This is a genomic window from Halomonas caseinilytica (assembly GCF_001662305.1).
Lineage (GTDB): Bacteria > Pseudomonadota > Gammaproteobacteria > Pseudomonadales > Halomonadaceae > Halomonas > Halomonas caseinilytica.
Window position 1 is genome coordinate 57,050 of sequence record NZ_BDEP01000016.1, and the last position, 114,832, is coordinate 171,881.

General features: G+C 64.8%; 103 protein-coding genes and 1 tRNA gene (1 of these 104 only partly in view). 70 read left to right on the forward strand and 34 right to left on the reverse strand.

Going from position 1 to position 114,832, the window contains the following annotated elements; all coding sequences use genetic code 11:
• Positions 1–31: the end of a sugar porter family MFS transporter gene (locus tag A9O65_RS10295; protein ID WP_064699720.1), read on the forward strand. The gene continues 1,376 nt to the left of window position 1, outside the view; only the last 31 of its 1,407 coding nucleotides appear in the window; its start codon lies beyond the left edge, outside the window; the stop codon is at positions 29–31.
• Between the two features lie 114 nt (positions 32–145).
• On the forward strand, positions 146–1,024 hold the full coding sequence (locus tag A9O65_RS10300; protein ID WP_254783073.1) for an SMP-30/gluconolactonase/LRE family protein: 879 nt from the start codon (positions 146–148) through the stop codon (positions 1,022–1,024).
• A 180-nt stretch (positions 1,025–1,204) separates the two neighbouring features.
• On the opposite strand, the gene A9O65_RS10305 is transcribed toward A9O65_RS10300, so the two are convergent.
• Positions 1,205–1,281: transfer RNA gene (locus tag A9O65_RS10305), tRNA-Met, on the reverse strand.
• Positions 1,282–1,470: 189 nt separating this feature from the next.
• Between A9O65_RS10305 and phbB the strand changes: the two genes are divergently transcribed.
• Positions 1,471–2,217, forward strand: coding sequence for an acetoacetyl-CoA reductase (phbB, locus tag A9O65_RS10310; RefSeq protein WP_064702088.1), 747 nt, complete (start codon positions 1,471–1,473; stop codon positions 2,215–2,217).
• Between the two features lie 49 nt (positions 2,218–2,266).
• On the opposite strand, the gene A9O65_RS10315 is transcribed toward phbB, so the two are convergent.
• Positions 2,267–5,047 carry a DUF349 domain-containing protein gene (locus A9O65_RS10315; RefSeq protein ID WP_064702089.1) on the reverse strand — a complete coding sequence of 927 codons (2,781 nt, stop codon included), beginning with the start codon at positions 5,045–5,047 and terminating at the stop codon, positions 2,267–2,269.
• A 242-nt stretch (positions 5,048–5,289) separates the two neighbouring features.
• On the opposite strand from A9O65_RS10315, the gene minC reads away from it, so the two are divergent.
• The 4 genes from minC (at position 5,290) to sbcB (ending at position 8,746) form a co-directional block, all read left to right on the forward strand.
• A complete protein-coding gene (gene minC / locus A9O65_RS10320) occupies positions 5,290–6,036 on the forward strand; it encodes a septum site-determining protein MinC (RefSeq protein WP_064699716.1) in 747 nt (248 codons plus the stop codon).
• 74 nt (positions 6,037–6,110) lie between these two features.
• Positions 6,111–6,929, forward strand: coding sequence for a septum site-determining protein MinD (gene minD / locus A9O65_RS10325; protein ID WP_064699715.1), 819 nt, complete (start codon positions 6,111–6,113; stop codon positions 6,927–6,929).
• Positions 6,926–7,177 carry a cell division topological specificity factor MinE gene (minE, locus tag A9O65_RS10330; RefSeq protein WP_064699714.1) on the forward strand — a complete coding sequence of 84 codons (252 nt, stop codon included), beginning with the start codon at positions 6,926–6,928 and terminating at the stop codon, positions 7,175–7,177. Before minD ends, minE begins: the two co-directional genes overlap by 4 nt.
• Before the next feature lie 75 nt (positions 7,178–7,252).
• The gene (sbcB, locus tag A9O65_RS10335) at positions 7,253–8,746 is read left to right on the forward strand and encodes an exodeoxyribonuclease I (RefSeq protein WP_064699713.1); all 1,494 of its coding nucleotides are present in this window, start codon (positions 7,253–7,255) and stop codon (positions 8,744–8,746) included.
• 108 nt (positions 8,747–8,854) lie between these two features.
• Here sbcB and A9O65_RS10340 read toward each other — a convergent pair whose 3' ends face one another.
• Positions 8,855–11,689, reverse strand: coding sequence for an insulinase family protein (locus A9O65_RS10340; RefSeq protein ID WP_064699712.1), 2,835 nt, complete (start codon positions 11,687–11,689; stop codon positions 8,855–8,857).
• Positions 11,686–12,375: an SOS response-associated peptidase gene (locus A9O65_RS10345; RefSeq protein ID WP_064699711.1), complete on the reverse strand. Its 690-nt coding sequence runs from the start codon at positions 12,373–12,375 to the stop codon at positions 11,686–11,688. The genes A9O65_RS10340 and A9O65_RS10345 overlap by 4 nt, the downstream gene beginning before the upstream one ends.
• Before the next feature lie 185 nt (positions 12,376–12,560).
• On the opposite strand from A9O65_RS10345, the gene A9O65_RS10350 reads away from it, so the two are divergent.
• Together A9O65_RS10350 and A9O65_RS10355 are read left to right on the forward strand one after the other, a co-directional pair.
• Entirely contained in the window at positions 12,561–13,178 is a 618-nt protein-coding gene (locus A9O65_RS10350; protein ID WP_064699710.1) for a TetR/AcrR family transcriptional regulator, read from the forward strand.
• 98 nt (positions 13,179–13,276) lie between these two features.
• Positions 13,277–13,885 (forward strand): 1-acyl-sn-glycerol-3-phosphate acyltransferase, encoded by a 609-nt coding sequence (locus A9O65_RS10355; protein ID WP_425292850.1) that lies wholly within the window; start codon positions 13,277–13,279, stop codon positions 13,883–13,885.
• Here the strand turns inward: A9O65_RS10355 and A9O65_RS10360 are convergent.
• Together A9O65_RS10360 and A9O65_RS10365 are read right to left on the reverse strand one after the other, a co-directional pair.
• Entirely contained in the window at positions 13,882–15,168 is a 1,287-nt protein-coding gene (locus A9O65_RS10360; RefSeq protein ID WP_064699709.1) for an HlyC/CorC family transporter, read from the reverse strand. The genes A9O65_RS10355 and A9O65_RS10360 overlap by 4 nt on opposite strands.
• Positions 15,169–15,236: 68 nt before the next feature.
• Entirely contained in the window at positions 15,237–16,037 is an 801-nt protein-coding gene (locus A9O65_RS10365) for a cytochrome C assembly family protein (protein WP_064699708.1), read from the reverse strand.
• Positions 16,038–16,235: 198 nt separating this feature from the next.
• Here A9O65_RS10365 and ffh point away from each other — a divergent pair, with 198 nt between their 5' ends.
• The 10 genes from ffh to A9O65_RS10415 all read left to right on the forward strand — a co-directional run bounded on the left by ffh (position 16,236) and on the right by A9O65_RS10415 (position 26,839).
• The gene (gene ffh, locus A9O65_RS10370; RefSeq protein ID WP_064699707.1) at positions 16,236–17,642 is read left to right on the forward strand and encodes a signal recognition particle protein; all 1,407 of its coding nucleotides are present in this window, start codon (positions 16,236–16,238) and stop codon (positions 17,640–17,642) included.
• A gap of 209 nt (positions 17,643–17,851) precedes the next feature.
• Positions 17,852–18,100, forward strand: a complete 249-nt coding sequence (rpsP, locus tag A9O65_RS10375; RefSeq protein ID WP_064699706.1) for a 30S ribosomal protein S16 — start codon at positions 17,852–17,854, stop codon at positions 18,098–18,100.
• A gap of 39 nt (positions 18,101–18,139) precedes the next feature.
• The gene (gene rimM, locus A9O65_RS10380; protein ID WP_064702090.1) at positions 18,140–18,691 is read left to right on the forward strand and encodes a ribosome maturation factor RimM; all 552 of its coding nucleotides are present in this window, start codon (positions 18,140–18,142) and stop codon (positions 18,689–18,691) included.
• A gap of 17 nt (positions 18,692–18,708) precedes the next feature.
• Positions 18,709–19,470: a tRNA (guanosine(37)-N1)-methyltransferase TrmD gene (gene trmD / locus A9O65_RS10385; protein WP_064699704.1), complete on the forward strand. Its 762-nt coding sequence runs from the start codon at positions 18,709–18,711 to the stop codon at positions 19,468–19,470.
• 161 nt (positions 19,471–19,631) lie between these two features.
• Positions 19,632–19,988 (forward strand): 50S ribosomal protein L19, encoded by a 357-nt coding sequence (gene rplS, locus A9O65_RS10390; protein WP_013333616.1) that lies wholly within the window; start codon positions 19,632–19,634, stop codon positions 19,986–19,988.
• Between the two features lie 128 nt (positions 19,989–20,116).
• Positions 20,117–21,019 carry a site-specific tyrosine recombinase XerD gene (gene xerD / locus A9O65_RS10395; RefSeq protein ID WP_064699703.1) on the forward strand — a complete coding sequence of 301 codons (903 nt, stop codon included), beginning with the start codon at positions 20,117–20,119 and terminating at the stop codon, positions 21,017–21,019.
• A 3-nt stretch (positions 21,020–21,022) separates the two neighbouring features.
• Positions 21,023–21,760 (forward strand): DsbC family protein, encoded by a 738-nt coding sequence (locus A9O65_RS10400; protein ID WP_064699702.1) that lies wholly within the window; start codon positions 21,023–21,025, stop codon positions 21,758–21,760.
• Between the two features lie 78 nt (positions 21,761–21,838).
• The gene (locus tag A9O65_RS10405) at positions 21,839–23,155 is read left to right on the forward strand and encodes a homoserine dehydrogenase (protein WP_064699701.1); all 1,317 of its coding nucleotides are present in this window, start codon (positions 21,839–21,841) and stop codon (positions 23,153–23,155) included.
• A gap of 275 nt (positions 23,156–23,430) precedes the next feature.
• A complete protein-coding gene (gene thrC, locus A9O65_RS10410; protein WP_064699700.1) occupies positions 23,431–24,819 on the forward strand; it encodes a threonine synthase in 1,389 nt (462 codons plus the stop codon).
• A 226-nt stretch (positions 24,820–25,045) separates the two neighbouring features.
• The gene (locus tag A9O65_RS10415) at positions 25,046–26,839 is read left to right on the forward strand and encodes a single-stranded-DNA-specific exonuclease RecJ (protein WP_064702091.1); all 1,794 of its coding nucleotides are present in this window, start codon (positions 25,046–25,048) and stop codon (positions 26,837–26,839) included.
• A gap of 242 nt (positions 26,840–27,081) precedes the next feature.
• Here A9O65_RS10415 and A9O65_RS10420 read toward each other — a convergent pair whose 3' ends face one another.
• The 3 genes from A9O65_RS10420 to A9O65_RS10430 form a co-directional block, all read right to left on the reverse strand.
• On the reverse strand, positions 27,082–27,501 hold the full coding sequence (locus A9O65_RS10420; RefSeq protein ID WP_064699698.1) for a VOC family protein: 420 nt from the start codon (positions 27,499–27,501) through the stop codon (positions 27,082–27,084).
• Positions 27,502–27,619: 118 nt separating this feature from the next.
• Entirely contained in the window at positions 27,620–30,133 is a 2,514-nt protein-coding gene (locus tag A9O65_RS10425; protein WP_064702092.1) for a heavy metal translocating P-type ATPase, read from the reverse strand.
• On the reverse strand, positions 30,130–30,585 hold the full coding sequence (locus tag A9O65_RS10430; RefSeq protein ID WP_064702093.1) for a MerR family transcriptional regulator: 456 nt from the start codon (positions 30,583–30,585) through the stop codon (positions 30,130–30,132). The genes A9O65_RS10425 and A9O65_RS10430 overlap by 4 nt, the downstream gene beginning before the upstream one ends.
• A gap of 285 nt (positions 30,586–30,870) precedes the next feature.
• On the opposite strand from A9O65_RS10430, the gene A9O65_RS10435 reads away from it, so the two are divergent.
• Positions 30,871–32,223: an OmpP1/FadL family transporter gene (locus A9O65_RS10435; protein ID WP_064699695.1), complete on the forward strand. Its 1,353-nt coding sequence runs from the start codon at positions 30,871–30,873 to the stop codon at positions 32,221–32,223.
• A 132-nt stretch (positions 32,224–32,355) separates the two neighbouring features.
• Here the strand turns inward: A9O65_RS10435 and A9O65_RS10440 are convergent, their stop codons facing one another.
• The 6 genes from A9O65_RS10440 to A9O65_RS10465 all read right to left on the reverse strand — a co-directional run bounded on the left by A9O65_RS10440 (position 32,356) and on the right by A9O65_RS10465 (position 40,831).
• Entirely contained in the window at positions 32,356–33,480 is a 1,125-nt protein-coding gene (locus A9O65_RS10440) for a porin (RefSeq protein ID WP_064702094.1), read from the reverse strand.
• A 258-nt stretch (positions 33,481–33,738) separates the two neighbouring features.
• A complete protein-coding gene (locus A9O65_RS10445) occupies positions 33,739–35,337 on the reverse strand; it encodes an ABC transporter ATP-binding protein (RefSeq protein ID WP_064702095.1) in 1,599 nt (532 codons plus the stop codon).
• 176 nt (positions 35,338–35,513) lie between these two features.
• On the reverse strand, positions 35,514–36,440 hold the full coding sequence (locus tag A9O65_RS10450) for an ABC transporter permease (RefSeq protein WP_064699692.1): 927 nt from the start codon (positions 36,438–36,440) through the stop codon (positions 35,514–35,516).
• Positions 36,441–36,459: 19 nt separating this feature from the next.
• Positions 36,460–37,386: an oligopeptide ABC transporter permease OppB gene (gene oppB / locus A9O65_RS10455; protein WP_013333603.1), complete on the reverse strand. Its 927-nt coding sequence runs from the start codon at positions 37,384–37,386 to the stop codon at positions 36,460–36,462.
• Positions 37,387–37,440: 54 nt separating this feature from the next.
• The gene (locus A9O65_RS10460) at positions 37,441–39,024 is read right to left on the reverse strand and encodes a peptide ABC transporter substrate-binding protein (RefSeq protein WP_064702096.1); all 1,584 of its coding nucleotides are present in this window, start codon (positions 39,022–39,024) and stop codon (positions 37,441–37,443) included.
• Between the two features lie 223 nt (positions 39,025–39,247).
• Positions 39,248–40,831: a peptide ABC transporter substrate-binding protein gene (locus A9O65_RS10465; protein ID WP_064699690.1), complete on the reverse strand. Its 1,584-nt coding sequence runs from the start codon at positions 40,829–40,831 to the stop codon at positions 39,248–39,250.
• A gap of 266 nt (positions 40,832–41,097) precedes the next feature.
• Between A9O65_RS10465 and prfB the strand changes: the two genes are divergently transcribed.
• The 7 genes from prfB to A9O65_RS10500 all read left to right on the forward strand — a co-directional run bounded on the left by prfB (position 41,098) and on the right by A9O65_RS10500 (position 48,013).
• Positions 41,098–42,196 (forward strand): peptide chain release factor 2 gene (gene prfB, locus A9O65_RS10470; protein WP_122983291.1). Its coding sequence is split into 2 segments (ribosomal slippage): positions 41,098–41,172 and positions 41,174–42,196, totalling 1,098 coding nucleotides; the frame shifts between segments, so codons are not numbered across the junction.
• Between the two features lie 159 nt (positions 42,197–42,355).
• The gene (lysS, locus tag A9O65_RS10475) at positions 42,356–43,891 is read left to right on the forward strand and encodes a lysine--tRNA ligase (RefSeq protein WP_064699688.1); all 1,536 of its coding nucleotides are present in this window, start codon (positions 42,356–42,358) and stop codon (positions 43,889–43,891) included.
• Between the two features lie 233 nt (positions 43,892–44,124).
• Positions 44,125–44,511: a hypothetical protein gene (locus A9O65_RS10480; protein WP_064699687.1), complete on the forward strand. Its 387-nt coding sequence runs from the start codon at positions 44,125–44,127 to the stop codon at positions 44,509–44,511.
• Between the two features lie 460 nt (positions 44,512–44,971).
• Positions 44,972–46,384, forward strand: coding sequence for an MFS transporter (locus A9O65_RS10485; protein WP_064702097.1), 1,413 nt, complete (start codon positions 44,972–44,974; stop codon positions 46,382–46,384).
• Positions 46,385–46,412: 28 nt separating this feature from the next.
• Positions 46,413–46,724, forward strand: a complete 312-nt coding sequence (locus tag A9O65_RS10490) for a BolA family protein (RefSeq protein WP_064699685.1) — start codon at positions 46,413–46,415, stop codon at positions 46,722–46,724.
• Positions 46,721–47,539 (forward strand): hypothetical protein, encoded by an 819-nt coding sequence (locus A9O65_RS10495; RefSeq protein WP_064702098.1) that lies wholly within the window; start codon positions 46,721–46,723, stop codon positions 47,537–47,539. Before A9O65_RS10490 ends, A9O65_RS10495 begins: the two co-directional genes overlap by 4 nt.
• 6 nt (positions 47,540–47,545) lie before the next feature.
• A complete protein-coding gene (locus A9O65_RS10500; RefSeq protein ID WP_064702099.1) occupies positions 47,546–48,013 on the forward strand; it encodes a GNAT family N-acetyltransferase in 468 nt (155 codons plus the stop codon).
• 8 nt (positions 48,014–48,021) lie between these two features.
• Here the strand turns inward: A9O65_RS10500 and A9O65_RS10505 are convergent, their stop codons facing one another.
• Together A9O65_RS10505 and rsmD are read right to left on the reverse strand one after the other, a co-directional pair.
• On the reverse strand, positions 48,022–48,258 hold the full coding sequence (locus tag A9O65_RS10505; protein WP_064699682.1) for a cell division protein ZapB: 237 nt from the start codon (positions 48,256–48,258) through the stop codon (positions 48,022–48,024).
• 86 nt (positions 48,259–48,344) lie between these two features.
• A complete protein-coding gene (gene rsmD / locus A9O65_RS10510) occupies positions 48,345–48,989 on the reverse strand; it encodes a 16S rRNA (guanine(966)-N(2))-methyltransferase RsmD (protein ID WP_064702100.1) in 645 nt (214 codons plus the stop codon).
• 91 nt (positions 48,990–49,080) lie between these two features.
• Between rsmD and ftsY the strand changes: the two genes are divergently transcribed.
• The 4 genes from ftsY to rpoH all read left to right on the forward strand — a co-directional run bounded on the left by ftsY (position 49,081) and on the right by rpoH (position 53,090).
• Positions 49,081–50,463 carry a signal recognition particle-docking protein FtsY gene (gene ftsY / locus A9O65_RS10515; protein WP_064702101.1) on the forward strand — a complete coding sequence of 461 codons (1,383 nt, stop codon included), beginning with the start codon at positions 49,081–49,083 and terminating at the stop codon, positions 50,461–50,463.
• Positions 50,460–51,128, forward strand: coding sequence for a cell division ATP-binding protein FtsE (ftsE, locus tag A9O65_RS10520; protein WP_064699679.1), 669 nt, complete (start codon positions 50,460–50,462; stop codon positions 51,126–51,128). The genes ftsY and ftsE overlap by 4 nt, the downstream gene beginning before the upstream one ends.
• On the forward strand, positions 51,125–52,102 hold the full coding sequence (ftsX, locus tag A9O65_RS10525; protein ID WP_064702102.1) for a permease-like cell division protein FtsX: 978 nt from the start codon (positions 51,125–51,127) through the stop codon (positions 52,100–52,102). The genes ftsE and ftsX overlap by 4 nt, the downstream gene beginning before the upstream one ends.
• Before the next feature lie 121 nt (positions 52,103–52,223).
• The gene (gene rpoH, locus A9O65_RS10530; protein ID WP_064699795.1) at positions 52,224–53,090 is read left to right on the forward strand and encodes an RNA polymerase sigma factor RpoH; all 867 of its coding nucleotides are present in this window, start codon (positions 52,224–52,226) and stop codon (positions 53,088–53,090) included.
• Positions 53,091–53,218: 128 nt separating this feature from the next.
• Here rpoH and slmA read toward each other — a convergent pair whose 3' ends face one another.
• The 5 genes from slmA to coaBC are packed head-to-tail and all read right to left on the reverse strand — an operon-like array spanning position 53,219 to position 57,974.
• Entirely contained in the window at positions 53,219–53,830 is a 612-nt protein-coding gene (slmA, locus tag A9O65_RS10535) for a nucleoid occlusion factor SlmA (RefSeq protein WP_064699677.1), read from the reverse strand.
• 33 nt (positions 53,831–53,863) lie between these two features.
• Positions 53,864–54,784 carry an acetylglutamate kinase gene (argB, locus tag A9O65_RS10540; RefSeq protein WP_064699676.1) on the reverse strand — a complete coding sequence of 307 codons (921 nt, stop codon included), beginning with the start codon at positions 54,782–54,784 and terminating at the stop codon, positions 53,864–53,866.
• Between the two features lie 28 nt (positions 54,785–54,812).
• Complete coding sequence (locus A9O65_RS10545; protein ID WP_064702103.1) at positions 54,813–56,210, reverse strand: phosphomannomutase/phosphoglucomutase; 1,398 nt, start codon at positions 56,208–56,210, stop codon at positions 54,813–54,815.
• A 45-nt stretch (positions 56,211–56,255) separates the two neighbouring features.
• Positions 56,256–56,723: a dUTP diphosphatase gene (gene dut / locus A9O65_RS10550; RefSeq protein WP_064699674.1), complete on the reverse strand. Its 468-nt coding sequence runs from the start codon at positions 56,721–56,723 to the stop codon at positions 56,256–56,258.
• A gap of 24 nt (positions 56,724–56,747) precedes the next feature.
• On the reverse strand, positions 56,748–57,974 hold the full coding sequence (gene coaBC / locus A9O65_RS10555; RefSeq protein WP_064702193.1) for a bifunctional phosphopantothenoylcysteine decarboxylase/phosphopantothenate--cysteine ligase CoaBC: 1,227 nt from the start codon (positions 57,972–57,974) through the stop codon (positions 56,748–56,750).
• Between the two features lie 188 nt (positions 57,975–58,162).
• Here coaBC and radC point away from each other — a divergent pair, with 188 nt between their 5' ends.
• From radC to A9O65_RS10605, 10 genes are all read left to right on the forward strand, one after another.
• The gene (radC, locus tag A9O65_RS10560) at positions 58,163–58,837 is read left to right on the forward strand and encodes a RadC family protein (RefSeq protein ID WP_064702104.1); all 675 of its coding nucleotides are present in this window, start codon (positions 58,163–58,165) and stop codon (positions 58,835–58,837) included.
• Between the two features lie 150 nt (positions 58,838–58,987).
• Positions 58,988–59,224, forward strand: a complete 237-nt coding sequence (rpmB, locus tag A9O65_RS10565; RefSeq protein ID WP_064699672.1) for a 50S ribosomal protein L28 — start codon at positions 58,988–58,990, stop codon at positions 59,222–59,224.
• 36 nt (positions 59,225–59,260) lie between these two features.
• Positions 59,261–59,416, forward strand: coding sequence for a 50S ribosomal protein L33 (gene rpmG, locus A9O65_RS10570; protein ID WP_064699671.1), 156 nt, complete (start codon positions 59,261–59,263; stop codon positions 59,414–59,416).
• A 169-nt stretch (positions 59,417–59,585) separates the two neighbouring features.
• On the forward strand, positions 59,586–60,410 hold the full coding sequence (gene mutM, locus A9O65_RS10575) for a bifunctional DNA-formamidopyrimidine glycosylase/DNA-(apurinic or apyrimidinic site) lyase (RefSeq protein ID WP_064699670.1): 825 nt from the start codon (positions 59,586–59,588) through the stop codon (positions 60,408–60,410).
• Positions 60,411–60,453: 43 nt separating this feature from the next.
• On the forward strand, positions 60,454–61,650 hold the full coding sequence (locus A9O65_RS10580) for a class I SAM-dependent rRNA methyltransferase (protein WP_064699669.1): 1,197 nt from the start codon (positions 60,454–60,456) through the stop codon (positions 61,648–61,650).
• Between the two features lie 208 nt (positions 61,651–61,858).
• Positions 61,859–62,176, forward strand: a complete 318-nt coding sequence (locus A9O65_RS10585) for a putative signal transducing protein (protein WP_082920008.1) — start codon at positions 61,859–61,861, stop codon at positions 62,174–62,176.
• Between the two features lie 53 nt (positions 62,177–62,229).
• Positions 62,230–62,664: an acyl-CoA thioesterase gene (locus A9O65_RS10590; RefSeq protein WP_064699667.1), complete on the forward strand. Its 435-nt coding sequence runs from the start codon at positions 62,230–62,232 to the stop codon at positions 62,662–62,664.
• Positions 62,665–62,839: 175 nt separating this feature from the next.
• Positions 62,840–63,955 (forward strand): alanine dehydrogenase, encoded by a 1,116-nt coding sequence (gene ald, locus A9O65_RS10595; RefSeq protein ID WP_064699666.1) that lies wholly within the window; start codon positions 62,840–62,842, stop codon positions 63,953–63,955.
• Between the two features lie 416 nt (positions 63,956–64,371).
• Positions 64,372–65,397 carry a tryptophan--tRNA ligase gene (locus tag A9O65_RS10600; protein WP_064702105.1) on the forward strand — a complete coding sequence of 342 codons (1,026 nt, stop codon included), beginning with the start codon at positions 64,372–64,374 and terminating at the stop codon, positions 65,395–65,397.
• A gap of 127 nt (positions 65,398–65,524) precedes the next feature.
• Positions 65,525–67,204 carry an NAD-dependent malic enzyme gene (locus A9O65_RS10605; RefSeq protein WP_064702106.1) on the forward strand — a complete coding sequence of 560 codons (1,680 nt, stop codon included), beginning with the start codon at positions 65,525–65,527 and terminating at the stop codon, positions 67,202–67,204.
• Between the two features lie 127 nt (positions 67,205–67,331).
• On the opposite strand, the gene acnA is transcribed toward A9O65_RS10605, so the two are convergent.
• Positions 67,332–70,076, reverse strand: a complete 2,745-nt coding sequence (acnA, locus tag A9O65_RS10610; protein WP_064699663.1) for an aconitate hydratase AcnA — start codon at positions 70,074–70,076, stop codon at positions 67,332–67,334.
• Between the two features lie 158 nt (positions 70,077–70,234).
• Between acnA and A9O65_RS10615 the strand changes: the two genes are divergently transcribed.
• The 3 genes from A9O65_RS10615 (at position 70,235) to trxB (ending at position 72,292) form a co-directional block, all read left to right on the forward strand.
• Positions 70,235–70,444: a zinc ribbon domain-containing protein gene (locus A9O65_RS10615; RefSeq protein WP_064699793.1), complete on the forward strand. Its 210-nt coding sequence runs from the start codon at positions 70,235–70,237 to the stop codon at positions 70,442–70,444.
• 157 nt (positions 70,445–70,601) lie between these two features.
• Positions 70,602–71,204, forward strand: a complete 603-nt coding sequence (locus A9O65_RS10620) for a peroxiredoxin (RefSeq protein WP_064702107.1) — start codon at positions 70,602–70,604, stop codon at positions 71,202–71,204.
• A 137-nt stretch (positions 71,205–71,341) separates the two neighbouring features.
• Positions 71,342–72,292, forward strand: coding sequence for a thioredoxin-disulfide reductase (gene trxB, locus A9O65_RS10625; protein WP_064699661.1), 951 nt, complete (start codon positions 71,342–71,344; stop codon positions 72,290–72,292).
• Between the two features lie 118 nt (positions 72,293–72,410).
• Here the strand turns inward: trxB and A9O65_RS10630 are convergent, their stop codons facing one another.
• On the reverse strand, positions 72,411–72,656 hold the full coding sequence (locus tag A9O65_RS10630) for a SlyX family protein (RefSeq protein WP_064699792.1): 246 nt from the start codon (positions 72,654–72,656) through the stop codon (positions 72,411–72,413).
• 137 nt (positions 72,657–72,793) lie between these two features.
• On the opposite strand from A9O65_RS10630, the gene A9O65_RS17535 reads away from it, so the two are divergent.
• Positions 72,794–73,258 (forward strand): cold-shock protein, encoded by a 465-nt coding sequence (locus A9O65_RS17535; RefSeq protein ID WP_064699660.1) that lies wholly within the window; start codon positions 72,794–72,796, stop codon positions 73,256–73,258.
• A 207-nt stretch (positions 73,259–73,465) separates the two neighbouring features.
• On the opposite strand, the gene A9O65_RS10640 is transcribed toward A9O65_RS17535, so the two are convergent.
• The 7 genes from A9O65_RS10640 to map form a co-directional block, all read right to left on the reverse strand.
• Positions 73,466–73,852 (reverse strand): hypothetical protein, encoded by a 387-nt coding sequence (locus A9O65_RS10640; RefSeq protein ID WP_064699659.1) that lies wholly within the window; start codon positions 73,850–73,852, stop codon positions 73,466–73,468.
• 13 nt (positions 73,853–73,865) lie between these two features.
• The gene (dapE, locus tag A9O65_RS10645) at positions 73,866–75,041 is read right to left on the reverse strand and encodes a succinyl-diaminopimelate desuccinylase (RefSeq protein ID WP_064702108.1); all 1,176 of its coding nucleotides are present in this window, start codon (positions 75,039–75,041) and stop codon (positions 73,866–73,868) included.
• 50 nt (positions 75,042–75,091) lie between these two features.
• The gene (dapD, locus tag A9O65_RS10650) at positions 75,092–76,117 is read right to left on the reverse strand and encodes a 2,3,4,5-tetrahydropyridine-2,6-dicarboxylate N-succinyltransferase (protein WP_064699657.1); all 1,026 of its coding nucleotides are present in this window, start codon (positions 76,115–76,117) and stop codon (positions 75,092–75,094) included.
• A 36-nt stretch (positions 76,118–76,153) separates the two neighbouring features.
• Entirely contained in the window at positions 76,154–76,492 is a 339-nt protein-coding gene (locus A9O65_RS10655) for a Spx/MgsR family RNA polymerase-binding regulatory protein (protein ID WP_064699656.1), read from the reverse strand.
• Complete coding sequence (gene dapC, locus A9O65_RS10660; RefSeq protein WP_064702109.1) at positions 76,489–77,706, reverse strand: succinyldiaminopimelate transaminase; 1,218 nt, start codon at positions 77,704–77,706, stop codon at positions 76,489–76,491. The genes A9O65_RS10655 and dapC overlap by 4 nt, the downstream gene beginning before the upstream one ends.
• A 103-nt stretch (positions 77,707–77,809) precedes the next feature.
• Positions 77,810–80,491, reverse strand: a complete 2,682-nt coding sequence (locus A9O65_RS10665; protein WP_064702110.1) for a [protein-PII] uridylyltransferase — start codon at positions 80,489–80,491, stop codon at positions 77,810–77,812.
• 10 nt (positions 80,492–80,501) lie between these two features.
• Entirely contained in the window at positions 80,502–81,293 is a 792-nt protein-coding gene (gene map, locus A9O65_RS10670) for a type I methionyl aminopeptidase (RefSeq protein ID WP_064699653.1), read from the reverse strand.
• A gap of 297 nt (positions 81,294–81,590) precedes the next feature.
• Between map and rpsB the strand changes: the two genes are divergently transcribed.
• The 18 genes from rpsB to tilS all read left to right on the forward strand — a co-directional run bounded on the left by rpsB (position 81,591) and on the right by tilS (position 102,452).
• Complete coding sequence (gene rpsB, locus A9O65_RS10675; protein ID WP_064699652.1) at positions 81,591–82,337, forward strand: 30S ribosomal protein S2; 747 nt, start codon at positions 81,591–81,593, stop codon at positions 82,335–82,337.
• Positions 82,338–82,505: 168 nt separating this feature from the next.
• Positions 82,506–83,381, forward strand: coding sequence for a translation elongation factor Ts (gene tsf, locus A9O65_RS10680; protein ID WP_064702111.1), 876 nt, complete (start codon positions 82,506–82,508; stop codon positions 83,379–83,381).
• Between the two features lie 111 nt (positions 83,382–83,492).
• On the forward strand, positions 83,493–84,260 hold the full coding sequence (gene pyrH, locus A9O65_RS10685; RefSeq protein WP_064699650.1) for a UMP kinase: 768 nt from the start codon (positions 83,493–83,495) through the stop codon (positions 84,258–84,260).
• A gap of 4 nt (positions 84,261–84,264) precedes the next feature.
• Positions 84,265–84,822 (forward strand): ribosome recycling factor, encoded by a 558-nt coding sequence (gene frr / locus A9O65_RS10690; RefSeq protein WP_064699791.1) that lies wholly within the window; start codon positions 84,265–84,267, stop codon positions 84,820–84,822.
• Positions 84,823–84,893: 71 nt separating this feature from the next.
• Complete coding sequence (gene uppS, locus A9O65_RS10695) at positions 84,894–85,661, forward strand: polyprenyl diphosphate synthase (RefSeq protein ID WP_244534431.1); 768 nt, start codon at positions 84,894–84,896, stop codon at positions 85,659–85,661.
• Complete coding sequence (locus A9O65_RS10700; protein ID WP_064699648.1) at positions 85,654–86,454, forward strand: phosphatidate cytidylyltransferase; 801 nt, start codon at positions 85,654–85,656, stop codon at positions 86,452–86,454. Before uppS ends, A9O65_RS10700 begins: the two co-directional genes overlap by 8 nt.
• Before the next feature lie 2 nt (positions 86,455–86,456).
• Positions 86,457–87,647 carry a 1-deoxy-D-xylulose-5-phosphate reductoisomerase gene (gene ispC, locus A9O65_RS10705; protein WP_064702112.1) on the forward strand — a complete coding sequence of 397 codons (1,191 nt, stop codon included), beginning with the start codon at positions 86,457–86,459 and terminating at the stop codon, positions 87,645–87,647.
• Positions 87,648–87,777: 130 nt separating this feature from the next.
• A complete protein-coding gene (rseP, locus tag A9O65_RS10710) occupies positions 87,778–89,136 on the forward strand; it encodes a sigma E protease regulator RseP (RefSeq protein ID WP_064702113.1) in 1,359 nt (452 codons plus the stop codon).
• Positions 89,137–89,224: 88 nt separating this feature from the next.
• On the forward strand, positions 89,225–91,567 hold the full coding sequence (bamA, locus tag A9O65_RS10715) for an outer membrane protein assembly factor BamA (protein ID WP_367888816.1): 2,343 nt from the start codon (positions 89,225–89,227) through the stop codon (positions 91,565–91,567).
• A 31-nt stretch (positions 91,568–91,598) separates the two neighbouring features.
• Complete coding sequence (locus tag A9O65_RS10720) at positions 91,599–92,093, forward strand: OmpH/Skp family outer membrane protein (RefSeq protein WP_064699645.1); 495 nt, start codon at positions 91,599–91,601, stop codon at positions 92,091–92,093.
• Between the two features lie 30 nt (positions 92,094–92,123).
• On the forward strand, positions 92,124–93,161 hold the full coding sequence (gene lpxD / locus A9O65_RS10725; protein ID WP_064702114.1) for a UDP-3-O-(3-hydroxymyristoyl)glucosamine N-acyltransferase: 1,038 nt from the start codon (positions 92,124–92,126) through the stop codon (positions 93,159–93,161).
• 105 nt (positions 93,162–93,266) lie between these two features.
• On the forward strand, positions 93,267–93,710 hold the full coding sequence (fabZ, locus tag A9O65_RS10730) for a 3-hydroxyacyl-ACP dehydratase FabZ (RefSeq protein WP_064699643.1): 444 nt from the start codon (positions 93,267–93,269) through the stop codon (positions 93,708–93,710).
• Entirely contained in the window at positions 93,707–94,474 is a 768-nt protein-coding gene (gene lpxA / locus A9O65_RS10735) for an acyl-ACP--UDP-N-acetylglucosamine O-acyltransferase (RefSeq protein WP_064699642.1), read from the forward strand. The genes fabZ and lpxA overlap by 4 nt, the downstream gene beginning before the upstream one ends.
• A gap of 13 nt (positions 94,475–94,487) precedes the next feature.
• Positions 94,488–95,690, forward strand: coding sequence for a lipid-A-disaccharide synthase (gene lpxB / locus A9O65_RS10740; RefSeq protein ID WP_064702115.1), 1,203 nt, complete (start codon positions 94,488–94,490; stop codon positions 95,688–95,690).
• Positions 95,687–96,298, forward strand: coding sequence for a ribonuclease HII (gene rnhB / locus A9O65_RS10745; protein ID WP_064699640.1), 612 nt, complete (start codon positions 95,687–95,689; stop codon positions 96,296–96,298). Before lpxB ends, rnhB begins: the two co-directional genes overlap by 4 nt.
• Positions 96,299–96,320: 22 nt before the next feature.
• A complete protein-coding gene (gene dnaE, locus A9O65_RS10750) occupies positions 96,321–99,830 on the forward strand; it encodes a DNA polymerase III subunit alpha (RefSeq protein WP_064699639.1) in 3,510 nt (1,169 codons plus the stop codon).
• Positions 99,831–99,956: 126 nt separating this feature from the next.
• Positions 99,957–100,910 carry an acetyl-CoA carboxylase carboxyl transferase subunit alpha gene (accA, locus tag A9O65_RS10755; protein WP_064699638.1) on the forward strand — a complete coding sequence of 318 codons (954 nt, stop codon included), beginning with the start codon at positions 99,957–99,959 and terminating at the stop codon, positions 100,908–100,910.
• A 261-nt stretch (positions 100,911–101,171) separates the two neighbouring features.
• Entirely contained in the window at positions 101,172–102,452 is a 1,281-nt protein-coding gene (tilS, locus tag A9O65_RS10760; protein ID WP_064702116.1) for a tRNA lysidine(34) synthetase TilS, read from the forward strand.
• Positions 102,453–102,454: 2 nt separating this feature from the next.
• Here tilS and ppx read toward each other — a convergent pair whose 3' ends face one another.
• Complete coding sequence (gene ppx, locus A9O65_RS10765; protein ID WP_064699637.1) at positions 102,455–103,987, reverse strand: exopolyphosphatase; 1,533 nt, start codon at positions 103,985–103,987, stop codon at positions 102,455–102,457.
• A 438-nt stretch (positions 103,988–104,425) separates the two neighbouring features.
• Here ppx and rho point away from each other — a divergent pair, with 438 nt between their 5' ends.
• From rho to A9O65_RS10790, 6 genes are all read left to right on the forward strand, one after another.
• Positions 104,426–105,685, forward strand: coding sequence for a transcription termination factor Rho (rho, locus tag A9O65_RS10770; RefSeq protein WP_064699636.1), 1,260 nt, complete (start codon positions 104,426–104,428; stop codon positions 105,683–105,685).
• Between the two features lie 266 nt (positions 105,686–105,951).
• The gene (gene ubiD, locus A9O65_RS10775; RefSeq protein WP_064699635.1) at positions 105,952–107,445 is read left to right on the forward strand and encodes a 4-hydroxy-3-polyprenylbenzoate decarboxylase; all 1,494 of its coding nucleotides are present in this window, start codon (positions 105,952–105,954) and stop codon (positions 107,443–107,445) included.
• Positions 107,442–108,221 carry an NAD(P)H-flavin reductase gene (locus tag A9O65_RS10780; protein ID WP_064699634.1) on the forward strand — a complete coding sequence of 260 codons (780 nt, stop codon included), beginning with the start codon at positions 107,442–107,444 and terminating at the stop codon, positions 108,219–108,221. The genes ubiD and A9O65_RS10780 overlap by 4 nt, the downstream gene beginning before the upstream one ends.
• Positions 108,218–108,931 (forward strand): dihydromonapterin reductase, encoded by a 714-nt coding sequence (folM, locus tag A9O65_RS10785; RefSeq protein WP_064699633.1) that lies wholly within the window; start codon positions 108,218–108,220, stop codon positions 108,929–108,931. The genes A9O65_RS10780 and folM overlap by 4 nt, the downstream gene beginning before the upstream one ends.
• Positions 108,932–109,285: 354 nt before the next feature.
• The gene (locus A9O65_RS17370; protein ID WP_175473437.1) at positions 109,286–109,453 is read left to right on the forward strand and encodes a hypothetical protein; all 168 of its coding nucleotides are present in this window, start codon (positions 109,286–109,288) and stop codon (positions 109,451–109,453) included.
• A 5-nt stretch (positions 109,454–109,458) separates the two neighbouring features.
• Positions 109,459–110,541 (forward strand): 3-deoxy-7-phosphoheptulonate synthase, encoded by a 1,083-nt coding sequence (locus tag A9O65_RS10790; protein ID WP_064702195.1) that lies wholly within the window; start codon positions 109,459–109,461, stop codon positions 110,539–110,541.
• 65 nt (positions 110,542–110,606) lie between these two features.
• On the opposite strand, the gene ppk1 is transcribed toward A9O65_RS10790, so the two are convergent.
• The gene (ppk1, locus tag A9O65_RS10795) at positions 110,607–112,799 is read right to left on the reverse strand and encodes a polyphosphate kinase 1 (protein ID WP_064699632.1); all 2,193 of its coding nucleotides are present in this window, start codon (positions 112,797–112,799) and stop codon (positions 110,607–110,609) included.
• Between the two features lie 45 nt (positions 112,800–112,844).
• Entirely contained in the window at positions 112,845–113,858 is a 1,014-nt protein-coding gene (gene hemB / locus A9O65_RS10800; RefSeq protein WP_437438252.1) for a porphobilinogen synthase, read from the reverse strand.
• 220 nt (positions 113,859–114,078) lie between these two features.
• On the opposite strand from hemB, the gene elbB reads away from it, so the two are divergent.
• Complete coding sequence (gene elbB / locus A9O65_RS10805; RefSeq protein ID WP_064702118.1) at positions 114,079–114,741, forward strand: isoprenoid biosynthesis glyoxalase ElbB; 663 nt, start codon at positions 114,079–114,081, stop codon at positions 114,739–114,741.
• Positions 114,742–114,832: the final 91 nt, after the last annotated feature.

The following is a 114,832-nucleotide window of genomic DNA, read 5'->3' on the forward strand; positions in this document are numbered from 1 at the left end:
CAAGGAACTCGAGGAGATGGCCTACGACTAGCGGGTCGATCATATCGCGCTTTATACGCGACGCGCCGACTTGCGGTCGGGGCGTCGCCCCTTGTGGCATCACCATCGGAAATGAACAGGGGTGAGCATGGAGACGGAGACTGGCATGAAAGTGGCGGTCGAGCTGGACATGAGTCTGGGTGAGAGCCCGTTATGGTCGGTGGCGCGGCAGACGCTCTATTGGTTGGATATCAATCGTGGCGCGATCTACGCGTGGCAGCCCGAGCGGGAGGCGGCGCCTTCGCGTATCGAGCTGGACGAAAAGGTCGGCTGCATTGCGCTGTGTGAGGCAGGCCTGCTCGCCGCAACGGCCTCGGGCATTGTCAGGCTGCATTGGCCGTTCGATGGTCGGAGCGAACGCCTGGCGGACAACCCTGAGTGGCGAGAAGACGAGGGCAACCGCTTCAACGACGGCCGCTGCGATAGCATGGGGCGCTTCTGGGCGGGAACGATCGCCGCCGATGAGTCTACCCCGTCTGCGGCCCTCTATTGTTTTGAGGAGGGAGAACTGGTGCGGCGCTGGTCTGGCCTTGGCATTGCCAATGGGCTGGCCTTCAGTCCCGATCGGCGCTGGTTATATCATACCGACTCGCTGACGCGGCAGATTCTACGCTATCCCTTCGATATGGAGAGTGGGACCACCGGCAAGCCTCAGGTCTGGGTGGATCTGGAGGCTCAAGGTTTGCCGGGAGTGCCGGATGGTGCGGCCGTGGATAGTGAGGGCTGCTATTGGAGCGCCCTCTATGGTGGAGGGCGTATCGTGCGTTTTTCGCCTCGGGGCGAGTTGATGGGTAGCGTCGAGGTACCTTGCCCGCATCCCACCATGGTGGCTTTTGGGGGGGCTGACCTTAAGACTCTTTATATCACCACGGCCACCCAGCATCTGAAGGCGCCAGAGAGAAGGCGCTGGCCTGCTGCCGGTAGCCTGCTCCGCATGCCCGTATCCACCGCCGGGCTGCCTGAACCCGTGGCCTCTTACTCTTAGGCAGGTCGGTAGCGTGGCGCGCCATGCCGTGTCTCAGGCGTTCGCCGCTTGCGGGCCGCAACCACAGGTTGTCTTGGTGTGTGAAAGCCGTGCCGGGAACTGCTGGCGGGCAGGTTTCTGTCGGTTGGCTGGACGCAAAGAAAAAGCCGGTTCCCTCAGGGAACCGGCTTTTTCGATATTTGGTAGCGGGGACCGGATTTGAACCGATGACCTTCGGGTTATGAGCCCGACGAGCTACCAGGCTGCTCCACCCCGCATCAACGTGGGGCGTATTCTACACATCGTGAGCGCCGCGTCAACCACGGGTTTCGCTGGCACTTTCGTTCGTGCCGCGTTGGTCCATAATCTCAAGTGTCACATGGATGACCGCGCAGGGAGTGACACTGTCAGCAAGGCTCGCAATGGCATCATTCGAGCAAGGTGTGAACTGGAAAGGGAGCTGCCTTATGACAACAGAAACGTCTGTCGCTTGGGTGACGGGAGGAACTGGGGGAATCGGAACGGCGATCTGCCGTGCGCTGGCCGATGATGGGTATCGTGTGGTAGCGGGGTATCGCAGTCCCGACAAGGCTCGAGCCTGGCTGGAAGCTCAGCGGAATGACGGCTATACGAACATCGCGCTCGCGGGGGTTGATCTTTCCAGCCACGAGGATTGTGTGAAAGGCGCCCGGGAAATCCGCGATGCCCACGGGCCGGTCAGTGTGCTGGTCAACTGCGCGGGCATCACCCGCGACGGCACCCTGAAGAAAATGACGTCCGAGCAGTGGCACGAAGTGCTCGATACCAATCTCAATAGTGTGTTCAACACCTGTCGCAGCGTGATCGAGGACATGCTCGAACAGGGTTATGGACGCATCATCAATATCTCGTCGATCAACGGGCGCAAGGGACAGTTCGGTCAGGTCAACTATGCGGCGGCCAAGGCGGGGATGCATGGGCTGACCATGTCGCTGGCGCAGGAGACGGCCACCAAGGGCATTACCGTCAATACGGTGTCGCCAGGCTATATCGGCACCGATATGATCATGGAGATCCCCGACAAGGTTCGCGAGGCGATTCGTGAATCGATCCCGATGAAGCGCTTCGGAACCCCGGAGGAGATCGGGCGGCTGGTGACCTTCCTGGCCGACAAGGAGTCCGGCTTCATCACCGGTGCCAATATCGACATCAACGGCGGGCAGTTCATGGGCTGAGGGCCAGCAACTGCAGCTCCCGCGCCAGCTTCCATGGCGCGGGTTCCCTTCAGGGAGGCGGGAGCTGGGTCAGGCTTTCCAGGCTACGATCCAGCTCGCCCACTTCCCGATCCCACAAGGCCGGCGGGATTGGCCCGGTGGCGAGCAACTCGCACAGCACATCGCGCAGTTCCTCCGCCCGCGAGGGCGCCTGCCCCAGGTTGTCATTCAGGCGCTCCACCTGGATGGCGAGCCGCAGGGGATCGTCCCGTTGAGCGACCTGTCCGCCGGCGAGCAGCGCCAGATGGACGCGCACGCGCGCCAGGCGTTCCTCGACTTCCGTGCGTTCCGGTGGGCTGCGGCGGGCGTCGTTGCGCCGCTTGTGGGCGTATTCCAGGTCGCTCGACAGCGCAGGCTCGCCGCTATGCTGGACATCCTGCGGCGATTCTCCTTCCAGGCTGGCCGCGTCGGCTCGCAAGTGAGCATCGAGCAGTGACCGCACCCGGTGCCAGCGATGAACTTCTTCAGCCAGGGCAAGGCGCGCCAGGCGCTCGCGCCGCGCACGGATGATGCCCGACCAGCGTTTCCGCATGCCCTCGCTGCGCCGGCCATGAGGCAGCGGCTCGAGTGCCAAGGCCTCGTTGATGGCCTCATCGAGACGGGAGGCGTCGTCACTGGAAGTGGGGTGCCAGGCGTCCCAGCGCTCGATCAGGGCCTGCATGGCCTCGAGTTTTGCCTTGTTGCTGCTGTCGTGCTGCTTGCGGGCGGTATCCCGGCTGGCGAATATCTCGTCGCAGAGGTGGCGGAACTCGCGCCATAGGGTCTTCTCTTCATGGCGCGGCGCGCGCCCGAGGGCGCGCCAGCGTTTCTGCAGCGACTTGGCCTGTTCTGCTTGTCGTGCCGCCGGCTGTTCGCTGTCGCGCAGTTGGCGTGCCTCATCGATCAACTGGCGCTTGGCATCAGCAACCTCGCTGGCACGGCGTTCGATCAGGGCCTGGAGGGCATGCCGAATACGTCCAAAGCGGCGGCCGATGGCCTCCGCCTGATCGCGAGGGACCGGCGAATGGCGTCGCCATTGCTGACGGGCTCGGTCGCGGATTTCGCGCAGGGCATCGGGATCTGCCTGGTTCGATGGTTGCTCGAGCAGGGTTTCCAGTTGCTCGCAGAGCGCCTCCCGGGCTTCCAGGTTGCGCTGTCGTTTCGCCTGCTGTTGCTGACGCCATGGCGCCAGGCGTTCGTGGATGCGGTCCGAAGCGGCGCGGAACCGAGTCGATTGCTCGCGGTTGGCGGCGGCATCGCCGAGGTCCTTCCATTCCTTGATCAGTCGGCGATGGTGACGGTCGAGTTCGGCATCACCGAGCGTGTCGTCGTCGGCGAGTGCCGTGATGTCCTGGCAGAGCTGATCGCGCTTGGGCCCTGCCACGAAGCCTCGCCAATCGCGTAGCTCGGCGAGCCGGGCGCCCAGGCGCTTGAGCCGGGCGGTGTCGATGCGCTGGCGGGGAAGTTCGTCGGCCTGCTGGCGCAGGCGCTGATGAAGGCGGCTGGCACCCTTGAAGGCACCGCTTTCCAGTAGCTGCTCGAGTTGAGCCAGATCGTCGCTGAAGCGGGCCAGGCGCGCTTCGAGGTCGTCATCCGCCGGCGCTTGCTGTTGCCGTGCGAGCTGGTCGCGGGCTCGCTTCAGCAGTGGGGAAGGCGGGAGCTCGTCGGGCCAGCCGCAAGCATCGACCAGGGCGGCGAGACGTTCGTCGTCACCGTCCTTCAGGGCCTGCTGGAGGGCGTCGGCACGTTCGTCCAGGCGCACGCGGGCCTGGACGATGCGGTCATAGCTTGCCAGGGCCGCGTCGTAGCGCTGGCGGAGCGCATCATCGGCGAGGTGCTTGTCGGAAAGCGCCTGCCAGCGGCTGGCCATCAGCTGCTTCTGCGATTTCAGGCTGGCGATGTCCTGATCGGCGAGGCGCTCGCCGTGACGCAGGCCGTCGAGGCTTTCCTCCAGCGCCTCGACCAGGGATTCGCGGGCCTGGTCGGCATCCTCGCGCTGGCGGTCGGCGGCGTCCTGGGCGTGTTCGTGGGCTTCGTGGTCACTGATGACCTTGCGGCAGCGTAGACAGGCGTCCTGGTAGCGACGTTCCTGGTCGGCCTCGGGGGTGTCTTCCAGTTGCGTCCATTCGCGTACCAGATGACGGAATCGTCCGGCATATAACGGTTCCCAGGCGCTGTTGGCGTGCGCCTCCAGCTTTTCCAGCAAGTCCCGGCGGCGTTCCCGGGCCGCCGCCAGGGAGGCCGCATCGGTGCGCAATCGGTTGAGGCGTTCGCGAGCGAGACGTGTCACGCGGCGATCCCGCCGAGCCTCGTTGACCAGGCGCGTCAGGCCTGCCTCGCTGGTGACCCGTTCGGCGGCGGCATGACGAACCGCCGCGATGCCGTTCTCGCAGGCTTGCCGAATCAGGGCGGGTTCGGTGTCGAGCCGTGCCAGGGCGGCAAGGCGCAATTGCTGGTTGTCGCCTTCCAGGGCAAGCCGCTCGAGCATCGCCGGATCGTCGAGCGTTTCGGCCAGGGCGATGCGGTGGCCCAGGTCGTGATGGCCCGCCCGACCGATGAGCAGCATGACCAGGCGTTCGCGCAGCTCCGCTGACTCGCCTTGCTCGGCGCGCAGGGTCAACAGGCGATCCGGGTCATCCAGCCGTTCCAGGGCGGCGTGACGCACGCTGCTGTCCTCGTCGACGGCGAGCCGCTCCAGCGCCTGGCGCTGGTCGTCGCGCTCGGGGTCGAGTCGTAAGGTGGCCTGGCGGCGGACCTCGGGGTCCGGGTGCCGCCAGCGTGGGGCGAACAATCGGCGAATCAGTCCTGACATGATGGTCCCGGCGAGGTCGCGGCTTGGCGGCGACACAGTAGGATGAACAGGGGCGGGCGAAATTGGCCCGACAAGTATCTAAGCATGCGTCGGCGCGGCAGAAAAGGGCGTCGAGCAGGAGTGTTGCCGTTACGAGACACTGACACGAAGGGGGCGTTGGGCTTATGATCAGTTGCAGGGTCCGGGGCTCTCGCTTAGCTTGGGAGCTGTATCCCGACCATCACCCGACGTGGAGTTCGGCAATGAGTCTCAAAGTGGAAAGAGACGGCATGGCATTCACCTTCAAGGGCGGTATGTTGCCGATGACGGTCATGGAGTTGGCCAGTGCCGATCCAGAGCACATTCGCGAGCAACTCGCTGGCAAGCTCAGTCAATCTCCGGCCTTCTTCCATCATACCCCGGTGGTGCTCAACGTCGAGCACCTCGATGAGCCGCATCTGGCGCTCGAACGGATCTGCGCGGTATGCCGCGCCCACAAGCTGCTGCCGGTGGCCGTGCGCGGCGGCCCGGATCCTGTCAAGCAATCGGCCTGGGCTCTGGGGCTCGGCTGGTTCCCGCCCCAGGAGGCGGATCGGCCTCGTTCCCTGGAGAGCGTGCCGGTAAGCGAGGCACCGGTGCCTGATGCTGAGGACGACGCGCCCCCCGTGGCCGATGAGATGGCGGGAGGCCGCATCTTTCGCGGTACGGTGCGCTCGGGCCAGCAGATCACCTCGCCCGAGGGCGATCTGGTCGTGGTCGGCGCGGTCAATGCCGGCGCCGAGGTGCTGGCCGGTGGCAGCGTGCATGTCTACGGGCCTCTGCGCGGTCGCGCCCTGGCCGGTATCCACGGTAACACCCAGGCCGGCATCTTCTGCCGCGAGCTGCGCGCCGAGCTGCTGTCCGTGGCCGGCAATTACAAGCGGCTCGAGGATATCGATCCGCGCCTGCTGGGTACCGCGATCCAGGTGCGCCTGAGCGAGGCGCAACTGAGTATCACGCCGTTGGACTGACACGGCCACACAACGACGATTCGGTGGCGCGTGGCGCCGCCCTTTCTCCCAACATGACAAACAGGATGTGACACTTGGCAAAGATCATCGTTGTGACCTCCGGCAAGGGTGGGGTCGGCAAGACAACCAGTGCAGCTGCCGTCGCCACGGGCCTGGCCCTGCGCGGGCAGAAGACCGTGGTGATCGACTTCGACGTCGGATTGCGGAATCTCGACCTGGTCATGGGCTGCGAACGTCGTGTGGTCTATGACCTGGTCAACGTCATTCAAGGCGAGGCGGGACTCAATCAGGCCTTGATCCGCGACAAGCGGATCGACAACCTGCATATCATGCCGGCCTCCCAGACGCGGGACAAGGACGCGCTGACCCTGGAAGGCGTGGAGCAGGTGCTCGAGACCCTGAACAAGGATTTCGATTACATCATCTGCGATTCTCCCGCCGGCATCGAGCGTGGAGCGCAGCTGGCCATGTACTTCGCCGACGAGGCGATCGTGGTCACCAATCCCGAGGTGTCCTCGGTGCGCGATTCCGATCGCATCCTTGGCCTGCTGTCCTCCAAGACGCGTCGTGCCGAGCGTGGCGATGACCCGATCAAGGAACACCTGCTGATCACCCGCTATAATCCGAATCGTGTGGATCGAGGCGATATGCTCAATCTCGAGGACATTCGCGAGATCCTGGCCATCAATCTGGTGGGCTTGATTCCGGAGTCCGAAGCGGTGCTGCGGGCCTCCAACCAGGGCGTTCCGGTCACCCACGACGATGCCAGCGATGCCGGTCAGGCCTATGCCGACACGGTTTCCCGGTTGCTCGGCGAGGAGGTTCCCCTGCGTTTTCATGAATACCAGAAGAAGAGTCTGTTGAGCCGCATGTTCGGAGGAGGCCGCCGGTGAAGCTACTCGATTTCCTGAAGCGCGAGCGCAAGCAGTCCGCCTCCGTCGCCAAGGAGCGGCTGCAGATCATCGTTGCCCACCAGCGCAGCCAGCGGGGGCAACCGGATTACATGCCGATGCTCGAGAAGGAGTTGCTGGAAGTGATCCGCCGCTATGTCCAGGTCGAGGATGATGCCATCAATATCAATCTGGACAGCGAGGACAACTGCTCCGTGCTGGAGCTGAACGTCACGCTTCCCAGAGCGTGAGATGGCGGCTGAGCCGCCGGCGGGGCTGTGCTAGGCTGTGGCTTCATGTCCCAGCCCACTCGGAGTGCATCGCCCATGGCGCAGAAGAAAGCCGCCCCGCTGACCTTCCTGTGGCACGATTACGAGACGTTCGGGGCCGACCCGCGTCGTGATCGGCCGTCACAGTTCGCCGCCATTCGCACCGATGCCGATTTCAACGAGATCGGCGAGCCCGTCGAGCTGTTCTGCAAGCCGGCCGACGACTATCTGCCGCACCCCCAGGCTTGCCTGATCACCGGCATCACGCCGCAACAGGCCAAGCGGCGCGGTCTTCCCGAGGCCGAGTTCGCCGGGCGGATCCAGGCCGCGATGAGCGAGCCGGGTACCTGCGCACTGGGTTACAACAACCTGCGCTTCGATGACGAAGTGGGGCGTCATCTCTTCTACCGCAACCTGATCGATCCCTATGCCCGGGAGTGGCAGAACGGCAATTCCCGCTGGGACCTGATCGATGTGGTGCGCGCCTTTCATGCCCTGCGACCCGATGGCATCGTCTGGCCGACTCGCGACGATGGCTCGCCGAGCTTCAAGCTCGAGGATCTGACGGCGGCCAACGGCATCGAGCATGCGGGAGCGCACGATGCCCTGGCCGATGTTCGGGCGACCATCGAACTGGCGCGACTCTTGCGACGCAGCAATGCCAACCTGTTCGATCACTTGCTGGCCATGCGCGGCAAGCGTGCGGTGGGTCAGGCCATCGATGTGGCATCGCGCAAGCCGGTCCTGCACATTTCGCGCCGTTATCCGGCGAGCCGGGGGTGCAGTGCTCTGGTAATGCCATTGGCGGAGCACCCGACCAACCCCAACGGGGTCATCGTCTATGATCTCGCCGTGGACCCCGAACCTCTGCTGTCGATGGATGCACAGCAGATTCGCGAGCGGGTCTTCGTCAGCAATGATGATCTGGCCGAGGGCGAGTCGCGCATTCCGCTCAAGGTCATCCATCTCAACAAGTGTCCGGTGATCCTGCCTGCCAATGCGCTCAAGGATGCCAGCGGGCCGCATCGGGGCGAGTATGGCGAGATCGTCGAACGCCTCGGCGTGGATGTGGCCTCCTGCCGACGCCACTGGAAGCTGCTGGCGGCGAACCCGGATGTCTCGGCTCGAGTTGCCGAGGTGTTCGCCGGGCCGCCCCCGGAGACACCTCAGGATCCCGACCTGATGCTCTACGCCGGCGGCTTCTTCTCGCCATCCGATCGCCAGCAGATGCAGCGGGTCCGCGACAGCGATCCCTGGGATCTGGTCGGCGCGAGCTTCGCCTTTCAGGATCCCCGGCTCGAGGAAATGCTGTTCCGCTACCGGGCCCGCAGCTACCCGGATACCCTGACCGGCGAGGAGCAGTCGCGCTGGGAGACATTTCGTTGGGAGCGCATGAACGATGCGACGGTTGCCGGCTTCACGCTGCCCGAATTCGCGCGGGAGATCGAGCGGCTCAACCAGGTGGCGCTGACGGATCGAGAGCGTCAGATCCTCGAGGAACTGGTGATGCACGTGGAAGCGATCATGCCGGCCCAGGCCTTCGGCGAATGACAGTGACCGCCGCTAGGTGAGCCCGCCTCGAGACGACATCGCCCGGCCTGTGCCGGGCGATGTCCGTTATGGAACACATGCATCAGCGCCGCCTTGCGGCATGCTATGTCAGTGTTCCTGTTTCGGCAGTGGCGTCAGTTCCGCCTTGAGGGACAGCACGTCGCTGGCGCTGTCGCCCGGGTCGTGGGTGATATTGACCGTGGGCCCTTGCGTCAGGTCGCGCCAGGTCTCGCGAAGCGCGTCGGGCGTCACCTCCATCACGCGTTCGGCGAGTCGCTGCCGGTGGTCGAACCCGGTGTCCTCAAGGGCCAGCGCCTGCCACAGGCGATTGGTACGGCCCGCCAGGCTGGTGTCGCGCTGCAGCAGGTCGTCGCGTACCGCCTGGCGATAGGGGGCCAGGTCGCTGGCCTTCAGGCCGTCGAGGCGTGTGTTGAAGCCGTCGATGAAGGCATCGATGCGTTCCTGAATGGTTTGGCTTGGCGTGTCTGGCGATTGCACCAGAAAGGCGATGCCCGGGGCATCGAGCAGTGGCCGATAGCCGGCGTTGACCACGTAGCCCAGCTGCTGCTCGGTGCGTAGCTGCTGGTAGAAGGGGGTCTCGAGAAGCCGTCCCAGCACCGAGAGCCTGGCTTGTGTCGACAGCTCGCGGTCCGCCCCCTGCAGGTAGCGCATGACCAGGAATTCTTCACGTTCGGTGTCGGGCTTTAATGCGGGAAGCGACTTGCTGGCGCGCAAGGTCTCCAGTTCGGGAATCGCGTCGTGGGAGAGCTGTGGTCGCAGGTCCTCGGCGACGCGGCGCGCCTGCTGTTCTGCCTGCTCGGCGTCCAGGTCGCCGACAGCCATGGCCTCGAGATGCAGCTCGTCGAGGAAGGCCTCGCGGAAGTCGCGCAGTGCCTGGGCATCCAGGTCCTCGCTGGCCGCGAGCAGCGCCTCGGGGGACCACTGCGGGCGAATCAGGGCTTCGGTCAGGGTGCGGCCGGCCTGTCGGTAGAGGTCGTCCTGAGGCGCGTTGCGCCAGCCTCGACGCAGGCGTTCGCGAACCCGTTCGACGCTGTCGGGCTCGATCTTGCCGTCGTGCAATTGTTCCAGCACGCGCTCGATCAGCCGGTCCTGGCGATCCCGCCAGCCGGAAAACGACAGCGTGATGCCCCGGGCGTGTGCATAGGCTTCGAAGCCGTGTCCGGCCAGGCGTGCGGGGTAGAGTGCTTCGTTGAGGCTGTCCTGCAGCCAGCCGGCGAGCAGCCGGGACAGGGCGGCCTTGCGGGCGTCATGGCTGGCGTCGGGGTGCTGAAGACTGAAGCGCCACTCGACCTTGGGGGTGTCGAAGCTGGCATCGCGCATGTGCCAGAACTCGAAGCCCGGCTCGTCGAGGCGTTTCCGGGGCTGCTCGTCCTGTTGGCCGTCGAACAGTTCGAGATCCTCGGCGATGTAGGGGTTGGGCTCGGGCAGCGACAAGCCTGCCAGAGGCTGGGCGCTGTCGTCTTCGAGGGCGACCGGGGTCCAGGGAGTGTCGAACCAGGGCGAGGTACGCTCTCCTTCCACCTCGGGGCCGCTGTAGAGTCTCAGCATGTTGTCCGGACGCAGTGCCGACAACCAGGTATCGATGCCCGAGGCATCGAAGCCGTCCATGCGGTAGGGGGCGTAATTGACGTCCTCGACGGGATAGCGAGAAAGGTTCATCGACAGCCGCATGGCATCGTCCAGGGCGGAGCCGTGCTGCTGGAAGCGGAATGCCTGTTCGGCGAGCCGGGCCTGTTCGTCGTAGCGCCATGCCTCGACGCCGTTGTCCCGGATGGCGCGGATCGCGGCAAACAGGCTGGCCTGGATGCGCTGGATGTGTCGCGAGCCTTCCGGCGTCAGGCTGATGTCCACCTGGAACAGAGCGTGCTGGCCATCGCCGCGGGTCACGCCGGCGGAGAGTCCGTCGGCCCAGCCGGCATCGCGCAATATGGCGAGCAGGCTGCCATTGCCTTCGTGGCCGAGCAAGCTGGCCAGATAGCTGGCCGACTTGTGGCGATAATCGGTGATCGGGTCGGGGACCGGGAAATAGAAGCTCAGTTGGCGGCTGTCACGCAGCGACTTGAGCCTGGCTGCCGCGGGCAGGCGCGACGCGTCGGCGAGTGGTGTCTCGATGATCGGGCGCGACAGGCCCCGGTCGGGCACGTCGCTGAAGTTCTCGCGTACCAGCGTTTCCAGTTCGTCCAGAGGCTGTGGCGCGACTACGGACAAGTGCATGACATGGGCGCCATAGTGATCGCGGTAGAAGTGCTGGATGCGCTCGCGCAGGCCGGGCTCGCCTTCGGGCCTGTCGGCCAGGGTCTCCAGGCTGCCCACCGAAAAACCGGTGGTGGGGTGCTCGGGATTGAGCAGTTGATTGAGCACGTCGTTGCGACGGCGTCCTTCGTTGCGCTTGCGGGCGATGTATTCCGAATGGACGACCTTGCGCTCGTTCTCCAGCCGGTCGGCATTGAACAGCGGATTGACGAAGAAGCGGCTGAAGCGATCCAGGGCGCCGGACAGGGCATCGGGCTCGATGGAGAAGAAATAATTGGTGTCCTGGGACGCCGTGAAGGCATTGTGCTGACCGCCGTGGCGCGTCAGGTAGCTTTGGTAGGCGTCGGCTTCCGGATAGCTTTCGGTGCCCAGGAATAGCATGTGCTCGAGGTAATGAGCCAGGCCGGGCAGGTCATCGGGATCCTGGGCACTACCTACGTCCACGTTCAGTGAGGCGGCGGCCTTGTCGGCCTCGCTGTCGCTGACCAGCAGGGCGGTGAGCCCGTTGTCCAGGGTCAGGACGCGGTAGTCTCGCTCGTCGTGGGGGCTGACGCGGGGCGTGGTGACCTGTTCGGTATCGTGGGTCGCCTGCTGGGCGATGCTGGTGCCGGGCAGCAGCATGGCCAGTGCCAGCGAAGCGGCCAGGCATGGGCGTGATGGTCGGATCATCGTGTCTCCTGTTCGGGATTCCTGCGTAGCATGGGGCCGATGGGGTAGGCGCAGGAGGCTTCCTGGTTGCCGGGATCATTCACCCCTCTTGATACAGGAAAAGCGCCCAACAGTTCCTCGTCTGCCGGCATCAGGCGCTGGCGGGCATCGGCAGTCGGTGTTTGCGGGTCGAGCCAGGGGATGGCGTCGTCGGGCTCGATCACTGCCGGTAACCTGTCGCTCAGCGGAGAGAGCAGGGAAGGGCTGGGGACCGTGATCAGTGCCAGGGAGTCGTTGTATTCGGTGAGGGTAGTGTGAAAGCGGCACCACAGGCCGGCCAGCAACAGAGGACCACGATCGACCCGGGTGACCAGGTAAGGTTGCTTGGCCCGAGGCATGGGACGCCACACGTAGACGCCGCCGACCGGCACCAGGCAGCGTCGGGCCGCGAAGGCGTCGCGAAACATGGCGCGCGATTCCAGTGATTCCGCCCGCGCGCAATGAGGGGCGTGGTCGAGCACCTTGAGCCAGGGTGGCGTCAAGCCCCAGAAGGCCCGGCCGAGCCGGGGGCGCCCCGCCTCCAGGCGAATCAGGGGAAGCGGTTGTCGAGGGGCGAGGTTGGTGCCCGTGAGCGGCGTCTCGTCCACGGCCAGATCCGGCAGCAGGCGGTCGAGAGCGAGGGGCGGAATGTAGAGTCGGCCGGCCATGGGACCTCCGGGATGTGGTGCGACAGGGTAACCAAGACACGGGGGCGAGAAAAGCGACTGTCGTCACCGGGCTTGCGTTGCGCGACAAGGACGATATGCTATTGGAAACAGTGTTCGCTTCCTGTCATGCTCGATGGCATGGCTGGCGCGACTCGCTGTCCTTTCCATACCCCGCGAGGAAGCCGATGGCTCGACCCAGACAGCATGCCCCCGAGACGCTCCATGCCCAGGTCATGGCGGCCTGTGACGCCTGGCTGAAGGAGCATCCGGTGCATACGCTGTCGCTGCGCTCCCTGGCCCGCGAGGTCGGCTGTGCGCCGAGCACGCTGCTAAAGCTCTACGGCAGCTTCAACAACCTCTTGCAGCACGTCAACATCGAGACCCTGGGGCGCTTGCGCGTTGCCATCGACCCCCTCCTCGAGGAAGGCTCGCCGGAGCAGCGCCTCAAGGCGCTGGCGCTGGCCTACTGGGAATTCGCGCGTCGGGATCCCTATCGCTGGCAGTTGCTGTTCGACTACCCGCTGGCCCAGGAAGGCGAACTGGATCGTCGTCAGAGCGACATGATCGAGGCGTTGTTCCTGCGTGTGGAAAACACGCTGAAGGAACACCAGCCGGCACTGGACGACATGCAGGCGCGCCGTCTGGGCCGCACGCTGTGGGGCAGCGTGCATGGCCTGGTGCAGCTCGGGCTCAACGAGCGCCTCGGCTATTGGCAGAGCGAGCCGCTGGAAGTCGAGGAGTTGCTCGATCAGTTGTCGACCACCATGCTGGCTGGCCTGAAGACGCCTCCTGAATCGCCGTGACGCCTCTGACGACATGGGGCGCGCCGCTGCTGGCTCTGGCGGCGCTGCTCTGGTGGATAGCCCGCTCGCCGCGCACCTTGATCCGACGGATGGTGTTCATGACGGTGCACCTGATGTATCGCATGCGCTTCCAGGGGCGTCGCCATATTCCGGCTCATGGCCCTGCTCTGGTCGTCTGCAATCATGTCGGTTTCGTGGATGCCCTGGTGATCGGTGGGGCTAGTCCGCGGCCGTTGCGCTTCATGATGGATCGCCCCATCTACGAATCCCGTTGGCTGAACTGGCTGTTCCGGCTGGTGGGCGCCATCCCCGTCGATTCCGATCGCCGCGACCCGGGCGGTTTGCGGCGTGCCCTCGATCAGGTCAGCCAGGCCCTGCGCGACGGTGAGGTAGTGATGCTTTTCCCCGAGGGGCGCTTGACCCCCAACGGCGATATCCAGCCATTCCGGCGCGGCCTGGAGTTGATCCTGGCCCGGGACGCGGTGCCCGTGGTGCCGGCCGGCCTGGCCGGCTTGTGGGGATCCTGGACCTCGCATTGCGGTGGTCCGGCGTTGAGCAAGTGGCCACGCCGTTTCCGGGCGCGGGTCGCGCTCTATTTCGGCGAGCCGGTGCCTCCCGAGGAAGCCGAACTCGACCGCCTCGAAGCCCGAGTGCGGGCACTCAAGGCGGAGGCGGATGCCTGGGTGGAGAGCGGGCGGCGCGCCTAGCTCGTGGCGACGACGGCGCGGCGTACCGCCTGCCAGCAGCGTGCCGCGGTGATCAGGTTGTCGCGGACCTCGAGGATCTCCATGCGTACCGGGCCGATCTCCAGGCAGACTGGCCCCTCGGGGAAGGATTCCAGGTACTCCAGGATCAAGCCATTGAGGGTCTTGGGGCCGTCGGTGGGGAGCTGCCAGCCCAGCGACTTGTTGATATCCCGGATGTTGGCGGTGCCGTCGATGACGTGGCTGCCGTCTTCCTGGGGATGGATGTCTTGATCCTGGCTGGCCACGTCAGTGGTGAACTCGCCGACGATCTCCTCGAGAATGTCCTCCAGGGTCACCAGCCCTTCCACGTCGCCGTACTCGTCGACCACGATGCCGATGCGCCGCTTCTGCTTCTGGAAATTGAGCAACTGGGTGTGCAACGGGGTCGACTCCGGAATGAAGTAAGGCTCCCGGGCTTCCTGCACGATGGCCGCCTTGGTCACCTCGCCGCGCGACAGGAAGCGTGCCGCATTGCGCAGGTGCAGCATGCCGATGATGTTGTTGATGTCGCCCTTGAAGACCGGCAGTCGGGTGTGCTGGCTAGTGCGTATCTGAGCGAGGATGTCGTCCAGGTCGTCATCAAGGTCGATGCCCGAGACTTCGTGGCGGGGCACCATGATGTCATTGACCGTGACATTCTCGAGATCGAGGATCGAGACCAGCATGGCCTGGTGGCGGCGAGGAATCAGCGGCCCTGCTTCATGGACCACGGTGCGCAGCTCGTCACGGGTCAGGTTGTCGCCGTCGCCTTCGATGTTCTTCACGCCGAGCAGGCGCAGCAGGCCATTGGAAATGACGTTGACCAGCCAGACCAGCGGATAGAGCAGCTTGAGCAGCGGTTCGAGGATCAGCGACGCCGGATAGGCGATGCGGTCAGGCTTCACCGCGGCGTAGGTCTTGGGGGTGACCTCGGCGAAGATCAGGATCGTGATGGTCAGCAGGGTGGTGGCGACCGCGGGCCCCGTGACATCGCCGAAGAAATGGATAGCGATGATGGTGGCGATAGAGGCCGCCAGGTTGTTGACGAAGTTGTTGCCGATCAGGATGACGCCGATCAGGCGGTCGGGGCGGCCGAGCAGGCGCATCACGCGCTGCGCGCGCCCTTCGCCACTACCGGCCCGATGGCTCAGGCGATAGCGGTTGATCGACATCATGCCGGTCTCGGAGCTTGAGAAGAAGGCGGAAAGGCAGATGAGCAGCAACAGTAGGCTGAACAGCAATCCCAAAGGGAAATCGTCGTTCAAGTCTAAGGGTCCTCAATCAAGGGTCAGGCTCGAGTTGTAGGGACTGGGCCGGGCACTGTCAAGGCAACTCAGCCCCGGGTCAGCAATACCTCGAGAACGAACTTGCTGCCGAAGTAGGCCAGCAGCAGCATCAGATAGCCGACCAGGGTCCAGCGGACGGCACGCATGCCGCGCCACCCCAGCCAGTGATGGCAGGCCAGCAGGATGGCGAAGATCACCCAGGCCAGCAATGAGAGTACCGTCTTGTGCACCAGGTGCTGGGCGAACATGTCCTCGACGAACACGAAGCCGCTGGCGATCGCCAGGCTCAGCAGGACCATGCCGGCCCAGATCAGCTCGAACAGGATGCGCTCCATGCTGGTCAGAGGCGGCAGTGACTGGACCACGCCACGGATGTGGTGGTGGCGCAGCGCCTGATTCTGCACACCAAGCAGGATCGCCTGGAAGGCGGCGATCGCCAGGAAGGCGAAGGCCAACGCCGAACTCAGGGCATGCAGGGCAATGCCCGGCGTCATGCCGGGATGACGTTCGGGGCTGGGCAGGCCGATGGCCAGCAGCAGAGTGAGGCCGGCCAGCGGGAAGAGGCCGGCGGCCACATTGAGGACCGGTTTGAACAGGCTGACCACCAGCAGCGTCAGTACCGCCAGGCCGCTGGCCAACACCGCGCTGGTGGACAGGCCGGGCAGCATGGAGTCGCCCTGGTCGAGCAGGCCGATGGCGAGTGGCAGGTGGCAAAGCAGCCCCAGCAGGCCGAAGCTGCGCACCAGTGCGGTGCGCGGGGGCACCCGTCGAGCCAGGGTAAGGCCCTGCCAGGAAGCGGCCGCAACGTAGAGGATGAAGGCCATGACGGCAAGTGGGAGCGCGTGCATCGATGCTATCCGTGCGCCTTCGCCAGCGCCTGGTGACATGAAATGGAACGATTACTATACCGAATCGTCCCGATGCCTGACAGCCGCGAACGAAAGATGATGGTAGCCACTCGTGGAGACTCGTGGTCACAAGGCGTATAATTTTTGGCCATTGCGGGGAAGTCGCGGCTTCCCAGGCCATCGTCAGCGGAGAGGCCCATGTTCCAGAATCTCAGTGATCGTCTATCCCAGACGCTCAAGTCCATCAAGGGTCAGGCGCGCCTGACCGAAGACAACGTCAAGGACACCCTGCGGGAAGTGCGCCGGGCTTTGCTCGAGGCCGATGTCGCGCTGCCGGTGGTGAAGGCGTTCATCGACCGTGTGCGCGAGCGCGCCGTGGGTCAGGAGGTGTCGAAGAGCCTCTCGCCCGGCCAGCAGTTCGTCAAGATCGTCCAGCAGGAGCTCGAGGCGATCATGGGCGAGGCCAACGAAGGGCTGGCCCTCAAGGGAACGCCGGCCGTAGTGCTGATGGCCGGCCTGCAGGGGGCGGGCAAGACCACCTCGGTGGCCAAGCTGGCGCGCTACCTGCGCGAGCGCGAAAAGAAGAAGGTGCTGGTGGTGTCGGCGGACGTCTATCGCCCGGCGGCCATCGACCAGCTCGAGACGCTGGCCAAGGAGGTCGAGGTCGACTTCTTCCCGTCGAGCAGCGACCAGCAGCCGGTGGACATCGCCGAGGCGGCCATCAAGCACGCCAAGATTCAGTTCCACGACGTGGTACTGGTCGACACCGCCGGTCGCCTGGCCATCGATGAGGCGATGATGGCGGAGATCCAGTCCCTCAACCGTGCCGTGTCGCCGGACGAGACGCTGTTCGTGGTCGATGCCATGACTGGCCAGGATGCCGCCAATACGGCCAAAGCGTTCCATGAGGCACTGCCGCTGACCGGGGTGATCCTCACCAAGGCCGATGGCGATGCCCGTGGCGGCGCGGCCCTGTCGGTGCGACACATCACCGGCAAGCCGATCAAGTTCATGGGGGTCGGCGAGAAGGTCGACGCCTTGGAACCCTTCCACCCCGACCGGGTCGCTTCGCGGATTCTCGGCATGGGCGATGTGCTGTCGCTGATCGAGGAAGCCGAGCGTACCGTCGACAAGGGCAAGGCCGAGAAGCTGGCCAAGAAGGTCAAGAAGGGCGACGGCTTCGACCTCGAGGATTTTCGCGACCAGTTGCAGCAGCTCAAGAAGATGGGCGGCATGGGCGGATTGCTCGGCAAGCTGCCCGGCATGGGGCAGATGGCCGAGATGGCCCAGGGGCCTGGTCCCGAGAAGGAATTCGGCAAGCTCGAGGCGCTGATCAACTCCATGACGCCCAAGGAGCGTCGCCGCCCCGAGATCATCAATGGGTCACGCAAGCGTCGCATCGCCGCCGGTGCCGGCCTCCAGGTGCCCGACCTGAACCGCCTGCTGAAGCAGCACAAGCAGATGCAGAAGATGATGAAGAAGGCCGGCAAGAAAGGTGGCATGCAGAAGATGATGCGTGGCATGCCCGGCATGATGGGCGGGGGGCAAGGCGGCCCCGGTGGCCCGGGCGGCATGGGCGGACCCGGCGGCATGCCCTGGCGCTGAGCGTAGCCGGGTGTGTGCAAAAAGGTTTCCAAGCCGGGGAGATTTCCGTAGAATGTCGCGTCTTCACTGGCAGGTCCGCGTCGATTCGCGGGCATCGTCGTGACCGAACGACTCGGTGGTGGGGATCGAAAGCCCACCGCTGAACCGATTGTCGAAGGGTGAGCCTTCGATCGACAACCTCCTTAACTCAACCGAAGGACAGTCAACGCATGGTTACCATTCGTCTGGCACGTGGTGGCGCCAAGAAGCGTCCCTTCTATCATCTGGCCGTGACCGACTCGCGCAAGCCGCGTGATGGTCGTTTCATCGAGCGTCTGGGCTTCTTCAACCCGGTGGCGCGTGGTCAGGAAGAGCGTCTGCGCATCGACCTGGACCGTATCAGCCACTGGCAGGAACAGGGCGCCCAGCTTTCCGACCGTGTCGCCGAGCTGGTCAAGGAAGCCCGCAAGCAGGCCTGAAGGGCCTGATACGGTCGCATGTCCGATACAGAGTCGACCATGAAGACGCGAGCCGAGCGAGAGTCGCCCCCCGAGCATGTCGTGCTGGGCAAGCTGACCAGCCCGTACGGGGTCAAGGGGTGGCTGAGGGTGTATTCGTACACCAGTCCCATGGAAGGCATCCTCGAATACGATGAGTGGGTGCTGCGCCATGGGGGCGTCGAGTCGCGTTACCGGCTGTCCCAGGGACGTCGGCATGGCAAGGGCCTCGTGGCCCGGCTCGAAGGTGTCGACGGCCGTGATCAAGCCGAGACGCTGGCGGGTGCCGAGATACTGCTGCCCACGGCCGAGTTGCCCGAGCTGCCCGGGGACGACGAGTTCTACTGGTACCAGCTGGAAGGCCTCTCCGTCGTCACGACCGAGGGCGTGGCCCTGGGGCGTGTCGAGTACCTCTTCGAGACAGGCGCCAATGACGTCCTGGTCGTCAGGGGACGCGAAGGCGAGAGCGTCGACGCACGCGAACGCCTGCTGCCCTTTCTGCCCGACGAGGTTGTCCGGGAGGTGGATCTCGAGGCCGGTCGGATGATCGTCGACTGGGATCCGGCGTTTTGAGCCGGAGCGACGCGGCGATGTGGGTCGGTGTCGTCTCCCTGTTTCCCGAGATGTTCGAGGCGCTGACTCGCCAGGGCGTCACGGGGCGGGCCGTGGACAAGGGGCATATCGAGCTGGCGTTCTGGAACCCCCGGGACTACGCCACCGATCGGCACCGCACGGTGGATGATCGTCCCTATGGCGGCGGGCCGGGCATGCTGATGAAGGTCGACACCCTGCGTGCGGCCATTCATGACGCCCGTTCGCAAGCAGAGGCTGCTACCGGCCAGCGGCCGAGGGTGATCTATCTGTCACCCCAGGGGCGCCGCCTCGATCAGCGTGGCGCCCGGGAGCTGGCATCTGGCCCGCCCCTGGTGGTGGTGGCCGGACGCTATGAAGGCATCGATGAGCGGGTGGTGGAAGCCGACATCGATGAGGAATGGTCGATCGGCGACTATGTGCTCAGTGGCGGTGAGCTGCCGGCCATGGTGCTGATCGACGCAGCGGCAAGGTTGGTGCCCGGTGTACTGGGGCATCAGGATTCCGCGCTCGAGGACTCCTTCAACGACGGACTGCTGGATTGCCCGCACTATACCCGTCCCGAGGATGTCGATGGGCGGCGGGTGCCGGACGTGCTGCTCAGCGGCCATCATGGCGCCATACGGCGCTGGCGCCTGAAGCAGTCGCTGGGGCGGACCTGGCTGAGACGTCCCGACCTGCTGGAAGGCAGGACGTTGAACGACGAACAGCAGGCGCTGCTCAAGGAGTTCATCGAGGAATACGCGCTGTCCTCCCGTTAGGGCAGGGCGGAGGTGCAGGACGCGGCCCCGATGCGGGCAGCGGACCTGTGTCACCAACGACGCTCCCGTGCCTCGACTCGCTCGAGCGCCGGGATCACGATTCGCCGGCCATCCATTGCCGGTCCGGCGAGTCACGTAATGTTATCGAGGAGTTGAATGTCATGAGCAGCAAGAACAAGGTGATCCAGGCGCTCGAAGCCGAGCAGATGAACAAGGACGTGCCGGAATTCGCCCCGGGCGATACCGTGGTGGTCCAGGTTCAGGTCAAGGAAGGTAACCGCGAGCGTCTCCAGGCCTTCGAAGGTGTGGTGATCGGCAAGCGCAACCGCGGTCTGAACTCCGCCTTCACCGTGCGCAAGGTCTCTCACGGTGTCGGCGTCGAGCGGACCTTCCAGACTTACAGCCCGCTGGTCGATTCCATCAGTGTCAAGCGCCGCGGCGATGTTCGCCAGGCCAAGCTGTACTATCTCCGCGAGCGCAGCGGCAAGTCTGCTCGCATCAAGGAAAAGCTGGCCTGAAGCCCGCCTACCGGGCATGACGCAGCCGATGGCTAGCGTCCAGCGAGACCCCGTCACCGCGCCTGCGGGGCGGGGTTTTTCATGTCGTGGAACGAGCACCGGCGGTGCGGACGCGCGGAGTTGACGGTATGTCGCCCCACCTCGACGACTCTGCCCTGATCGATGCCTTTCTCGATGGCCTCTGGCTGGAGCGGGGCGCCAGCGACAACACCCTGGCGGCCTACCGTCACGATTTGCAGAGCTGGCGGGCGCAACTCGCCGAGCATGGTGCCACCCTGCTGGCACCACCGCCGAAGGCGCTGGCGGACTGGCTGGAGGCACGTCGCGAAGCGGGCTACAAGCTGCGCAGCAATGCGCGGCTGCTCTCCAGCCTCAGGCGCTTCTACCACTGGGCGTTGAGCGAAGGTCGTATCGAGCATGATCCGCTCGCCGAGGTCAGGCTGCCCAGGGTGACGCCTTCGCTGCCCAATACGCTGGAGGAGAGCGAAGTGGAGCGCCTGCTCGAGGCGCCGGATGTCGACACCGCTCTGGGACTGCGCGACCGTGCCATGCTCGAGGTGCTTTATGGCGCTGGATTGCGGGTCACGGAACTGGTCGGCCTGACCACCGATGCGCTCAATCTCCGCCAGGGCGTGGTGAGAGTGCGTGGCAAGGGCGACAAGGAGCGCCTGGTACCGCTCGGCGAAGAGGCCGTGGACTGGCTCTCGCGCTATCTGCGCGGTGCTCGCGGCGCCCTGATGCGTGACGTGACGCGCCCGGCCCTCTTTCCGGGGCGAGGCGATGCCTGCCTGACACGCCAGGCCTTCTGGTATCGTATCAAGGCACATGCCCGCAGCGCCGGCATCGATCGTTCCTTGTCCCCACACACCCTGCGACATGCTTTCGCTACCCACTTGTTGAATCATGGGGCCAATCTGCGTGTCGTACAGCTGCTGCTGGGTCACAGCGACCTGTCGACCACGCAGATCTATACCCATGTGGCGCAGGTCCGGCTCGAGGCCCTGCACGCCGAACATCATCCCCGAGGCTGAATCATGAAAGTATCGACCCTCTCCCTGGCCGGCGGCCTGCTCGCCGCTACCCTGACACTGCCTTCCCTGGTCTGGGCCGACGTGCCTGAGGCCCTCGAGACGCTCGAGGTATCAGGCCACCGCATGCCGGTAAAGGACGTGCGGGAAACCCCCATGGCGGATATCTACGAGGTGCGCCTGGAGACCGGGGAGACCTTCTATACCAACGCCGAGGGGAATTATTTCCTGGTGGGAGACCTTTACGAGAAGGCCGATACCGGGCTCGTCAATCTGACCGAGAAGGCGCGCAATACCGAGCGTGCCAGCCGGGTGGAAGGCATTCCCGATGACCAGCGCGTGACCTTCCGGGGTACCGAGACGCCTCAGGCCAAGGTCGTGGTGTTCACCGACACGACTTGCCCCTATTGTCAGCGTCTCCATGAGGAAGTGCCGCGTATCAATGAGCTGGGCATCGAGGTGGATTATCTGGCCTTCCCTCGGGGCGGCATGGATTCGCCCGGTGCCCGGGAACTGCAGGAGGTATGGTGTGCCGACAACTCGAGCGAGGCACTGTCCGCCGCCTTCCGTGACGAGTCGCTGGAAAGTGACGCAACCTGCGACAATCCGGTCGAGGAACAGTATCATCTGGGGTTGGAACTCGGTGTGCAGGGCACGCCGGCCATCATCCTGCCCGATGGTCGCCTGGTACCCGGCTATGTGCCGGCGGAACGCCTGGCGGCCATGCTCGGGCTGAAAGACTGATAGAGCCGCGCCGTCGAGCGCCGGCGGCGGAGTTCGCTCCGCCACGCTTGGACACATGTCAGAACAAGGGGAAAGACATTGAAACCGGTGAGAGTGGGAATCTGTGGCCTGGGTACTGTCGGAGGCGGGACCTTCAACGTGCTGACACGCAACGCCGACGAGATCGCCCGTCGGGCGGGGCGGCCCATCGTCATTGAACAGGTGGCCTATCGAAGCCCCAACCCCGAGTGCGACATCACCGGTATCAAGACCACCCAGGATGTCTTCGAGCTGGCCTCCAATCCCGATATCGACGTGGTCGTCGAGCTTATCGGCGGGTATGACGTGGCCCGGGAGCTGGTGCTGACCGCTATCGATAACGGCAAGCACGTGGTCACTGCCAACAAGGCCCTGATCGCGGTGCATGGCAACGAGATCTTCCAGGCTGCCCACGAGAAGGGCGTGATCGTGGCCTTCGAAGCCGCGGTGGCCGGTGGCATTCCGGTCATCAAGTCGCTGCGCGAGGGCCTGGGAGCCAACCGCATCGAGTGGCTGGCCGGTATCATCAACGGGACCGGCAACTACATCCTCACGCACATGCGCGACGAGGGCCGGGCCTTCGAGGATGTGCTGGCCGAGGCGCAGGCGCTGGGATATGCTGAGGCCGACCCGACCTTCGATGTCGAGGGCATCGATGCCGCTCACAAGCTGACCATCCTGGCGTCCATCGCCTATGGTGTGCCCCTACAGTTCGAGAAGGCCTACACCGAGGGTATCTCCCGGGTCACCGCCGAGGACGTCGAGCAGGCTGACAATCTTGGTTATGTCATCAAGCACCTGGGGATCTCCAAGCGCACCGACGCCGGTCTCGAACTGCGGGTTCATCCGACCCTGATTCCCAAGGAACGGCTGCTGGCCAATGTGCACGGTGTGAAGAACGCCATCGCCGTGATGGGCGACGCCGTGGGGCCGACGCTCTACTACGGCGCCGGTGCCGGCGCCGAGCCGACCGCCTCGGCGGTGGTTGCCGATGTGCTCGACGTGGCGCGCGACATCGCGACCGATCACCACTATCGCGTCCCCTATCTAGCCTTCAGCGGCATCGGCGAAGGCGATGATCAGCCGCAGATCATGCCCATGGAGGAGATCGATACCGCCTACTACCTGCGTCTGCTGGCGGTGGATCGCCCTGGCGTGTTGGCTCGGGTGGCGACCATCCTCTCCGAAGAAGGGATCTCCATCGAGGCATTGATCCAGAAGGAAGCCACCGAGGGCGAACTGGTGCCGATCATCCTGTTGACGCACAGCACTCGCGAGAAGCACATGAACGAAGCGATCCGTCGCATCGAGTCAATGGCCGACATCGCCGGCTCGGTGACCCGAATCCGGGTGGAGAGCCTCGACGAGCAGGAATAACCCAAGACGTGAAGAGAGAAGAAAAGAAGAGGGAAGGGGGCGCGGCAACGAGGGAAGCAGACCGCCAAACTGGCCCAGTCCACTGGGGCACCAAGGGCATTCTTCCCCCTGCAAGGTGCACAGCCCCTTTCGCTGCGGCACCGGGATTCGTGGGTCGCACCCTTCGTCAGGCGCATTGTGCCGTTGTTCTCTCTTCCAGCCCGGACAAGGTCCGGGCGCTCTTCCAGCTTCCAGCGGCGCAGCCGCGCTCTTCCTTCTAGCGAGGAAATCGAGCAATGCGTTATATCAGTACCCGCGGGCAGGCGCCCGCGCTTTCCTTCGAGGAGGTCGTGCTGACCGGCATGGCCAGCGACGGCGGGCTCTACGTGCCCGAGACGGTGCCTCAGCTCAGCTACGAGGAGCTGGCCGACATGGCCGGGTGCTCCTACGCCGAGATCGCCTTTCGGGTGATGAAACCCTATGTGGGCGGCGAGATCGATGACGAGACCTTCCGCGGCATCGTCCGTGATGCCTACCGCACCTTCAGCCATGACGCCGTGGTGCCGCTCAACCAGCTCGATGCCAACCACTACCTGCTCGAACTGTTCCATGGCCCGACCCTGGCGTTCAAGGACGTGGCCCTGCAACTGCTCGGGCGGTTGCTGGACCATTTCCTCGCCAAGCGCGGCGAGCGGGCGGTCATCATGGGCGCTACTTCCGGCGATACCGGATCGGCGGCCATCGAGGGATGCCGTCATTGCGACAACCTGGACATCTTCATCCTGCATCCCCATGAGCGGGTCTCCGAGGTGCAGCGTCGCCAGATGACCTCGGTGCTGGCCGACAACGTCTTCAACATCGCCATCGAGGGCAACTTCGACGATGCCCAGGCGATGGTCAAGGCGAGCTTCGCCGATCAGTCCTTCCTGAACGGCACCCGGCTGGTAGCGGTGAACTCGATCAACTGGGCGCGCATCATGGCCCAGATCGTCTACTACGTGGCTTCCGCCGTGGCGCTGGGCGCGCCGCATCGCAAGGTCAGCTTCTGCGTGCCGTCGGCCAATTTCGGCAATGTCTTTGCCGGTTACATGGCGTACCGCATGGGCCTGCCGGTGGAGCGTTTCGTCATTGCCACCAATGCCAACGATATCCTGCATCGCACGCTCGCCGACAACGACTTTTCCAAGCGCGATCTGGTCGCCACCCTGGCGCCCTCCATGGATATCGTGGTGTCGTCCAACTTCGAGCGCCTGCTGTTCGAAGCCTATCAGCGTGATGGCAAGGCCGTGGCCGAGCTGCTCGAGCGCTTCCAGGACGAGCCGACGGCCCTGGCCGAGGCGCCGCTGTCGCGGTTGCGCGAATGTTTCGCCAGTCACAGCGTCGACGATGCGACCATCCTGGAAGTGATTCGCGAAGCGCACCAGCGCACCCAGGAGATCCTCGACCCACATACGGCCACCGGCTACCGCGCCGCCGAGCGCGAGCGCGGCGACGAGAGCGTGCCGATGATCACCCTGGCGACGGCTCACCCGGCCAAGTTTGCCGAGGCGGTAGTCAAGGCCGGCTTCCCCGGCGTGCCCTTGCCGCCGCACATGGAAGACCTGCTGGAGCGCGAGGAGCGTTATACGGTACTGCCGGCGGAGCTTTCCGCGGTGCAGGCGTTCGTTGCCGAGAACCGCCGTTAGTTGGCCCCGCCCGCTCAAGGCTGATCCGTCGACAGGTCTACGAGGGGGCGCTGTGAACTCTTTCTTGGGCGCTACCGATGCCATCCATGGCATCGGACCCCCTCTTCGACCTGTCCCCGGCGCCTCTTGCTAGGCTCGTTCCTGCGGGCCTTCATACTTCCCTCCCCCTTGCGGGGCGACGAGCGCAGCAATAGACCAGTGTTTCCCCTAATCAGAGGAGCCAGGCGTGAACGCCCCTGTCGATCTGCATGAATCCCTCAAACCGCGTATTCTGCCTCGCCCGCGGGATGCCGCCGTGGAGCAGCGCGCCCTGGCCGAGGGGCTGAAGCCGCTGCAGGCGCGGATCCTGGCCGGTCGCCTGGGTGGCTATGAGGGCGAACTGGCGCCACTGGTGGCGCCGAGCCTGCGTTATCTGGCGCATCCCGAACGCCTCCAGGACGGGCGGCGTGCCGCCGAGCGCATTGCCCGGGCGGTGACCGAAGGCGAGCACATCGGCATCCTCACCGACTATGACGTCGACGGCATCACCTCTCATGTGGTGATTCGGCGGACGCTCAACGAGCTGTTCGGCATCCCCGAGAACCGCCTGCACAGTTTGATCGGCCACCGGATTCACGATGGCTACGGCATCAGCCTGCCGTTGGTGGAGCGTACCCTGTCGCTCTCGCCGCGTCCGAGCCTGGTGATCACCGCCGATTGCGGCAGCAGCGACGAACCGCGTATCGCCAGGCTTCGCGAGGCCGGTATCGACGTGGTGGTCAGCGATCACCACGCCCTGCCGACGGAAGGCCCGCCGGCTTCGGCCTTTGCCACCGTGAACCCCACACGCGACGACTGCACCTACCCCGACCCGACCATCGCCGGCTGCATGGTCGCCTGGCTGGTCATGTCGCTGACCCGCAGTGTATTGATCGAATGGGGCGTGCTCGAACCGGCCACCCCGAAGCTGTCGCCCTGGCTCTCCTATGTAGCGCTCGGCACGGTGGCGGACTGTGTCTCGCTGGGTGGCAGTGTGGCCAATCGAGCGGTGGTTGCCCATGGACTGACGCTGATCAATCGCATGGAGGCAGCCTGCTGGCGGACCATGGCCCAGCGGCTGGGGGCCGACAGCGTGCCCTTCGATGCCGAGACGCTGGCCTTCCAGATGGGCCCGAGGATCAATGCCCGTTCCCGGCTCGACGATCCCTATGCGGCGTTGCACTTCATGCTGGCGGTGGATGATGCCACGGCGGCAGGGCACCTGGAGACGCTGGATCAGGACAACCAGTCGCGCAAGAGCATCGAGGCCGAGATGACCGAGCGTGCCCGAGGCTTGGCCATGGCCGAGCTGGAGGCCGGGGCACCGGTTCTGGTGGTGTTGCTCGAGGAAGGCCACCCCGGGGTGCAGGGCATCGTCGCCTCACGACTGGTGCAGGCCTTCGGTCGTCCCGCCTTGGTGCTGACACCGGCCGCACAGCCGGGCATGCTCACCGGCTCCGGGCGCTCCATCGAGGCCCTGCATCTGCGCGATGCCCTGCAGCGTGCCTTCGAGCTGGCGCCGGCCTCGCTGCCGCGTTTCGGCGGGCACCGTGGGGCTGCTGGTGTCGGTGTGCCCCGTGAGGCCTTCGACGATTTTCGCCAAGCGTTGCTGCAGGCGGCCCGCGAGCAGCTCGGCGATACGGAACTGGGCCCGCGTGTCTTCACCGACGGGGAACTCGAAGCCGGTCAACTGGACCTGAAGACGCTCGATGAGATCGAAGCGCTCGGCCCCTATGGGCGAGAGTTCGATGCGCCTCTGTTCGAAGGCGTGCTAAGGGTGGAAAGCCTGCGTACCGTGGGAGCCGACGGCAGTCACCTGATGCTCGAGCTATCCAGTGGCGCCACCAGCGTGCGGGCGATCTGGTTCCGCGCCCTGACGCCGGGCGAGATGCCGGCCTTCGACGCCGGCGACCTGCTGCGCTGCGCCTACAAGCTCAACCGCAACCGCTGGCGGGGGCGGGAGTCTTTGCAACTGGTCATCGAGCATGCGGAGCCCGCCTGAGGAAACACTGATTTATTACTACGCTCGATATCTTGGCTGCCGGCGGTACTCAATATCCTCATTTACTGGCGTGTAAACTCCGGTATCTCCGTTCCGGCAGCAGCCAACCTATCTTCGCTCGCAACATAAATCAGCGCTTCCTTAAGTTGGAAGAGTGGGAATAGAGCTCGGCATTCCGCCTATTGCGTCTTCTTCAAGACGCGCAGCGTCGTACTTCCCTCTTCCCTCTTTTCTCTTCCCCTTTAGTACGTTGGCCAGACGCCGGGGGTGGCCAGTTCCAGCAGGTGGCCGTCCGGGTCGCGGAAGTAGAGGCTCTCGCCGCCCCGGGGCCAGTGCGTGCGCCCCTCGATCTCGATGCCATGACTCGTCAGGCGGCGCTCCCAGTCCTCCAGTGCTTCGGCGCCGATGGCGAAGGCCATGTGCGTGCGCCCGGTGCCGTCGTGGGGCGGAATGGTGCCCATCTCGTCAGGCAGCACGACCGTGTCGCGCGTCGCGCCTTCGAGAAACAGCAGCAGAACGGTGCCGCCGCCAGCATCATAGGCAGTGAAGCGCTGATCGGCGGTGAAGGCCGATAGCCCCATCACTTCCTCGAAGAAGGTCCGGGCCCGGACCATGTCGGTGACATACAGGGCCGTTTCCAGCACACCGTCGAGTCTGGGCATGGCGTTGCCTCCTTCTGGACTCTCTCTCATCAGCCTAGCAGGCCATGGGCTCAGTCCAGCCAGAACCACCAGACGATCAGGGCGATCAGGCCGAGTCCAATGAGATTGATGATCCAGCTCATGATGTCGTCTCCCGAGTGTCGGTCGCATCGCGTGGTGTGAACAGGCGCAGCCGACTGGCGTTGCCGACCACGGTGATCGACGACAGCGACATGGCGGCACCGGCGATCATCGGTGACAACAGGGTGCCGGTGAGCGGGTAGAGCACGCCGGCGGCAATGGGAATGCCGATCAGGTTGTAGCCGAAGGCGCCCATCAGATTCTGGCGGATGTTGCGCAGGGTGGCACGGCTGATCTCGATGGCGGCGACCACGCCGTGCAGCGAGTCACGCATCAGGGTGATGCCGGCGCTCTCGATGGCCACGTCGGTGCCCTGGCCGATGGCGAAGCCGACGTCGGCCAGGGCCAGGGCCGGCGCATCGTTGATGCCGTCACCGACCATGCCGACTCGCTCGCCGTCATCCTGCAGGCGCTGGATCTCGGCATGCTTATCCTCGGGCAGCAGATCGGCGCGGAAGTCATCGATGCCGACTTCCCGGGCGATGGCCTCGGCGGTATGGGCATTGTCGCCGGTGAGCATGACGACCTTGAGACCGTCGGCACGCAGCCGTCGGACCGCGGCCACGCTGTCGTCACGCAAGGGGTCGCTGATACCGAAGATGGCGGTGAGCCGGCCATCGACGGCCAGATGGACGACGCTGCGTGCCTGGCGTTGCAGGCGTTCGGCGATGTCCTGGCCGGCGTCGAGCGCGACGCCCTGGTCCCGCAGCAGTCGGGCGTTGCCGAGCAACAGTTCGCTGCCTTCCGGCGTGCGGGCCGTGACGCCGCCTCCGGTCACTGACTGAAAGTCGTGAATATCCGCAGCCGTGACATTCGCCTGTTCGGCATAGGCCAGAAGAGCGTTGGCCAACGGATGTTCGGAGCCGCGCTCCAGAGCGGCCACCAGGGCGAGTGCCCGTTCGCGATCGCCGTCGAGGATCTCGGCCTCGGTGACCCTGGGCTTGCCTTCGGTCAGCGTGCCGGTCTTGTCGACCACTAGGGTCGTCAGGCGGCTGGCAGCCTGCAGCGCCTCGCCAGTCCGTACCAGAACGCCGTGCTCGGCGGCCTTGCCCACGCCGACCATGGTGGAGATCGGCGTGGCCAGCCCCAGAGCGCAGGGACAGGCGATGATCAGCACCGTGGTGGCGGTGACCAGCATGTGGATGACCCGAGGCTCGGCGCCGAGGTTGAACCAGGCCAGCGCCGTGATCACCGCGACGATCATCACGGCAGGGACGAAGATGCTGGAGATGCGGTCGGCGAGCCGGCCGATGGGCGGCCGCGAGTTCTGGGCGCTGGCCACCTGCTCGGTGATGCGGCCGAGTCGGGTATCGGCGCCGACCCGGGTGGCGCGGTAGACCAGCGAGCCCTTACCATTGACGGTGCCGGCGCTGACCTCGTCGCCGACCGACTTGGCCACCGGCAGGGGCTCGCCGGTGAGCATGGACTCGTCGACATGGCTGGCCCCCTCGCTTACTTCGCCATCCACCGGCAGTCGCTCGCCAGGCCGCACGCGCAGGTGATCGCCCTCGCGTACTGCCTCGATCTCGATCTCGCGTTCCTCGCCGTCGCGAATCACGCGCGCGGTGCGGCTCTGCAGATCGAGCAGGCGTCGCAGCGCCTCGCTGGTGCGACCGCGAGCGCGCAGCTCCAGGGCGTTGCCCAGCAGGACCAGTCCGATGACCATCGCCGAGGCCTCGAAGTAGATGCCACGCGCGGCCTCCGGTAGTGCGCCGGAGAAGGCCACCACCGCCATGGAATACAGCCAGGCGGTACCGGTGCCCATGGCGATGAGGGTGTCCATGTTGGCCTGGCGATGGCGCAGGTTTTTCCAGGCATTGAGGAAGAAGTGGCGCCCGGGGAAGACCATCACGGCCAGCGTCAGCACGCCCACCACCAGCCAGTAGAGGCGGCCGGCTCCGATCGGCTGGGGGTGGAAGACGAACATGCTGGCCATCAGCGGCACGGCCAGCGCCAGGGACCAGGCCGCGCCACGCATCAGGCGACGGTACTCGGCACCATCCCGTTCGGCGCGAGTTCGCTCGGCTTCGCGCATGTCGAGCACGGGCTCGGCGCCATACCCGACGCCCTCCACGGCGCCGACCAGCGCATCGAAGTCGGCGTTGCCTTGCACCTGGGCCGTGTGGGTGCCGAAGTTGACGCTGGCCTCGGTGACGCCCGGCACGTTTTCCAGTGCTCCCTGGACGGTTCGCACGCAACTGGCGCAGGTCATGCCGGAAATCGAGAGTCGCCGGGCATGGCCCGTGTCCGTTGCCGCATCGTGTGTCGACGGTGCCGGGGTGTCGGGCGCCGGTGCGTGTTCGTCGGTAGCCGGGCCGGGCGGATAACCGGCCTCGTCCAGGGTCGCATCCAGCGCGTCGCCGGCCAGGGAGGTGGTGACCGTCAGGCGCTTGTCGGCAGGTTCGCCGATCACCTCGGCCTCGGCGTCACGGGCCTGGATGGCGCGTCGCATGCGGCTAACGCAGCCCTGGCAACTCATGCCAGGAATCAGGCGCTCATACCGGGTGCTCATGACGAGGTCTCCTGGCGGGATGAAGTGGAGCCATTCTCGGACTCGAGTGACGCGGGGAAGCTTTCGATCAGCCGACACAGGCTATGGCCATCGGGCGTGCCATCGGGCATGTCGGCCCAGGCGTCCAGCGCCTGTTCCATGCGCGAGGCCAGCGCTTCGAGCTCGCGGATGCGGGCGCGGATCTCCGGGAGTCGCTCGGCCATCAGGTCTCGTACCAGTGGACAGGGCGAGTCCCCATGATCAGCGTGTTCGAGAATCTGGCGAATCTCGGCCACGCTGAAGCCGAGGGTCCGAGACCGCTGAATGAAGCTCAGGCGCTCCAGGTCGGTGCCGTCGTAGCGTTGGTAGCCGTTGTCAGGGTCGCGCTCGGGGGCGAGCAGCCCTTCGCGGGTGTAGTGGCGCACGGTTTCGGCGGTAACGCCGGCTCGACGTGCCAGTTCACTGACTTTCATGATGTCCTCAACGACGTGATGACGATGTCGGCAGTTTAAAACCTTTGTGTAACACATGGGTCAAGGTGGCGTGATGAGTCGATATCGCCAGCTCCGGAACGTTTGCGTAACCGGTTGAAAAGGCAAGAGGTCAAATGGACGTATGACTAAAGTATGAGCGTATTTCGAGTTAAAACGAACGTTTGCACTTGATTGCCGGGAGGAATTTCGCAAACACTGAAGCCACGTGACCGCCCCGCGGCTAGCGAGATAACAATCACCCATCACGACTAGGGATGTCTGCTCATGCAAAACCAGCTCAACAAGCTCACCGTCGCCGTGACCTTGGCGTCCGCCGTCCTGGCGTCCAGTCAGGCTGCTGCTTCGGGCTTCCAGGTTCGTGAACAGAGCGCCAAGGCGCTGGGCAACGCCATGGCCGGGGCGGCAGCCGGTGCCGAGGATGTCAGTTACATGACCTTCAACCCGGCGGCCATCGGCAACGTGGAGGGAACCCAGGTGGCCGGCGGCATTTCCTACATCGACGCCAACTTCGAGTTGACGGATGCGTCGGCGAGTCCCGCCGGACTACCAGTGAGCTATGACCGTGGTGGCTCTCGCGAAGGGGGCGAAGAGGCCTGGGTACCGAGCTTCGCCTTCAAGACGCGGCTCGATGACCGGTTCGATCTCGGTCTGGCGGTGTCGGCACCGTACGGGCTCTCGACGGAATACGACAAGGACTGGATCGGCCGCTATCATGCCATTGAGACCGATCTCACGACCATCGATATCCAGCCGACGCTGAATTATCGCGCCACGGACCGTCTCAATCTCGCCGTGGGGCTGCGGGCCCAGTATGCCGATGCGACGCTGTCCAATGCGATTGACCTCGGTGGGGTCGGGGCGAGTGCTGGCCTGTTGCCACCTTCTGCGATCGGCAATGCTGACGGCAAGGCCGAGGTGACCGGCGACGACTGGGGCTACGGCTACACTCTGGGGGCGCTGTTCCAGGCGACCGACCGCACCCGGCTGGGGATCAGCTACCGCTCCGAGGTGGACCTGACGCTGGACGGCGATGTCAATTACAGCGCCGACAATGCCACCGGCCGGCAGGTCCTGGCGGGAGCCCAGGCCATGGGGCAGTTGCAGGACGGTGGCGGCTCGGCGGATCTGACCACGCCGGCCAACCTCAACCTCGGTGTCTACCACCAGTTGACCGACCGTCTCGCCCTGATGGCCAATGCCGAGTGGACCGAGTGGAGCAGCTTCGATGAGCTCACCGTCGAGTTCGACAGTGGCGGCCAGAGCACCACGACCGAGAACTGGGACGATACCTGGGCCTTCTCGGTAGGCGCCAACTACCAGCTCAATCGGGAATGGATGCTGCGTGCCGGCCTGGGGGTCGACGAGTCACCGGTGCCGGACAGTGAGCACCGTACGCCGCGCGTACCGGATGCCGACCGTCAGTGGGCGACGCTCGGTGCGACCTGGATGCCGACGCCCGACCTGGGGGTAACGGCCGGCTACATGCGAGTGTTCGGTGATGATGGCGACATCGACCAGTCCGGAGCCAAGGCCGAGAACGCCAGTCGTGGCGACCTTTCCGGGACCTATGAAGTCGACGCCAACGTCTTCGCGCTCTCGGTGGATTATCGCTTCTGACGCCAGGATGGCGCGATCTTCGCGCTGCGTGGCAACGACGGGACCCGGCCTTGGCCGGGTCCCGTCGTTTCGCTCCCGACAACGTTCGAGAGCAGGCCGGGCACGCGCCCGGCCTGGGAGACGGCTTGATGCTCAGAAGTTGTAGCGCACCAGCAGGTTCGTCTCGTCATTGTCGATGTCGCTCGCGCCGTCGGCGTCGACGGAGTCGTCGAACTTGCGCTCCAGGGCGATGATCAGGTTCTCATCGAAGGTCAGCCAGGCCGCGCCGGCCAGGTAGAAGGCGCTGCGTGCCTCGGAGGCGCTGTCCTCCAGGCGATTGAACCCGGTATAGAGCTGCACCTTGCCGGGTACCTGGCCCTTGAGGTTGTACAGTGCCACCCCCTCGACGCCACGGGCTTCATCGACGATGCCGTCGGTGGTGTCGACGCCGCTGAAGTTGCCCTCGCGAATCAGGTTGTCGTAGCGACCGCCGGTCAGCGCAAAGTACCAGTTGCCCGGTGTCCAGCGTGCAGCGAGCAGGCCGGCATCGACATTCTGCTGGCGCTTGCCGCCGCCGGCGGTCTTGCCGTCGATGGCGCTGTGCGTGTAGGTCGCGCCCAGCGACAGGTCCTCGGTCGGCTGCCAGACCACGGCCCCCTGGGCGGTATAGTCGCGCTCTAAACCGGTCAGGTTGCCGGTATAGCCGGCCCCGGTCGGCACATCGTCGCGGGAGGTCTGGTAGAGCACCCCGAGGCTCCAGTCGCCCCAGGTATTCTTGTAGGACACCGCATTGTCGGGTCGGCCATTGCCTTCGAAGCCGCCGTCGCCGAAGGCGCCGTTGAAGCTTCCCTGGGCGGTGGCGCCGTTGTACCAGAACCAGTCGGTCCAGTAGGCGACCATGTCGTACCACAGCGAATACTGCTTGCCGATCAGCAGCGTGCCGTAGTCGTCGTGGCGGACGCCGGCATAGAGCATGCGCTTGTAATGGCCGTCATCGCCGTGCTCGAAGAAAGGATCGAAGCCCCATTCGGCGCGTGCCACGGATGACCAGCCGTGTTCGAACTCATGCTCGTGGATGAGACGAATCCGCGAGCCGGCGTTGGTCGGATCGTGGTCATCATCGATGTGGTCGACGAAGCTGCTGCCGGCCGCGATACGACCGCTGATGGTGAGCTTGTCCTGGTCGGTCTCGTAGGCCGTGAAGGCCAGTGCCTGCTGGGTGGCGAGGCTGGCGCCGATGGCGACGACCAGCCCGGTCAGCTTGTAGTGATGGAACATGCCAAACCTTTTGGGTTGTTGTGTTTCTTGTGAATCCGCGGATGGCGGAGCGGCTCGTTGGCGGTCGGATCGACCGGCATCGAGCGAAAGACTGCCGCGTGCGTCACGGGGGAACGCCAGTCGTGATCATGCGGTGCTGCATGAGCGGTCTCCTTTTCGGGTGAATGAAGGGCAGAGCCCTGTCGTATGGCCGCAGTCGCCCTGGCGGACGCCAAAGGGCGTCCGCGGCCGGAGAGAAGCAGTGGTGTCCGTCGCCCGTCAGGCGGCGTCGTCGACGAAGGCCGCCCGCATCAGTTCCCGGGTATAGGCGTCGCGCGGGTTGGCGAAGATGTCCTCGGTCGGCCCCTGTTCGACGACCTGACCCGATTTCATCACCATCACGGTGTCGGCCAGGGCGCGCACCACGGCGAGGTCGTGGCTGATGAACAGATAGGTCAGGCCGTATTTCGCCTGGAGGTTGCGCAACAGCTCGATCACCGTGACTTGCACGGAACGATCGAGTGCCGAGGTGGGTTCATCGAGCAGCAGGAATTCGGGCTTGAGCACCAGGGCGCGAGCGATGGCGATGCGCTGTCGCTGGCCCCCGGAGAACTCGTGGGGATAGCGCTGGCGCATGGCCGGGTCGAGGGCGACTTCCTCGAGGGCCTCGATGACCCGGCGCTCGCGTTGGCGCCGATCGAGTTCCGGGTGATGGACGCGCAGCCCTTCGCTGATGACCTCGCCGACGGTCAGGCGCGGCGAGAGCGAGCCGAAGGGGTCCTGGAAGACGACCTGCAGGCGCGAACGCAGCGGGCGCATGCCGGTGCCATCCAGGGCGGAAAGGTCGCTGTCGTCGAAGCGGATGTTGCCGCTGCTCTTGAGCAGGCGTAGCAGGGCGCGGCCGAGCGTCGACTTGCCGGAGCCGGATTCGCCGACCACCCCGACGGTCTGGCCACGCCGGATGGTCAGGTCGATGCCGCGCACCGCCTCGAAGTACGAACTGGGGCGGAACAGACGCTTCTTGAGGGCGAAGCGCACCCGCAGATCTCGCGCTTCCAGCAGGACCGGTGCGCTGGCCTCGACCGAAGACTTGCCGCCGCGCGGTTCGGCGTCGATCAGCATGCGGGTGTAGTCATGGCGAGGGTTGGCGAAGACCTCGGCGGTGCTGCCGCGTTCGACCATCTCGCCACGGCGCATCACGCAGACCCGGTCGGCGAAATGCCGCACGATGCCCAGGTCATGCGTGATGAACAGGATCGCCATGCCATAGCGGGCCTGTAATGACTTGAGCAGCTGCAGGATCTGCGCCTGGACCGTGACATCCAGGGCCGTGGTGGGTTCGTCGGCGATCAACAGTTCCGGCTCGCAGGCCAGTGCCATGGCGATCATCGCCCGCTGGCGCTGGCCGCCGGACAGTTCGTGCGGGTAGCTGTCGATGCGCCGCTCGGGCTCGGGAATGCCGACCTGTTCCAGCAGCTCGATGGCCCGGGTGCGGGCTGCTCGACCCTTGGCCTTGTTGTGACGGGTCAAGACCTCGATGATCTGGGCACCGATGCGGTGCAGCGGATTGAGCGAGGTCATCGGCTCCTGGAAGATCATCGAGATGGCATTGCCGCGGATGCGCCGCATGCGACGCGGGGTGGCGGCCAGAAGATCCTCGCCATGGAAACGGATCGCGCCATGGGTCCGGGCCAAGTCGGGCAGCAGGCGCATGGTGGCGGTGGAGGAGACCGACTTGCCGGAGCCGGATTCGCCGACCAGGGCGACCGTTTCGCCGGCACGGATGTCGAAGCTCACTCCCTTGACCGCGGCGACGGTACCATCGGGGAGTTGGAAGTCGACGCTCAGGTTGTCGATCTCGAGCAGTGGGGTTGTCATCTTTCACTCCTGGTATCGCTCATGTGCGTGACATGGGAGTGCCGATTTATGTTGCGAGCGAAGAGAGGTTGGTTGCCGCCGGCGCGCAGCAACCGGAGTTGACAGTGTGCTCAATGAGGATTGTGAGCACCGCCGGTGACCAAGATCTCGAGCGCAGTAATAAATCGGTGCTTCCATCAGCGGGTCTTGGGGTCCAGGGCGTCGCGCAATCCATCGCCCAGGAAGTTGAGACAGAACAGCGTCGCCGCCAGGAACACCGAGGGCACCAGCAGCATCCAGGGAGCGCTCTGCATCATGTCGGTGCCTTCGGAGATCAGCACGCCCCAGCTGGTCAGCGGTTCCTGCACGCCGAGGCCGAGAAACGACAGGAAACTCTCGAGCAGGATGACCTTGGGCACGGTCAGGGTGACGTAGACAATCACCGGGCCGATGGCGTTGGGAATCAGGTGGCGAGTGACGATCCGGGAGTCGCGCACGCCCAGGGCGTGGGCCGCCTCGACGAACTCGCGCTGCTTGAGCGCCAGGGTCTGGCCGCGCACGATGCGAGCCATGTCCAGCCATTCCACGGCGCCGATGGCGGCGTAGATCAGCAGGATGTTACGGCCGAACACCACCATCAGCAGGATCACCAGGAACATGAAGGGCAGCGAGTACATGATGTCGACGAAGCGCATCATCACGTTGTCCACCCGGCCGCCGAGATAGCCGGAGATGGCGCCGTACAGCACGCCGATCACCAGGCTGACGAGACTGGCCACCAAGGCCACCGAGAGCGATACCCGGCCGCCGTACAGGGTGCGGGTGAGCAGGTCGCGGCCATTGGCGTCGGTGCCGAGGAAGTGTCCGCCCTCCAGGCTCGGCGGAGCATTGAAGGCGTTCCAGTCGACCTCCGCCAGCCCCCAGGGCAGGACATAAGGACCGAACAGGCAGATCAAGGTGATCACGATCAGCATCACCAGGCTGACCATGGCCGCACGGTTCTGCTTGAGGCGCCGCCAGGCATCGCGCGTCAGGCTTTCGCCGGCAGCCGGCGCTGCATCCGGTCGGAGGTCATCGACCGCGACATGGCGGTCGCCGTCGTGGGTAAGGGGTTCTGTGGTCATGGCTATCCGCTCCCTGCGGTCAGTCGTCATGGCGGATCTGCGGATCCAGCGCGGAATAGATCAGGTCGACGAGCAGGTTCATCAGCACGATCAGCGCGCCGTAGAACACGACCGTGCCCATCACCAGGGTGTAATCGCGGTTGAGCGCGCCCTGCACGAAGTAGCGACCGATGCCGGGGATGCCGAAGATCTGCTCGATGACCACCGAGCCGGTGATGATCCCGGCGACGGCTGGGCCAAGATAGGAGGTCACCGGCAGCAATGCCGGGCGCAGTGCGTGACGCCAGATGACCTGGGACTCGGCCAGCCCCTTGGCCCGCGCGGTGCGGATGTAGTGGCTGCCCAGCACCTCGATCATGCTGGCGCGCATCATCCGCGCGATGTAGGCGATCTGCTGGATCGACAGAGCGATGACCGGCAGCACCAGGTTGGGCAGGGCACCGCCGTTCCAGCCGCCGGCCGGCAGCCAGGCCAGCAGCACGCCGAACACCAGCGCCAGGATCGGGGCGATGACGAAGTTGGGGATCGCGATACCGGCCAGCGCCGTGCCCATCACCAGGTAGTCGATGGTCGAGTTGCGCTTGAGCGCGGCGATCACGCCCAGCGGCAGGCCGAGCAGCAGGGCCAGCAGGATCGCCAGCCCGCCGATCTCCAGGCTGACCGGGAAGCCCTGCATGATCAGCTCGGTGACCGAGAAGTCCTTGTACTTGAAGGAGGGGCCGAAGTCGCCCTGCAGCAGGTTGCCCATGTAGCGCAGGTACTGCATCGGCAGGGGCTCGTCCAGATGATAGGCAGCCATCAGGTTGGCCTCGATCTCCGGCGGCAAGGCGCGCTCGCCGTCGAAGGGGCCGCCGGGGGCGATGCGCATCAGAAAGAACGAGATGGTGATCACGATCAGCATCGTGGGAATGGCCTGCAGCAGCCGTTTCAGCGTATAGCTCAGCATGACGGCCTCCGGGGCATGGAACGAGGTTGTGGGACGGTAGGGAACATCACGGGGCTAGTCCTCGAGCTGGATGTAGCGCAGTGGGTGAACGTCGATGGCGGTGGTCTGCCAGCCCTTGACCTCAGGGGCGACCAGGTGAGCGCTGACATAGTCGTAGAGCGGCAGCAGGGCATGGTCGTCGAGCAGCATCTGTTCGGCCCGGGTCATCAGTTCGGCGCGGCGTTCGGTGTCCAGCTCCCGGGTGCTGCGCTCGACCAGGGCGTCGTAGTCCTCGTTGCGATAGCCAGTGCTGCGCTGGGCGGAGCCGCCCTCGGCATAGGCGTTGAGGAAGTCGTAGGGGTCGTTGATGGTGGCGACCATGCCGTAGCGGGCGATCTCGAAGTTGCCCTCGTTGACCGTCGCGTAGTGCACGGCCGCCTCGGCGTTGATCAGCTCTACCTCGACGCCTAGCGGCTTCCACATGGCGGCCACGGCCACGGCGATCTTCTTGTGGTCCTCGAGGGTGTTGTAGCGCAGCGTCACGCGCAGGGGGTTGTCGGGGCCATAGCCGGCCTCGCGCATCAGTCGCTTGGCCCTGGCGAGCCGCTGTTCCATCGGCTGCTCGGCGAGTGCCAGCGAGCCGTGGGTGCCGCCTTCGGTGGCGCGTGGCACATACCAGTACGAGGCACGTTGCCCCATGCCGAGGATGCGGTCGGTGATCACCTCGCGCCGCACGGCAAGGCTGAGCGCCTCGCGCACGCGCTCGTCAGCCAATGGCTGGCCGTCACGCAGGTTGAACATGTAGAAGTATTCGGCGACCAGCGGCCCCACGCGGAGGGACTCGCCGAGATTGTCCTTCACCCAGTCGAAACGCGAGGCGGGCACGCCGGAGTAGGAGATATCCAGGTCGCCGGCACGAAAGCGGTTGAGGGCGGAGCCGATGTCGTCGATGGGGTAGAAGGTCACGCCGTCCAGCGAGACCGTGTCAGCGTCGTAGAAGTGAGGATTCCGCTCGAGATCGATGCGCGCCTGGGGGCGCCATTCCCGCAGGATGAAGGCACCGCTCGACACCATGGTGCCGGGACGGGTCCATTCATCCCCGGCCTGTTCGACGAGGTGGCGGGGCAGGGGGGCGGCCTCGCTCATGGCTAGGGCTTGCAGGAAGTAGGCGGTGGGTTCGTCGAGCTGGATGACCAGGGTGTGGTCGTCCGGTGCCGAGACGCCCAGCTCGCTCGGCTCGGCCTGACCGGTATTGATCGCCCGGGCGTTTTTGATCGGGTAATAGAGCTTGGCATTGTGGCTGGCGATGGCCGGTTTCAGCAGCCGCCGCAGGGCGAAGACGGCATCGTCGGCGGTGATCGGCGTGCCGTCGGACCACTCGGCCTGGCGTAGCTGGAAGGTATAGGTGGTGCCGTCGTCGCTGATAGTCCAGGACTCGGCGAGGCCGGGGACCAGGCTGCCATCGGCGGCGTAGGTCACCAGGCGCTCGAACAGCGCGCGGGTGATACGGGTCTCCCAGACACCGTTGGTCTTCTGGGGATCGAGGGTGCCGGGCTCGGCACCATTGCCGACCTGCAGGACGGCGGCAGGGGCGCTCTGCGTCGCGCCGGCCATCAAGGCAGCCAGCAGCGCCGCACGCGTGAAGCGGTGAGAGAACATGGAAGCATTCCTTCGCCAGAGAACATCGATGGTATGGCGCGCTCGACCGGGGAGCGCACCGTTCAGGAAACACTGCTTAAATGCCTACACGTGCAAATCGCTGCGTTGCATGGTGCTCGAAAGCTCGCCTAACTAATTGTTATGTCTCGCTTTCTGTGCTCCGTGCGCCTTGCGCTTCACGACGCTCGGCGATTTATGCAGCGTTTCCTCGACAGCCTGAGGATCACTGATCGAACGAGATCCAGCGTGAAGGGTGATCGTCCTCGACGTTGTCTTCCCAGCCGCTGATGGCCGGATTGACCAGGTTGCGCGACACGTAATAGAGCAGCGGCAGGACCGCATAATCGTTCAGTGCCGTCTGTTCGGCTTGCTCGAGAAGGGCTTCGCGCTCGTCGGCATCCAGGGTGCGGGCAGCCTGGTCCGTCAGGTCGTCGAACTCGGCATTGGAGTAGGCACCGTAGTTGTTGCCGACGCCGCTGTGCAGCAGGCTGAGGAAGTTCTCGGCGTCGTTGTAGTCGGCGATCCAGCCGGCCCGGGCGATGTCAAAGTCACCCTCGGCGATGGTCTGGTAGTGCACCGTGGCTTCCGAGTTGATCATCTCGACTTCGACGCCCAGCGGGCGCCACATGGCGGCCAGGGCAACGGCGATCTTCTTGTGCTCGTCGTTGGTGTTGTAGCGCAGGCGCAGGTGAAGCGGGTTGTCGGGGCCGTAGCCGGCCTCCTCGAGAAGCTGCCGGGCGCGTGCCATGCGCTCGTCCATGCTGCCTTCCTGCGGTATCTGCTGGACGTCATAGTGGTGGACGCCCTCGGGCACGAAGGAACGCGAAGGCAGGAAGGTGCCACCCATGATCTGTTCGGAGAGCACCTTGCGGCGCACCACGAGGCTGAGCGCCTCGCGCACCTTTGGATCGGCGGTCGGGTGGCCCTCGCGGTGGTTGAAGACGTAGTAGTAGCTGCCCAGGTAGGGGGCCATGTGGGTAGCCTCGGGCAGTTCCTCCTGGAGCATGCCGTACATGCTGGAGGAATATTCGCGCATGATGTCCAGCTCGCCGGAGCGAAAGCGCGAGACGCCGGCGTTGCGATCCTCGATCGTGTAGTAGTTGACCCCGTCCAGGGCGATCTCGTCGGCGTCGTAGTACTCGGGGTTGCGGCTCACGCTGATGCGCGACTGCGAGACCCACTCCTCGGGGGTGAAGGCGCCGTTGGTGACGATGTTGTCGAGCTTGACCCAGTTCTTCCCGTATTCCTCGACGGCGTGCTTGGGCGCCGGGTAGGCGGTGTAGTGGGTCAGCAACTGGAGGAAGTAGGGCGTGGGCGAGGTGAGTTCGACCTGGAAGGTGCGGCCGTCGTCGAGGGAAGCCACGCCCAGGGCGTCTAGGGGCTTCTTGCCGGTGTTGACCGCTTCGGCGTTGACGACCGGATAGAGCATGTAGGCGTATTTGGAGGCGTTCTTCGGGGCGAGCAGGTGTTGCCAGCCGAACACGAAGTCCTCGGCGGTGACCGGTTCGCCATCGGACCAGGCGGCGTCCTCGCGAATGTGGAAGGTATAGGTCTTGCCGTCGTCGGAGACCTCCCAGGAGGTTGCCATGCCGGGCAGCACCTCGCCGTCCGGAGCCTTCTTGACCAGGCCTTCGTAGACATCCATCAGAATCTGGGACTCCCAGATACCGCCGGAGACCTGGGAAGTATCGAAGGAAGCGAGTTCGCCGGTGACGCCCAGGTTGAGGGTCTGCGCCGCCACGGGCGATACCAACAAGGCTGAAGCGAGCGCGATGGCGCCCGCCAGAGGGGTACGAATCTGGGTCATGGACTTCTTCCCTGACGTTGTTGTTGTGGTCGGCACGCGGTATCGGTGCCGCTCTTCCTGACCTTCGAACGAGCGCGTCAATAAGTCCATGTGAAATTTCACATAGCGCGTTACGAATCTTGCATGGCCCCGGAGTGACGCCGTTCGTACGGTCGTTTGGGCGGGATGGGATGACGCTGTACGGGCATTTGGCTACAATGCCACTCTTTTCCCCGCCGCCAGGATTCGTCCTGGCGGACATTTCACTGCGGAATCAGGCGAACGCCATGCAGGAAGTCAATCCCATCAATCACCTCATCAAGGACCTGTCTGAGCGGACAGATGTCCTGAGGGGGTATCTTTGACTATGCCGAGAAGAAGGAACGGCTAGAGGAAGTCACCCGCGAACTCGAGGATCCGGACGTCTGGAATGATCCGGACCATGCCCAGAAACTGGGCAAGGAGCGGGCCACCCTGGAGATGGTGGTCAGCACCATCGACGCTCTGGAGCAGGGCCTGAATGACAGCCGTGATCTGCTCGAACTGGCCGAGATGGAAGAGGACGCGGATACCGTCGACGAGGTGAGCCGCGAGCTGGAAAACCTCCAGGCCAACCTCGAGAAGCTCGAGTTCCGGCGCATGTTCGCCGGCGAGATGGATCCCAACAACGCCTATCTGGACATCCAGGCGGGCTCGGGCGGCACCGAGGCCCAGGACTGGGCCAACATGCTGCTGCGCATGTACCTGCGCTGGGCCGAGCATCATGGCTTCAAGGCCGATCTCATCGAGCTGTCCGCAGGCGAGGTGGCGGGCATCAAGTCGGCCACGGTGCATATTCAGGGCGAATACGCCTTCGGTTGGCTGCGCACCGAAACCGGCGTGCATCGGCTGGTGCGCAAGAGTCCCTTCGACTCCGGTGGGCGACGGCACACCTCCTTCGCCTCGGTCTTTCTTTCGCCGGAAGTCGACGACAGCTTCGAGGTCGAGATCAATCCGTCGGATCTGCGTGTCGACACCTATCGCTCCAGTGGTGCCGGTGGCCAGCACGTCAACACCACCGACTCGGCGGTGCGGATCACCCACGAGCCGACCGGCATCGTGGTGGCCTGCCAGAGCCAGCGCAGCCAGCATGCCAACCGTGACTTCGCCATGAAACAGCTGCGGGCGAAGCTGTGGGAACACGAGATGGACAAGCGCAACGCCGCCAAGCAGGCCGCCGAGGACTCCAAGGCGGACATCGGCTGGGGCAGCCAGATTCGCTCCTATGTGCTGGACGACCAGCGCATCAAGGACCTGCGTACCGGCGTCCAGTCGAGCAGTTGCGAGAAGGTGTTGGACGGCGATCTGGACCAGTTCATCGAGGCGAGCCTCAAACAAGGCCTATAGCCTGCTGCGCTCGCCGATACGGCGTTGCCCCTCAGCGTGAGCGGCCTCTTGACGACTCGTCGACGCCGCTGAGCTGAGGGGCGCCTTGTCTCGGCGTCGCTTGCGCGGCTCTAGGTGAGATGTCTGTTATTCGACACCATGATTTCAACAGGTAGCGACATGGCTAACCAGGACCCTTCCCAGGACGAAAACCACCTGATCGCGGAGCGGCGCGGCAAACTGGCCGAGCGCCGGGAGCGCGCCGCCGCCGGTGGTGGCAGCGCCTTTCCCAATGATTTCCGCCGCGACAGCACCGCCGCCGAGCTACAGGCCGAACTGGGCGACAAGGACAAGGCCGAGCTCGAGTCGCTGGGGCGTCCGGCCGCCGTGGCCGGGCGCATCATGCGCAAGCGTGGCCCTTTCATCGTCATCCAGGACGCCTCCGGCCAGATTCAGCTCTACGTCGACAAGAAGGGGTTGCCTGCCGAGGTCCTCGATGACATCAAGGGCTGGGACATCGGCGACATCGTGGCCGGGCGCGGTCCTGTGCACAAGTCGGGCAAGGGCGATCTCTACGTGATGATGGAAGAGGCGCGCCTGCTGACCAAGAGCCTGAGGCCGCTGCCCGACAAGTTCCACGGCCTGACCGACATGGAAGCTCGCTATCGCCAGCGCTACGTCGACCTGATCATGAATCCCGACTCGCGGCGTGTCTTCGAGACGCGTGCCGGCGTGATCAGTGCCATGCGTCGCTTCTTCGAGAACCATGGTTTCATGGAGGTCGAGACGCCGATGCTGCAGCCGATTCCCGGCGGCGCGACGGCTCGTCCCTTCATCACCCACCATAATGCGCTGGACATCGATATGTACCTGCGCATCGCCCCTGAGCTCTATCTCAAGCGCCTGGTGGTGGGCGGTTTCGAGAAGGTCTTCGAGATCAACCGCAACTTCCGTAACGAGGGGCTGTCCACCCGCCACAATCCCGAGTTCACCATGGTCGAGTACTATCAGGCCTATGCCGACTACCGGGATCTCATGGACTTCACGGAGGCCATGCTGCGCACCGTGACCCAGGAAGTGCTGGGCGATACCACCGTGGTCAGCACCGTGCGCGACAGCGAGGGCGAGGTGCTCGAAACCTTCGAGTACGACTTCGGCAAGCCATTCGAGCGCCTCAGCGTGTTCGATGCCATCCTGGCCTACAACCCGGACATCACCGCCGAGGCGTTGGCCGACGAAGCCGCGGCACGGCAGATCGCCGAGCGCCTGGACATCGACGTCAAGGATGGCTGGGGACTCGGCAAGGTCCAGATCGAGATCTTCGAGAAGACCGTCGAGCATCGCCTGCAGCAGCCGACCTTCATCATCGACTATCCTACCGAGGTCAGCCCGCTGGCACGCCGCAAGGATACCGATCCCTTCGTCACAGAGCGCTTCGAGTTCTTCGTCGGCGGTCGCGAGCTGGCCAACGGCTTCTCCGAGCTCAACGACGCCGAAGACCAGGCCGAACGCTTCGCTGCCCAAGCCGCCGAGAAGGATGCCGGCGACCACGAGGCCATGTACTACGATGCTGATTATGTGCGTGCCTTGGAGTATGGCCTGCCGCCCACGGCGGGTGAGGGCATCGGCATCGACCGTCTGGTGATGCTGCTGACCGATAGCGCCTCGATCCGTGATGTGCTGTTGTTCCCGGCTATGCGGCCTTCTGGAGATTGAAGGCGCTGCGCGTCGGCCAGGCGGCGTTGCGCGGGGACTCGCTTTGCTCATGTACAAACTCGTACATTCCGCCAGCGAATCCCTGTGCGCCTAGCCTGGGCCTAGCTCGCCACCTTTCGCATGCCTTGGGGGGGGGCGGCTCATGGGCGAATCGGCAGATCGGTCGGGAAATGTTGGTAAGGGGCGCTCCTGGCGCCCATAATGGTCAGCGTTTCGACGTCGAGGAGACCGTGATGAAACTGCTCAACCGCTCCGCCCTGAGTGTCAGGCCGACCCAGTCTTTCGTCGACTGGATCAACGCCCTGGAGCCCACCGTGGGCGACGACGACCTGGCCCTGGAGGACGTCGAACGGGAAAGTACCGTCTACCTGATCCCGGAGATGGACACGCCCGAAAACCTCCAAGCCTTCGTGCGCGAGCGCTATCTCGAGATCCTCGAGACCGAGCTGCGCGCCTGGGAAGAGGATGAACGTCAATGGCCCGAGACGCTCGACTGGTCGCTCTTCCAGCGTTTCCTGCGCATCGAGCACAGTTATCTGGCCATCGACCTCGACGACGAGGCGGCCCTGGAGGTTGCTGAGGTGGATGATTCGATGCTGCTGGAGACCGACCAAGACTGAGGAAACGCTGCTTAAATGCCTGCGCGTGCAAATCGCTTCGTTGCTCGGTGCTCGAAAGATCGCCTAACTAATTGTTATGTATCGCTTTCTGTGCTCCGGGCGCCTTGCGCTTCACTACGCTCGGCGATTTATCCAGCGTTTCCACGGTGCTGAATTCTTGACGAGAAGCGCCTGCTCTCACTGACTTTTCGTACAAGACCAGCGGGGCGCCGGGGGCAAGCCGGAGAGGAGGTCCGGCGCCAAGGGTGAGGAGCACTGCTCTGAACGGGCTGGCCATGGATGGCCAGCACCGGTCCTGCAAGCGGAGCAGGATGCGAGAGCGCCGCTGGGCGTCGGTAGCGTACAGGTAGGTATTTACAGCGCCTCCTCGCAGGCTTGTCCCCGGATCAGCCCCGGGTGGTTCATTTCCTGCGTTAGCCCTGTCCCCGCGCCGGTTTTTCCGTGGAATGGATCCTGGTTCATGAGTCGACTCTTCGCGACCCGAGAGGGTGATGATGGTCTGCCCGGCCCCGAGCGTCGTCTGGCCGTGTTGGCGCTGATCTTCGGTACCACCATGGCGGTGGTGGATGCCACCATGATCAATCTGGCGTTGCCTTCCATTGCCGCCGATCTCGAGGTAACGCCGGCCAGCGCCGTCTGGGTCACCAACATCTTCCAGGTGGCGTGTGCCGCCTTTCTGCTGGTCTTCTCCGGGCTGAGCGAGGTGATCGGGCGCCACCGCCTTTATGTCGCGGGGCTGGCGCTGTTCGCGGCGTCGGCGGCAGGCTGTGCCCTGTCGCGCGACCTGGACACCCTGCTGGTGTTTCGTGCCCTGCAGGGCTTGGGGGCCGCGGCGACCCTGTCGATCGGACCATCGCTGTACCGCACCATCTTTCCTTCCCGACTGCTGGGCAGCGCCCTGGGGCTGAGCTCCCTGGTGGTGGCCACGGGATATACCGCAGGGCCGGCCATCGGCGGTCTGGTGCTCTCCGTGGCCGACTGGCCCTGGTTGTTCGCCCTGCCGGTGCCGATCGGCGTCGTGGCCGTCGGGCTGGCCTGGCGAGCACTGCCTCGGGAGCCGGGGCGCCGCGGAGGCTTCGACGCGGTGGGGGCCGGCTGCTCGATTCTTGCGCTCGGTGCGCTCTTCCTGGCCATGGATGGCGTCGGGCATCAGACGCCTGTCTGGCAATCCCTGGGCTGGCTGGCGTTGAGCCTCGTGGCCGGCGTCTTGTTCCTGTGGCGTCAGCGGCGTGCGCTTCATCCCCTGTTGCCCTTGACGCTGTTCCGCCAGCGTCGTTTCAGTCTGGCGGTGTCGGCCTCTGGGCTGGCCTTCATCGGGCAGGGGCTGGCTTTCGTGGCCCTGTCGTTTCTCTATCAGCAGGACATGGGCTTCTCGCCCCTGGAAACGGCCTGGCTGTTCACGCCCTGGCCGTTGGCGATCATGGTGGCGGGGCCGCTGGCCGGGCGTCTCGCCGACAGGGTCAACCCCAGCCTGCTGTCCTGCCTGGGGTTGGTGGTACTGATCGTGGGGATGGTCGCGCTCGCCGGCCTGGAGGCCGAGGCCGGCGTGGCCGATTGCCTGTGGCGAACGGCGTTGTGCGGGCTCGGCTTCGGCATGTTTCAGCCGCCCAACAATCGCGAGTTGATGGCCAGTGTACCGGCCGAGCGCAGTGCCAATGCGTCTGGCGTGATGAGTACCACCCGTACCGTGGGGCAGGCCATGGGCGTTGCCCTGGTCGGCGCTTGCCTGTCGATCGGCGCGCCAGTCCAGATGGCGCTCTGGGGTGGCGCCGCAGCCGGGATGCTGGCATTGCTGGCGAGTCTCGGTCGGGTGTCCCGGGCAGGCGAGGCGGCGCGTATACGTCGTCGTGCCGCCAGCGAACGCGTACAATGAGGACGACATTCACCATCGGGGAGCCGACATGAGCACCCAGTCGACCATCGAGAAAAAGCTCCAGGCCCTCGAGCCCACCTTCCTGACGGTGGAGAACGAGAGCCACATGCACAATGTACCGCCGAACGCCGAGACTCACTTCAAGGTGACGCTGGTGTCGTCGCGCTTCGAGGGCATGATGCCGGTGAAGCGACACCAGCAGATCTACGCCTTGCTGGCCGATGAACTGGCCGGGCCGGTACATGCCCTGGCGCTGCACCCTTATACGCCTGAAGAATGGCAGTCGCGAGGAGAGGCGCGCCCTGATTCGCCGAACTGCCGGGGCGGCGGGGCCTCGTGACCACCGAGCCGCATCGGCTGCAATACCTCGAGGCCATGGGGCTGACGGCCTGGGTGGCGCGCTATCGCCTGCCCAACGCCTGTCCCACCGACGCCTGCGAGTGGGAGCCGGAGCCGGCCGCCGAAGGCGCTAGGGCGCCCGGCGAGCGCCTGCATGCGCTGTTGGAGGATGCGGCCGAGGCGCCGTCGACGGCCCCCTCGTCGAAGGAGCCGGCCGCCTCCCGGCTCCCGCCGGGACAGGGCAAGGCGCGCGCCCTGCTGGGGGATCTGGTGCCGGAAGACGCCTCCGCTCCGGTCGAGATGCCCTCCGAACCGGCGCGCTCCTCGTCGGTCGAGCCGGCCGGCGAGGCACTGCGCTTCACCTGGCAGGTGGCTTGCCTGGACGGGCGCTGGCTGCTGGTGCTGCCGCGCGATGCCGGGCCAAGCGACGTGGAGTATCGTCTGCTCGGCAACTTGCTGCGGGCGGCGGGCGTGATACCCGCTCGACCGCTGGGCTTCGAGAGCTTCCGCTGGCCTCCGCTCGAAGGGTTGGCGGTCGAGGCGCCTCTGGAAGAAGCACAGGAAGGGCTGCGAGCCTTCCTGAACGGCCGTCGACAGCGGGGCTGGGGGCCGGAGAGGCTTCTGGTATTCGGTGACGATGCTGTCCTGGGCGACCTGCTGGTGCTTGCCGATGGACGCAGCGGTTTGCTGGCGATGCCCGTATGGCAGGGCCCCGACTTGAGTGAGCTTGCCGGTAGCGCCGAGGCCAAGCGGGCGCTATGGCCCCGCGTGCAGGGCTGGCGGCGCGACTGGCGAGTCGGCGACGAAGCGAGCTGAGCCGATATGTCTGATCCTTCTTCGGTGGTCCTTCTGAGGCCGTCGGCCCTGGCGGCGCTGGTCGAGCTGGAGCGTGTTTCCCAGGTGTATCCCTTGTCGGCGGCCAGGTTGAGGGCGGCGTTGAGGGATGATGCCGATGTGGTGTTCGGTCTCGAGGAGCAGGGCGAGTTGATCGGTTATGCCATCCTCTCGCGCCAGCCGTTCGATGCCGAGCTTCAGGCCATTCTGGTGGCGCGCCATGCACGTCGTCGTGGTTTGGCATTTGCGCTGATGCAGGCGGTGATCGATCAGGCGCGGGCCTGGAAGAGCGAGCGGCTGCTGCTGGAAGTCAGGGAAGGCAATGCGCCGGCGATCGCGCTCTACCGGCGCATGGGGTTTGCCGAGGATGGGCGCCGTCGCGACTACTATCCCTCGCTGGACGGCGCCGGGCGGGAGGGCGCCTTGCTGATGTCACGCCGCCTGGGTGGGGCGTGATCCGGGACTCAGCCGGGCTGCTGCTGGGGCGCCGGCTGCTCTTGCTGTTGCTGTGACGACGACTCGGTCTCGATATCGTCGAACTTGCCCAGCAGTGCGGACAAGCGACGCTCCCATTCCTCGCGTTCCTGCTTGAGGCGGGCGTTTTCCTCGCGCAGCTCCTCGGCTTCCATCTTCATCAACTCCAGGGCCTCGACGGCGCTGGAGACTTTCTGTTCGAGCTGGTTGAAGAGTTCGATACTCATCCGTTTCTCCTGATGATGTCCTGCTGAGTCGGGTCCGGCCCGCCGAAAGCGTCCTGCCATCGGCAGCGTAACGCTACCGACGGGGCTCAGCAAGCGTCTTCGGTGGGTGAGTCCTTACCCGTGGGCCGCCGCCGATACAGTCGCCCGGTGCTGTCGCCCGCGCGGACCTCCCGATGCAGGAGCCAGCCGGCGGGTACCTCCGGGGCGAGGGTCGATTCGGTCTCCAGATAGATGCTGGCGTCGTCGCTCAGCCAACCTTGTTCGAGGGCCGCGCAGCAAGCGGCCGCCAGGTCCTGGCGGAAGGGCGGGTCAAGGAAGACGAGCGAATGCGGTGTCGGGTCGGTGGCGAGAAACCGCATGGCATCGGCGTTGATCACCCGGGCGCGGGTGATGCCTAGCGTGGCCAGGTTGTCTTCCAGGGCGCGGCTCGCTCGACCGTCGAGCTCGACCAGGGTGGCGTCGTGGGCGCCGCGTGACAGGGCTTCCAGGCCAAGGGCGCCGGTGCCGGCGAACAGGTCCAGGACCCGCGCACCGGACAGGGTGGGACCCAGCCAGTTGAAAAGGGTCTCCCGGACCCGGTCGGGCGTGGGACGCAGGCCCGGCAGGTCGAGTACGGGAAGCCGGCGGCGGCGGTATTCGCCACCGATGATGCGCAATTGGCCCTGGCCACGGGCGCCGTCTTTTCGGCGGGGCGTGCGCGAGGGGCGGGAAGGGGAACGGCGTCGAGTCATGGGCGCCGATTGTAGCTGGCGCCTTGTCCACAGTCATGGTGCGCGATGGTAGGATGTGACGATTCGTTCACCCGCGAGGCTGAATCCCCCCATGTTCGGTTTTTTCAAGCGTAAGAAAAAGCAGGAAGAACAGGCGTCCCGGACGCCTGAACAGGAAGTCGAGCGCGACGAGGCAGCGCCTGTCGACGACGAGACGGCACCGTCCGAGGTCGAGTCGGCCCCTGAGATCGAGCCCGAGCCGACGCCTGAGGTCGAACCAGAACCTGCGCCCGAAGTCGAGCCCGAGCCGGCGCCTGAGGTCGAACCGGAACCCGCGCCCGAAGTCGAGCCCGAGCCGACGCCGGAGATCGAGCCGGAGCCCGCGCCTGAAGTCGAGCCCGAACCGACGCCGGAGATCGAGCCGAAGCCCGCGCCCGAAGTCGAGCCCGAGCCGGCGCCGGAGATCGAGCCGGAACCCGTGCCCGAAACCGAGCCCGAGCCGGCGTCCGAGTCGGCGCCAGTTGCTGTCGCCCCCCGGGAAAAGCCCCGTGGCACGAAGAAGGGCTGGTTCGCACGCATCAAGGATGGGCTGGGCAAGACACGTGCCAATCTGACCGATGGCTTGGCGGGGCTGTTCCTCGGCCGCAAACAGATCGACGATGATCTGATGGAAGAGCTCGAGACCCAGTTGCTGATGGCCGATGTGGGAATCGAGGCGACCACCGAGATCATCGATCGACTTACCGATCGGGTCTCGCGCAAGGAGCTCAAGGATCCCGAGGCGCTCTACAAGGCCCTCCAGGAGGAGCTCTCGAGCTTGCTCGAGGGGGTCACCCAGCCCCTGGAACTGCCGCCCAAGGGGGAAGGCCCCTTCGTGATCCTGGTGGTCGGCGTCAACGGTGTCGGCAAGACCACCACCATCGGCAAGCTGACGCAGCGCTTCCAGCGCGAGGGGCGCAGCGTGATGCTGGCCGCCGGCGACACCTTCCGTGCCGCCGCCGTGGAGCAACTCAAGATCTGGGGCGAGCGCAACGACGTGCCAGTGGTGGCCCAGCATACCGGTGCCGACAGCGCCTCCGTGGTCTACGATGCCCTGGCGGCGGCCAGGGCGCGTGGCATCGACGTGCTGATCGCCGACACGGCTGGGCGCCTGCATAACAAGTCGCACCTGATGGAGGAGTTGAAGAAGGTGCGGCGAGTGATGGGCAAGCTCGATGCCGAGGCCCCGCACGAGGTGATGCTGGTGCTCGATGCCGGCACCGGCCAGAACGCCCTGTCTCAAGCGTCGACCTTCAACGAGGCGGTGCCGGTCACTGGTATCACTCTGACCAAGCTCGATGGCACCGCCAAGGGCGGCATCATCTTTGCCCTGGCGCAGCAGCTCGGCACGCCGATCCGCTTCATTGGTGTGGGCGAGACGCTGGATGATCTGCGTCCGTTCGCGGCCCGCGAGTTCGTCGATGCGCTCTTCGACAGGGACGATGCCGCGGCATGATCGCCTTCGAGCATGTCGGCAAGCGCTATGGCGGGCGCTTCGATGCCCTGGCCCACCTCAACTTCCGGGTCGAGCGTGGCGAGATGGTCTTTCTCACCGGGCATTCCGGGGCCGGCAAGAGTTCGCTGCTGCGCTTGATCATCCGTCTCGAGCGCCCCAGCCGAGGGCGTATCCTGGTAGCAGGCCATGACATCGATCGCCTGCATCATACCCAGGTGCCCTTCTATCGGCGTCAGATCGGGGTGGTCTTCCAAGACCATCAGTTGCTGTTCGACCGCTCGATCTATCATAACGTGGCGCTGCCGCTGGAGATTCAGGGCATGGAGCCGCGGGAGGCCTCGCGCCGGGTGAGGGCGGCGCTCGACAAGGTCGGGCTGCTGCATCGTGAACGTGCATTGCCCATCGAGCTGTCGGGCGGCGAACAGCAACGGGTGGGCATCGCCCGCGCGGTGGTCAACAAGCCCGCCCTGCTGCTGGCCGACGAGCCGACGGGGAACCTCGATCCTCAGCTGTCGGCCGATATCATGTCGCTGTTCGAAGACTTCAATCGGATCGGCACCACGGTGATGGTGGCCAGTCACGACCTGGCGCTGATTGCGCGCCTGCGGCATCGTACCCTTCGCTTGCATGAAGGGCGTCTGGTGGCCGACGAGGAGGCCGTATGAGCTCTCAAGGACAGGAGCGGAGCCGACGCGGCGCCCGGACCCATCGCGCCAGCGCCGGGGGGCGATGGCGCAGCTGGGGCCGCCACCATCGGGCCATGAGCCTGGACAGTGCCCAGCGGCTGTTGCGTTATCCGCTGAGTAGCTTGTTGACCATGCTGGCCATCGCGATTGCGCTGGTGCTGCCGGCGGGGCTCTGGCTGGCCCTGGACGGGGCTCGGCTGCTCGATGCCGAGCTCGACGAGAGCGCTACCCTGACAGCCTATCTCGCCGATCGGGTCGACGACGGCGAGGCCGGGCGCATTGAGGAGGCGCTCTCGGCGCATGAGGGCGTGGCGGAGACCCGCTTGATCACCGCTGCCGAAGGCATGGCCGAGTTTCAGCAATCGCTGGGGCTCGAGGATGCCCTGGCGCGCTTGCCCGGCAATCCGTTGCCGGCCAGCGTGGTGGTCACGCCCGCCGATACGTCGCCCGAGTCCGTGCGTCGACTGGCAGGTGAGCTGGAGGCCGTGAGTGGCGTCGAGGAGGTGAGACTCGACTTCGCCTGGCTGGAGCGTCTGCGTCATCTGGCGGAACTCGGCCAGAGGGTCACGCTGGCCTTGGCCGTGCTGTTCGGTATGGGCGTGCTGCTGGTGGTGGGCAATACCATTCGCCTGGCCGTCGAGAATCGCCGTCAGGAGATCGAGGTGGTGACCCTGATCGGCGCTACCCATCCGTTCGTGCGGCGTCCTTTCCTGTACAGCGGCGCCTGGTACGGCCTGGGAGGCGGCATTCTGGCCTGCGGGCTGCTGACGCTCGGCGGCGATTGGCTGTCCGGGCCGGTCTCGGCCCTGGCGGCCAGCTACGGCGCCAGTTTCGCCCTGCCTGCCCTTGGATTCGGGGGGTCGGCAATACTTCTCGCATGTAGTACACTACTTGGCTGGCTGGGGGCCTGGATCGCGGTCAGTCGTCATCTGGCGCAGATTCGCCCCCGCTGATGCCATGGGTCACGAAAGTTTCATGGCGAATTCATCGCAAGCCGGAACCAAATCGGTCCCGTGTCGTCAAAGGCAGCGATTACCGATTCCACACATGGGTTTCGAGGGAGACAACCTGCACATGAGCACCAGTCTTCTGCCGGTGGGCCACCTTTCACCGGGCCACGACCTCAATGGTTACATCCAGGCGGTGAACGGGATTCCCATGCTCACCGTGGACGAGGAGCGTGAGCTGGCCTTTCGCCTCCATGACGAGGGCGACCTCGAGGCGGCGCGCCGTCTGGTGATGTCTCACCTGCGCTTCGTCGTGCATATCGCGCGGAGCTATTCCGGCTATGGCCTGGCTCAGGCGGACCTGATCCAGGAGGGCAACGTCGGCCTGATGAAGGCGGTCAAGCGCTTCGACCCCAATCAGGGCGTGCGTCTGGTGTCCTTCGCGGTCCACTGGATCAAGGCCGAGATCCACGAATTCGTGCTGCGCAACTGGCGGATCGTCAAGGTTGCCACCACCAAGGCCCAGCGCAAGCTGTTCTTCAACCTGCGTGGCGCCAAGAAGCGCCTGGCCTGGCTGAACAGCAATGAGGTCGAGGCCATCGCCAAGGACCTCGACGTCAAACCCGAGGTGGTGCGCGAGATGGAGGGGCGTCTGTCGGCCCATGATGCCGGCTTCGATGCCGCGCCCGGCGAGGACGAGGAATCCGCCTATCAGGCGCCGGTGCACTACCTGGACGACGCTTCCCAGGATCCGGCCACGCAGCTCGAGGACAGCGACTGGGAGGAAGACTCCACCCAGCGTCTGCAGGCGGCCCTGTCCGAGCTGGATGAGCGTTCCCGCGATATCCTCCAGCGCCGCTGGTTGAGCGACAGCAAGTCGACGCTCCACGATCTGGCCGATGTCTATGGCGTGTCGGCCGAGCGCATTCGCCAGCTCGAGAAGAACGCCATGAAGAAGATTCGTCAGCACATCGGCGATACCCTGGCGGCGTGACCAGCTTCGCGTGAAATGCCCCATGAGTCAGCTATTGAGGCGACTTCAGGCATCCGGCGATTCAGCATGCACAAGAAAGCCCCGGCCAATGGCCGGGGCTTTTGCGTTGGTGGCTGTTGCCGGGAGCGTCAAACGGTCTGGGGCGTTTCTCGAAGCAGGCGAGCGGAGAGCGCCTGCCATTGGTCGTCCCAGTGCTCCGTGGGCAGACGCTTAAAATCGCTGCGCACGTACTGGGAGATACGCCCCTCGACTTGGGCCAGCAGCATGTTGGCGGCGGCCGGGATCGGTAGTACGGGGCGTCGTCCTTCACGCAGTTCGGCCTCACGCAGTATCTGCTTGAGCTGGGTTTCCAGGCGCTCGAAGAGCTGATGGATGCGCTTGCGCAGCCGGGCAGTCTCGCCGGTCAGGGCATCGCCACCGAGCAGGCGCGACAGGCCGGGATTCTTCTCGGCGAAACCGAGCAGCAGGGTGAGGATCTGGCCGCAGCGTGGCACCGTTTCGGGCACCTCTTCGAGGATGCGACCGATGCGCTCGAACAGCGTCTGTTCGATGAATTCGATGAGCCCCTCGAACATGCGCGCCTTGCTGGGGAAGTGGCGATAGAGCGCCGCTTCCGAGACGCCGACCTGGCGAGCCAGGGCGGCGATGGTGATGCGTTTGCCGCTGTCTTCCTCCAGCATCAGCGCCAGCCCTTGCAGAATCTGGTCGCGGCGGCTGGAGGTCGGGGTTTCCTGCGTCATGATGTGCTTTTCTTGTCAGTCGATGGGAAAGGGTCAAGCGTCGTGCGTCGCCTCGTCTCCGGCATTGGTGATCAGGGTGCCCACGCCGGCGTTGGTGAAGATCTCGAGCAGGGTGGCGTGGGGGACTCGGCCGTCGATGATATGGGCGCTGGCCACGCCGCCCTTCACGGACTCCAGGGCGCAGCGGATCTTCGGCAGCATGCCGCCATGAATGGTGCCATCGGCGATCATGGCGTCGACCTGGGCGGTGCTGAGACCGGTCAGCACTTCGCCGTCGGCATTCATCAGTCCGGCCACGTTGGTCAGCAGCATCAGCTTCTCGGCATCCAGTGCCTCGGCCACCTTGCCGGCCACCAGGTCGGCATTGATGTTGAAGCTGCGGCCTGACGCGTCGACACCGATCGGTGCGATCACCGGGATGAAGTCTCGGCCGGCGAGCATCTCGATGAGATCGGTGGAGATGTGCTCCACTTCGCCCACGTGGCCGATGTCGATGATTTCCGGCGCCGTCATCTCCGGACTCTGGTGCTCGACCTTCAACTGGCGGGCACGAATCTGGGCGCCATCCTTGCCGGTCAGGCCGATGGCCTTGCCGCCGCACTGGTTGATCAGGTTGACGATGCCCTTGTTGACCAGCCCGCCGAGCACCATTTCGACGACGTCCATGGTCTCGGCGTCGGTGACGCGCATGCCGTTGACGAAGCGCGACTCGATGTTGAGCTTCCCGAGCAGCTCGCCGATCTGCGGGCCACCACCGTGAACGACCACCGGATTGATGCCGACTTCCTTCATCAGCACCATGTCGCGGGCGAAGGAATCGATCAGCGGGTCCTCGGTCATGGCGTTGCCGCCGTACTTGACCACCACGGTCTTGCCGGAGAAGCGTTGAATGTAGGGAAGTGCCTCGGAAAGCACTTCCACTACCTGGCGTGGGTCACGGGTCTGTTCGGTCATGTCGGGTTCCGTGTCGAGGAGCGAGGCGTCAGAGCGTAATCTCGAGTGTCGGGTCTACCTGCTTGAGGGCGTCGGCGAAACGGGCGCGTATGCGTGCCAGTGCTGCCTCGCTCTTGCCCTCGAAGCGCAGCACCAGCACCGGGGTGGTGTTGGAGGCACGGCACAGTCCCCAGCCGTCCGGGTAGTCGACGCGAATGCCGTCCAGGGTGGTCTTGACGCCGTCGTCACCGAAGTCGCCTTCCCGAGCCAGGCGCGCGACGAGGTCGAACTTGGTCTCGTCGGTCACCGTGACGTTGATTTCGGGAGTGCCGATATCCTGAGGATAGCGCGCGAAGAAGGCGTCGGCGTCGAGAGATTGGCGCGACAGCACCTCCAGCAGGCGAGCGGCGCCGTAGAGGCCGTCGTCGAAGCCGAACCAGCGCTCCTTGAAGAAGATGTGGCCGCTCATCTCACCGGCGAGCAGTGCGCCGGTTTCCTTCATGCGCGCCTTGATCAGTGAGTGGCCGGTGCGCCACATTTCCGGTGTGCCGCCTGCCTGCTCGATCACCCTGCCCAGGTTGCCGGTGCACTTGACGTCGAAGATCACCCGGGCGCCGGGGTTGCGCTCCAGCATGTCCTCGGCGAACGCCATCATCAGATGGTCGGGATAGATCAGCTGGCCCGAGGGCGTGACCACGCCGAGCCGGTCGCCGTCGCCATCGAAGGCCAGGCCGATGTCGGCCCCCCTTGCCTGGACCTCGGCGATCAGGTCCTTGAGGTTTTCCGGCTTGCCGGGGTCCGGGTGGTGATTGGGGAAGGTGCCGTCGATCTCGGCATAGAGCGGGATGGTCTCGGCGCCGAGGCGTTCCACGAGCTTCGGGCCGAGCTCGCCGGCTACACCGTTGCCGCAATCCACCACGGCCTTGATCGGTCGCGTCAGGACGACATCGCCGAGGATGCGCTCCAGGTAGGCATCGCGCAGATCCTGCTGGCTCACCTGCCCTTGGCCTTCGGTCAGGTCGCCTTCCTCGAGGCGGCGGTGCAGGTCGGTGATGGTGTCGCCGGAGAGCGTCTCGCCGCCGAGCACGATCTTGAAGCCGTTGTAGTCGGGCGGGTTGTGACTGCCGGTGACCATCACGCCGGAAGCCGTGCCCTCCACGACGTGGGTGGCGAAGTAGAGCACCGGTGTCGGCACCATGCCGATGTCGATCGCGTCGCAGCCCGAGGCAGTCAGGCCGCGCGTCAGGGCCGCGAGCATGCGAGGGCCGGAGAGGCGACCGTCACGCGCGACGATCACCCGGGACTCGCCCTTCGCTCTGGCGGCACTGCCGATGGCCCGGCCGATGCTTTCGACGCCGGGTTCGGTGAGGGTGTCGTCGACCACGCCGCGGATGTCATAGGCGCGGAAGATGGAGGCGGGCGCAGAGTGGGTGCTGTCTGTCGTCATGTCATCGGTCCTTGATCGTGAAAGAGGTCAATGGCGTCGCCGGGATCAGTGACGCCCGGAGCTGCCGAAGCCGCCCATGCCCCGTGCGCTGGCATCGAAGTCATCGACGACCTCGAGGTCGGCCTGCACCACCGGCACCAGGACGTACTGGGCCAGGCGTTCGAAGGGCTCCAGCGTGAAGGTCGTGTGGCCCCGATTCCAGACCGAGACCATCAACTCGCCCTGATAGTCGGAGTCGATCAGCCCCACCAGGTTGCCGAGCACGATGCCGTGCTTGTGGCCGAGCCCCGAGCGGGGCAGGACCATGCCGGCGAGTCCCGGGTCGGCGATGTGGATGGCGAGTCCGGTGCGTACCAGCTCGCAGTCGCCTGGCTCGAGTGTCAGGGGAGCGTCGAGCAGGGCTCGCAGGTCCATGCCCGCGGAGCCGGCAGTGGCGTAATGGGGCAGGTGATCGCGCATGCGCTCGTCGAGCAGCTTGACGGCGAGACGGGGGCGGTCGGGAAATGTCGGCATCGGGTGTCTTCCGGAATCGAGGTGTCAGGCGTGGTGAAGGGGAGCCAGTCGGGTCAGTGCCCGTCGCAGAATGGCCTCGGCCAGTCGTGACTTGGGCTGCGGGGGCTGGGGATCGCGGTCGATGGCGTCGCCGTCGCGCCAGAGCAGCACGGCGGCGTTGTCGTCGGCACCGAAGCCGAGTCCGGCCCGGGAGACATCGTTGGCCACCACCATGTCGAGTTGCTTGCGTGTCAGCTTGTCCCGGCCATAGCGCTCGAGGTCACGGGTCTCGGCGGCGAAGCCGATGACGAAGGGACGGCGTGCGTCCCGAGCGGCGATACGGGCGATGATGTCGGGGTTCTTCACCAGGCGCAGGGTCATGGCGTTTTCATCGTCACGCTTCTTGAGCTTGTGTTCGGCCGGTGCCTCGGCGCGATAGTCGGCCACGGCGGCACAGCCGATGAACAGGTCGCAATCGTCGGCGAGGCGTTCGGCGGCCGCCAGCATGTCGTCGGCGCTTTCCACATCGTGCCGGGTTACGCCGGACGGCGTGGGCAGGGCGACCGGACCGCTGATCAGGTGCACTACGGCGCCCAGGGCCACAGCGGCGGTAGCCAAGGCATAGCCCATCTTGCCGGAGCTGTGGTTGGAGAGATAGCGGACCGGGTCGAGGGCCTCGCGGGTCGGCCCGGCGGTGATCACGACCTTCAGCCCCTCGGCAGGGCGCTTCACCGCTCCGGACAAGCCGGCCATGATGTCCTCCGGCTCGAGCATGCGACCAGGCCCCACGTCGCCGCAGGCCTGGTCGCCGCTGTCGGGGCCGAGCAGGTGCCAGCCATCTTCGGTGAGCTGACGGGCGTTGCGCGCGGTGGCGGGATGGCTCCACATGGCCTGATTCATGGCCGGCGCCATGAACTTTTCGGCATGGCTGGCCAGGCACAGGGTGGTGAGCAGGTCGTCCGCTTGGCCATGGGCCAGGCGCGCCATCAAGTCGGCGGTCGCCGGGGCAATCAGGATCCGGTCGGCCCAGCGGGCCAGCTCGATGTGCCCCATGCCGGCTTCAGCCTCGGGGTCGAGCAGGGAGGTGCGTACTGCCTCGCCGGTCAGGGCTTGGAGCGTCAAGGGCGCGATGAAGGCCTGGGCGCCCTCGGTCATGACCACGCGTACCTCGAAGCCCGCCTGCTTGAGAAGACGGGCCAGGTGTGCGCTCTTGTAGGCGGCGATACCGGCGCCGATCCCGAGCAGGATGCGTTTTCCGGGCAATGCTGACATGGCGGTGTCCAAGCGTGAATCCGGTCGTCTACCTTACCATTCGCGGGTGATCTTGCGTAGCCGGCTCCGAGCGACGGCGCCACACCATCGACATGGCGTCTACACTAGAGGCGAAGGGTTGCCGTTGACGCGGCAGGGGCGGCGTGCATGGCCAGGATAAGGACGATGGACATGCACGGGAGGCAAGGATGTCGATTCGCGACTGGCCGGAGGGCGAGCGCCCTCGGGAAAAACTCTTGGCGCTGGGCTCGGAGGCGCTGTCCGATGCCGAGTTGTTGGCGATCTTCCTGCGCGTCGGGGTGCCGGGGCGCTCCGCCGTGGATCTGGCGCGGGATCTGTTGTCGAGCTTTGGCGGCCTGCGCCCCTTGCTGGAGGCCGATCAACGGACCTTCTGTGCCGAGCGCGGGTTGGGGCAGGCCAAGTACGTACAGTTGCAGGCGGTGCTGGAGCTGGCGCGGCGCCATCTGGCCAGCCGGCTGGATCGCGAGGCAGCCCTGACCTCGCCGGGACTGGTCCGCGACTACCTGTCGTCGCGATTGCGTCACCTCGGGCATGAGGAATTCGCCGCTCTCTTTCTCGACAGCCAGCACCGGGTGATCCGCTACGAGTCGCTGTTCCGGGGAACGCTGGACAGTGCCTCGGTGTACCCTCGTGAAGTGGCACGCCGAGCCCTGGAGCTGGGCGCCGGCGCGATGATCTTCGCGCACAACCATCCCTCCGGGGTGGCCGAGCCGAGCGACGCCGACCGGCGGATCACCGAGCGACTCAGGCAGGCGCTCGCGTTGTTCGAGATTCGGGTGCTGGACCACTTCGTGGTCGGAGATGGCGAGGTAGTATCCTTTGCCGAGCAAGGCCTGCTATAATCTCGCGTCTCGCTTGTCTGGCCCGGCCAACTCTGGTATAAAGTGCAGCCTTTGAATTCCCTTGGGTCAAATGACACGGGGTCGCCCCGGTTTGCCCGACAGGTTTTGAACACTCAGGATAATATCCTGGCCAAGCGGTTGGAGGCTCTCATGTCCAAAGTATGTCAGGTTACCGGCAAGCGCCCGGTGACTGGTCACAACGTATCTCACTCTCAGCGCAAGACCACGCGTCGTTTTGTGCCGAACCTGCACACCCACCGTTTCTGGGTGGAAGCCGAGAAGCGCTTCGTCAAGCTGCGCGTCTCCACCAAGGGTATGCGCATCATCGACAAGAAGGGTATCGATGCGGTGCTCAGCGATATCCGTAAGCGCGGCGAGACCGTTTAAGACACTCCAGCGCCCGATCCATCAGGGAGAAGAGTCATGCGTGACAAGATCAGAATGGTGTCCAGCGCCGGTACCGGCCACTTCTACACCACCGACAAGAACAAGCGGAACACCCCGGACAAGCTCGAAATGAAGAAGTTCGACCCGGTGGTCCGCAAGCGTGTCATCTACAAGGAAGCCAAGATCAAGTGATCGCGATGCCGCTGCGCTGATGCGCGGCATCCTGGCCGTCGGCCCCGTTCGCAACAGCGTGCCGGGTCGTTCGATGGCTTCCTTCCGCAGGTAGTTAGAGCCTGTCCGCCTGAACCCGGCCCGATGGTCGGGTTCTTGCGTATGTCATCCCGATGCCGGAACTCCCGTCATGCCCGAGCTTCCCGAGGTCGAAACCACACGTCGAGGCATTGCCCCTCATGTCGAGGCGCGCGAGATCCGTGAGGTGATCGTGCGGCAGTCGCGCCTGCGCCATCCGGTGCCGGAGGATCTCGTCGATCGCCTGGTCGGGGCGCGCCTGGGCCGGCTGGAGCGTCGCGCCAAGTATCTGCTGGTGCCGGTGGTCGGGGAGCAGGGCGGGACCCTGCTGTGTCATCTGGGCATGTCCGGCAGCCTGCGCATCGCACGGCTGGGCGAGCTGCCCAAGAAGCATGATCATGTCGACCTGGTGTTCGATGACGGCGGTATCCTGCGCTACCACGATCCGCGTCGCTTCGGCTTCATCGATTGGCTGGACGGCGATGCCGAGCAGGATCGGCGGTTGGCGAAGCTAGGGCCGGAGCCGCTCTCGGAGGCCTTCGATGGCGAGCGGCTCTATGCCATGTCCCGGAAGCGACGGCTGGCGGTCAAGCCCTTCCTGATGGATAACGCCGTGGTGGTCGGCGTCGGCAACATCTATGCCGCCGAGGCCCTGTTCCTGGCGGGTATCGACCCGCGCCGTGAAGCAGGGCGCATCTCGCGCAAGCGTTATACGCGCTTGGCCGATGCCATCCGAGAGGTGCTGGCCGCCGCGATCACGCAGGGGGGAACGACGCTGAGGGATTTTGTCAGCGGCACCGGCGAGCCGGGGTACTTCGCCCAGCGGCTCAATGTGTATGGCCGCGACGGTGAGCCCTGCCGACGCTGTGGCGCCGAGTTGCGTCTGGTGACCCTGGGGCAGCGTGCCAGCGTCTTCTGTGCCGGGTGCCAGCGCTGAGCTGGTGGCCCTGCCCATTTCTACATCAATCACGAGATTTCCGATGACCGCTCTACGCTCACTGCGCCTCAAGAAGAACGCCGACCGGCGGCTGAAGGCCGGCCATCTCTGGCTGTATTCCAACGAGATCGATACCGGCGCCACACCGCTCAAGGACTTCGCGCCGGGCGAGCAGGCGGTGGTGGAAGCCGCGAACGGCAAGGCCATGGGCGTGGCCTACGTCAATGCTCACTCATTGATCTGCGCGCGCCTGGTCTCCCGCGATGCCGGCACCGTCCTCGATCGCTCGCTGCTGGTGCACCGTCTCAATCAGGCCCTGTCGCTGCGCCAGCGCCTGTTCGCCAAGCCCTACTATCGCCTGGTGCACGGTGAAGGCGACCTGTTGCCCGGGCTGGTGATCGATCGTTTCGACGATGTCCTGGTGGTGCAACTCAATACCGCCGGCATGGAGGCCGTACGCGAGCCGTTGCTCGATGCCCTGGACAAGGTGCTGTCGCCGCGCGTGGTGGTGCTGCGCCATGATACCAGCGGTCGCCGCATGGAAGGACTCGAGGGCGGCGTCGAGGTGCTCGGCGACGAGCCGCCCGAGAACGTCGAGCTGGAAGAGAACGGCGTGCGCTTCATCGCACCGGTGCTGGATGGTCAGAAGACCGGCTGGTTCTTCGATCATCGCGCCAACCGAGCTTGGCTCAACGGCCTGGTGGCTGGCAAGCGGGTGCTGGATCTGTTCAGCTATGTCGGTGGCTGGGGCATTCAGGCGGCCGCACACGGCGCCAGCGAAGTCCTGTGCGTCGATGCCAGTGAGCGCGCGCTTCAGGGCGTGGCCGAGAACGCCGAGTTGAATGGTCTCCAGGAGCGCGTCGCGGTGGGCGAGGGAGATGCCTTCGAGGCGTTGGCCGCTCTCAAGGCCGACGACGAGCGCTTCGACGTGGTGATCCTCGACCCGCCGGCCTTCATCAAGAAACGCAAGGACACGGCCGCCGGAGAGCGTGCCTATGGCCGGCTCAACCGCGAGGCGATGCGCCTGCTGGGGCGCGATGGTCTGCTGGTCTCGGCTTCCTGCTCCATGCATCTGGGCATGGATCGTCTCACGGATGTGGTGCGTGGCGCCGCTCGTCATCAGGACCGACATGGCCAGGTGATCTTCCAGGGGCATCAGGGGCCGGACCATCCCGTGCATCCCGCCATTCCCGAGACCTCTTATCTGAAGGCGCTGGGGGTGCGGGTCTTCCGCGACTAGTTTCTGTGAAAAGTGCCTGCGCTCGGTTATACGGCGTTGAAAATCTGCTCAAAATGCTCATTTACTCCTTGTAAACTCCGCTTTTTCGCAGATTTTCGCCTTGTCTAACCTTCGCGCGTCGACTTTTCAGACAGTGCTTGGGGCCTGTGAAAAGTGCCTGGCCCCGTCGATGGTGCTGAGGAGTGCTCATCATGAGGAAGGTCGCGTCGTGAGGGATATCGATTTCGTCCGCGTCTTCGCGCACTCGAATCCACTGCTGGTCAGCCATGTGGCCAATCTGCTCGAGTCGGCCGGCATCCCGGTGGAGCGTCGCAACATGACGCTGGGCGGCGCTTCGGGAGAGCTGCCGCCTGTCGAGTGCGAGCCCGAAGTGTGGGTGGCGCCTCACAATCGCGCTCAGGCCGAGGACCTGATCCGGGCGAGCCGGCAGGGCGAAGCGCGTCCCGATTGGGTCTGTCCCGGTTGTGGCGAAGTGCTCGAAGGTGTCTTCGATGGTTGCTGGAGGTGCGGCCGCGATCGACCATGATGTCGCCACCAGCCTGGATCTCGACCCCAACAAGCGACAGGGAGTATGCCGTCATGTCCTGGGACCTGCCCGATCCTTTCATCATTGATCTTGACGTCGCGCCGTCGAGTATCGACGACTATGGCCATGCCAACAACGCCGAATACCTGCGCTGGGTGGAGCGCATCAGTTGGCGTCACTCGGAGCATCTGGGGCTCAGCCTGGCCCGCTATCGCGAGCTGGATCGTGCCATGGCGGTGCACCGGCACGAGCTTGACTACCTGGCGCCGGCTTTCGAAGGCGACAGGCTGCAACTGGCGACCTGGATCGTCGATTGTGACGGCCGCCTGACGCTGACGCGCCGTTTTCAGCTCAGGCAGCGCGAGGGTGGCCAGACGTTATTGCGTGCCCGCACTCGTTTCGCCTGCATCGAGCTTTCCAGTGGCCGCCCTCGGCGCCTGCCGGATGAGTTTCGGCGTTGCTACGGAGCGGCTCTGGTCAGCGAGTGACCGGTGGGCGCAAGTCTTTCTGTCTGATCTTCTTCTGGCAGATGTATTTTCGATGTCGCGGCGGTCTTGTCCGCGTTTTTTTTGTTTTTCTTCCGTGATCTCTGCGTGTATGCACTGTTGTGCTGTAATGGGATGAGTACGCTGTTGTCCACCGTTCGCCCATCGGAGGAATCCTATGAAGATCGCCGTGCCGAAGGAAATCAAGAACCACGAATATCGCGTAGCCTTGACCCCCAGCGGGGCTCGCGAGTTGGTCGGCCGTGGCCACGAGGTCATTGTCCAGGCCGCCGCCGGCGAAGGCGCCGGCTTCAGCGACGCCGACTTCGAGGCGGCCGGCGCTCGACTGGAGGCCGATGTGGCCAGGCTGTGGGATGAGGCCGAGCTGATTCTCAAGGTCAAGGAACCCCAGGCCGAGGAAGTCGCCAGGCTGACCCGCGGGCAGACCCTGTTCACCTATCTGCACCTGGCGGCCGAGGAAGCGCTGACCAAGGGGCTGCTCGAAAGCGGTGCCACCTGCATTGCCTACGAGACCATCACCGCCTCCGAAGGCGGCCTGCCGTTGCTGGCGCCAATGAGCACCGTGGCAGGCCGCATGGCCGTCCAGGCCGGTGCGCACAGTCTCGAGAAGGCCCAAGGCGGTTCCGGTGTGCTGCTTCCGGGCGTGCCGGGCGTGGCGCCGGCCAGGGTCACGGTCATCGGTGGCGGTGTGGTCGGCGAGAACGCCGCTCGCATGGCCTTGGGGCTGGGTGCCGAAGTGACGGTGCTGGACAAGTCCATTCCGCGCCTCGAGACCCTGGACGACCGCTATCAGGGCCGCATGAAGACGGTATTCTCCACGGCCGATGCGCTTGAGGAAGCGGTGCGCGAGTCGGATCTGGTCATCGGCGCCGTGCTGGTGCCCGGGGCCGCCGCGCCCAAGCTGATCACGCGGGAGATGCTGTCCGACATGAAGCCTGGCAGCGTGCTGGTGGATGTGGCCATCGACCAGGGTGGCTGCTTCGAGACCAGCAGGCCCACGACTCATGCCGAACCGACCTATGTGGTGGATGGCGTGGTGCACTATTGCGTGGCCAACATGCCAGGCGCGGTGGCACGCACCTCCACCCAGGCGTTGACCAACGCCACCCTGCCGTTCGTGCTGTCGCTTGCCGACAAGGGCTGGCAGAAGGCGCTGGCCGACGACGACCACTTCGCCGCGGGGCTCAATGTTCACGACGGCAAACTCACCTACCGTGCCGTGGCCGAAGCCTTCGGGCTGGAGTATGTGGAAGCCGCCACCTTGATCGGCTGAGACGGGGCCGACTCGTTGACGAAAGGCCAGGGCTGCCGCGTGGAGTCCTGGCCTTTTCTCGATCTGAGGTTGGTCTCTTTCCCTAGCGACGACTGCGATGCCTCGTCAGGGAGCTCCTGACGAGGGGCGCCGGGACCAAGCCGAAGAGGAGATCCGACGCCAAGGGTGAGAAGCACTGCTCCGAACGGGCTGGCCATGGATGGCCAGCACTGGTCCTGCAAGCGGAGCAGGATACTACGAGAGCGCCGCTGGGCGTCGGTAGTGTACAAGGAGGTATTCACAGCACTTCCTCGCGATCAGCCCCGGGCAGATACGACTCTCTGCACTAGCCCTGCGACTTGTTCCCGGCAGGTCGCCTTGACCGGGGCCTCGCGTTACCATGGCGGGCATTCCAGAGTCAGCAGAGTCCCGCTTTCATGACTGCAGCATCCGACAAGACCCGTGTGCTCACGGGCATCACCACCACCGGTACTCCCCACCTGGGCAACTATGTCGGCGCCATCAAGCCCGCCATCGCCGCGAGCCAGGACCCGAGCGTCCAGTCCTACTATTTCCTCGCCGACCTGCATGCGCTGATCAAGAGCCAGGACCCGAAGCGGGTCCAGCAGTCGCGCCTGGAGATCGCCGCCACCTGGCTGGCCCTGGGGCTGGATACCGATAATGCCATCTTCTATCGGCAGTCGGACATTCCCGAGATTCCCGAGCTGACCTGGATGCTGTCCTGCGTCTGCGCCAAGGGCCTGATGAATCGTGCCCATGCCTACAAGGCGGCGGTGGCCGACAACGAGCAGGCCGGTCATCCGGACCCGGACAAGGGCGTGACCATGGGGCTGTTCGGCTATCCGGTGCTGATGGCCGCCGACATCCTGATGTTCAACGCCCAGCGTGTGCCGGTAGGACGCGACCAGATCCAGCACATCGAGATGGCGCGCGACATGGCCGGCCGCTTCAATCACCTCTTCAAGGGCCAGTACTTCACCCTGCCCGATGCGGTGGTCGACGAGCGGGTCGAGGTTCTGGGCGGGCTCGATGGACGCAAGATGTCCAAGAGCTACGACAACACCATCCCGCTGTTCGTCTCCGAGAAAAAGCTGCTCAAGTTGGTGCGCAAGATCAAGACCAACTCGCTGGAACCCGGCGAGCCCAAGGATCCGGATAGCTGCACGCTGTTCCAGATCTACTCGGCCTTCGCCAGTCAGGAAGAGGCGGCCGAGATGCGTACCGAATACGAGAACGGGATCGGCTGGGGCGAGGCCAAGAACCGGGTCTTCGAATACCTCAATGAACAACTTCGCGAGCCGAGGGAGCGCTACCAGGCGCTGCTGGAAGATCCTGCTCACATCGAGAACGTGCTCCGCCAGGGGGCCGAGCGTGCCCGTGCCGAGGCCGCGCCTTTCATGGATCGGCTGCGCCAGGCGGTAGGTCTGGGACGTTTCGTCTGATTCGCCACGCTGAACGGCGCCTCCAGGAGCCTTGGTCTCCATGGGCGGTGCGCCGACGTGGTAGAGTAGCGCCCAAGTCGCCGCAGAGCGTCACGGCCCGGATTCCAGAGACAGCAGAGACGAACCGATGACCAGAGAAGCCAAGCGCCCCCTCTATATTCCCTACGCCGGGCCCCCCTTGCTCGAGATGCCGCTGCTCAACAAGGGGAGTGCCTTCACTCGCGAGGAACGCCTCGAGTTCAACCTGATCGGCCTGTTGCCGCAGAATGTCGAGACCATCGAGGAACAGGTCGAGCGGGCCTATCGCCAGTATCGCCAGTGCCAGAACGATCTGGACCGGCACATTTATCTGCGCGCCATCCAGGACGACAACGAGACACTTTATTTTCGTCTGGTCTCCGAGCATCTCGAGGAGATGCTGCCGATCATCTATACCCCCACGGTGGGGCAGGCCTGCGAAGAATTCTCCAACATCTATCGCAACCATCGTGGCCTGTTCATTTCCTATCCCGATCGGGACCGCATGGACGATATCCTGCGCAGCGCCACCAAGGACAAGGTCAAGGTGATCGTGGTCACCGATGGTGAGCGTATCCTGGGGCTGGGCGATCAGGGGATCGGCGGCATGGGAATTCCCATCGGCAAACTTTCCCTGTACACCGCCTGTGGCGGCATCAGCCCGGCCTATACGCTGCCGATCACGCTCGATGTGGGCACCAACAACCAGGCCCTGCTCGACGACCCGATGTACATGGGCTGGCGACATCCGCGTGTCTCCCAGGCAGAGTACGATGCCTTCATGGCAGACTTCATCGCGGCCGTGAAGCGTCGCTGGCCTCAGGTGCTGCTGCAGTTCGAGGACTTCGCCCAGGCCAATGCCATGCCGCTGCTGGAGCGTTACCGCGACGAGCTGTGCTGCTTCAATGACGACATCCAGGGAACTGCCTCGGTCTGCGTAGGCACCCTGATGGCGGCGTGCAAGGCTCGGGGCGAAGGCGTGGCCGATCAGCGTGTGGTCTTCGTGGGAGCAGGGTCCGCCGGTTGCGGCATCGCCGAGCAAGTGGTGGTGGCCATGCAAGCCGAGGGCCTGTCGGAACAGGAGGCCCGGGCGCGCGTCTTCATGGTCGACCGCGAGGGGCTGGTGACCTCGGAACAGTCCTGGCTACGCGATTTCCAGCGGCGGTTGGCGCAGGACCCCTCGCTGGTCGAGGGCTGGGACGGGCAGGCGCTGCTCGAGGTGGTCAAGCAGGTGCGTCCGACGGTGCTGCTCGGTGTTTGCGGCCAACAGGGCCTGTTCACCGAAGAGGTGATCCGCACCATGCATGCCGGTTGCCCTTCGCCGCTGGTGATGCCGCTTTCCAACCCGACCTCCCGAGCCGAAGCGTTGCCGGAAGACGTGATCCGCTGGACCGACGGCCAGGCCATGGTGGCCACGGGCAGCCCCTTCGCGCCGGTGGAGTATCAGGGACGCCAGTATCCCATCGCCCAGTGTAACAACGCCTATATCTTTCCGGGCATCGGGCTCGGTGTGGTGGCCGCCGGTGCGCGCCGGGTCACCGACGGCATGCTGATGGCGGCTTCCCGTGCCCTGGCGGCGGAAGCGCCGGTGGCCAAGACCGGTGAAGGGTCGGTGTTGCCGGCCCTGTCGAAGATCCGGGATCTGTCCAAGGCGATCGCCTTCGAAGTGGCCGCCCAGGCGCAGAAGGAGGAAGTGGCCCTGAAAAGCGATGAAAAGGCCATCCGTGCCGCCATCGAGCGCCACTTCTGGTATCCGGAGTATCGGGATTATCGGCGCCGTTCCTTCTGACATCGTCGGCGTGCGGTGATGTGCCCCTGCTGCGCGTTGGCGTTGCTCGCAAGATAGCGACCCGCCACAAAGAAGCCCCCGCCGGTGAACCGGCGGGGGCTTTTGCGTCAAGGGGGAAAGGCGGCGATCAGGCCGCGCCGATCATCTTGCGCAGAACATAGTGCAGGATGCCGCCGTGGAGGTAGTATTCCAGCTCGTTGGCGGTATCGATGCGACACAGAGCCTCGATGCGTTTCTCACCCTTGGGACTGGCGATGGTCACCTCGACCTTGCCGCCCGGTGTCAGCTCCGAGAGGCCGGCGATGGAGATGCGCTCGTCGCCGGTCAGACCCAGGGTCTCTCGGGTGTCGCCCTCGGTGAACTGCAGCGGTACCACGCCCATGCCGATCAGGTTGGAGCGGTGGATGCGCTCGAAGGATTCGGCCAGCACGGCACGCACGCCGAGCAGTCGAGTGCCCTTGGCGGCCCAGTCACGCGAGGAGCCGGTGCCGTACTCCTTGCCGGCGATGACCACCAGCGGCGTGCCTTCCTGCTGGTACTTCATGGCCGCGTCATAGATGGACATCTGTTCGCCGGATGGCACGTGGCGGGTCTCGCCGCCGACCACACCGTCGAGCATCTCGTTTTTGATGCGCACGTTGGCGAAGGTGCCGCGCATCATGATCTCGTGGTTACCGCGACGCGAGCCGTAGGAGTTGAAGTCCACTGGCTTGACGCCGCGCTCCTGGAGGTAACGACCGGCGGGGCTGTCGGGCTTGATGGCGCCGGCCGGCGAGATGTGGTCGGTGGTCACCGAGTCGCCGAGCAGGGCCAGGATGTGGGCCCCCTCGACATCCTCGGTGGCGGCGGGCTCACGCCCCATGCCTTCGAAGAAGGGCGGATGCTGGATGTAGGTTGAGTCATCGGACCACTGGTAGACCTGGCTCTCGGGTACGTCGATGGCCTTCCAGACGTCGTCGCCGTCGAAGACCTCGGCGTATTCCTTGCGGAACATCTCGGTCTTGACCTTCTCCACCGCCTCGGCGATCTCCGCCTGGCTGGGCCAGATGTCCTTGAGATATACCGGCTGGCCATCGTCGCCGGTGCCGAGCGGCTCGTTGGCGAGGTCCTTGCGCACGTTGCCGGCCAGGGCATAGGCCACCACCAGGGGAGGTGAGGCCAGCCAGTTGGTCTTGACCAGCGGATGTACCCGCCCCTCGAAGTTGCGGTTGCCCGACAGCACCGAAGCCACGGTCAGGTCGCCGGCCTCGACGGCTTTCTCGATGGCCTCCGGCAGCGGTCCGGAGTTGCCGATGCAGGTGGTGCAGCCATAGCCCACCAGGTTGAAGCCCAGTTCGTTCAGGTCATCCTGGACGCCGCCGGCGGCGAGGTAGTCGGTCACCACCTTGGAGCCGGGGGCCAGCGAGGTTTTGACCCAGGGCTTGGTCTTGAGGCCGCGTGCCAGGGCGTTACGCGCCAGTAGACCGGCAGCCATCATCACGCTGGGGTTGGAGGTGTTGGTGCAGGAGGTGATGGCAGCGATCACTACGGCGCCGGGGTCGAGCCGGAAAGCCTCGCCTTCCATGTCGACTTCCTGGCTGTCGTGATGCTCGTAGCTTTCCTCGACGCCCACGGCGGTCTGGCCGCCTTCGGAGAACAGGCGACCCTTCTCGGTGGCCGGCAACGGTTTGCCGTCCTCTTCCATCACCTTGGCAAAGGCCGTCGGCATGTCCTTGAGGGCGACGCGGTCCTGGGGGCGCTTGGGACCCGCCAGGCTGGACTCCACTTCGTCCATGTCGAGGTGCAGGGTGTCGCTGAAGATCGGCTCGTGGCCGGGTTCGCGCCACAGGCCCTGGGCCTTGCAGTAGGCTTCGACCAGCTCGACCTGGGCGTCCTCGCGGCCGGTCAGCCGGAGGTAATTGAGGGTTTCGTCGTCGACCGGGAAGAAGCCGCAGGTGGCGCCGTACTCGGGGGCCATGTTGGCGATGGTGGCGCGGTCGGCCAACGGCAGATCGGCGAGGCCGTCGCCGTAGAATTCGACGAACTTGCCTACCACGCCGCGCTCGCGCAGCATCTGGGTCACCGTCAGCACCAGGTCGGTGGCGGTGATGCCTTCGCGAAGCTTGCCGGTGAGCTTGAAGCCGACGACCTCGGGAATCAGCATCGAGACCGGCTGGCCGAGCATGGCGGCCTCGGCCTCAATGCCGCCCACGCCCCAGCCGAGCACGCCCAGGCCGTTGATCATGGTGGTGTGGGAATCGGTGCCCACCAAGGTGTCGGGATAGGCGAAGGTCTTGCCGTCTTCTTCCTTGGTCCACACCGTCTTGCCCAGGTACTCGAGGTTGACCTGGTGGCAGATGCCGGTACCCGGCGGTACCACCCGGAAGTTGTCGAAGGCCTGCTGACCCCAGCGCAGGAACTCGTAGCGCTCGCGGTTGCGCTCCATCTCGATGGCCACGTTGTCGCGAAACGCCGTGGGGTTGCCGAACTTGTCGACCATCACCGAGTGGTCGATGACCAGATCGACGGGCGACAGCGGGTTGATGCGCGAGGGATCCTCGCCGAGACCCTCGACGGCGGCACGCATGGAGGCGAGGTCGACCACGCCGGGCACGCCGGTAAAGTCCTGCATCAGGACCCGGGCCGGGCGGTAGCCGATTTCGCGGTCGGATGAGGCGTTCTGCTGCCAGTCGACCAGTGCCTGCATGTCTTCGCGGGCGACGCTGGGGTCGGAAGCGAAGCGCAACTGGTTCTCGAGCAGGATCTTGAGCGTCATCGGCAGGCGGTCGATGTTGCCAAGGGCTTCGGCGGCTTTCGGCAGGCTGTAATAGTGGTAGGTCGTGCCTGCGGCCTCGAAGGTCTGCAAGGTATCCGGTGTGGACTCGGTGCTCATTGCTATCCTCCTGTCACGGGGAGTGTCGAACCATCCTGGGTTCGTAGTCTTACATGGTCATGATAGAAGGGGTTTTCAACCATTGCGCCAGGGCGTTGGCCTTGAAACGGCGCCTGTCATCCCCATTTCCGTTGGATTGAATGTTGGTCGGAGGAGCCGTGCACGAGGACGCGCTGGAGAGCCGATCGGTTCGTTGTCCCTACTGCGACACGCCCTTTGCGTTGCTGGTCGATGCCTCCCAGGGGAGCCACGCGACCTGGGAGGATTGCCCGCGCTGCTGTGCCCCGATCCAGGTGCGTATCGAGGTGTCGTCGATCAGCGGGGACATCGTGTCGGTCACCCTGGGGCGCGACGATGATGTACTGTGAGGCGTGCCGATCTGGTGAATCCCTGTTGTGCACGGCACAATAGGTTGCGGCTATGCATGCCATAGCGTCGAGCCAATGGTTCGGCGGTCGTGGCTGGCCTAGTGTGATATCCCCTTTTTCATCATCGTTGACACTTCTACGACTGCAAGGAGCTCCAATGAGCGTACTGGTTGGACGTCAAGCGCCCGATTTCGAAGCCGCGGCTGTCCTCGGCAACGGCGAGATCGTCGAGAACTTCAAGCTTTCCGACAGCCACGGCAAGTTGCGCGTGCTGTTCTTCTGGCCGCTGGACTTTACCTTCGTCTGCCCCTCCGAGATCATCGCCCATGACAATCGTTTGGCGCAGTTCAAGGAGCTCGGTGTCGAGGTGATCGGCGTGTCCATCGATTCTCAGTTCACCCACCACGCCTGGCGCCGGACCTCTCCCGAGAAGGGTGGCATCGGTGAGGTTGGCTTCCCGATCGTGGCCGATGTCAAGCACGAGGTCACCAATGCCTACGGCATCGAGCATCCGGATGCCGGCGTGGCGATGCGTGCTTCCTTCCTGATCGACGAGAATGGCGTCGTCCAGCACCAGGTGGTCAACAACCTGCCGCTGGGCCGCAACGTCGACGAGATGCTGCGCATGGTCAAGGCGCTCAAGTTCCACCAGCAGCATGGCGAAGTCTGCCCGGCTGGCTGGGACGAAGGCCAGGAAGGCATGAAAGACACCGCCGAGGGGGTCGCCAAGTACCTGGGCAACCACGCCGAGGCGCTCTGAGCGCCGCAGGGCAAGTTCGGGGGCGGCGGTTGCCGCTCCCGGCAGCGGCCCGACCGTAGTGGCCTGCGCCATGCCGATGGTGCGTCGGCATCGCCCAGTCCGTTGCGTTACCCATTGCCAGAGTTGCGAGGTATCCCATGAGCGAAGCGCGCCACGAACGCCTGATCATTCTCGGGTCCGGGCCGGCCGGTTACACGGCCGCCGTCTATGCGGCCCGGGCCAACCTCAAGCCGTTGTTGATCACCGGCATCCAGGCCGGCGGCCAGTTGACGACCACCACCGATGTGGACAACTGGCCCGGTGATGATGCTGGGGTCCAGGGGCCTGAGCTGATGGAGCGGATGAAGCGGCATGCCGAACGTTTCGAGACCGAGGTGATGTTCGATCACATCCACGAGGTCGAGCTGAGGGAGCGCCCCTTCACGCTCAAGGGCGACAACGGCACCTATACCTGCGACGCGCTGATCATCTCCACGGGCGCCAGCGCCCGTTATCTGGGGCTGGAATCCGAGAGCCGCTTCATGGGGCAGGGCGTGTCGGCCTGCGCAACCTGTGACGGTTTCTTCTACCGCAATCAGGATGTCGTGGTGGTCGGTGGCGGCAATACCGCTGTCGAGGAGGCGCTGTATCTCTCCAACATCGCGTCGAAGGTGACCCTGGTGCACCGCCGTGACAGCCTGCGTGCCGAGAAGATCCTGCAGGACAAGCTGTTCGACAAGGTCGAGAACGGCAATATCGAGGTGATCTGGAACCATACCCTCGACGAAGTGCTCGGCGACAATACCGGTGTGACCGGGGCGCGGCTCAAGTCCACCGAGGACGGTAGCACCCGCGAGGTCGACGCTCCGGGCGTGTTCATCGCCATCGGCCACAGCCCCAACACCGGCATCTTCGAGGGGCAGCTGGACATGGCCGGCGGCTATATCAAGGTCCAGTCGGGGCTCGAGGGCAACGCTACCGCCACCAGCGTCCCCGGCGTCTTCGCCGCCGGCGACGTCATGGACCACGTCTATCGCCAGGCCGTGACCTCCGCGGGCAGTGGCTGCATGGCAGCCCTGGATGCCGAGCGGTATCTCGACGAAAGCTAGAAGCGTGTGGCTGACGCTGCCAGAAGAATGAAGACCGGCGCTGCGCGTCTGGAAGGGAGAAGACGACCCTGCCCCTAAGTCCTGGAGCTAACCTGTCTTTCTTCTTCCTTCTTGGGTCTCAATAATGCGGCGGTAGTTCGTCCTCGGGGCCAGGGAGCGCCATGTCGTTTTCCTGCAGGGCTTGTTGCTGGTCACGAATCTTGCGTTGCATCAGTTCGTTGAGTCGCTCGAGTTGGGCCAGGCGTTTTTCCTGCTGTGCCACGCTGCGGTCCAAGGTGTCCAGCCAGTCCTCCTGATAGGCGTATCGGCTTTCCAGGGCGGTCAGGCGTGCCTGGAGATCGGAAAGCGTGTCATCTTGCTTCATGATAGAATCCTTGTGCTGCATGCCACCGTTCATCGTGGCATCGGTCTCGGTTCGGGGGCGGTGCATCGCGCCGTGAAGTGCCTCGTTACCGCGTTATTCCTTCCTTTCTATTACGACAAAGAGAGCATCAGACGTTTATGAATCGAAAGGTCGTGTTGCGTTGCAGTCTCATCAGCCTGTTGCTGGCCGCGCCGTCACCGTTACTGGTGGCCTTGTTCGTTTATCTCGCCGGTGGCGCCATGTCCAGGGAGATAGCCGCCAGTCTCGAGATAGGGGGCGTGGGCATCGTCTATCTGGCCGTGGCTCTGGCGGTTTTCGTTCTTTTGCTGATCGCCACCCTGGCAGTCAATGCCCTGACGCCTCAGTTGGTCAACCTGGCCGAGGTCGAGGACGATGATCGCGAGATCGGCGAGGTCAAGTGGTTCAATGTCAACAAGGGGTACGGTTTCATCACTCGCGACAGTGGCGAGGACGTGTTCGTGCATTTTCGAGCCATTCGCGGCCGTGGGCATCGCACCCTGGCCGAGGGCCAGAAGGTGAAGTACCAGGTGTCGCGCAATGAGCGGGGCTTGCAGGCCGACGATGTCACCGTGATTACCTGAAAACCGGCCTGCACTTGATCATACTGTGTTGGAAGGTCGTCTCGAGATGCTCATTTAGCAGCTAGCAAACTCCGCTCTCTCGACGACCTTCCGCCTTGTCTGATCTTCGTTCGGCGCGGTTTGTCTTCCACCTGAACCAGCGTTGCTGAAAGAGGGGGAGAAATATCTTCCCTCTTTTTTGCTTTCTTTCCTTCCCCTTCTTCCCTCTTACTGCCCTGAATCCGGCCAGTCGATGGTCGCTTCCTGGCCATCGGGCAGGACCTGGAGGAAGCGGTCCGGATCGTCGCCGGGCTGCCAGCCGCCAAGGGAGCAGCGGACCTCGCAGCCAAGCTTGCTCGCCGCCTCGCGAGCGCAGTCGCTATCCGTCGTCCAGGGCGTGTCGGGGCTGTCGAACCACAGGCTGGCGAAGCCGTCGGCGGCCTTGACGACGAGCAGGATAGCGATGGCATGGCCGTCATGCTGGGCCTGTGTGCGCCAGCGGTGCTTGCCGGCCGAGGCCAGGGGCGGGGCGCCGAGGGCATGGCCCAGCCAGGCATTCAGTGCCTCGAGGTCGGCATTGGCCAGGTAAATCTCGATATCGGGATACGCTTCCATGACTACCTCCGGCTCAGGACCGTGATGCGCCGTTGATGAACAGGCGAGCGAGCACGGCCTCGTAGATCCGGCTCAGATCGTCGAGGTCGGCGGCCCTGACGCGTTCGTCTACCTTGTGGATGGTGGCGTTCAGGGGGCCCAGCTCGACCACCTGGCTGCCGAGGGTGGCGATGAAGCGACCATCCGAGGTGCCACCGGAGGTGGAAAGCTCGGGCCGACGTGACATGACGTCCTCGACGCTGGCCAGAGCGGCATCCACCAGCTCGCCCTCGGCGGTCAGGAAAGGTTCGCCGTTGAGGGTCCAGTCGATGTGGAAGTCCAGGCCGTGTGCCTCGAGGATGGCTTCGGTGCGCTGACGCAGCGCCTCGTGTGTGACCTCGGTGGAGTAGCGGAAGTTGAAGGTCGCTTCCACATCGCCGGGAATCACGTTGGTGGCTCCGGTGCCGGCGCGCAGGTTGGAGATCTGGAAGCTGGTGGCCGGGAAGAAGGCGTTGCCACCGTCCCAGTGCTCGCGCACCAGAGCGTCCAGCGCCGGTACGACTTGGTGGATGGGGTTGCGGGCCAGGTGAGGGTAGGCCACGTGGCCCTGGATACCACGAACATGCAGCACGCCGCCGAGCGAGCCGCGACGGCCGTTCTTGATGACGTCGCCCAACCACTCGGTGGAGGAGGGCTCGCCGACGATGCAGTAATCCAGGCGGTCGTGAGACTCGCGCAGGTGCTCGACCACCGCGCGGGTGCCATCCACGGCCGGGCCTTCCTCGTCGGAGGTGATCAGAAAGGCGATACGGCCGGGATGATCCGGGTGCTCGGTGACGAAGCGCTCCACGGCAGTGAGCATGGCGGCCAGGCTACCCTTCATGTCTGCCGCGCCACGTCCGCACAGCATGCCGTCGTCGTCGATGCGGGGCTCGAAGGGCGGATATTGCCAGTGTACCTCGGGGCCGCTGGGTACCACGTCGGTATGGCCGGCGAATGCCAGTACCGGGCCATGATGGCCGTGTACGGCCCAGAAGTTCTCGACATCGCCGAACGGCAGTCGCTCGATCTGGAAGCCGAGGCGAGCGAGTCGCTCGATCATCAGTGCCTGACATCCCTGATCATCGGGGGTGACGGAGGGACGTCGCATGAGCTCCATGGCGAGTTCGAGCGTGGGGGACAGGGTCTTGGCGGTCTCGGATGAGGTCATGCGGGATTCCGGCGGGCCGGCCCCGGGCGCGTCAGCGCCCGGGGAGCGACTCAGTTGTGGGCGTGTAGCGCTTCGTTCAGGGCGATGGCGCTCTTGTTGGTCAGGCACTCGATGCGGCCGTTCAGGGAGTTGCGACGCAGCAGCAGGTCGTCCTGGCCGGCCAGCTCGCGTGCCGCCACAGAGCGGACCTCCTTGCCCTGGTCGTCGAGCAGGGTGACCTTGGCGCCGGCGGTGATGTAGAGCCCGGCTTCGACCGTGCAGCGATCCCCCAGCGGGATGCCGATGCCGGCGTTGGCGCCGATCAGGCAACCTTCACCGACCTTGATGACGATGTTGCCGCCGCCGGACAGGGTGCCCATGGTGGAGCAGCCGCCGCCAAGGTCGGAGCCCTTGCCGACCACCACGCCGGCGGAGATCCGACCCTCGACCATGCCGGGACCTTCGGCACCGGCGTTGAAGTTGACGAAACCTTCGTGCATCACCGTGGTGCCTTCGCCGAGGTAGGCGCCGAGGCGCACCCGGGCGGTATCGCCGATGCGCACGCCACTGGGGACCACGTAGTCGGTCATCTTGGGGAACTTGTCGACGCAGTCCACCGAGAGGGTGCGCCCCTCGAGACGGGCCTTGAGACGCCGTGCCGGCAACTCCTCGATGTCGATAGGGCCTTCGTTGGTCCAGGCGATGTTGCGCAGCAGCCCGAACATCCCGGTCAGGTCGGTGCCATGTGGCTTGACCAGGCGATGAGAAAGCAGATGCAGCTTGAGATAGACCTCAGGCGCGCTCTGAGGCGCGTCGTCCTCGGCGATGAAGGTGGCGACCAACGGTCGTTGGCTGGCGGCCAGGGATTCGGCGAGCTCGGCCTGGGCCTCGTGGCCGGCGGCCTTGAATGCCTCGGCAAGCTCGGCGCAGTGTTCCGGCAGGAAACTGACAGCGGCGTTGCCGGCGGGGGCATCGAGCACCTTGGCGGCGGCTTCGACCAGGCTGGCATCGGGGTTCAGCAGGGGCGCCGGATAATAGATTTCCAGCCAGTCGCCCTGAGTGTTCTGGGTGCCGATTCCGAGTGCAAAGCTGAGCATGTGGGGTCCTCTCGAATGAAGAGGCGCCGGAGCGCCTTACAGATTGTCGTAGTCGCCATCGCGGAAGCCGACGAGAATATCGTCGCCGGTGTCCAGCAGCGGGCGCTTGAGCAGAGTGGGGTTGGCCAGCATCAACTCGCGGGCCTTGTTGGCATCGATGTCGGCCTTGTCGGCGTCGTCGAGCTGCCGCCAGGTGGTGCTGCGCTTGTTGAGCAGGGTCATGACCGGCACGTGCTCGAGGATGTGCTCGAGCAATGGGGCGGAAAGGCCATCCTCGCGCAGATCATGGGTCTGGAAGGGAATGCCCTTGCCTTCGAGAGCCTTGCGGGCGCGGCGGCAGGTATCGCAGTTCTTGATCATCATCAGCGTCATCATGGATTCGTCTCCCATCCGACGGTTTGTTCGATCAGGTGGCGCATGCGCTGCGCCGCTTGTGTGGTGGCGTCGAGGTCATCGACCAGGGCCAGGCGCACTCGACCGGCGCCAGGGTTGTGGCCGTCGGTGCCAGGCCGGCCCATGTAGCTGCCCGGCAGCACGCTGACGTGCTGCTCGGCATAGAGTGCTCGGGTGAAGGCTTCGTCATCGCCACCGGGCACCGCCGGCCAGAGATAGAAGCTGGCCTCAGGCGAGGGAAAGTCCATCACCGGAGCGAGGATCTCGGTGACGGCGGCGAACTTCTCCCGATAGGCATCGCGGTTGGCGCGAACGTGCGTCTCGTCGCGCCAGGCGGCGATGGAGGCGCGTTGCAGCGGCAGCGACATGGCACAGCCATGGTAGGTGCGATAGCGGCGGAAGGCCGAGATCAGATCGCTGTCGCCGGCCACGAACCCTGAGCGCAGTCCCGGCAGGTTGGAGCGCTTGGAGAGCGAATGGAAAACCAGGCAGCGCCGATAGTCATGGCGCCCGAGACGCGCGCAGGCCTGCAGAAGTCCTGGCGGCGGGGCGGATTCGTCCAGGTAGAGTTCCGAGTAGCACTCGTCGGCGGCGACGATGAAGTCATGTTCGTCCGCCAGCCGGATCAGGCGCTCGAGCTCCTCGAGCGGGGTCACCGCGCCGGTGGGATTGCCCGGCGAGCAGACGAAGACGATCTGTACCTCGCGCCATGTCTCGGCCGAGACGGCTTCCAGGTCCGGTCGGAAGTCGTGCTCGGCACGGCAGTCCAGGGTGAGCGTCGTGCCGCCGGCCAGCAGAGTGGCGCCCTCGTAGATCTGGTAGAAGGGATTGGGTACGGCGACCCGGGCTGGGCGTGTCCGGTCCAAGGCTGCCTGAACGAAGGCAAAGATCGCCTCCCGCGTGCCGTTGACCGGCAGTACCTGATGGTCGGGGTCGAGGGCGTCGAGCTCGAAACGCCGGCACGCCCAGTCGGCAATGGCCTCGCGTAGCTCGGCGAGGCCTCCGGTGGCCGGGTAGCTGGCCATCTCATGACGGTGATCGACGAGGGCTCGCAGTGCGCCATAGAAGGGGGCATGGCGAGGCTCTCCGATGGTCAGCGGGATAGGGGGAAGCGACTCGGGCGGTGCAATGCCGGCCTTGAGGGCGGCGAGTCGCTCGAACGGATAGGGCTGGAGCGCGTCGAGGTCGGGATTCATGAGTGTCCAGTCGGAGCCTTGATCGGCGTCGTTGTGTTGTTTCGCGTCGCGCGGGCAGGAGGTCGATTATAGGGAAGCCCCGGTAGGGCCTCAAACGCGCCGGTCAGCCTCGCACGTCGAGCACCTCGATCAGGCGCTCGCGCAGGCGACGCTGACGCTCGGGATCGGTGAGCGGCGCTCCGGCCTTGTCGGTGATGAAGAAGACGTCCTCGACGCGCTCGCCCAGGGTGGCGATCTTGGCCGCCGAGAGCGCGATGTCCTGCTCCATGAAAATACGACCGACGCGCGCCAGCAGCCCGGGGCGGTCCGGGGCGGTCAGCTCGAGCAGGGTGCGTTCGTTGGCCGGGTCCTGCCGGATGATGACCTCGGTGGGTACGCGAAAATGCTTGAGTTGCCTCGGTGTGTGTCGGGTGACGATCTGCGGGTAGTCGTCGGGATCGTCGAGCTCTTCCACCAGGTGGCGGCGAATTTCCTCCAGCCGGCCGGGCTCGCGAATGGCATGGCCATGATCGTCGAGGACGATGAAGGTGTTGAGGGTCCAGTTGTTGCTCGAGGTGGCGATGCGGGCGTCGTGGATCGACAGCCCCAGTTGTTCCATGGCCGCCGAGGTGGCAGCGAAAAGATCGTCCACCGAGCGGGTATGGATGAAGACCTTGGTGCCGCCTTCGGCCATGTCGGCAGTGGGAGCGCTGAGCAGGATCAGCGGCAGTTCGCTACCGTCGTGGGCGAGGATGCCCTGGGTCTGCCAGGCAATCTCGCTGGGGGCGTACTGCAGGAAGTAGTCCTCGCCCAGCGAGGCCCACAGACGGTCCACCCGCGCCATGTCGGCCCCGACCGTGGTCAGCAGGGAGTGGGCCTCGTCGCGTGTCTCACGCACCGAGTCGTCGCGTTCCATGGGGTTCTCGAGACCGCGACGCAGGGCGCGCCGGGTTTCGCCATGGAGCTGGCGAAGCAGGGAGGCGCGCCAGCCGTTCCACAGTGTCGGGTTGGTGGCATTGATGTCGGCCACCGTCAGCACGTAGAGGTAGTCGAGCCGTGTCTCGTCGCCGACGCTGCGGGCGAAGTCGCTGATGACTTCGGGATCGGTGATGTCGCGCTTCTGGGCCACCATGGACATCAGCAGGTGATTTTCGACCAGCCAGCTCACCAGGCGGGTATCGCGTTCCGAAAGGTCGTGCTCCCAGGCGAAGGCCTCGACGTCCCGGGCGCCGATCAGGGAATGGTCTCCGCCGCGTCCCTTGCCGATGTCGTGGAACAGGCCGGCGATCCACAGCAGGTCCAGTCGGGGCAGTTGCTGGACTAGGTCGGCGGCGACGGGGAAGTTCTCACGCGCCTCGGGCTTGCGGAAACCATGGATGCACTTCAGCAGTCGCAGGGTATGGGCGTCCACGGTGTAGATGTGGAAGAGATCGTGCTGCATCAGTCCGACCGCCTGCCCGAAGACCGGCAGGTACTTGCCGAGCACGCCGTAGCGGTTCATGCGCCGGAGCTGGCGGGCCACGTTGCCCCTGGAGCGCAGCAGCGCCATGAACAGGCGCTTGTGGTGAGGGTCGGCTCGGTAGCGGTCGTCGATCAGATGGCGATGATCGCGGATCAGGCGAATGGTGTCGGCGCGCACGCCCTCGATCTCGGGATGTTCGGCCATCAACAGGAAGAGCTCGAGCAGTGCCGAGGGAGATTCCTGAAACAGCGTCCGGGAGCGGGCCTGGATGTAGCCGCCCTTGATCTCGAAGCGCTCGTTGAGAGGCACGGTCTCGAGCGACTCGCCGCCACGCAGGATGGCTTCGTCGAAGTGCTGCAGCAGCATGTCGTTGAGCCTGGCGAGCGCGGTGACGTGCCGGTAGTAGCGTTTCATGAACTGTTCGACGGCCAGACGCTCCGGCGTATCGTGGTAGCCGAACATTTCAGCGATGGTGCGCTGGTGGTCGAACAGGAGCCGGTCCTCGGCGCGTCCGCTGAGCATGTGCAGTGCATAGCGCACCTGCCAGAGGAAGGCCTGGCCCTGGCTGAGAATGTGCAGTTCGGCATCGTTCATGAAGCCGTGGGCCACCAGATCTTCGTAGCGCTGGGTGGCGAAATGGCGCTTGGCCACCCAGCCGATCATCTGGATGTCGCGCAGCCCGCCCGGGGAGCTCTTGATGTTGGGCTCCAGGTGGTACTCGGAGTTGTTGAAGCGATAGTGGCGGCTGATCTGCTCCTGCCACTTGGCCTCGAAGAAATGGTCCGCCGGCCACAACCGTTCCGGCGACAGACGGTGCTGCATGGCCTCGCGCAGCCGTTCGGGGCCGGCCAGGGTGCGGGACTCGATCAGGTTGGTGATCACCGTGACATCGGCGGCGGCCTCGTGGGAGCAGTCCGAGAGCGAGCGCACGCTGTGGCCGATCTCCAGGCCAATGTCCCACAGGAAGGTGATGAAAGCGGTCAGGGGTTCGCGGTAGGGGGTGTCGTCGTCCCGTTCGAGCAGCAGCAGTAGGTCGATGTCCGAATGGGGATGCAGTTCGCCCCGGCCATAGCCGCCCACGGCCAGCAGGGCGATGCCGTCGTCGGGCCAGTCATGCTGCTCCCAGGCGATCGCCAGCAGGCGATCCAGGCAGTGGGCGCGCCCATGCACCAGGTCGCGAATGTCGGCGCCGGCGCGGAAGCGTTCGTCGAGCCGTGCCTGGATCTCGCCCAGCGCGGCCTTGAAGGGCGCGATGGGCGAGCGGCTGCCGCCGAGCTCGGTACGGAACTTCTCGATGTCGAACAGCGTCTCGTCGGGCTCGAAACGGTAGTGGTGGAGCAGCATGATGGCCGGCTCAGCGGTCGAGGAACGAGAGGTCTTCGTCGCGACGAGCGGTGAGGACCTCCACGCCGTTGGCGGTGACCAGCAGGGTGTGCTCCCACTGGGCGGTGAGTCCCTTGTCCTTGGTCACGGCGGTCCAGCCATCCCGGAGAACCTTGGTGCGATGATCGCCGACGTTGATCATCGGCTCGATGGTGAAACACATGCCTTCCGCGAGGGTGATATCCGCCTCGGGGGCATAGCCATCGTAGTGGAGGATCTGCGGCTCCTCATGGAAACCGGCACCGATGCCGTGCCCGCAGAAGTCGCGCACCACCGAATAGCCGTTGGCCTCGGCGTGCTGCTCGATGACCCGGGCGAGGGTCGAGAGCCGCACGCCCGGGCGAACCTCGGCGATGCTCTTGTACAGACACTCCTGGGTGACGCGCGACAGCCGCTCGCCCTGGATGGTCTCGCCGATGATGAACATCATGCTGGAATCGCCGTGATAGCCGTCGGCGGTCTTCACCGTGATGTCGATGTTCATGATGTCGCCTTTCTTCAGCTTCTTGGCGTCATCGGGGATGCCGTGGCAGACCACGTGATTGATCGAGGTACAGATCGACTTGGGAAAGCCATGGTAGTTCAACGGGGCAGGGGTGGAGCCCAGCTCGTTGACGATATAGTCGTGGCAACGCCGGTCGAGTTCGCCGGTGCTGACACCGGCCTGCACGTGAGGGGTGATCATTTCCAGCACACTGGCGGCCTGTCGGCCCGCCTCGCGCATCTTCTCGATCTCGTCGGGCGTCTTGATGGGTACGTTCATGGAAGCTCGGATTCAGGGGTGGCATCGCCGCCGATCAACGCGTCGGTCACGGTGGAGGCGCGTCGGCGACTTCATCTCGAAGGTAATCCATGGTATAAAGCTGCGCGCCTTCCTGCAATCGCCGATCCCGTTCGTCCCCAAGGTGTCGGGCGGAGGTACGGTCGGAAGGTGTGAATGCAAATGCAACGCCTTGAAAACACACATGCACCGGCACATGGTCCCGGGTGCCGTCGGCGCGACCGGCGGTCGGATCCATGGGGTGCATGGAGGCCTAACCCGATTTTTCAGGAGTCATCCATGGCACACGTCAATATGCGTGACCTGCTGAAGGCAGGCGCTCACTTCGGTCACCAGACCCGTTACTGGAACCCGAAGATGGGCAAGTACATCTTCGGCGCACGTAACAAGATTCACATCATCAACCTCGAGCATACCCTTCCGGCCCTGAACGAGGCCATCGATGTGGTCGAGAAGATGGCGGCCGCGAACAACAAGATCCTGTTCGTGGGCACCAAGCGCAGCGCCAGCAAGATCATCAAGGAAGAGGCCAATCGCGTCGGCCAGCCGTTCGTCAACCATCGCTGGCTGGGCGGCATGCTGACCAACTTCAAGACGATTCGTCAGTCCATCAAGCGCCTGCGCGAACTCGAGTCCATGCACGAGGATGGCACCTTCGAGAAGTTGACCAAGAAGGAAGTGCTGATGGCGACTCGCGAGCAGGACAAGCTCGAGCGTTCCATCGGTGGTATCAAGAACATGGGTGGTCTGCCCGATGCGCTGTTCGTGATCGACGTCGACCATGAGCGGATCGCCATCAACGAGGCGAACAAGCTGGGCATTCCGGTCATCGGCGTGGTGGATACCAACTCCGATCCGGATGGCGTCGACTACGTGATCCCGGGCAACGATGACTCCATCCGCGCCATTCAGATCTACGTCAAGGCCGTCGCCGACGCCTGCGCCCGTGCGAAGGAAGGTCGTCCCGACGAATTCGTCGAGGTCACCGAGGAAAGCGCTGGCGACGACGCCGCCGCTGCCGAGTGATCGAGGGCCCGGCAGGGCCGTGAATATCGCGCCGCTTGCCGGCGATCCGTCGCCGTGACGGTGCAAGGGGGCTCCGGCCCCCTTGCTTGCGCCCCGGGGCGGAAACGGGATGCGCCGGGCCTTGCCCGGCCCCCATCTTCCAGGTCGAACCATTCAGAGGACACTACCATGGCAGCTATCAGCGCCTCTCAGGTCAAGGAACTGCGCGAGCGTACCGGGCTCGGCATGATGGAGTGCAAGAAGGCACTCACCGAAGCCGGTGGCGACATCGACACCGCCATCGAGAACCTGCGCAAGAACTCCGGTCTCAAGGCCGCCAAGAAGGCTGGTCGTACCGCCGCCGAAGGCGCCATCGTCACCCGCGTCGCGGAAGACGGCAGCTATGGCGTGATGGTCGAGATCAACTCCGAGACCGACTTCGTGGCTCGTGACGACAACTTCACCGCGTTCGCCGACAAGGTGGCCGATGCCTTCTTCGCCGCCAAGAGCGAAGACGTCGCCGCCATCATGGAAGGTGAGCTGGAGGCTGATCGCGAGCAGCTGGTACAGAAGATCGGCGAGAACATCGGCGTGCGCCGCAGTGTGGTCGTCGAAGCGGCATCCCAGGGTGGCAGCCTGGTCGGCGCCTATGTCCATGGCGGCCGTATCGGCGTGCTGACCGTGCTCAACGGCGGCAATGACGAGACCGCCAAGGATGTGGCCATGCACGTCGCAGCACTCAACCCGGCCGTCGCACTTCCCGAGAATATGCCTCAGGAAAAGCTGGACGCCGAGAAAGCGATCATCCTGGCTCAGCCGGACATGGCCGGCAAGCCGGAGCAGATCGCCGAGAAGATGGTCCAGGGCCGTCTGAAGAAGTACCTGGCCGAGAACAGCTTGACCGAACAGGCCTTCGTCAAGGATCCGAACCAGACCGTCGCCGAGTATGTCAAGGCTGCCGGTGGCGAAGTGGTCAGCTTCACCCGTTTCGAGGTGGGCGAGGGCATCGAGAAGGAAGAAGTCGATTTTGCCCAGGAAGTGATGGAACAGGCCAAGCGTAGCTGAGGTCAGAGGTTCCAGCATGACGATGGCGTGCGCGATGGCGCACGCCATCGCGTATCCGGTCGGTGTATCCGGCCACCCACGTCCATTCGCCGAGTTCCGGGAGATCCACGCATGAGCAGTGCCGAGCAAACCGCTTCAGCCAAGTCCGACAAGCCCCGCGCCGACGTCTCGAAGTACAAGCGCATCCTGCTCAAGCTTTCCGGCGAGGCCCTGACCGGCGACGCCGAGTTCGGCATCGATCCCAAGGTGCTGGACCGCATGGCCCTGGAGATCGGGCAGCTGGTCGGTATCGGGGTTCAGGTCGGCATCGTGGTCGGCGGTGGTAACCTGTTCCGTGGCGCCGCCTTGCATGAAGCCGGCATGGAGCGTGTCACCGGCGACCACATGGGCATGCTGGCCACGGTCATGAATGCCCTGGCCATGCGTGATGCCCTCGAGCGCTCCAACATCCGTTCGCGCGTGATGTCGGCGATTCCCATGAGCGGTGTGGTGGAACATTATGATCGTCGGACGGCCATCCGCTACCTGACATCCGGCGATGTGGTGATCTTCTCCGCGGGAACGGGCAATCCCTTCTTCACCACCGATTCTGCGGCCTGTCTGCGCGGGATCGAGATCGATGCCGATGTCGTGGTCAAGGCCACCAAGGTGGACGGTGTCTACGACAAGGACCCGGTCCGGCACCCCGATGCGGTCAAGTACGAACAGCTTTCCTATGATGACGCGCTGGACCAGAAGCTCGGTGTCATGGATTTGACCGCCATCTGCCTGGTGCGGGACCATGACATGCCGGTTCGCGTGTTCAACATGAACAAGTCTGGGGCGCTGCTGAACCTGGTGGTGGGCGGCAGGGAAGGCACGCTGATTGATAGAGGGTGACATCGTGATTGACGATATCAAGAAGGATGCGGAAAGCCGCATGAAGAAGAGCCTCGACGCTCTTCACCACAACTTCAACAAGATCCGCACCGGTCGGGCTCACCCGAGCATCCTGGATGCGGTGACCGTTGAGTATTACGGCAGCCAGATGCCGATCAACCAGGTGGCATCGGTCAATGTCGAGGACGCCAGGACCCTGACCGTGGTTCCCTGGGAGCAGAGCATGGTGCCGAAGGTGGAAAAGGCCATCATGACGGCCGAGCTGGGCCTCAATCCGGCCAGCGCCGGCAACGTCATCCGGGTGCCGATGCCGATGCTCACCGAGGAAACCCGCAAGGGCTACATCAAGCAGGCGCGCCAGGAAGCCGAAAATGCTCGGGTGGCAGTGCGCAATGTGCGTCGCGATGCCAACCATGAGCTCAAGGCGATGCTCAAGGACAAGGAAATCACCGAGGACGATCAACGTCAGGGTGAGGACGAGATTCAGAAACTCACCGACAAGATCGTCGGAGAGATCGACAAGGCACTGGAGTCCAAGGAGCATGACCTGATGCAGGTCTGAGGGCGTGGCGGTGCCTTGCAAGGGCGCCGCCGCCACCGCACGCTTGTATTCCATTCGCCATGCGAGACATCATGACGTCACCGCAGTCCCTTCATCTCCCGCTCTCCGGGGACGCCCCCCTGCCACGTCACGTGGCCATCATCATGGACGGCAACAATCGCTGGGCCAAGGCGCATGGCCTGTCCGGCGTGCGTGGCCATCATGCCGGTGTCGAGGCCGTGCGCGCCGTCATCCGCCGAGCCGCCGAGCGGGGCGTGGGCACCCTGACGCTCTTTGCCTTCTCCAGCGAGAACTGGCGGCGGCCGGCCACCGAGGTCCAGGCTTTGATGGAGCTGTTCCTGATGGCGCTCAAGCGTGAAGTCAAGAAGCTTCACGAGCATGACATCCGCCTGTCGGTCATCGGGGAGCGCGAAGGATTCTCGTCGACGATCCAGAAGCATATCGAGGCGGCGGAGGCCTTGACCGCCGACAATACCGGACTGCACCTGGTGGTCGCCGCCAACTACGGCGGTCGCTGGGATGTCACGCGGGCCGCACGGCGGCTCGGGGAACGTGTCAGTGCCGGTGAGCTGGATCCGAGTCACATCGATGAGTCGGCCATGGAAACGGAGCTGTGCCTCGGCGATGCTCCGCCGGTGGATCTATGCATTCGCACCAGTGGCGAGTGTCGCATCTCCAACTTTCTGCTGTGGCAGATGGCCTACGCCGAACTCTATTTCACACCGGTGCTGTGGCCCGACTTCGGGGGCGAAGCCTTCGACGAGGCCCTGGCGGATTTCGCCGGTCGGCAGCGGCGCTTCGGCATGACCGATGAACAGGTCGAGGCGCAAGGTGCTTAGACAACGTGTCATCACCGCTGCCTGGCTGGCACCGCTGACCTTGGCGGGTCTGTTTGGCCTCGAGGGCATCGCCTTCGCGCTGTTCACGGCATTCGTGGTGCTGCTGGCCGGTTGGGAGTGGACCCGGCTGGCCGGCCTGACGTCGCTGCGCTGCCGTGGGCTGGCGATCGCCGGCCTGGGAGTTGCCCTCCTGTTGCTCGGCCTGGTGGGCGCCACCCATGCCGTCTGGCCGCTGTATCTCGGTGCCGCGGGTTGGCTGCTCAATCTCTACTGGGTGACGGGCTATCCGGCACGCCTGGCGCAGTGGCGTTCCACTGGCGTGCGGCTGGCGATGGGCGCCTGGGTGCTCCTGCCGACCTGGGTGGGCTTCAATGTGCTGCGCGAAAGCGGGGCGGTCTGGCTGCTGTTCGTGCTGCTCCTGGTCTGGGGCGCCGATATCGGTGCCTATTTCGTCGGGCGGGCGTTGGGGCGGCGTAAGCTGGCCCCGAGCGTCAGTCCCGGTAAATCCTGGGAAGGCGTGGCGGGTGGCGTGCTGGTCAGCTCGTTGCTGGCGGTGGCATTCGCCATCTGGCAGGGCCTGGGAGCGGTCGGCGGCCTGGGGCTGCTTGCCGTGACGATCATCGTGACCCTGGCTTCCGTGCTGGGCGATCTGCTGGAAAGCATGCTCAAGCGCCATCAGGGCCTGAAGGACTCCAGTCAGCTGTTGCCCGGCCATGGCGGTGTTCTGGATCGCATCGATAGCCTGACCGCTGCCGTGCCCTTGTTTGCCCTGCTGCACCTGGGAGTCTCCTGACCATGTCCAACGCCTCGCCGCTTGCCGTCACCGTGCTGGGGGCTACCGGTTCCATCGGGACCAGCACCCTCGATGTCATCGCCCGCCACCCGAGCCGCTATCGGATTCATGCACTGTCGGCGAACCGGGCCCGGCATCGTCTCCTGGAGCAGTGCAGGGCGCACCGGCCACGGCTGGCCGTGCTGGAACGGGAAGAGGACGCCGCCTGGTTGCGTGAACAGCTCGCCGACGCAAGGCTGGATACCGAGGTGCGCGCCGGTGCCGAGGCGCTGGTCGAGATCAGCGAGGCGCGCGAGGTCGATGTGGTGATGGCCGCCATTGTCGGGGCCGCCGGCCTGCTGCCGACCCTGGCGGCGGTGCGGGCCGGCAAGCGGGTCCTACTGGCCAACAAGGAAGCCTTGGTGATGTCGGGGGGGCTGTTCATGGAAGCGGTGGCCCGCTCCGGGGCCACCTTGTTGCCCATCGATTCCGAACACAATGCCATTTATCAGTGTCTACCCACCGAGCATCGCGGAGGGCTGGCGCAACATGGCGTCACGCAACTCCTGCTGACGGCCTCCGGTGGCCCTTTCCGCGGCTGGAGTGCGGCGCGACTGGCAGACGTGACGCCCGAGCAGGCCTGTGCCCATCCCAACTGGTCGATGGGACGCAAGATCTCGGTCGACAGCGCCACTCTGATGAACAAGGGGCTCGAGTTGATCGAGGCATGCTGGTTGTTCGACGCGCGCCCGGACCAGGTGCAGGTCGTGGTGCACCCGCAGAGCGTGATCCACTCCATGGCCGCCTACAACGACGGCTCGGTGATCGCCCAGTTGGGGAATCCCGACATGCGGACGCCGATCGCCCACGGGCTGGCCTGGCCGGAGCGCATCGAGTCCGGCGTGCAGGCACTGGACCTGTTCGACGTGGCGCGCCTCGACTTCGAGCGGCCCGATGAAGCGGCGTTTCCTTGCCTGCGTCTGGCCCGTGAGGCCATTGCTGCCGGCGGGACGGCGCCGGCGGTGCTCAATGCGGCCAATGAGGTTGCCGTCGAGGCCTTTCTCGATAGACAACTGGGCTTTGCCGGAATTGGCGAGCTGGTGGCGCGAGTTCGGGATATCTGCCCGGTGGAGCCGGCCAGTGAACTCGGTGGCATCCTCGAGGCTGATGAACGGGCGCGACGTGAAGCGCGGGAGTGGCTGGCATGCCGTTGATGCCACTGTCTGACCGCCTGACCGGTGCGTGCCCTTGTCATGTCGGTGGATTCCGGCGCCGGAAGGGCGCCGTCGGTAATCCGAGAGATCGGGATGATTGCCTGGGCTGCCAGGCTGACAGGAGACTGCCGTGGGCCTGATCCAGAATGTGCTGGCCGTGATCGTGGTGCTCGGCCTGCTGATCACTTTCCATGAATTCGGCCACTTCTGGGTCGCGCGCCGCTGTGGCGTCAAGGTACTGCGTTTTTCGGTCGGGTTCGGCAAGCCGTTGTGGTCGCGCTACGACCGTCATGGGACCGAATTCGCCGTGGCGGCGATTCCCCTGGGCGGCTATGTCAAGATGCTCGACGAGCGCGAGGGGCCGGTGCCACCCGAGGAGCGGCACCGTGCGTTCAATCACAAGAACGTCTGGCAGCGTATCGCCATCGTGGCTGCCGGCCCCTTGGCCAATTTTCTGCTGGCGCTGGTCGCCTACTGGGCGCTGTTCGTCGTTGGCACCACGACCGTGGTTCCGGTGATCGGCGAGGTGACGCCCGGCTCGCCGGCTGCCGAGGGCGGGCTTGCGACCGGCCAGGAGATCACAGCGATCGAAGGCGAGGCCGTGCGCTCCTGGGAAGAGGTCAACCTCGAGCTGGTCTCGGTGATCGGCGCCAGTGGCGACTTGACCGTCGCCACTCGGGATGAGGGTGACAGTGTCGCCCGCGAGCATCGCCTGCCCGTGCAGGATTGGCTGGTGCGCCAGGACCCGCCCCGTCCGCTGGAGACGCTGGGTATTGCGCCCTGGCGTCCCGAGGTGCCGGCGGTGATCGATCGCCTTGCCGATGGCGAACCGGCCGCTGAGGCCGGCCTGGCGAGCGGCGACAAGATCCTGTCGCTCGACGGCCAACCGGTGGATTCCTGGTCGCACTTCGTCGAGCAAGTGCAGGCCCGCCCTGGGGAGCGCCTCGACATCGAGGTGGCGCGCGATGGCGAGACGCTGACATTACCCCTGACACCGCGGGCCAGGGAGCAGGAGGATGGCACGCGCGTCGGTTATATCGGCGCCGGCGTGGCACCGGTCGCCTGGCCGGAGGAATATCGCCGTGATATCCGTTACGGCCCTCTGGCGGCATTGGGGCAGGCGGCGAATCGCACCGGCGACATGACGCTGTTGACCCTGGATGCCATCCGCAAGATGCTGGTGGGACTCATCTCTCCCTCCAATCTTTCCGGTCCCATCACCATCGCGCGTATCGCTGGCGACTCGGCGCGTTCCGGGATGGAAAGTTTCGTCAGCTTCCTGGCCTATCTGTCGATCAGCCTGGGAGTACTCAACCTGTTGCCCATTCCGGTGCTGGATGGTGGGCATCTGCTCTACTACATCGTCGAGGTGGTACGTGGCCGGCCCGTCTCCGAACGTGCACAGGCCCTCGGTCTGCGGATCGGATTGGCCCTGGTCGGGACCCTGATGCTGATGGCGCTGTATTTCGACCTGATGCGGCTCTGGTAAAACCGCGCTGCGGCTTGTCAGTTGCCCGTACAAATGTATAAGGTGCCTGTCTGGACAGGTAGGCAGATCAACGCGAGCGAATGACTGCATGAAGATCAAGACCATCGGAATGGCGGCGCTGCTGCTTGCCGGTGCCAATACGGCACAGGCCGAATCCTTTGAAGTTTCCGACATCCGGGTGGAAGGCCTGCAGCGGGTCTCGGCCGCTTCGGTGTTCAATGCCTTTCCTGTCAGCGCCCGGGAGCGGGTCGATGACCGCGAGCTGGCGGAGGCAGCGCGCGACCTGTTCGCGACCGGGCTCTTCGACGACATTCACCTGGCACGCGAAGGCGATGTGCTGATCATCCAGGTGGAAGAGCGGCCGACCATCTCCCGCCTCAACATCGAGGGCAACCAGCAGATCCAGGACGAGGACCTGCGGAATGGGTTGAGTCAGGCCGGGCTGGTCGAAGGCCAGGTCCTGCAGCTTTCCACTCTCGAGGAGATCCAGCGTGAGCTGGCCGGGCTCTATCAGTCCCAGGGGCGCTACAACGCCACCATCGATACCGAGGTCGAGCAGGTCGGCGCGGGGCAGGTGCAGGTCAACATCGACATCGATGAGGGCGATGTGACCAAGATCCGCCAGATCAATATCGTCGGCAACGAAGCCTTCGACGACGAGACGCTGCGCGATGTCTTCGAGCTGGAGGATCAGCCCGGCTGGTTCTTCGGCTGGTTCACCAACGATTCCTATTCCCGTGAGGCATTGTCCGGGGACCTGGAACGTCTGCGTTCCTTCTACATGGATCGTGGCTACGTCAACTTCGACATCGATTCCACCCAGGTCTCCGTGGCGCCGGACAAGTCGCGGATCTTCATCACCATCAACGTCAATGAAGGCAAACGGTACCGAGTGGGCGACGTTCGCTTCGCCGGGGACTTGCGCATCCCCGAGGACGAGGCGCGGGAGTTGCTTCAGATCCAGAGCGGCGAGGTCTTCTCGCGCAGCGATGCCATTGCCTCTTCCGAGGCGATCCGCTCGCGGCTGGGGGCCGAAGGCTTCGCCTTCGCCAATGTCGACAGCATTCCCGAAGTCAGCAACGACGGTGAGACGGTGGACCTGACCTTCCAGGTGGAGCCGGGACGTCGTGCCTATGTGCGACGCATCGAGTTCGTCGGCAACACCACCACCCAGGACGAGGTGCTGCGTCGGGAAATGATCCAGATGGAGGGGGCGCCGGCCTCCACCGAGTCGATCAGCCAGTCCCGCCAGCGTCTGGAGCGTCTGGGCTTCTTCAAGCAGGTCGAGGTGCAGACCGAGCCGGTGCCGGGCGCCAATGACCAGTTGGATGTCACCTACGAGGTCGAGGAGCAGCCTTCCGGCTCGATCTCCGCAAGCCTCGGCTTCTCCCAGAGCGCCGGGGTGATCTACGGTGCCTCGCTGTCCCAGAACAACTTCCTGGGGACCGGTAATCGCGTGAATATCGGTGCGCAGAAGAGTGACACCTACACCAACGTCAACTTCGGCTTCACCGACCCCTACTGGACCCTCGACGGCATCTCGCGCGGTTACAATCTGTACTACCGCGAGACCGATTATGAAGATTCCGACATCTCGACCTACTCGACGGATGCGCTGGGGGCCGGCATCAACTTCGGCTACCCGATCAACGAGCTGACCCGCCTCAACTTCGGGGCGACCGTCGAGGACCTCACGGTCAAGACCTACCGGGATACGCCTTCCGAGATCGAACGCTATGTCCAGGATGAGGGCGATCATGCCCAGGCGTTGAAGCTGTCCGCGAGTTGGACACGCAACGAGCTCAACCGGGGCATCATGCCCACCGCGGGCAACTATCAGCGTCTGTCGCTGGAGGCGTCGGCGCCGGGCAGCGATGCCGAGTACTACAAGGCACGGGCCCAGGCGCGCCACTTCTTCCCGCTCAACGAGGAGCAGACCTGGTCGCTCAAGTTCCGTGGCGAGGTCGGCTACGCCGATACTCTGGGAGGCGACGACCCTTATCCGTTCTACGAGAACTATCTGGCCGGTGGCCTGGGGTCGGTGCGTGGTTTCACCACCAATACGCTGGGCACGGCGACCACGGAGCGCAATCAGGGCGATGACAAGACGCTCGGCGGGAACGTGCTGGTCGAGGGCAGTGCCGAACTCATCTTCCCCATGCCCTTCGTCGATGACAAGCGTTCGGTACAGCCGTCGGTCTTCGTGGATGCCGGTAACACCTTCCTCACCGAGTGCTACCCGGTTCTGGAGGGAGACAGCTCCCAGTGTGATTCCGGCGTCGATCTTGGCGAGCTGCGTTACAGTGTCGGTGTCGGTGTCTCCTGGTTGACGCCAGTGGGGCCGCTGACCTTCAGCCTGGCCGAGCCGATCAACGACAAGAGCGGCGACGATACCCAGTTCTTCCAGTTCTCGCTGGGTCAGACCTTCTGATCCCCGAGGCACGACACAAGGAGTCGATGACATGCGCAAGCTGACTGCTGCTCTGTGCCTCGGGGCGATGGGGATCTTCGGATCCCTGCAGGTCCAGGCCGCCGATGTGGCCATGCTCGATTGGCAAAAGGCGCTGCTCGAGACCGATGCCGCCCAGCGTGCGATGAATCAGTTCCGCAACGGCATTCATGCCAAGCAGCAGGAAGCCGAGTCGCTGGGGCAATCCCTGCAGGCGATGCAGCAGAAGTTCCAGGATGGCGGGCAACCGAGCCCGGAAGAGCAACAGGCATTTCGGGACAAGGGGCAGCGTTTCGAGCAACTGCGCCAGGAAATCCTCCAGGCGCGCCAGGAGGCGGAACAGCGCTTCATGGAGGGCGCCAAGCCCAAGCTCGACCGGGCCATTCAACAAGTCATCGATCGTCACGATGTCCAAGTACTGGTGGCTCCGCAGGGGGTGGTGCATGCCGAGGGCGACCTCCCCGACCTCACCGGTGAGGTAACCGAGCTACTCAACTCGCTCAACTGACCGGGCCCAGCCTGCCAGAACCGGAATTCCATGAACCAAGACGCCCACTCCCTGACACTCACCGAGATTGCCGCACGCCTTGGAGCTGAGCTCCGAGGCGACGGTACCCAGCGGGTGAGTGGCCTGGCAACGTTGCGTGATGCCGGGCCGGAGCACATCACTTTCCTGGCCAATCGGGCCTATCTCAAGGATCTGGCGGACACTCGGGCCGCTGCCGTACTGCTTCATCCCAGCCATGCGGCAACCTGTCCGGTGGCCAGCCTGACGCTGGACAATCCCTATCTCGGCTATGCCGAGCTGTCACGGCTGTTCGACCCGCTGGCCAACCGCGAGTCGGGTGGCGTGCATCCCACGGCGGTGGTCGCCGAAACCGCCCGACTGGGCAAGGGGGTGAGCATTGGTCCCCAGGCGGTCATCGAGTCCGGCGTGAGCCTCGGTGACGGGGTGATCGTCGGGCCAGGGTGCGTGATCGGCGCCGATACTCGAGTCGGCGCCCATTCCCGGTTGCATGCCAATGTCACGCTCTATCACGGAGTGATCGTCGGCGCACGGGCCATACTGCACAGCGGCTGCGTGATCGGAGGTGATGGGTTCGGCTTCGCTCACGATGGCCGGGAATGGCACAAGATCGCCCAACTGGGCGGTGTGGTGCTCGGCGATGATGTCGAGATCGGCAGCTGTTCGAGTATCGACCGAGGTGCTCTCGGCGATACCGTGATCGGCGACGACGTCAAGATTGATAGTCAGGTGCAGATCGCGCACAACGTGCAGATCGGCGAGCACAGTGCCCTGGCCGGTTGCGTCGGCATCGCCGGCTCCACGCGAGTCGGACGTCACTGCATGCTGGGGGGCGGCGTCGGGCTGTCGGGCCACCTGACGATCTGTGACGGCGTACAGGTTACCGGCATGAGCCTGGTCACCAATTCCATCCATGAGCCGGGGATCTATTCCTCGGGTACCGGTGCGATGGACAACGCTCAGTGGCGGCGCAACGCCGTGCGCTTCAAGCAACTGGACGATATCGCGCGACGCTTGAGCCGCCTGGAAAAAGCCGGGCGTGACGCTTGAGGCCGTGTTGCGGGGCGGTATAATCCCCGCCCTCCCGTCGGCCTGGAGCCGATGGTCATGCCCGTCGCGTGGGGCGGGCCACCTGTCATGTCAGAGGTCGCTACGATGGTAATGGACATCAATGAAATTCGTGAATATCTGCCCCACCGCTACCCCTTTCTGCTGGTGGACAGGGTGACGGAACTTGCCCTTGGCGAATCCATCGTTGCCTACAAGAATGTCAGCATCAACGAGCCGTTCTTTAACGGCCATTTCCCGCATCACCCGATCATGCCGGGTGTGCTGGTGATCGAGGCGATGGCCCAGGCATGCGGTATTCTCGGATTCAAGACTGTGAACAAGCTGCCGGCCGATGGCTATGTGTATTATCTGGTCGGAAGTGACAATGTTCGCTTCAAGCGCCCGGTGATGCCCGGTGACCAGTTGCGCCTGGAGGCACTGGTGGAACGCGAGAAGCGGGGTATCTGGAAGTTTGCCTGCAAGGCCACCGTGGACGGCGATGTGGCGTGCGAGGCCGAGATCATCTGTGCCGAGAGGAAGGTCGCTTGATTCATCCCACCGCCATCGTCGACCCCGGAGCTCGCCTGGCCGATGACGTCGAGGTCGGTCCCTTCTCGGTGATCGGCCCGGATGTCGAGATCGGCGCCGGTTCCCGTATCGGGCCTCATGTCGTGCTCAAGGGCCCCACGGTACTCGGCGAACGTACGCGCATCTTTCAGTTCGCCTCGGTCGGCGAGGACTGTCAGGACAAGAAATATGCGGGCGAGCCGACCCGCCTGGTCATGGGCGATGACAACGTGGTGCGCGAAGGCGTCACCCTGCATCGCGGCACTGTCCAGGATCGGGGGGAGACGACCATCGGCTCGCGTAACCTGTTCATGGCCTATGCCCACGTCGGGCATGACTGCGTGATCGGCGATGACTGCATCCTGGCCAACCAGGTCACCCTGGCCGGTCATGTGACGCTGGGCAATTTCTCCATACTCGGTGGTCTGTCGGCCGTGCACCAGTTCTGTCATTTCGGCGAGCATGCCATGGCGGGCGGAGGCTCGATCATCACCAAGGACACCCCGGCCTACGTGATGATCAACGGCAATCCCGCCCAGGTTCACGGCCTCAACCTGGTGGGGCTGCGGCGCCGCGGGTTCAGCAACGAGTCGCTCAAGGCGCTGGGCGATGCCTATCGCCTGGTTTACCGCCAGGGGCTGACCGTCGAACAGGCGCTGACCACTATACGTTCGCGCTATTCCCTGCCGGAGACCGAGACCTTCGCGGCCTCCATCGAAGCGTCGTCACGGGGCATCATTCGCTGAGCGAGGCGGTGCCATGGGCATGCAACGCATCTATGTCGTCGCCGGGGAGCTTTCCGGCGACATCCTCGGTGCCGGGCTGGTACGTGAGTTCAAGGCGCGTCATCCCGAGGCGGAATTTCGTGGCATCGGCGGGCCGCGCATGATCGCCGAGGGCGTCGACAGTCGCTTCCCCCTGGAGACTTTGTCCGTGATGGGGCTGGTCGAGGTGCTCAAGCACCTGCCCAGGCTCGTGGGTGTGCGCCGGACCCTGCGGCGAGACGCACTCGACTGGCAGCCCGACATCATGATCGGCATCGATGCTCCCGACTTCAACCTAGGGCTGGAGCGCCAGTTGCGCGAGGCCGGCCTGACCACGGCGCATTATGTCAGCCCCTCTGTATGGGCCTGGCGCCAAGGGCGGGTCAAGGGCATCGCGCGCGCCGTGGATGCCATGTTGACCTTCCTGCCTTTCGAGGCGGCCTTCTATGCGCGCCACCGGGTTCCGGTGGCCTATGTCGGGCATCCCCTGGCCGATGAGCTGCCGCTGACCAACGATAGGGCGGCGGCTCGTGAAGCGCTGGGTCTCCCGGCCCATGGCACGCTGCTGGCGGTGTTGCCAGGGTCGCGATCCAATGAAATACGCTTCCTGGGGGCGACCTTCCTGGAGGCTGCCGAGCGGCTATGCACCGAACGCCCGGAACTGAACGTCGTCATTCCCGCCGCCACGGCGGCTCGTCGGGAAGAGCTGGAAGCCCTGCTGGCCGAGCGCGAGGCCCTGAGCGGTCGCGTGACCCTGGTCGAGGGACGCTCGCGGGAGGCCATGGTCGCCAGCGACCTGGTGCTCCTGACCTCGGGCACCGCAGCCCTGGAGGCGATGCTGTGTCACCGCGCCATGCTGGTGGCCTATCGCATGGCCCCCATGACGCACTTTCTGGCCAAGCGTCTGGTCAAGACCGAGTGGATCTCGCTGCCTAACCTGATCGCCCGTGAGACGCTGGTCCCCGAATTGATTCAGGACGCGGCCAGTGCAGATGCCATTGCCGCCCGACTGGCTGAGTTTCTCGATGATGACGAGGCACGTGCGGCTCTGGAGGAACGCTTTGCCGCCATGCACGCGGAGCTCCGTCGGGGTGCCAGCCGGCGTGCCTGCGATGCCATCGAGGCACTGGTGGAAGGACGGGCGTTGCCGGCCTCGGTGGCGCCGGAAGGGGCGCTGCGGGAGGAGACCGGTTCATGAATGCCAAGACATTGCCACCTCTGGTCATCGATTACCACGGCGAGCGGTTGGCCGGTGTCGACGAGGTGGGGCGAGGCCCCCTGGTCGGGTCCGTGGTAGCGGCGGCGGTGATTCTCGACCCCGCCGATGCCATCACCGGACTGACCGATTCCAAGAAGCTGACCGCCCGGCGACGCGAGGCGCTCGATGCCGAGATTCGCGAACGGGCAATGGCCTGGTCGGTTGCCGAGGCCACGGCCGAGGAAATCGACACGCTGAACATCTATCACGCCACGCACCTGGCCATGCGGCGAGCCATCGATGCCCTGAGTCCCGCTGCCGAGTATCTGCTGGTGGACGGTAATCGCCTGCCCGGGCATCATGTGCCGGGACAGGCGGTGGTCAAGGGCGATGCCCGTCACGCGGCGATTGCCGCCGCCTCGATCCTGGCCAAGGTGGCTCGCGATGCCGGCATGCAGGCCCTGGATGCCCGATATCCCGATTATGGTTTCGCTCGTCACAAGGGCTATCCGACTCGCGAGCATCTGGCCGCCCTGGAGCGCCTGGGGCCACTGCCCGAGCATCGGCGTTCATTTGCGCCGGTGAAACGTCAGCTGGCGCTGTTCTGATCCACCAAGCCCCGAGTTCATCATGACCACACCCTTCGTCCATCTGCGCGTTCACAGTGAGTTTTCCCTGGTCGACGGTCTGATACGCCTCAAGCCGTTGATCAAGGCGGCGGTGGATCAGGGAACCCCGGCATTGGCGCTGACCGACGAAGCCAACCTCTTCGCCCTGGTCAAGTATTACACCGGCGCCCAGGGGGCCGGCCTCAAGCCGATCATCGGCAGCGACCTGTGGCTGACCAATCCGCATGACGATGAGCACCCGTATCGCCTGACGCTGCTGGCGATGGACGGGACCGGTTATCGCAACCTCACCGAGCTGATTTCGCGCGGCTGGGTGGAAGGCCAGCGACAGGGCCGGGCGTTGCTCGATCGCTCCTGGGTGATGGCCCAGAGCGAGGGGTTGATCGCGCTTTCCGGTGGCCGCGAGGGAGACATCGGCCGTCATCTGCTGTCCGATCACCACGCCGAGGCACGCGCCTTGCTCGACGAGTGGAACGCGGCCTTTCCCGGTCGCTATTACCTGGAGCTGACGCGTACCGGCCGCGCCCTGGAAGAAGAATGCGTGCACCTCTCGGTGGATCTCGCCGTCGAGACGGGCACGCCGGTGGTGGCCACCAATGATGTGCGCTTCCTCGAGCGCGAGGATTTCTGGGCCCACGAGACACGGGTGGCGATCGGTGAAGGCAAGGCGCTGGATGATCCGAGGCGCGAGCGTCATTACACCGAGGAGCAGTACCTCAAGAGCCCCGAGGAGATGGCCGAGCTGTTCTCCGATATCCCCGAGGCGCTCGAGAACAGCGTGATGATCGCGGCGCGCTGCAACGTCGATGTTCGCCTGGGTGAGATCTTCCTGCCCGAGTACGGGATTCCCGAGGGCATGACCCAGGAGGAATTCTTCCGCAAGGTGTCCCACGACGGCCTCACCGAACGCCTGGACTTCCTCTATCCGGCCGAACGCTATCCCCGGGATGGCGCGGAATATGCCGAGATCGACGCGCGTTATCGCGAGCGCCTCGACTTCGAGCTCGACATCATCTTGCAGATGGGCTTTCCCGGCTACTTCCTGATCGTGATGGACTTCATCCAGTGGGCCAAGGACAACGATGTCCCGGTCGGCCCCGGGCGGGGGTCCGGTGCCGGCTCGCTGGTGGCCTATGCACAGAAGATCACCGATCTGGACCCCCTCGAGTACGATCTGCTGTTCGAGCGCTTCCTCAACCCGGAACGTGTCTCCATGCCCGACTTCGACGTCGACTTCTGCATGGAGAAGCGTGATCGAGTGATCGAGTATGTGGCCGAACGATACGGACGCAATGCAGTCTCGCAGATCGTCACCTTCGGCACCATGGCCGCCAAGGCGGTGGTGCGCGACGTGGCCAGGGCGCAGGGCAAGCCTTATTCCCTGGGGGACAAGCTTTCCAAGCTGATTCCCTTCGAGGTGGGCATGACACTCGGCAAGGCGATCGAGGACGAGCCCCAGCTTCAGGAATTTCTCGAGGCTGACGAAGATGCCCAGGAAATCTGGGACATGGCGCTCAAGCTCGAGGGGATCACCCGAGGTACCGGCAAGCATGCCGGCGGTGTGGTGATCGCGCCGACCAAGCTGACCGACTTCTCGCCGTTGCTGTGCGACGAGGATGGCAGCGGCCTGCGGGTGCAGTACGACAAGAACGACATCGAAGACGCCGGCCTGGTCAAGTTCGACTTTCTGGGGTTGCGCACCCTGACCATCATCGACTGGGCGCTGGAGATGGTCGACAAGGTGCGGGCCGCCAAGGGCGAGGGACCGCTGAACATCGACACCATCCCGCTCGATGATGTGGCGACCTTCGACATGCTCAAGAAGGCCGAGACGACGGCGGTCTTTCAGCTGGAATCGCGCGGCATGAAGGAGCTGATCAAGCGTCTGCTGCCCGACTCGCTGGAAGACATGATCGCCCTGGTGGCCTTGTTCCGTCCGGGTCCCCTGCAGTCGGGCATGGTCGACGACTTCATCAACCGCAAGCACGGCCGGGCCGAGGTCGCCTATCCTCACCCCGACTACCAGCATGAGCTGCTCAAGCCGGTGCTCGGCCCGACCTACGGCATCATCCTGTATCAGGAGCAGGTGATGCAGATCGCCCAGGTGATGGCCGGCTACAGCCTGGGCCAGGCCGACCTGCTGCGCCGAGCCATGGGCAAGAAGAAGCCCGAGGAGATGGCCAAGCAGCGTACCGGCTTCCTCGAGGGCTGCGAGGCCAACGGCATCGATCGCGACCTGGCCGGCAACCTGTTCGATCTGGTGGAAAAATTCGCCGGCTACGGCTTCAACAAGTCGCACTCGGCCGCTTACGCCCTGGTGTCCTACCAGACCGCCTGGCTGAAGGCGCATTATCCCGGCCCCTTCATGGCGGCGGTTCTCTCCACCGAGATGGACAACCTCGACAAGGTGGTGCCCTTGATCGAGGAGTGTCGGCATCTTGGGCTTACCGTGACACCGCCGGACGTCAATGTCGGTGGCTTCAAGTTCACCGTCGATGCCGATGGCCGGGTGATCTATGGCCTGGGGGCGATCCGTGGTGTGGGCGAAGGGCCCATCGGGGCCATCGTCGAGGCGCGGGAGTCGGAGGGCGAGTTCCGTGACCTGTTCGACTTCTGCCGTCGCGTCGACCCCCAGCGCATGAACAAGCGGACCCTCGAGGCATTGATCCGCGCGGGCGCGCTGGACAACCTGGGGCCCAGCCGGGCGGTGCTCACCGCGGCGCTGGACGATGCCCTCAAGGCTGCCGCCCAGAATCAGGCCAACCAGAACCTCGGCATGATGGACATGTTCGGCGATGCCCTCTTCGACGATCCGGGCGACGACGAGGCTGACGTCTATGCCGATTATCGTCGCGTTCGCGACTGGTCCGACAAGGAGCGGCTGGCCGGCGAGAAGGACACCCTCGGGCTTTATCTCACCGGACATCCGATCGACGAGTACGAGCAGGAACTGTCGCGCTTCGTCTCGACCCGGATTGTCGATCTCAAGCCATCTCGTGAGCCGCAGCGGGTAGCCGGGCTGGTGGTGAACGTGCGTACCATGAAATCCAAGCGCGGCGATACCATGGCCTTCGTGACCCTGGATGACCGCACCGGCCGCATCGAGGCCTCACTGTTCGGTGAGCTGTTCGATTCCCTGCGCGGTCGCATCGATACCGACCAGGTGTTGATCATCGAGGGCGAGGTCTCCACCGATGACTATTCCGGTGGCCTGCGGCTGCGCGGCAAGGACGTCACCCCGATGGTCGATGCCCGGACTCGCTTTGGCCAGGCGGTGGAGCTGTCGCTCGATGGGGCCGGGGTCAACGGCCGGCTGGTCGACAGCCTGCGTGACAGCCTCGCGCCATATTGCGATGATGGCGGGTTGCCGGTTCGCTTGCGCTACCGTAATGCCGAAGCCACCGGCTGGCTGGAACTGGCCGAGCAGTGGCGAGTCCAGCCCAGCGACGAACTGCTGCTCGCCTTGCGCGAGGTGCAGGGGCAGGATGGCGTGCGCCTCAAGTACCGATGATCAGGTGGCGGGCCCGCGTACCGTGTACAGGGCCCGTCTTGCGTGGGATTGTCAGGGTGCGATAATGCCCGCCATTCGACGATTTTTCCCTCGGTCATCCCGCGGCCGACGAGACAAGGCTAGCCCATGAATCCGAATTACCTAGATTTCGAACAGCCCATCGCCGAGCTTCAGGCCAAGATCGAAGAACTGCGCATGGTCGGCAACGACAGCCAGGTCAACCTGAGCGATGAGATCGGCCGGCTCGAGGAAAAGAGCCGCAAGCTCACCGAGTCGATCTTCAAGGACCTGAGCGCCTGGCAGGTCTCGCAATTGTCCCGGCATCCGCAGCGTCCCTATACCCTGGATTATCTGGAGCACGTCTTCACCGACTTCGACGAGCTTCACGGCGATCGTCGCTTCGCCGACGACGCCGCCATCGTCGGCGGTGTGGCGCGTCTGGATGACAAGCCGGTCATGGTCATTGGCCATCAGAAGGGCCGTGACGTGCACGAGAAGGTGCGTCGCAACTTCGGCATGCCGCGCCCTGAAGGCTACCGCAAGGCATGTCGCCTGATGGAAATGGCCGAGCGCTTCCGCATGCCGGTGCTGACCTTCATCGATACCCCGGGCGCCTATCCCGGCATCGATGCGGAAGAGCGGGGGCAGAGCGAGGCCATCGCCTATAACTTGGGCGTGATGTCGCGCCTCAGGACGCCGATCATCTCCACGGTGGTGGGCGAGGGCGGTTCCGGTGGCGCGCTGGCCATCGGTGTCTGCGATGAACTGGCCATGCTGCAGTATTCCACCTATTCGGTGATCTCGCCGGAGGGCTGTGCTTCCATCCTGTGGAAGAGCGCCGAGAAGGCTTCGGAAGCGGCCCAGGCCATGGGCATCACGGCCGAACGCCTCAAGGAGCTGGGATTCGTCGATACCTTGATTCCCGAGCCTCTGGGCGGCGCCCATCGTCAGCCAGCGGTCACCGCCGACCGGATCAAGACCGCGCTGCTGGAGAGCCTGGATCGCCTCGAGGCCATGGAGACCGATGTGCTGCTGGAGCGGCGGTATGAGCGGTTGATGTCTTACGGCGCCCCTGTTTGATATCGAGCCTTTCGGCGCTCGACCAGGCGGCGTTGGAGACGACCTCAGCCTGCTCCTCTGCCCGCCTGTGAACGCCGCGGCTTCGGTCTTCACCGCCTTGCGACCCACAGGGATGTGGGAAGTGCGTTGGCCCGTCGGGAACGGGCCTAGCCCTGATCGTCGCTCGAAGAGGCCACGGGGTCGCTGGATGGTCGCGATGCTTGGAGCAAGGTTCAGCGAGCCCATTCATCGCTTCGTTTCGTCCGAGCGGTTTCCCTGCCCATGAGCGCCGAGCCTTCTTCCCTGCAAGCCTTGATCGACGATGCCCTGGCGGCGACGCCGCCGGGGCGTACGGTCTGGGTGGCGCTGTCCGGTGGACTCGATTCTTCCCTTCTGTTGACGCTGGCGGTGGAGGCGAGCCGACGCCATCCACGGCCGCTGCGTGCCTTGCACGTTCATCATGGCCTGCAGGCCGCTGCCGACGACTTCGAGTGCCATTGTCGCGAGCTTTGCGAGCGCCTGGGCGTGTCGCTGTGCGTCGAGCGGGTGAATGTCGAGGTGTCGAGTGGCGAGGGCCTGGAAGGTGCGGCACGGCGCGCCCGCTATGCAGCCTTTGCGCGTTGCGTGGGAGAGGGCGATACCCTCTGGTTGGCCCAGCATCGTGACGATCAGGCTGAAACCTTCCTGCTGGCGGCACTGCGTGGTGCTGGCCTGCGCGGCCTGGCCGCCATGCCTGTCGAGCGTGAGCAGGCCGGGGCGCGGCTGGCACGCCCCTGGCTCGGGGTTTCCCGGGCAGCCCTGGAGGCCGAGGCGGCGCGCCGAGCGCTTGCCTGGGTCGAGGATCCGAGCAACGCCGAGACTCACCAGGATCGCAACTTTCTGCGTCATCGCGTGATGCCGGTACTGGCGCGGCGCTGGCCCGAAGCCAGTGCGTCGCTGGCGCGCAGTGCCGAATTGGCCGGCGAGGCCGATGGCCTGCTCGATGAGTTCGCCAGTGAGGATCTGGCGCGCTTGGGCGGGAATCCGGGCTGTCTGGCTGTCGATGCCCTGCAAGCCTTCTCGGCGCCGCGCTGTCGCCTGTTGATTCGCCATTGCCTGAGTCGCCAGGGGTTGCCAGCGCCGCCGGCCAGGCGACTGGATAGCCTGCTCGACCAGCTCGAGGCGCGCCGCGATGCCGAGGTGCGGGTCGCCTGGTCGGGAGGTGAGGCTCGGATCTGGCGCAAGACGCTGTACTTGATGGCACCTCCCGTGTCGCTGCCGCCTGACTGGCGAGGCGAATGGGACGGTCGGTCGCCGCTGGTGACGCCGCTGGGTGAATTCCGCATGGGGCTCGTTCGCGAGGATGGCTCACCCGCGCGCCTGACGCTGGCGCCTCGTCTCGGTGGAGAGCACTTGCGACTGCCGGGGCGGGGGGCGCGCGATCTCAAGCGCGTGCTGCAGGAGCGCGAAGTGCCTCCCTGGGAGAGGGCGCGAGCATGGGTGGTCTGGCAGGGCGAATGCGTGGTGGCGGTAGGCGGCCCCGCGGGGTGGCTGGCGCTCGCCGAGGGATGGCGAGCGCCCTGAGCTCAGATCAGCGTCAGTTCCAGGCCGGCGGCATGCTGGTAGGCGACTTCTTGCTCGAGATCGGCCAGCAACAGGTTGAGATCGTCACTCTCGTCGCAGTGCAGGGTCAGCGCCTCGCCCGAGGCGCGAAGCTCGGGTTGGGCGGGCGGCTGCTCGGGACGCGAGTGGTTGAGCAGCACCGCCAGGCGCAACAGGCGTGCCAGGCGTCCATGGGGAACCTGCTCGGACGAGGGCAGGGCCTGCCATTCCTTGGTCGGGAACTTGCGTCGGTGGGCGCGGACGAGAAAGGCGAGCAGCCGCTGTTCGGGACGCGAGAACCCTGACAGATCGGAGTGTTCCAGCAGGTAGGCGCCATGTCGATGGAACTGGCTGTGCGAGATGGCCAGCCCGATCTCGTGCAGCCGGCTTGCCCATTCAAGGAAGCGAGCCTGGTCATCGTCCAGCGCCCAGGCATCGCGGACCTGCGCCAGCAGTCCCAGGGCCGTGGCGGCGACGTTGTCGGCCTGCCGGCGGTCGACGTCGTAACGTTGTATCAGGGCATCCAGCGTTTTCAGGCGTGGGTCTTCCGGGCTGTTGCGGCCGACGAGGTCGTAGAGCACACCTTCGCGCAGGGCGCCGTCGGCATAGCGCATTTCCTCAAGGTCGAAGGCTTCGAAGATGGCGACGAGAATCGCCACCCCGGCGGGAAAGACGCGTGCGCGGTCCGCCTTGAGTCCGGTCAGGGAAACCTTGTCCAGGCGCTTGGTCTTGATCAGGCGCTTGCGCAGGTCGAGCAGGCCCTGGCGGGTTATCACCCCTTCGGGAGACTTGCCGGCGGCGGCGATCACGGCGGCGGCCGCCTTGATGGTGCCACTGGAGCCGACCGGATCCAGCCAGCCGATCTTCTGGTAGGGGCGGCGGATGTTGGCGAGCTCCGAGAGCGCGGCCAGCTCGGCGCGTCGCATGCGCTTCTCGCTGAGTTCGCCGTTGTTGAAGAAGCGGCGGGTAAAGGTCACGCACCCCATGCTGAGACTTTCCAGGGCCAGGGGGTCGAAGTGCTCGCCGATGATGAGTTCCGTGGAGCCGCCGCCGATGTCGACGATCAGCCGGCGACCGTCCTCGGCCAGGGCGTGCGCCGCGCCAAGGTAGATCAGACGCGCTTCCTCGCGACCGGCGATGATCTCGATGCGGGTGCCCAGCAGGGCCTCGGCCCGATCGATGAACGCCTGGCTGTTGTCGGCGCTGCGCAGGGCGTTGGTGCCGACGACCCGCAGGTTACGTGGCGTGATGTCTTCGAGAAAGGGCGCGAAGCGGGCCAGGCAGTCCAGGGCTCGCGTCATGGCGGCCTCGTCGAGCAGGCCGTCCTCGCCGACGCCATCGGCCAGCTGCACCTTTTCTCCTTTGCGGGCAACCACCTGCAGCCGGTCATGCTGATAGTTGGCGACCAGCAGGTGGAAGCTGTTGGAGCCGAGGTCGATGGCGGCGAGGCGTCGCGGCTCTTCCTGTGTCGTCGTGCCGCTCGGGGCGGCGTCCGGTCTGTCCTTGAGCGCTGTCATGACGGGTCCTTCAGGGTGACAGGTCAAAGGTTGCGGGCCCCCGTGGAGCTTGTCAATCGTCGAACGCATGGGGGCTTGCGTTTCGCCGCGGCGTTGACTAGTATCGGGGCGTTCGCCTGTTCCGAATGCTTTCCGACCGCTCAACGGCGACTGCGCCGCGGTCAAACTCCAAGTCGTCAGATAGCCCACTGCATCAGCCCGTGATATTGGTCTTCGGCCAGATCCGCTGATTCAGGCGAAACTAACCTGCTCCCTCGATATACGTTCATGGTCGACATCCCCGTACTTGGCGGTTGTCCCTCCATGGCCATAGGATCCGCGCAAACGAGAGCAGCCTGTCCGGGCTCTGAACGCACCCAACTATGGCGTTTCCGTCTCGCCTTCTGTCCATCACGGCGCATATCGCCCGGCTTTCAAGAGCAACGTCTGAACACACCGATGAATCTTACCGAACTCAAGCAAAAGCCCGTGCCGGAACTCCTGGAGATTGCCCGCGAAATGGGCATCGACAATCTGGCGCGCTCCCGTAAGCAGGACATCATCTTTGCCATTCTCAAGAAGCACGCCAAGAGCGGCGAGGCCATCTACGGGGATGGTGTGCTGGAGATCCTGCAGGACGGGTTCGGCTTCCTGCGTAGCGCCGACAGTTCCTATCTGGCCGGCCCCGATGACATCTACGTCTCGCCTTCTCAGATCCGGCGCTTCAATCTGCGCAAGGGCGACTCCATTTCCGGCAAGATTCGTCCGCCCAAGGAAGGGGAGCGTTACTTCGCGCTGTTGAAGGTCAGTCAGATCAACTTCGACAAGCCGGAAAACGCCAAGCACAAGATCCTCTTCGAGAACCTCACGCCGCTGTTCCCCCAGGAACGACTGCGCATGGAGATCGGCAACGGCTCCACTGAGGATCTGACGGCGCGGATCATCGACCTGACCTCGCCCATTGGCAAGGGACAGCGTGGCCTTCTGGTGTCTCCGCCCAAGGCGGGCAAGACGCTGATGTTGCAGAACATCGCCACGTCCATCACCCGCAACAATCCCGAGTGTCACCTGATCGTGCTGCTGATCGACGAGCGGCCCGAGGAGGTCACCGAGATGTCGCGCACGGTGCGTGGCGAGGTGGTGGCCTCGACCTTCGACGAGCCGCCGGCACGTCACGTGCAGGTCGCCGAAATGGTCATCGAGAAGGCCAAGCGACTGGTCGAGCACAAGCGTGACGTGGTGGTCCTGCTCGACTCCATCACGCGCCTGGCCCGGGCCTACAACACCGTCGTGCCGTCCTCGGGCAAGGTGCTGACCGGTGGTGTCGACGCCCATGCCCTCGAGAAGCCCAAGCGCTTCTTCGGTGCGGCACGTAACATCGAGGAAGGCGGCAGCCTGACCATCATCGCCACGGCGCTGGTCGATACCGGCTCCAAGATGGACGAGGTGATCTTCGAGGAGTTCAAGGGCACCGGCAATATGGAGGCCCACCTGGACCGCAAGCTGGCCGAGAAGCGTGTCTATCCGGCGCTCAACATCCGTCGCTCCGGCACCCGCCGCGAAGATCTCATTGCCTCCGAGGAGGAAATGCAGCGCATGTGGATCCTGCGCAAGCTGCTCAATCCCATGGAAGACGTGGCGGCCACCGAGTTCCTGATCGATCGCTTGAAGGATACCAAGACCAACCTGGAATTCTTCGAGGCCATGAAAAGACGTTGATTCTGGCCTGCAGCACTCGACGATGCGGCGTTGGAAAACAGCTCAAGCTGCTCATTTACTAAAGTAAACTCCGCACTTTCGCTGTTTTCCGCCTTGTCTCGTCTTCGCTCGCAACGGCCAGCTCTCAACGCCTCGCCGCTCTTCTTCATTTTCGGGTCGATCGGCGCAGGGGTGTCGGGCAATGGCGCCCAGGCGCAGCATCCCGAAGGGGCAGCATGATATGCTGCCCCTTTTGCTGTGTGTCGTTCGGGAAACGGGAAGGCCGCATGAAGTACAAGGATCTGCGCGAGTTCATCGCGGTGCTGGAGCAACAGGGCGAGCTCACGCGCGTCACTGCCGAGGTGGATCCCTATCTCGAGATCACCGAAATCTGTGACCGCACTCTGCGTGCCGGTGGCCCGGCGCTGCTGTTCGAGAACGTCAAGGGACACGACATGCCGCTGCTCGGCAATCTGTTCGGAACGCCGAGGCGGGTTGCCATGGGCATGGGGCAGGAGTCGGTGAGCGCGCTCGGCGAGGTGGGCGAGCTGCTGGCCTTCCTCAAGGAGCCCGAGCCGCCCAAGGGGTTCCGCGATGCGCTGGACAAGCTGCCGGTCTTCAAGCAGGTCATGCGCATGGGCCCCAAGACGGTTCGCAAGGCGCCGGTCCAGGAGCTGGTGTATGAGGGCGACGAGGTCGATCTCGACCGCTTGCCCATCCAGCATTGCTGGCCAGGCGATGCCGCGCCGCTGATCACCTGGCCGCTGGTGGTGACCCGGGGGCCGAACAAGTCGCGCCAGAATCTGGGCATCTATCGGCAGCAGAAGCTCTCGCGCAATCGCTTGATCATGCGCTGGCTGTCCCATCGAGGCGGTGCGCTGGACTATCAGGAGTGGCGCGAGTCGCATCCCGGCGAGCCTTTCCCGGTGGCGGTGGCGCTGGGGGCCGACCCGGCGACCATTCTCGGCGCCGTGACGCCGGTGCCCGATACGCTCTCCGAGTACGCCTTCGCTGGCCTGCTGCGCGGGTCGCGCACCGAATTGGTCAAGGGCGGGCATGTCGACCTCGAGGTGCCCGCCTCGGCGGAGATCATCCTCGAAGGCGTCATTCATCCCGACGACACGGCGCCGGAAGGCCCCTACGGCGACCATACCGGCTACTACAACGAGGTGGAGGAGTTTCCGGTCTTCACCGTGACGCGCATGACCATGCGACGCGACGCCATCTATCACTCCACCTATACAGGACGCCCTCCGGACGAGCCGGCGGTGCTCGGGCTGGCGCTCAATGAAGTGTTCGTGCCCATCCTGCGCAAGCAGTTTCCCGAGATCGTCGACTTCTATCTACCGCCCGAAGGGTGCTCTTACCGCATGGCGGTGGTGACCATGAAGAAGCAGTATCCGGGCCATGCCAAGCGGGTGATGATGGGCGTGTGGAGCTTCCTGCGCCAGTTCATGTACACCAAATTCGTGGTGGTGCTCGACGATGACGTGAACGCCCGAGACTGGCGGGATGTCATCTGGGCGATCACTACGCGCATGGACCCTGCCCGGGATACCGTGATGGTCGAAAACACGCCCATCGATTATCTGGACTTCGCCTCCCCGGTGGCGGGGCTCGGTTCCAAGATGGGGCTGGATGCCACCAGCAAGTGGCCAGGTGAGACCGAGCGCGAGTGGGGCCGACCCATCGTCATGGACGAGGCGGTGAAGGCCAGGGTCAGCGAGCGCTGGGCAGAGCTTGGCATCGAATTCCCCGACACCGACAAGAGGCATGCATGACAGCCAGAACCCTGACTTGCCGGGTAGCAGAGGTCGAGGACCTCACGCCCGACGTCTTTCGCGTTTATCTGGAAGGCCGTGCCGAGGCCGTGGCCCACGCGGCCGGCCAGTATCTCGAACTCGATATCGGTGAGGGGGAATGGGTGCCTTTCTCCATTGCCAATGCCCATGGCGGGGATGGGCGCATCGAGCTGCATATCCAGCATTGGCCGGAACGCAGCAACTCAGCCAAGCTGCGTGAGTTACTGGTGGAGGCCGAGCAGCTCAGGCTGCGCCTTCCCAGCGGCGACTGCATCATCGATCCCGACAGTCGGCGCCCCTTGCTGCTGGTGGCTGCCGGCACCGGCTTCGCACAGATGAAGGCCATCGTGGAGTCGGCCCTGGCCGAAGACCCCGAGCGTCATGTCGAGCTGTGGTGGGCGGCCAAGGAGCGTCGGGATTTCTACCTGGAACGCTTGCCCCGGGAGTGGGCTGCGGCGTATCCCCATGTCCACTTTCACGGCGTCAGCGAGGCCGGGGTGGCGGCGGATTTCGATGACGAACGGGTGAGTGGACACCGTGGGCGCGTGGACGAGGTGCTGGCACAGCGGCTTGCCGATGTCTCCGCCCACGATGTCTACCTGTCCGGCTCGCCGGGCATGGTCTATGCCTGTGTCGATGTCCTGGCATCGCTTGGGTTGGTGCCGTCCCGGGTGTTTTCCGATGTCTTTGCCTACGCGCCGAGAGAGCCTCTGGTGCCGACCGTAGGGAGTCTGGTCAAGGAGAGAAGGGCATGAGCGCGGCACCGATCCTGATCACCGGCGGGGCACAGCGACTCGGTCGGCACTGTGCCGAGCGGTTGTGTGACGATGGCCATCCGGTGATCGTCACCTATCGTCGCGAACGGCCGGCACTGGATGCCCTGCGCGAGCGTGGCATCGTGACGCTGCAGGCCGATTTCGGTGACGAGGCGGGCATTCGCGATTTCATGGCGCGGCTTCGGGAAACCACCTCGTCGCTGCGGGCCATCGTCCATAATGCCAGCGACTGGTTACCCGATGCCGAGGGCGGTGAGGCCGGCACCAACTTCGAGCACCTGTTCCGGGTGCACATGCTGGCGCCTTACCTGATCAACCTCGAGGCGCGCGAGCTTCTCGAGGCGTGCGGCGAGCCGTTGCGCGACATCGTGCACATGACCGACTACGTGGCGACCCGAGGATCGCGCAAGCATATCGCCTATGCGGCTTCCAAGGCGGGGCTGGAGAACCTGACGCTGTCCTTTGCCGCCCGCTATGCCCCCACGATCCAGGTCAACGCCATCGCGCCGGCCATGATCATGCTGGGCGAGAACGACGATGAGGCCTATGCGGAGAAGGCCAGGGCCAAGTCGGCGATGGCCACGATTCCCGGCCCCGGCGTGATCTACGAGAGCCTGCGCTATCTGCTCGACAACCGCTATGTGACCGGGACGACACTGCCGGTGGATGGCGGCCGACACCTGCGCTAGTGATGCCATCGACGGTGTGGAGCACATGAGCGCTTGTCATCGGCGTCACGACACGGCAGGATGTTGGGGAGATTTCAGGAGACGACCATGCCCGCGAGCCCTTGCACCCGATTCCTACGTTCCGCCCCGCAGGCGGCGTATGGTCGTGGGCAGCGTTTCGAGGGCCGGTGGCCCGGCTATCGCTATTGGTTTAGCGACGGCGTGCCGGCGGTCGTGTCCTGACGCCAAGACAGCGAAGGACACCACCGCGAGGCTCGCCCCACCCAGGGTTGCCTCCATCGACGAAACCCCCGGACGGCAACCCCGCCCGGGGGTTTTGTGTTTTGTCCCATGCATTCATCGAGGAGAACGACCATGACCGTCAACCATCGCTTCCATGCCGACCGCCGTATCCTGGGACGGGACTATTACGGTTACGGCTGGCGATTTAGCGTTGCGTGGTCGGGCCTGGATGCCACCTCCGACCGTGAGCTTGCCGGTGGCACGACGACAGCCAATCGATGTTCACGCTCACGGAGTTGAAGCTCATGAATGCCCCCGTTTCCTCGCTTTCTCGACACGCCCTGACCGACCGTACCGGCGAGACTGTCTTGCCAACCCCGGAAGCACTTCGTCACGACGTCTCGCTTGCCACGCCGCTCGCCGGTCGTATCCAGCAACACCGCCAGGCCATCCGTGACATCCTTGCCGGCCGCGATGACCGTCTGCTGGTGATCGTCGGCCCCTGTTCGATTCATGATCCCGTCGCCGCCCTCGACTATGCTCGCCGCCTGGCCGAGCTGGCACCGCGTATCGACGATCGCATCCTACCGGTGATGCGGGTCTATGTAGAAAAACCTCGCACTACCGTGGGCTGGAAGGGGCTGGCCTATGACCCGGATCTCAATGGTCGCGGTGACATGGCGCGGGGCCTTTCGCTGTCGCGCCGACTGATGCGAGACATCGCTGAACTGGGGCTGCCGGTCGCCACCGAACTCTTGCAGCCGATGCTGGCCGCCTATCTGGACGACCTGCTGTCCTGGGTCGCCATCGGGGCGCGTACCACGGAGTCCCAGCTGCATCGGGAACTGGCTAGCGGGCTCGAGGCCGTCGTGGGGTTCAAGAATGCCACCAGCGGAGACATCGGAGTCGCGCTGGATGCCATGCATGCCGCTCGGCACCCTCATCAGCATTTCGCCATGGCGCCGGATGGAAGCCCGGTGGTGCGCGAGACTGCCGGCAATCCTCACACCCATGTGGTCCTGCGGGGCGGGCACGGTGAACCCAATTACCGGGCTCCCCAGGTGGCGGCGAGTCGCCGGGCCCTGGCGGACGCGGGTCTCTCGCCGCGCCTGATGGTGGACTGCAGCCATGCCAATGCCCGCAAGGACCATCGACGCCAGAGCGAAGTGATGCTCGACGTGCTGGGGCAACGCCTGGCGGGCGACGATGCCTTGATCGGCCTGATGCTCGAGAGCCACATCCACGAGGGCAAGCAGCCTCTCGAACCCGATCATCTACGCTATGGCGTCTCGGTGACCGATGCCTGCATCGGCTGGGAGACGACCGAGCACCTGTTGCTGACGGCGGCCGAGAAGTTGCGCCGGGCTTCGCCCGGCGCTGGAAGTTGAGAGCTGTAAGCTTTAAGTAAAACTTTTCTCGTCGTCCTGGGTGGCCGCATGCCGGCTTACGGCTTTCAGGCACGCGCCGCGTAGGCGTAAAGCAGCGTTTCCTGGGCGCTGATCGGGGCGGCGTCGCCGGGCGTCTGCTTGACGTAGGTGCCGTCGCCCTGCAGCAGCCAGCTCTGGCAGTTGTCCACCAGATAGGTCTCGAGATCCTTGCGCACCCGTGCGGCCAGTTTCTTGTCGAGCAACGGGAAGCAGGTCTCCACGCGATGGAACATGTTGCGTGCCATGAAGTCGGCGCTTGACCCCCAGGTTTCCGGCTTGCCGTCGTTGTGGAAGTGGAACACCCGGGTGTGCTCGAGGAAGCGGCCGATGATCGAGCGCACGCGAATGGATTCGGAAATGCCGGGCAGGCCGGGGCGCAGGCAGCACATGCCGCGGATGATCAGATCACATTCCACGCCGGCCTGGGAGGCGCGGTAAAGCGCCTGTATCAGCTTGGGCTCGGTGAGTGAATTGCACTTGATGATCAGGTGAGCCCGCTTGCCCTTGCGGGCATGCGCGGCTTCGCGATCGATCATTTCCACCAGGCGCTCGTGCAGGGTGAAGGGCGCGTGCAGCAGCTTTTCGATCTTGCGTGCCCGGCCCATGCCGGAGAGCTGCTGGAAGACCTTGTGGACGTCGGCGCACAATACCGGGTTGGCGGTGAGCAGGCTGTAGTCGGTATACAGCTTGGCGGTCTTGGAGTGGTAGTTGCCGGTGCCGAGGTGGGCGTAGTGGCGCAGTTCGCCGCGCTCGCGACGCACGATGTGCATCATCTTGGCGTGGGTCTTGTAGGCCATCACGCCGTAGATGACGATGGCGCCGGCCTCCTGCAGCCGCGAGGCGAGAGCCAGGTTGTCGGCTTCGTCGAACCGCGCCCGCAGTTCGATCACCACGGTTACTTCCTTGCCGTTGCCAGCGGCTTCCACCAGTGCATTGACGATCGGCGAGTCAGCGCCGGTGCGGTAGAGCGTCTGCTTGATGGCCAGTACATCCGGGTCCCGCGCCGCCTCGCGCAGCAGTTCTTCCACGGGGGCGAAGGACTGGAAGGGGTGATGAAGCAGGATGTCGCCCTCGGCCATGGCGTGCAGCACGCTGTCGCGCTTGCTCAGCGCCTTGGTCTGGCCGGGGATGAAGGCGCGGTAGAGCAGTTCGGGACGATCCACTTCGCCGAGCACCGACATCATGCGGGTCAGGTTCACCGGGCCATTGACCCGGTAGAGGTCCGCCTCGCCCAGTTCGAACTGCTTGAGCAGGAAGTCGACGAGTTCGTCGGGACAGTTGTCGGCTACCTCGAGGCGCACGCCGCTGCCGTAACGGCGTGACAGTAGCTCGCCACGCAGCGCGGAGGCCAGGTCGGAGACGTCCTCGGGATCCACGGAGAGATCGGCATTGCGGGTCAGCCGGAACTGGTAGCAACCGCGCACCGACATGCCTGGGAAGACCTCTTCGGCATGGGCGTGGATCATCGATGACAGGAAAACGTACTCGGTGAAGCCTTCCTCGCACAGCTCACCGGGCAGGGCGATCACTCGGGGCAGGGAGCGTGGCGCCGGCAGGATCGCCATGCCGCCCTCGCGGCCGAAGGCATCCTTGCCTTCCAGCTCGACGATGAAGTTCAGGCTCTTGTTGACCAGCCGCGGGAAGGGGTGTGACGGGTCCAGGCCGATGGGGCTGATCACTGGCATGATCTCGGACTCGAAATAGTCACGGACCCATTCGCGTTGTGCCTCGCTCCAGTCGCCGCGGCGCCGGAACCTCAGGCCCTGCTGCTCCAGTGCCGGGATGAGATGCTCGTTGAGGATGCGATACTGGCGCTCGACCTGCTCATGAGCGATCTGGGAGATCTCGGCCAGTACCGAGCGGGGCGGTCGGCCATCGGCGCCGGTCGTCTCGTCGCCCAGGGCCACCTGGTTCTTGAGGCCCGCTACCCGGATCTCGAAGAACTCGTCCATGTTCGACGAGAAGATCAGCAGGAACATCAGTCGATTGAGGAGCGGATGCGCCTCGTCCAGTGCCTGCTCGAGGACCCGTACGTTGAACTGCAGATGCGACAGTTCGCGATTGAAGTACAGACCCGGGTCGGTGAGATCGGCTTCCGGGTCCGGCATCGCCTTGGGCTTGATGCCGGTGCGTGTCTGGTTGAGTCGAGGTACCGGGGCCTCGCCGCTCGGGGTGATGTCCAGCTCGCTTTTGGCCTCTGGGCGATGCGATTCTTCCATGGGAGATCCCTGCTGTCGTCAGCCGGCGGGGCTCCCGTCCGGCGTTCAGGTGTTATCGGAACCGTCGGCGAGCAGGCGAGCCGCTCGCTTGGCGAAATACGTCAGGATGCCGTCGGCACCGGCGCGCTTGAAACACATCAGCGACTCCAGCATGACCGCGTCGGCATCCAGCCAGCCGTTGTCGAAGGCCGCCATGTGCATGGCGTACTCCCCGCTGACCTGGTAGGCGAAGGTCGGCACCCGGAGTTCGTCTCTCACGCGACGCACCACGTCCAGGTAGGGCATGCCGGGCTTGACCATTACCATGTCGGCGCCTTCGGCCAGGTCCAGGGCGGCTTCGTGGAGGGCCTCGTCACCGTTGGCGGGATCCATCTGGTAGGTGGCCTTGTCGGCGCGTCCCAGATTGCTGGCCGACCCCACGGCGTCGCGGAAGGGACCGTAATAGCTCGAGGCGTATTTGGCGCTATAGGCCATGATCCGCGTATTGTGCAACTGCTCTTTCTCCAGCACTTGACGAATGGCACCGATGCGCCCGTCCATCATGTCGGATGGGGCAATGATGTCGGCGCCCGCCTCGGCGTGGGACAGTGCCTGCTTGATCAGGGTCTCCACGGTGCGGTCGTTGAGCACATAGCCCTCGCTGTCGAGGATGCCGTCCTGCCCGTGACTGGTATAGGGGTCCAGGGCCACGTCGGTCATGATGCCGATTTCCGGTACGGCGCGCTTGAGTTCGCGCACGCTGCGCTGGATCAGCCCGCTGGCGCTGTACGACTCCTCGGCCAGCTCGCTCTTCAGCGATGGCTCCACCACCGGGAAGAGTGCCAGTACGGGAATGCCCAGGTCGCGGGCCTCCCGAGCCTCCTCGATCAGCAGGTCCAGGGATAGCCGCTCCACGCCGGGCATGGAGGGCACCGCTTCACGCTGGCCTTCGCCCTCGAGCACGAATACCGGCCAGATCAGGTCGGCAGGCGTCAGGGTGTTCTCGCGCATCATGCGACGCGAGAAGTCGTCACGACGCATGCGCCGCATGCGTGTGGCAGGGAACTGGCGTGAGGTCATGAGGCTCAAGGCGATTACTCCGACTGGTGACCTGGGCCGCCAAGGGGAAGTCTGGCGGCCCGAGATGACATTGTGATGACAATGCCTCGAGTATATCAGCGTGGCAGGGTCTCGAAAGATGCGTCTTGTCGCACCCTTGGCGACTCTCTAGAGTGAAGGGTTCACATTGACTGACCCCGCCCGGCGAAACCGGTGGGAGCACGCGTTCAAGGAGACGAGCATGAGCAAGCAGGTGGCAGTGATTCTGTCGGGGTGCGGGGTGCAGGACGGCTCGGAGATCTACGAGACCACCCTGACCCTGCTGCGTCTGGACCAACTGGGCATCGGATATCGCTGCTTCGCCCCGAACATCGATCAGCACGATGTGATCGACCACCGCAATGGGGAGTCCCAGAGCGAGGAGCGTCGCAACGTGCTCGTCGAATCGGCACGGCTTGCCCGAGGTGATGTCGCGCCACTCGAGGAGCTGGAGGCCGATGAGTTCGACGCCGTGATTCTGCCGGGTGGCTTCGGGGTGGCCAAGAACCTTTCCACCTTTGCCGAAGACGGTGCCGATCTGGTCATCCAGGCTGGGCTCGGGGAAGCGCTGGCGGACTTCTACGAGGATCGCAAGCCGATCGGCCTGATGTGCATCGCTCCCGTCATGGTGCCGCGACTGCTGGGGCCGGGGATTGCCGTGACCGTCGGTCACGATCCGAGCGTGGCCGGCGCGATCAGCGCCATGGGCGGGCTGCACCGCAGCTGCGGTGTCGAGGACATCGTCGTGGATTTCGAGAACCGTGTCGTCACCACGCCGGCCTACATGCTGGCAACCCGCATCGGCGAAGCCGCCACCGGGATCTTCAAGCTGGTCGACCGTATCGATGAGCTGATGGATCTTTAAGCTGGAAGAGCGGTGCTTCGCGCCTGGAAGCTTCAAGCGGGAGGAACAGTGCCTCGATGGCTTTGCTATCGAGGCGCTTTGCATTCATTTG

Coding starts and splice junctions, on each gene's coding strand:
- ftsY (WP_064702101.1), top strand. CDS start 49,081: ATGTTCGGTTTTTTCAAGCGTAAGAAAAAGCAGGAAGAACAGGCGTCC.
- minC (WP_064699716.1), top strand. CDS start 5,290: ATGAGTCTCAAAGTGGAAAGAGACGGCATGGCATTCACCTTCAAGGGC.
- A9O65_RS10445 (WP_064702095.1), bottom strand. CDS start 35,337: ATGACAACCCCACTGCTCGAGATCGACAACCTGAGCGTCGACTTCCAA.
- rpsP (WP_064699706.1), top strand. CDS start 17,852: ATGGTTACCATTCGTCTGGCACGTGGTGGCGCCAAGAAGCGTCCCTTC.
- A9O65_RS10400 (WP_064699702.1), top strand. CDS start 21,023: ATGAAAGTATCGACCCTCTCCCTGGCCGGCGGCCTGCTCGCCGCTACC.
- A9O65_RS10665 (WP_064702110.1), bottom strand. CDS start 80,491: ATGCTGCTCCACCACTACCGTTTCGAGCCCGACGAGACGCTGTTCGAC.
- elbB (WP_064702118.1), top strand. CDS start 114,079: ATGAGCAAGCAGGTGGCAGTGATTCTGTCGGGGTGCGGGGTGCAGGAC.
- tsf (WP_064702111.1), top strand. CDS start 82,506: ATGGCAGCTATCAGCGCCTCTCAGGTCAAGGAACTGCGCGAGCGTACC.
- A9O65_RS10720 (WP_064699645.1), top strand. CDS start 91,599: ATGCGCAAGCTGACTGCTGCTCTGTGCCTCGGGGCGATGGGGATCTTC.
- A9O65_RS10440 (WP_064702094.1), bottom strand. CDS start 33,480: ATGTTCCATCACTACAAGCTGACCGGGCTGGTCGTCGCCATCGGCGCC.
- ppk1 (WP_064699632.1), bottom strand. CDS start 112,799: ATGGAAGAATCGCATCGCCCAGAGGCCAAAAGCGAGCTGGACATCACC.
- A9O65_RS10345 (WP_064699711.1), bottom strand. CDS start 12,375: ATGGCCGGCCGACTCTACATTCCGCCCCTCGCTCTCGACCGCCTGCTG.
- sbcB (WP_064699713.1), top strand. CDS start 7,253: ATGGCGCAGAAGAAAGCCGCCCCGCTGACCTTCCTGTGGCACGATTAC.
- tilS (WP_064702116.1), top strand. CDS start 101,172: ATGAGCGCCGAGCCTTCTTCCCTGCAAGCCTTGATCGACGATGCCCTG.
- A9O65_RS10605 (WP_064702106.1), top strand. CDS start 65,525: ATGACCAGAGAAGCCAAGCGCCCCCTCTATATTCCCTACGCCGGGCCC.
- radC (WP_064702104.1), top strand. CDS start 58,163: ATGTCGATTCGCGACTGGCCGGAGGGCGAGCGCCCTCGGGAAAAACTC.
- rpmG (WP_064699671.1), top strand. CDS start 59,261: ATGCGTGACAAGATCAGAATGGTGTCCAGCGCCGGTACCGGCCACTTC.
- A9O65_RS10450 (WP_064699692.1), bottom strand. CDS start 36,440: ATGACCACAGAACCCCTTACCCACGACGGCGACCGCCATGTCGCGGTC.
- lpxD (WP_064702114.1), top strand. CDS start 92,124: ATGAACCAAGACGCCCACTCCCTGACACTCACCGAGATTGCCGCACGC.
- ftsX (WP_064702102.1), top strand. CDS start 51,125: ATGAGCTCTCAAGGACAGGAGCGGAGCCGACGCGGCGCCCGGACCCAT.
- map (WP_064699653.1), bottom strand. CDS start 81,293: ATGAACGTACCCATCAAGACGCCCGACGAGATCGAGAAGATGCGCGAG.
- oppB (WP_013333603.1), bottom strand. CDS start 37,386: ATGCTGAGCTATACGCTGAAACGGCTGCTGCAGGCCATTCCCACGATG.
- rsmD (WP_064702100.1), bottom strand. CDS start 48,989: ATGACTCGACGCCGTTCCCCTTCCCGCCCCTCGCGCACGCCCCGCCGA.
- thrC (WP_064699700.1), top strand. CDS start 23,431: ATGCGTTATATCAGTACCCGCGGGCAGGCGCCCGCGCTTTCCTTCGAG.
- A9O65_RS10340 (WP_064699712.1), bottom strand. CDS start 11,689: ATGATCCGACCATCACGCCCATGCCTGGCCGCTTCGCTGGCACTGGCC.
- ald (WP_064699666.1), top strand. CDS start 62,840: ATGAAGATCGCCGTGCCGAAGGAAATCAAGAACCACGAATATCGCGTA.
- A9O65_RS10620 (WP_064702107.1), top strand. CDS start 70,602: ATGAGCGTACTGGTTGGACGTCAAGCGCCCGATTTCGAAGCCGCGGCT.
- ubiD (WP_064699635.1), top strand. CDS start 105,952: ATGAAGTACAAGGATCTGCGCGAGTTCATCGCGGTGCTGGAGCAACAG.
- A9O65_RS10355 (WP_425292850.1), top strand. CDS start 13,277: ATGACGGTGCACCTGATGTATCGCATGCGCTTCCAGGGGCGTCGCCAT.
- A9O65_RS10420 (WP_064699698.1), bottom strand. CDS start 27,501: ATGCCCAGACTCGACGGTGTGCTGGAAACGGCCCTGTATGTCACCGAC.
- coaBC (WP_064702193.1), bottom strand. CDS start 57,974: ATGTCAGCATTGCCCGGAAAACGCATCCTGCTCGGGATCGGCGCCGGT.
- A9O65_RS10365 (WP_064699708.1), bottom strand. CDS start 16,037: ATGCACGCGCTCCCACTTGCCGTCATGGCCTTCATCCTCTACGTTGCG.
- A9O65_RS10350 (WP_064699710.1), top strand. CDS start 12,561: ATGGCTCGACCCAGACAGCATGCCCCCGAGACGCTCCATGCCCAGGTC.
- A9O65_RS10460 (WP_064702096.1), bottom strand. CDS start 39,024: ATGTTCTCTCACCGCTTCACGCGTGCGGCGCTGCTGGCTGCCTTGATG.
- trmD (WP_064699704.1), top strand. CDS start 18,709: ATGTGGGTCGGTGTCGTCTCCCTGTTTCCCGAGATGTTCGAGGCGCTG.
- rnhB (WP_064699640.1), top strand. CDS start 95,687: ATGAATGCCAAGACATTGCCACCTCTGGTCATCGATTACCACGGCGAG.
- fabZ (WP_064699643.1), top strand. CDS start 93,267: ATGGTAATGGACATCAATGAAATTCGTGAATATCTGCCCCACCGCTAC.
- hemB (WP_437438252.1), bottom strand. CDS start 113,858: ATGACCTCACGCCAGTTCCCTGCCACACGCATGCGGCGCATGCGTCGT.
- A9O65_RS10600 (WP_064702105.1), top strand. CDS start 64,372: ATGACTGCAGCATCCGACAAGACCCGTGTGCTCACGGGCATCACCACC.
- dut (WP_064699674.1), bottom strand. CDS start 56,723: ATGCCGACATTTCCCGACCGCCCCCGTCTCGCCGTCAAGCTGCTCGAC.
- pyrH (WP_064699650.1), top strand. CDS start 83,493: ATGAGCAGTGCCGAGCAAACCGCTTCAGCCAAGTCCGACAAGCCCCGC.
- ffh (WP_064699707.1), top strand. CDS start 16,236: ATGTTCCAGAATCTCAGTGATCGTCTATCCCAGACGCTCAAGTCCATC.
- A9O65_RS10640 (WP_064699659.1), bottom strand. CDS start 73,852: ATGGAAGCGTATCCCGATATCGAGATTTACCTGGCCAATGCCGACCTC.
- phbB (WP_064702088.1), top strand. CDS start 1,471: ATGACAACAGAAACGTCTGTCGCTTGGGTGACGGGAGGAACTGGGGGA.
- A9O65_RS10490 (WP_064699685.1), top strand. CDS start 46,413: ATGAGCACCCAGTCGACCATCGAGAAAAAGCTCCAGGCCCTCGAGCCC.
- rimM (WP_064702090.1), top strand. CDS start 18,140: ATGAAGACGCGAGCCGAGCGAGAGTCGCCCCCCGAGCATGTCGTGCTG.
- A9O65_RS17535 (WP_064699660.1), top strand. CDS start 72,794: ATGAATCGAAAGGTCGTGTTGCGTTGCAGTCTCATCAGCCTGTTGCTG.
- A9O65_RS10545 (WP_064702103.1), bottom strand. CDS start 56,210: ATGACGACAGACAGCACCCACTCTGCGCCCGCCTCCATCTTCCGCGCC.
- dapE (WP_064702108.1), bottom strand. CDS start 75,041: ATGACCTCATCCGAGACCGCCAAGACCCTGTCCCCCACGCTCGAACTC.
- dnaE (WP_064699639.1), top strand. CDS start 96,321: ATGACCACACCCTTCGTCCATCTGCGCGTTCACAGTGAGTTTTCCCTG.
- bamA (WP_367888816.1), top strand. CDS start 89,225: ATGAAGATCAAGACCATCGGAATGGCGGCGCTGCTGCTTGCCGGTGCC.
- A9O65_RS10480 (WP_064699687.1), top strand. CDS start 44,125: ATGAAACTGCTCAACCGCTCCGCCCTGAGTGTCAGGCCGACCCAGTCT.
- slmA (WP_064699677.1), bottom strand. CDS start 53,830: ATGACGCAGGAAACCCCGACCTCCAGCCGCCGCGACCAGATTCTGCAA.
- A9O65_RS10315 (WP_064702089.1), bottom strand. CDS start 5,047: ATGTCAGGACTGATTCGCCGATTGTTCGCCCCACGCTGGCGGCACCCG.
- A9O65_RS10790 (WP_064702195.1), top strand. CDS start 109,459: ATGAATGCCCCCGTTTCCTCGCTTTCTCGACACGCCCTGACCGACCGT.
- A9O65_RS10590 (WP_064699667.1), top strand. CDS start 62,230: ATGTCCTGGGACCTGCCCGATCCTTTCATCATTGATCTTGACGTCGCG.
- rpmB (WP_064699672.1), top strand. CDS start 58,988: ATGTCCAAAGTATGTCAGGTTACCGGCAAGCGCCCGGTGACTGGTCAC.
- dapC (WP_064702109.1), bottom strand. CDS start 77,706: ATGAATCCCGACCTCGACGCGCTCCAGCCCTATCCGTTCGAGCGACTC.
- A9O65_RS10580 (WP_064699669.1), top strand. CDS start 60,454: ATGACCGCTCTACGCTCACTGCGCCTCAAGAAGAACGCCGACCGGCGG.
- A9O65_RS10425 (WP_064702092.1), bottom strand. CDS start 30,133: ATGAGCACCCGGTATGAGCGCCTGATTCCTGGCATGAGTTGCCAGGGC.
- dapD (WP_064699657.1), bottom strand. CDS start 76,117: ATGCTCAGCTTTGCACTCGGAATCGGCACCCAGAACACTCAGGGCGAC.
- ftsE (WP_064699679.1), top strand. CDS start 50,460: ATGATCGCCTTCGAGCATGTCGGCAAGCGCTATGGCGGGCGCTTCGAT.
- trxB (WP_064699661.1), top strand. CDS start 71,342: ATGAGCGAAGCGCGCCACGAACGCCTGATCATTCTCGGGTCCGGGCCG.
- accA (WP_064699638.1), top strand. CDS start 99,957: ATGAATCCGAATTACCTAGATTTCGAACAGCCCATCGCCGAGCTTCAG.
- A9O65_RS10430 (WP_064702093.1), bottom strand. CDS start 30,585: ATGAAAGTCAGTGAACTGGCACGTCGAGCCGGCGTTACCGCCGAAACC.
- A9O65_RS10465 (WP_064699690.1), bottom strand. CDS start 40,831: ATGACCCAGATTCGTACCCCTCTGGCGGGCGCCATCGCGCTCGCTTCA.
- A9O65_RS10300 (WP_254783073.1), top strand. CDS start 146: ATGAAAGTGGCGGTCGAGCTGGACATGAGTCTGGGTGAGAGCCCGTTA.
- A9O65_RS10485 (WP_064702097.1), top strand. CDS start 44,972: ATGAGTCGACTCTTCGCGACCCGAGAGGGTGATGATGGTCTGCCCGGC.
- acnA (WP_064699663.1), bottom strand. CDS start 70,076: ATGAGCACCGAGTCCACACCGGATACCTTGCAGACCTTCGAGGCCGCA.
- rplS (WP_013333616.1), top strand. CDS start 19,632: ATGAGCAGCAAGAACAAGGTGATCCAGGCGCTCGAAGCCGAGCAGATG.
- lpxB (WP_064702115.1), top strand. CDS start 94,488: ATGGGCATGCAACGCATCTATGTCGTCGCCGGGGAGCTTTCCGGCGAC.
- ppx (WP_064699637.1), bottom strand. CDS start 103,987: ATGACAGCGCTCAAGGACAGACCGGACGCCGCCCCGAGCGGCACGACG.
- rpsB (WP_064699652.1), top strand. CDS start 81,591: ATGGCACACGTCAATATGCGTGACCTGCTGAAGGCAGGCGCTCACTTC.
- ispC (WP_064702112.1), top strand. CDS start 86,457: ATGTCCAACGCCTCGCCGCTTGCCGTCACCGTGCTGGGGGCTACCGGT.
- uppS (WP_244534431.1), top strand. CDS start 84,894: ATGACGTCACCGCAGTCCCTTCATCTCCCGCTCTCCGGGGACGCCCCC.
- argB (WP_064699676.1), bottom strand. CDS start 54,784: ATGACCGAACAGACCCGTGACCCACGCCAGGTAGTGGAAGTGCTTTCC.
- rho (WP_064699636.1), top strand. CDS start 104,426: ATGAATCTTACCGAACTCAAGCAAAAGCCCGTGCCGGAACTCCTGGAG.
- folM (WP_064699633.1), top strand. CDS start 108,218: ATGAGCGCGGCACCGATCCTGATCACCGGCGGGGCACAGCGACTCGGT.
- A9O65_RS10780 (WP_064699634.1), top strand. CDS start 107,442: ATGACAGCCAGAACCCTGACTTGCCGGGTAGCAGAGGTCGAGGACCTC.
- rpoH (WP_064699795.1), top strand. CDS start 52,224: ATGAGCACCAGTCTTCTGCCGGTGGGCCACCTTTCACCGGGCCACGAC.
- A9O65_RS10630 (WP_064699792.1), bottom strand. CDS start 72,656: ATGAAGCAAGATGACACGCTTTCCGATCTCCAGGCACGCCTGACCGCC.
- A9O65_RS10500 (WP_064702099.1), top strand. CDS start 47,546: ATGTCTGATCCTTCTTCGGTGGTCCTTCTGAGGCCGTCGGCCCTGGCG.
- mutM (WP_064699670.1), top strand. CDS start 59,586: ATGCCCGAGCTTCCCGAGGTCGAAACCACACGTCGAGGCATTGCCCCT.
- lysS (WP_064699688.1), top strand. CDS start 42,356: ATGGCTAACCAGGACCCTTCCCAGGACGAAAACCACCTGATCGCGGAG.
- A9O65_RS10655 (WP_064699656.1), bottom strand. CDS start 76,492: ATGATGACGCTGATGATGATCAAGAACTGCGATACCTGCCGCCGCGCC.
- A9O65_RS10505 (WP_064699682.1), bottom strand. CDS start 48,258: ATGAGTATCGAACTCTTCAACCAGCTCGAACAGAAAGTCTCCAGCGCC.
- A9O65_RS17370 (WP_175473437.1), top strand. CDS start 109,286: ATGACCGTCAACCATCGCTTCCATGCCGACCGCCGTATCCTGGGACGG.
- A9O65_RS10435 (WP_064699695.1), top strand. CDS start 30,871: ATGCAAAACCAGCTCAACAAGCTCACCGTCGCCGTGACCTTGGCGTCC.
- xerD (WP_064699703.1), top strand. CDS start 20,117: ATGTCGCCCCACCTCGACGACTCTGCCCTGATCGATGCCTTTCTCGAT.